Raw genomic sequence first — 115,343 nt, forward strand, 5'->3', positions numbered from 1 at the left:
TTTGTGAAGGTGAATCAATGAAAACAGGGGGGCTTAACTCTAAATTGATATGTGTATGTTTGCTAGAAATGTACAAAAGGGCAACAAGGCGATGGTATTAATAACGTAAAAGCCGATAGCACACCACAAAAAGTGATAAGACTGAAAAAATTAAACAACTAAAAGAAGGTCTTATCACTTATTCGCGCTTGATACTGATGGAGAAGTCTGGGATTGGATGAATAATAGTAATGGTTCACAAAATTTATTGAAATATCAGTTCATGTGAAAAAAGATAAATTTGCCGAACATATAAAAATGAGCGAAATCCTTTCATTAATAGCCACCATAAATAATTACAATATTAAAACTACAAATAAGCAGTATTTATAACGCTTTTAAATAATAATTATGACTAAATTCCATACAATTATTATCGTTTATTAGCTTTGAGATTATTAAATTTAATGTTCATCAAAAATATCATAATAAAAGTTCATTTTTAGACTTAATTTATTGTAATAATAAGAAAAATATACCATTCAGTCACCGTGCACAAAAAATAATTTTAATCCTAGACAAATATAAAAAACTGTGAAACTCTAAAAATGACTCCTGCCTTCAACGTATTTTTATAAAGGTAGTCTGTTGATTTTAATGTGTTTATCAATGGATATAGGTAATTATAACTCACTACCAATTTCATTGGTGGCATAGCAAATTAGCAAATAAGAAATAAACGAATTTTCTTATGAGTAATGGATTTTAAATATTAATAAACAAGGATAGATATTATGTCAAAAATTAGTAACCCTATTAATGCCTGGCTAAATACACAAGATTCTCAATTCACACCAACAGGAAAATCAGTTCTTATTCCATTAGAGCTAGAAGTATTAAAAAATTGGACTGAAGCAACCATTGATTTTAGTTTTACCTCTCCTGGTAAAAACCTCACGGCTTCATCCATCAACATCAATCCAATCGTACTTAAAAATCACAAAGCAGAGCCGATAACCAAAACAGAGGTAAATCTGACTGTTAGTGAGGATGGTTTTTATGATGTTGAAGCAACAATCACTGTAACATTAACTGATGCAGATTCGGAAACGGGAGAAAATAAATTACTGACGACTTTAAGCTTCGGTGTTTTCTCATTTCAAGGTAAGTACATTTATGATTTTTCTTCGCAAGCTGCACTTGATAAATATGCTGAAATTGAGGCATTAAGTAAACCAAATAAAGAAGTTAAGACGCTTATTAATTTAGCAGAAACAAATAAAATAACATCAAGTGATAATAAGCTTACTTTGGAACAAATGGGTGAAATATCACGTCATATTTTTGCAGAAAAGCAAAAAATTCAGGCTTTATATAACAACCAAAACCCCTCATTACTAAAACAAAGTCAACCAACTAAACTGAGTTTAAGAAGATGTCAAAAAATTACCCTTAAAGTTCGATGGCCAATCAATAGTGAAAATAGCGATTTTTTACCGTTAGATAAAGCCACTATAGAAGTAAAAGGTAGTGATGGTTCGCAGTATAAAGGTGTTTTAAATAAGGGGGAGTTTACATTCACCGCGCCAAAAACTGATTTCTCCTTTACTGCGACAGTTTCAGCGGTATTTTCAGATAAATTCGGTATATATAAAGATGGTTTGCTATTTGATACGCTTATAACAACGAATTTTAGTAATCAGTTAGATTATAATATTACTGATGGTACAGCGCCTTTCTGGTCTGTATTTTCTGCCGTAATGGATTTAACAGAGATAACTAAAAAACATCTAAATTTTGAAAGAGACATCAATCGGGTAGTATATGTTGATGTTAAAGGAAATTCGACCTATTACCAACCATCAAATGGGAGAATTTATATAGGTAATGATGATTTTTATGATTGGGATGTCATTGCACATGAATTTGGACATGCTATTGCTTATGAATCTAACTCTATTAAATTGATTGCTGGCGGTGCTCATAGTGGACAAAATCAGTATGATTATCCAAATAACGATACAACATTACATAATAAAGAAACTTCGTTGGGATTAGCATTTAATGAAGGTTATGGCACTTGGGTAGGTGTAAGATTATTAAAAGACTCTAATTATATTAAAAAGATGCCTTATGTTGGTGATGAGTCTTACACAGACAGAGCACAAAATGGCTCCGTTATGATAAATATTGACTTAACTGACCATAAGACATTGTATGACGTTTATGGAGAAGATACAGAATTAGCAATTACAGCATTACTATGGCAGCTTAGTGATCAGAAAAAGAATCGAAATACCAGAGCTGTTTGTAGTCGTAAAGCCGACTCCATTTCTTATTCTTTAGGCGATATTTTTAATAAAATTTTCAAAGGACGACAATTAGAGTCAATTAGTGATTTTTACCAAGCTATGTTTATTGATTATGTTGGCGTTCAGAGCAATTTTCTTAGAACCGCGATGTCGGGTACGAAAATAAACAAAAAGATCCTTGAAAGAATACATAGTTTAGCTATACCTTTTGCGGAATTTGGTATTGGTATTAATATCGATGATACAGAGTTGGAAGAATTCTATTACTTAGAGTGGTCGCAATTAAAAACAGGGTCGTTACCGGGTCATGATCAGTTTGATATCTATTTTTTCAATGATAGTCAAGAAATTGTATATAAAATCCTAGATAAACAAGTAGGCAAAGGTAGTGGCTTAGTCCAACAAAATGGAACAACCTATACATATTCATTGCAGGAAGAGGATATTACTCAAATAGAAGCCTTTTTATCTTCTAGAAAGAAAAAGAAACAAAAACTGTATGTCATGATTGCAGCCACAGCTACAGGAAAAACCGTAACTAATGGTAAGATTACTACAGGGCCTTATTTTAGTAATTTAGCTAAGTTTATATGTGACTTATCTGAAGATTCAGACGATTAAACAAGGTGATATCTATGGAGTAGCTTATAATGGCGAATATAATATGATTCAGAATGAAACTGAAGGGTAAAATATTAATAGGCCAGATATAAGGATTTCACTCAGTTAAGATTTAAATGATTTATTGAAAAAACACCATCTTGTATGGTGTTTTTTTATTATCGGGGAATCACTTTTAGATAGGTCTAAGATCAATTTACTATAAAATTGAGCGAAACTCTTTCATTAATAGCTACCATACATAATTACAATATTAAAACTACAAATAAGCAGTATTTATAACGCTTTTAAATAATAATTATGACTAAATTCCATACAATTATTATCGTTTATTAGCTTTGAGATTATTAAATTTAATGTTCATCAAAAATATCATAATAAAAGTTCATTATTAGACTTAACATATTGTAATAATAAAGAAAATATACCATTCAGTCATCGCATAAAAAAATAATTTTAATCCTAGACAAATATCAAAAATTGTGAAACTCTAAAAATGGCTCCGGTCTTTAGCATTTTTTTGCAACAGGTAGTCTGTTAATTTTAATGTGTTCATCATTGGATATAGGTAGTTATAACTCAATACTAATTTCATTGATGGCACAGCAAAAGAGCACATAAGAAATAAAGGAATTTTCTTATGAGTAAATGGATTTTAAATATTAATAAACAAGGATAGATATTATGTCAAAAATTAGTAACCCTATTAATGCCTGGCTAAATACACAAGATTCTCAATTCACACCAACAGGAAAATCAGTCCTTATTCCATTAGAGCTAGAAGTAATAAAAGATTGGACTGAAGCAACCATTGATTTTAGTTTTACCTCTCCTGATAGAAACCTCACAGCTTCGTCTATCAACATCAACCCAATCGTGCTAAAAAATCACTTAGCAAAACCGATAACCAAAACAGATGTGAATCTAACTGTTAGTGAGGATGGTTTTTATGATATTGAGGCAAAAATCACTGTAACATTAGCTGATGCAGATTCAGAAACGGGAGAAAATAAGTTACTGACGACTTTAAGCTTTGGTGTTTTCTCATTTCAAGGTAAGTACATTTATGATTTTTCTTCGCAAGCTGCACTTGATAAATATGCTGAAATTGAGGCACTAAGTAAACCAACTAAAGAAGTCAAAACACTTATTAATTTTGCAGAAACAAATAAAATAACATCAAGTGATAATAAGCTTACTTTGGAACAAATGGGTGAAATATCACGTCATATTTTTGCAGAAAAGCAAAAAATTCAAGCTTTATATAACAACCAAAACCCCTCATTACTAAAACAAAGTCTACCAACTAAACCGAGTTTAAGAAGAGGTCAAAAAATTACCCTTAAAGTTCGATGGCCAATCAATAGTGAAAATAGCGATTTTTTACCATTAGATAAAGCTGCTATAGAAGTAAAAGGTAGTGATGGTAAGCTATTTAAAGGTGTTTTAAATAATGGGGAGTTTACATTCACTGCTCCGACAGCTGATTACTCCTATACTGCAACAGTTTCAGCGGTATTTTCAGATAAATTTGGTGTGTATAAAGAAAGTACGCCAGTTGATATGCTTATAACAACGAATTTTAGTAATCAGTTAAATTATGATATTACTGATGGTACAGCGCCTTTCTGGTCTGTATTTTCAGCCGTAATGGATTTAACAAATATAGCTAAAAAACATATAAATTTTGAAAGAGAAAAAAATCGTATAATCTATGTTGATATTAAGAGCAGTGGATGCTTTTACTTACCTAGTACACAAAGCATTAATATAGCTAAAGCTGATTATTATAATTGGGATGTCATTGCACACGAATTTGGTCATGCCATTGCACATGAATCAGATGCTATTAGGATGATTGCTGGGGGGCCTCATACTGGAGAAAATCAGTATGATTATCCCGATAATGAAATAACCTTTAATAACAAAAGATATTCAATTGCGTTGGCATTTAATGAAGGCTATGGTACTTGGATTGGGATTCGGTTATTAAAGCACTCTGCTTACGCTAATAAGATGCCAAATGTCGGTGATGATTATTATACAACAATTCGTAGCGATGGTTCTATAGGTTTTAATTTCGATTTAAAAAATCATAGCACATTATATGGCTTTTATGGTGAGGATGCGGAGCTTTGTATTGCACCATTATTATGGCAGCTTAGTGATCAGAAAAAGAATCCCTATATCAGAGCACTTTGTAGTCGTAAAGCAGACTATATTTCTTATTCTTTAGGCGATATTTTTAATAAAATCTTTAAAGGACGACAATTAGAATCAATTAGTGATTTTTACAAAGAAATATTTATCGATTACGTTGGTGTTCAGCCCGACTTCCTTAGAACGACACAGGATGGTACGAAAATCAACAAAAAAATCCTTCAAAAAGTACATAATTTATCTGTACCTTTTGCAGAATTTGGTGTTGGTATTTATATTGATGATAAAGTATTAAAAGATTATACGCAATTAAATATGTATCAACTTAAATCGGGATCATTACCTACTATAGATCAAGTTGATATGTATATATTTAATGATCAACTAGAACTTATGGGTAAGGTTCTTGATATAGAATTAGATTCAAGTAGTAAATTAATAAAAGGTAGTACAAACGTTACTTATTCGCTGCAGAAAAAGGATATTGCTCAAATAGAAGCTGCTTTTGCTCCTAATAGGAAAAAAGAACAAATTGTATATATTTTAATTGCTGGTACAGCCACCGGACAAACCGCAATAGATGGAAAGATCGCTACGGGACCTTATTTTAGTAATTTAGCTAAGTTTAAATTTACCCAACAATAAAAATTAATCAGTTTTTATAATAATTTTTAATTATTGACAAATTATAAAAACTGTGAAACATTTAAATCTGTTACTTACCTTTAACCTGTTTTAGGTAAGTAACTAAATGATTTATATAAATTTATAAATGCGCATAGGTAAATTTAAATGAATGTATATTTTATTATCATCATAGAAAATTAATAATTAAGAAGTTAACTAATTTTTTTGATAGATGGATAAATTTTAATAATAAAAATAAATAAGGATAAATTATATGTCAATAATTAGTAACCCTATAAGTGCTTGGCTAAATACGCAAGATTCAAAATTCACACCAATAGGAAAATCCGTACTCATCCCCCTTGAACTAGAAGTATTAGAAGACTGGACTGAAGCGACTATTGATTTTACTTGTATCTATTCTGATGCAAACCATGCCACTTCAGCTATCGAAATCGCACCAATTGTACTAAAAAATCATAAAGAGCAGTCGATAGCTAAAACAGAAGTAAATCTGACCGTTTGTGAAGATGGTTTTTATGATGTTGAGGCAAAAATCACTGTAATATTAACTGATGCAGATTCGGAAACGGGAGAAGACAAATTACTGACAACTTTTAGCTTTGGTGTTTTCTCATTTCAAGGTAAGTACATTTATGATTTTTCTTCGCAAGCTGCCCTTGATAAATATGCTAAAGTTGAGGCATTGGATAAACCTAATAAACAAATCAAAACACTAATTAAGTTAGCAGAAACAAATAAAATAACATCAAGTGATAATAAGTTTACTTTAGACCAAATGGCTGAAATATCACGCCATATTTTTGCAGAACGGCAAAAAATTGAAGCCTTATATAATAACCAATACCCGTCGCTATTAAGACAAAGTCAACCATTTTCACTTAGCTTAAAAAAAGATCAGAAAGCTACGCTCAAAGTCAGATGGCCAATCAGTAACAAAAAGACTACTTTTTTACCCTTAGACAAAGCGTATATAGTAGTAGAAGGCGATGATGATTCGCGATTTAAAGGTGAATTAAATAATGGTGAGTTTAGTTTTATCGTTCCAGAAGATGATTTCACTTTTACTGCTACTGTATTTGCATTATATTCCGATAAATTTGGTGTATACAAAGAAGATTCTAATTATGATGAGATTATTACAACCAGTTTTAGCAACCGATTAGATTATGATATTACTGATGGAACAGCGCCTTTCTGGTCTGTATTTTCGGCTGTAATGGACTTAACGGATATATCTAAAAAACACCTAAATTTCGATAGAGAAAAAAATCGTATTGTGTATGTTGATATACAAGGTGATAGTTGCTTTTACCGGCCTAAAAATCAAACCATCAATATAAATGCAAGAAGATATTATAATTGGGATGTTATTGCACACGAATTTGGTCATGCGATTGCTCATGAAAGCAGTGCCATTGCAAATGCCGCTGGTGGAAGCCATTCTGGAAAAAACCAGTATGATTATTCCAGAAATAGTAAAACATTAAATAACAAAAAAAGATCAATTTCTTTAGCATTTAATGAAGGCTATGGTACTTGGGTTGGAGTTCAATTATTAAAAAAATCTACTTATACTAATAAAATGCCATATGTGGGTGATGATTTTTATACCAAAATAGAGAATGATGGCTTTGTAACATATAGTCTTGATTTAAAAGATCATACTACGAGATATGAAGCTTATGGTGAAGATGCAGAGTTTTGTATTGCACCATTATTATGGCAACTTAGTGATCAAAATAAAAATTTGAATACCCGAGCACTTTGTAGTTATAAGACAGACCCAATTTCTTACTCTTTAGGAAATATTTATAATAAGATCTTCAATGGAAAGAAGCTAGAGTCAATTAGCGATTTTTATAAGGGGATATTTACTGATTATGTCGGCATTACGGTTGATTTTCTTAGATCAACAGAGCTTGGTTCGGCGGTAAATCAAACGACACTTCAAAAAATTCATAATTTAGCCATGCCTTTTGCCGAATTTGGTGTCGGTATTAATATTGATGATACAAAACCGCAAAAGATCAAGAAATTAGAATGGTCACAATTAAAGACCGGATCATTACCAGGTCATGATCAATTTGATATCTACTTCTTTACTAACAACCTTGATACTTTAGTGTATAAACTTCTAGATCAAAAAATTGGCAAGACCAAGAAATATGTTCAACAAAAAGGCACAAACTATACCTATACACTACAAAAAAAGGACATTAGTAAAATTGAATCTATTTTATCTGATAAAAAAGAAAAAGAGCAAACACTCTATGTTTTAATTGCAGCTACCGCAACGGGAAAAGCTGCGACTAAAGGTCAGATTGAAACAGGTCCTTATTTTAGTAATTTAGCTCAATTCCAATATACCAAGCCGAAGAAAAAATAATGAGCTTTTTATAAAGCTTGATCTAACTAATTGACAAATATAAAGAAATATGAAACTCTAAAAATGCAACTCGTCCCTAATTAATTTTAGGGCGAGTATTTGGTGATTTAGTTGTATTTATAGATGTACTTAGATAAACACAAATTAAAGTGCATTTTATTGACAGCAACTTGAATTAACAAATAAGCAGTTAACTATTTTTTTATGGATATATAAATTTTAACCATCAATAAGCAAGGATAGATATCATGTCAACAATAAATACCCCTATAAGCGTCAGGTTAAATACACAAGATTCAGAATTTGTACCAACAGGAAAATCAGTATTAATTCCATTAGAAATAGAAATATTAGAAAACTGGTGTGAAGTGACTATTGATTTTAGTTTCTACTCATCTAATAAAAATCTCGTTTCTCCAACTATTGAAATTACGCCAATAGTACTAAAAAATCTTCAATATGAACCGATAACCGAAACCATGATTAACATGGTTGTTTATGAAGAAGGTTTTTATGATGTTGAAGCAAAAATAACCGCCACATTTTCTGAAGAAGAATCTGTTTCTAATGAAAATAAATTAGTGACAACTCTAAGTTTTGGTGTTTTTTCCACTCAAGATAAATATATTTACGCCCATTCATCGCAAACAGCATTTAATAAATACACCGCAATTGAAGCAACGAATGATCCGGTAAATGAAAATAATAATCTAACAAAATTAGAAAAAACACAATTCATTGATAGTTCTTCTCCTCAGGAACAAATGGAGGACATATCTCATTATCAATCTGAAAATATTCAAAAAATTAAAAATTTTACTAACAGCTTTAAAACTTCATTGTTTAGTCAACCTCAATCCAGACTTGCCTTAAAAAAAGGTCAGAATGCAACATTGAAAGTTCAATGGCCAATAGATAATAGATATAACTCTTTTCTACCGTTAGATCAGGCAACCATAGAAATCAATGGTTGTGATGGATCGCTGTTTAAAGGTGTTTTGAATAACGGTCAGTTTACCTTTACCGTTCCACAAGACAATTTCACTTTTAATGCCACAATTTTTGCTGAAAATACTAATAAATTTGGAATTTTCAGCGAACAGGATCCTAATTATTTGATAAAAACGACATTTTGTAATCAACTAGAATATAATATTACAGATAGCACAGCACCTTGTTGGTCTGTCTTCCAAGCCATTACTGATTTAGTTGATATAACAAAAAGAGTACTAAATTTCGAAAGACAAAATAATCGTAAAATATATGTTAACTCTAGAAATAGTAACAGTTTTTACAACTCAAAGGATGAGTCAATTCATATTGGAAATAATGATTTTTACGACTGGGATGTTATTGCACACGAATTCGGTCACGCTATAGCTCACGAATCAAATTCAGTTAATTATTTTACTGGGGCATTCTATAATGGTGTAAACCAGTATGACTATTCATACAATAACACTACCTATCGTAATAAATCAACGTCTCTTGCTCTGGCATTTAATGAAGGCTATGGTATTTGGATCGGAGTTCGATTATTAAAAGAGTCCAATTATGCTAATAAAATGCCTTTTGTCGGTGATGATATTTACACAGATAAAGCACAAAATGGCTGTTACCAATTAGACATTGATTTAAGAGACCATAAGACATTGTGTAATATTTATGGTGAAGATGCTCAGGAAGCTATTGCTAAACTACTCTGGCAGTTAGGTGATAAGGATAAACGTAGTAATATTAGAGCATTATGTAGCTACCCGGGAACAGAGGTTGTTTCTTATTCTTTAGAAAAGATTTTTAATAATGTCTTCAGAGGCAAAAAATTAAACAATATTAGTGACTTTTATATAAGAATGTTTGCTAACTATGTTGGTGTTGAGATAGATTATATGAAATCTGTCGCACTTGGTTCTAGAGTAAATAAAACAATACTCGAAAAAATTCATAACCTAGCTATGCCTTTTGCCGAATTTGGCGTTGGTGTTGTTATTGATGATACTAAAACGCAGGGAATCTATCAGTTAGTTTGGTCACAACTAAAGACTGGTTCATTACCAGGTCATGATCAGTTTGACATCTACTTTTTCAGTAGTGATCTCAGTACTCTTGCATATAAGATTCAAGATCGGCATGTTGGTAATGGTAATGAAATGGTTCAACAAGATGGTACAACCTATTCTTATGCATTACAAAAAAAAGATATTACTGAACTATCAGCCTTTTCATCTCGTCAGCCTCATCAGGATAAAACGCTTTATGTCCTTATTGCGGCAACGGCTACAGGAAAAACAGCCTGTTATGGTGAACTTTTAACTGGCCCTTATTTTAGTAATATCGTTAAGTTCAAGTTTCCTGAATCGAGGAAAACGGTCATAGCTGTGGATAGTTCGGGTAGTAATATAGCTACGGATCCAAATAACTTGCGTATTGTTGTCGCTCATAACTTACTTAAGACGCAAGCTGATAGAAATAATGATATTTTCAATGGCATAATTAAAAATGAAAGAGTAGTGCAGACCGCAGCGATGGATTTTGATGTCTATCCTAAATTCTTACCTGGTCCTATTGATGCTAGTTTTGAATGGCCAGATGAATTATATAATCAAGAAATTTTCAAAACTGTTGATTCATTGGGTCCAACAGATATTGCGTTAGCTATCGATGCAGCTGTTGAGGCTCTACAAGAACATGATAGTAGTGATCAACCTATTTCAAAACCGAGTAATGAAAGAAATTCATTATATTTAATTACTGATATGAGCAACAATAAAGGTGATGAACCTGTAAAGAAATCCCTAAATAATGCTGAATTTGAAAATATCAAAGTTCATATTGGTCATTTACAACCTTTCGGTGTTGTTCCTCCAGTCGATAGTTATAAAGTCGAGAGTTATAATGGTGATTTTATAACTACCAGAGGACGTGTAGCATTTGATGATGTTATTGAATCTATACTCAAAACAGGTGGTAGTTATGCTGTTGTTGAAGATGCGAATTCCCAACAAGCTTGGATGGAATTGGCTGAATACTTAGATCATAATGATCTGGATAATTTAAAAGAAATCGACTTACCTTTAAATGTCTGCTTTTATAGTATTGGCAAAGCTGGAAAAAATACCCCAACTTATTTAATTACCCCTAAAAAATCAGGGGAAGTTACCATTACAGTTGATGGTAAAGGTAATTTCGTCCCTAATTTAACGATAAATGGTATTGGTCAGCAAAAGGATATCGGACAAGATTGTTACGAAATAAAATTGAGGGCGAAAGCAGGGAGAACTTATGCGGTTGAGTTGAATAAGCCATTAAATTCACAAGGGCTATATAGCATTGTTGCAAGGTTACCAGAAAGTAAATCAATTTGTGAAGGGGATTTGGTGAAAACAGGTGCAGCCTTAACACAAACAGGCGATGTCTATGTTTGGGGATACCGAGCTTATGGTCAGCAAGGTAATGGCACTAATAACGTAAAAGCTAATAGCGCACCACAAAAAGTGACTGGGTTAGCGAATATTGAAAAGCTAATCGGCGGTACTTATCACTTATTAGCGCTTGATGCTGATGGGAAAGTCTGGGGTTGGGGTGAGAATCGTTATGGTCAAGCCGGTTTTTCAGGTAATTATACTTCAACACCGCGACAAATTTTAACACAAGTCGAGCAGATTTCGGCTGGAGAACAATTCTCAATGGCATTGGATAATACTGGTCAAGCTTGGGTATGGGGAATTAATAATTTTGGTCAGTTAGGTAATACTTGGAATTACTTTAGCAATTGCCCAATTAGAATCAATTTTAATTGTGAAAAAGTTAGACTTATTGGTTGCGCGTCAAATGGGGCATTTGCCGTTACGGAACAAGGTCATGTTTGGGCTTGGGGTAGTAACGAAACTTGCGGATTAGGTATCAATAAGAATAGTGGTAACAGACAAAATGTGTTTGCGATACCGGTTCATGTGACGAGTTTAGATAAGTATGCTGACAAGATCATCTATATTGGCGGTGGAATAGGTTGGGGTGAAGCATTACTTGATGATGGCACAGTCATTGGATGGGGATTAAAAGCTGCTTTAGGTTTAGGTTTTTCGGTCACAAATCAGGTATCAACAGAGCCAGTAGTCATTATGAAGGATGTAGAGCAGTTATTTGTTCGTTACAAAGGGTCATTTGCATTAACAAAGGATGGTAAACTGTATACATGGGGTCAAACCTTATCAAATGCACCACAAATGATTTATGGAGAGAAACCGACATTACGTCAAGGTGTCAATTCAAAAATTATTCGAATTGGCGGAGGAATGGAACATCTCTTCTATCAGACTGAAAAAGGTGATATCTATGGAGTAGGTTATAATGGCGAATATAAGCTCAATCAGAATGAAGCTGAAGGGGCAAATATTGATTGGCCAGGTATAAAAATTACACTCAGTTAAGATCTAAATAATTTATTGAAAAAACACCATCTTGTATGGTGTTTTTTTACTGTCAGGAAATCATTTTCAGATAAACTAAACTTAAAAATTGGTAAAATCCTTTACTTAATTAGAACCATGTAAAAATGGTTCTAACCTTAAAAACAATGATAAATAGCATCTCTAACTTTTACAGGGTAGAGTCCAGACATACCTTCTATTGCTGTATTTGTAAAAATGACCACAGCTAATGCTTGCTGAGGGTCATAAAACCAATTATGACCATATACACCCCCCCATTGTATTGTTCCTTTACCTTGAGGTGTTTGTGCTTTTATTGGGTTATCAAGTACCGCACCGCCATAACCAAACCCCCATCCGGGACCTTGAGTACTATGTTCACTACTTATATAACATTTTGCCATTTTATCTATTAATTTATTGGGACTTAGAACATTCTTTGAAGAAGTCAGTGATAAAAGAAATCGCATAAAATCAGGTGCATTACCGACCATGCCAGCTCCACCGGAATGATAGGCTTTAGGATTGAATATACGTTTAGGATCATAGCTTATAATCCCACTATTCCATGATTCATCTAAATGCATAAAATAAGGACTTGGCATGGGTAATGGTGTGGGCAAAGCATCATAATAGTGAGTAACCAATTGGTTATTGTCTGATAATGTAAAACCGGTATTTGTCATGTTTAAAGGTTTTGTTATGGTTGTTTTTATTATTTCCTCTAATGATTGTTGAGTAACGGCCATTAATACCCCACCTAACACATCTAACGCTAATGAGTAACACCAATTTGTACCGGGTGAAAAAAGCAGAGGAGCTTTGGATAATCGATCCAGATTTTCATTTAAATCAATAGCTATTTCATCAAAGCCGTCTGAAATTTGTAACGTATTATAAATGCCTTCACCATTAGGTTCGTAAAAACGATATTTCAACCCTGCACTATGGGTTAATAAGTGATGCAAAGTAATAACAGGTTGCTGACCATTTTCTAATTTTGGGGTGAAATTAGGAAGGTAATCAGTAACCGGCGAATTCAAGTTAAGTATTCCTTTTTCCACTAAACATAATATGGCAGCACTGACTATCGGCTTTGTTACAGAAGATAATAGAAATTGTGAGTCAACCCGCATAGTTTTCTTATGCTCTTGATCAGCATGACCTGATGCTTGTTGGTAGATTATTTCTCCCTCTTTCGCAACGATAACAACGGAGCCAACAATATGTTTTTTATCGACTGCATATTGATTTACTTCATTAATAGCTTGCCTAATGCTGGTAGAAAAATTATTAGCCATGACTTCCCCCTTAATGAACGATGATAAATTAGATTGTATTCATTTTAATCTTAAGAATATTATTGGAAAACGAAAGAAATGCCAACGTTAGAAATTTGGCTATTCAAGCTTTATATATTTTTTTAGTAGTAGCTTTATATAAAATTCATTAAGGAAATAATCTTTGTAATTTTTCAGTCTCTCTTTCTGATATAAGGGTTTTATTATCCCAAATATCAATCTTTTTATAATAAAGATAGTGGGTTTGTTATTACAATGTAAGAATTAATTATCAGCTGATAAGGTTATTTAATTAAGTTATCCTTAATACATCAACACAATTTTTTCGTTTAATATGATTTAGTTAATGATGTATTATACCTAGGCTTAAATAGATACGGGAAGAGCAGCTACGCCGCTCTTCCATATCATTTATAAAGTATCCTTGATCCATCTACCGTCATAATCAAGCATTTCTCTTCTATCCACACGCCATTCCTTATTTTTAAAAATTAACGTATATCGATATTCGTATACAACTCCGGTATCAAATTTTTTATGAACCTCAATTACTATTTTTTTATTATTAGCACTTAATTCACAACTAATGATTTCACCATCAGGAGTAAATGTCGATGGAAAACGTGTAGATAAAGCAACCTGCTTTCCTAGTTTTCTTTCTCTAACCGTTACATATTTTTCATAAATGGCATCAATTTCTTTTTTTAGTTCTTCTGTATAATCAACTTCTAGATTTTCATACTGTACCTGATACCAATAGCTTTCCCATTTATTCATTTCTGTTAAAAATAGTTTTAATACTTTTAATGCTTGCTCTGTAGAATTCATTTACTTTTCCTAATTTTTAAAAATATCAAAAAGAACTCGTTTACCATTATCGGTGATCGCTGACTATATTTATCGTAATGCTCCGTCGTCTTATTAATTCGTCGACCCAGCGCATCATATTGGTATCGGGTGATTGAGCGGTGTTGTAAACTCTCAACCCTCGCTTCTATAAGTTGATGTTCATGGTTATAACTGAACCACTGCATGATATTTTCAGCCGGTCGTTGCCGTTTAATCAGTCGACCAAAACCATCATAATCGTAGTGGTAACCATTGGATAATGATCGTTCCAGTTTGTCAGTTATTTTTTATCTTTTTCTTATTTAAATAAAAGTCCAAATATTTTTTAGGTATTTCTTTAAATGCTCGAGCTTGGCCTAAATTATATGCCTCACTAAAATATTTGTATGATTCGTCGTATTGACCTAATTCATAGCACACCATTCCCATATTAATCGCTCGCGATGTATCAATCTCAGATCCGCTTGTCTGTAGTGATATTTCTGCCCAATTTTTAGCATTGGAAAAATCTGACATCTCAAAATAAACTCTATATATACATGAAGAAATCCAACGAGCTATTTCCCAGTCTAACTTTGGTTCAGGAATTAATTTCCAAGCTTGATTATATTTATTTAAAGCACTAGAAAAATCTTTTTTGATACGATCTATATTGCCACTTTCTACTATAGATATTATTTCTTCCTCAAGTTTATTATCAATAAGTGTTTTCATGCTTATCCTCCTTTAATCATAATTTTTCTGGTTTTATCAGTGATTTGATAAGATCCACAGGGCTCTTATATCTATCTGGTAATTTCGCCCCTTGAGAACGGTTATACTTATAATGCTCTAATATATAGTTTTCTTCATTTAGCATAAACTCTCTAACTGTCTTAGATTTAGCCCCGTAATATCTACCTTTTCGATTCCACCATTTAACCGCATCAGTTATATGAGCCATATCTGCTTCATTAATATCATACCATTTACCATCAGTTGGACTTTTAAACCTCATATCATCACCGTGACCTGTAACAAGTTTTTGGCTACGCAATCGCTCTATAACTTTTCGGCTTGTTGCACTTTTTTTACCAGGAGTCTTTCCCATGTATTGTAGGCGACAACTTAACCCCCACGGATCAATCCAAGAGAGTGTATTAGGCGCATATTGGTATCGGGTGATTGAGCGGTGTTGTAAACTCTCAACCCTCGCTTCTATAAGTTGATGCTCATGGTTATAACTGAACCACTGCGTGATTGTTTTCAGCCGGTCGTTGCCGTTTAATCAGTCGACCAAAACTATCATAATCGTAGTGATAACCATTGTATTGTCGCAACTGATTAGCCCGGCACACGTCACCTCGCTCATACTCTGCAATATCATACTTGGCTGTCGGCGTTTTAAAGTTCAATTGACTTAAATGACCCGAGCCATAATAGAGGCATCCTAACTGATTACCATCCGGTAAAGTGAGATTGATTACATTACCTAATGCATCATAGCTTTGATAGTAATATTCAATCACACAATCTGGTCTAAGACGGCGAGTCAGTCGTTCTATTCGGAAAGAGCTAGGGGACCTTTTCCGTTTTATTATTTATAAAGTATCCTTGATCCATCTACCGTCATAATCAAGCATCTCTCTTCTATCCACACGCCATTCCTTATTTTTAAAAATTAGCGTATATCGATATTCGTATTCAACTCCCGTATCAAATTTTTTATGAATCTCAATTACTATTTTTTTATTATTAGCACTTAATTCACAACTAATGATTTCACCATCAGGAGTAAATGTTGATGGATTCTGTGTAGATAAAGCAGCCTGCCTTCCTAGTTTTCTTTCTCTAACCGTTACATATTTTTCATAAATGGCATCAAGTTCTTGTTTTTGATCTTTTTTATAATTAATTCCCGGATTCGCATATCTCAACTCAAACCAATAATCTTCCCATGTCTTCATTTCTGTTAAAAAAAGTTTTAATACTTTTAAAGCTTGCTCTGTAGAATTCATTTACTTTTCCTAATTTTCAAAAATATCAACAAGAACTCGTTTAGCATTATCAAATACTTCATAGACTATTCCTTTTGGGCGAGTTCCACCATTTTCATACTCAAAACGCCATTTAAGATTTACATCATTTCCTGTACGTTCAATATATTTTCTAACCGAATCCTCAAATTTTCGATACCCGCCTCGATTAATACTTGATAATTGAGGAAATACATTATCTTTACCACCTGATCCACCTAGAACCTTGCCTAAGATATGTCCTGCATCATCATTTGAATTACCTAACGCTCTCGCCCAAGCCCGTGATGATGGATTCGTTGCTGTTCCTGTTTTAATATCTGCTTTACCTATAGTAACTTCTGCTGACAACGGTTGTTTCTGAGCGCCTCTTGTAACTTTAGGTGTACATGCTAACCCCCACGGGTCAATCCAAGAGAGTGTATTAGGCGCATACCGGTAAAGATTAATCCCGCCCGCTAGTCCAATCGGGTCTTGTTGGGTAAATCGTCCGCAGTTGGGGTCATAATAACGCAATGTGTTGTAATGTAAACCCGTTTCTTGGTCATAATATTGCCCCGCAAAACGCAAGTTTTGCTCTGTCTTATCTGAACTATACCACCGGTCTCGGTTGCGTTGGTGTTTCAATTGCCCAAATAACGTATATTCCCCTAACCAAATTATTTCACCGTCCTCATTGGTTAGCTCCGTCGGTAAGCTGTTAGCTAACGTATGAAAATACTCAATCTGGTAGTGCACATCTGATGTCTTAGGGTAACGGTCACTTATCGCTCTGGCAATTGGCTCATAATCTTGTCCATTATAAAGATAGCGAATTTGTTGTTGTGCATTGGCTTCACCACTTAACCGCATCCCCTGCCAACTAAAATCGGTGCCTGTTGTGGTATATCGCTGACTATATTTATCGTAATGCTCCGTCGTCTTATTAATTCGTCGACCTAGCGCATCATATTGGTATTGGGTGATTGAGCGGTGCTGTAAACTCTCAACCCTCGCTTCTATAAGTTGATGTTCATGGTTATAACTGAACCACTGCGTGATATTTTCAGCCGGTCGTTGCCGTTTAATCAGTCGACCAAAACCATCATAATCGTAGTGGTAACCATTGTATTGTCGCAACTGATTCGCCCGGCACACGTCGCCTTGCTCATTGAATAAATTACCTGCCGGGTCATATACAAAATGCTGCTGGTTTGTATATTCACGCTGCATCACCACTTGTTGTGCTGCATCATACTCATAACGTTGACTGTAACGGGCTCTACTATCTAGCGTCTGTGCCGGATAGTTACCGTAACCGTTAACTTGTTGTATTAAATTCCCTACTTTGTCATAGTCAAAGCGTTTGTCTATTAGCGGTAATGCATGACTACCTAAATCATTAAATGCCGTGCGTTTATTGGTCATTCGTCCCAAAGCATCAAACGTGATGCGCTGGGTCAGTTTACCTTGTCGACGACTAATCTCACGATGTAACCGGTCTCGCTCATACTCTGCAATATCATACATGGCTGTCGGCGTCTTAAAGTTCAATTGACTTAAATGACCCGAGCCATAATACAGGTATCCTAACTGATTACCATCCGGTAAGGTGTGATTGATTACATTACCTAATGCATCATAGCTGTATTGGTGTAAACCTTCATGATTTTGTTCTGCGATGAGTAATCCTAATTCGTCAGTGGTAAAGCTTAGGGTCTGCTGTTTATCGGCACTGACCGTTTGCCCCGCTAATTGTGCAGTAGCCCAATCGTATAATTCACTGCGTGTTAGCGTGGTCTGATTCGGTTGGTAGTGATATTCAGTGACATAATCTGGACTACGACGACGAGTTAGTCGTCCTATACTGTCATACTGGTAATCATAGATAATTGGATTAAGGTGTGATTCCTGAAGGTTTTCAGACTCAAAATGCAGATTGTGTGGATAATGATATTGGCGAATTACCCGTCCTAATCGGTCATAATCATAACATTCACGTTGTCCCGTTAAGTCAGTTGAACTAATTAACTGATGGTTGATATCATAACTAAAACGGTATGCTTCATCCTTCTCATTGTACAGTGCCACCAAACGCCCAAATCCGTCATAATGGTAGCGAAGGCGTTTATTATCAGGCGATAATCTTTCTTGTAACTGTCCGCGTCCGTTATAATGATACCTAGTCACCGTGCCATCAAAATCGTGTACCGCTTTCACTAAGCCAGCTTGATTATAAATGTACTGTTGACAACTGCCATCCACCCGCTCAATCATGGTGAGACGATTGGCCACTGAATAGTGGTAATGTGTATTCTCACCTTGTGCATTTTGCTCTAATTTCGGGCGTCCCCATTCATCATAATACCAATAATGGCTGTAACCCGAGCAGTCAACAAATCGCTTAAGCTGACCGCTTGCTGTATAGTCGTAGTAAGTATGATTACCCAGTGCATCCACTTCTTCAATAGGGTCGCCCCATTCATTGTAACGGTAACACGTTTTCCCTCCTTTCGGGTCGGTAAACGTAATCAGGTCACCGGTGTCATTGTACTCATAACTAACATATGCCCCATTAGGATAACGACGATTTAATGGAACAAAAAAATCAGTATCCCATGAGGTACCTATTTCTTCACCCAACGGATTAACCGCTACCTCTAAGTTACCGTACTCATCATAACTAAAGTGGTATTGTCCCCCTTCAGCATCTGTGATACCAGTCAGCGCTGATTTATCATTCCAAGTAAATTGCCAGTGACTGCCATCGACATCAGTAAACGCGGTAATTTGACCCAACTCATCCCACTGCCGGTAAGATATTCCCAACCCTTCCTGATGTAAAATCAATGTTTGGGCAGCTAAATCGTATTCAAAACGACAATACTCTTGTCGTGCATTATTTACTTTATCTGTATTTGTATTTGTATTTGTATTTGTATTTGTATTTGTATCTGTATCTGTATCTGTATCTGTATCGGTCTGGTCACTTTCGTCGGTTAACCATTGCTCAGATACAGTCCAACGAACGCCACCATCATGGTCAGGCTCCGATTGCCTTTGCCAACGATAATGTGAGGTTAACCCACTAGCATAACGGTGCGCACTCATCAGTCCACTTTGTTCATCATAACAAAACGTTCTTAAGCAATAATCTTGTGCATCATAAACTGCGATTAACTGCTCGGCATCGTTATAAACATAACGAACCAGTAATCGCTCATGCTCTTTGTTTTCTATGCTTTGTTGGTAAACAGCGTGTAATCGATAGGTAACTTTGTCTTGTGTCGATAGTGGGGCAGTGACCTGCGTGTGTTCCGGTGCCTGATAACTTAGTCGAATGCACATATCATGATTATCATCATGAATATGCGTTAAGCACCCTTGTGCATCATAAACGTAACTTAAACTGTTTTCATGGCGGTCTTGTTTTTTATACAGACGTAAATGGTTTGGTTGATGAGGGTCGGCTTCAAAAATAAAATAATCACCCTCCGTCGTCTCTAGCATAAAGATATTTTGCAAGCTACGATATAACCGAAAACCTTCATTAACATAAAAAACATATTGCCCTAATTCAAGATGACCTAATCCTAACTCCCGACCAGAATAGTCAGTATAGATAATATTATCAAGCTCTGCATCTTGAGGGTTTGGCTCAATACGGAGTGTTATCTCAAAAGGTAATGTCCAACCCACGCCTAACACACCACTGCGATGATTACGACTGTGGTATAAACGTTGCCAGAATAACGGTATTCGTCCTGCTAACTCAAAATCGCAGTCTTCCTCTCCCGCAAGAAGCTTGGCCCCCGTCGTAAAAAGAACCGGATATTGGCTTGAAGTCGCTCGATTAATAGCCTCACCAATAGTTGCACCGGCAACTGAGCCAATTGCTGTACCAATAACCTCAGAGAGTAGCGCACAACCAAAACATGTTATTGCTTGACGTATGCCACCACTCAATAAACCAACGAATAATGAACCTACAATCTCCCCAGCTAAACTTGCAACCGGATCTTTACCACTTTTAATATCTCGTACAACAACACTTTCTCCACCGATCTTCACCAACCGATCCGATTGCTTATGACTGATTTTCGCTTCACAAGTACTGCGGTCACCATTACGACAAGCCGGTTGGCTATTAATAAAGACTGATCTGGATCCTTCCGCCAGATAAAGGTCACCACCAAAATAATGCCACTTTTCGCAGGTGATTTTATCCATATCCGCCGGTGTCGTTCCTGGCATCGCTGTTGCAACAGTCGGTGCTAATAAATTATCGGCAACGCTTGTCCAAAAACTTTTAGATATTAGTGATTTGCCAAGCCCTTTTGCTAAACTCGATCCTGCATCTAATAACCCCATTGGACTAAGAAAATAAGCCACTTTCAGCATGTGCTCCGCAATTTCCTCTGCCTTATTTAGGTAGGAATTTTCTGGCTCACTATCATCTTGCGCTTGTGCATAATTCTCTGCGGCTAACTGTTCAAGCGGTGGTTTTCCGGCTGCCCGGGCAGCTTCCATACCTTTTATTTTGACATTCGGGGAGCCAGTAACAATCTCCCCATCAAGACTCGTCCCTCCCAAAAACTCCCCAATGGCATCACTCACATTATCAATGACATCACCAATCACAGCTGCAGCAGCAAGACCTACGACTACCGACAATGCTAAAGCCGCCCCGCCTGTCAGACCAGTAGCTACCACTGCAACCGCAGCAATGGCGGTATAAATCGCCCCTTTAACGAAGCCACTAATAAAATCAGCAAGCTTTGACGGGTGCTCTAATTTATCCCCTAACTTAGCCGCCAGACAATCGCCCATCTTTCGCCTCCTTTGTCAACTAAGCTGGAATAAATGAGTCTTTAATCGCCTGCCAGCATTGATTATCTGCCTCTGTCAATGGTCTGGGTTGCGAATAGGTCAGTACTAACAAGTGTGATGAGTCGGGGCGCACCGTTGTCAGTAAAAACTGATATAACACAACCCCTTTATTTTCAAACTGTATCTGTACCTGTTTAGCCTCAATCGCCTTTTCGCCTCCCAAAGTTGTCATCACTCGGTCTCCCACTATTAAGTGACGCATCTCTTTTTTTAACAAGGCAATTTGTTGCTTAAAATAACTGTCCTCTGTTTGTTGCGCTTTTAATATCGTACGAGTAATAATAAGATTAGCTTGCTTATGTGGTAGTTTTAATATTTGAACCGAGTCATCCTGATAAGCCTCCGGCAATATCAGTTGCCCCTCATTAAATTGATAGGTGTATAGTTGTGCCTGCTGATTCATTATTATTATCCTTATTAGTTTGCACCTGCTGAGTATCTTTCTTTTTATTTATTCTGCTTTTTTCTATTTATTCTTAATTCTTGTTAGTTATTCTTACCGACATCACTTTAATTACCGTTAACTATTTAGGGAATGTGCTTTCAAGACTCGCCTCAATATTTGCTGCAACATCTTCTTCGTTAACTACGGCTTGTGCTCCATCACCATTAATTTCAACAATGGATTGCCCAATTACATCACCTCTATTTTTGGCAAAAATATGAAAATTATTACAATGCAGTTTAATATTGCCACCACTGTCCATTTCAATCACCGATTGTCCACAGTCAAGCCGGATAGCAGTCGCTGACGATATGTAAACCACATCTTTAACCTGAATATCACATGCCCCTCCCACTAAGGTCTTAGAATCACCCTGAACAGAGAGGATACGATTGGCTAAAATGGTTGAATCCTGATTTTCTCCTACCTCAATAATGCGATTTTCACCAACAGTCATAATTTGATTCGCCGCCACATTCTCAGTATGGTTTGCCATTACCACCGTTGAGCGGTCATTAAGCACAACCGTGTTCATGTCTTTTTGCGCATGCATAAATAATTCTTGTTTGCCATTCTCATCTTCAAAACGTAATTCATTAAATCCTTCACCTTTGTGTGTTTTCGATTTAATAGACATTTGCGTTTTAGCTGAAGGTAAATCCAGAGGTGGGCGATTATTACCATTGTAGGTGGTGCCCATAATAATCGGTCGGTCAATATCCCCATTGATATAACCTACCAAGACTTCCTGACCAATACGTGGAATCGACAGGAAACCAAAACCATCACCGTTCCAGTTTTGTAATACCCGTACCCAACAAGAAGCCCGTTCATCCGCTGCATCATAACGATTCCAATGAAAATGGATTTTCACCGCACCATGTTCATTTACATGAATTTCTTCACCCGCTGGTCCAACAACCACCGCAACTTCATCACCGTCAGCTTGTGGTTTGTGAATAAACGGTGGGCGCCAGTCATTCTTGCCGGGAATAAAGGTAAATTCATTGGTTAATGTCGCCGGACGGTCATCACTCTCATTATCCAGCGACTGCGGTAAATAACCATGATGAGTAATAGTGACAATCTGCCATGATTGATTCATTGACTGGGATGGATGTTCGCTAATGCTGAAAATCTTTCCCGGCATTAATTGAAAATAATTACTTGCCGCCTGACCTTGCTCACTGTCAGATTGTAATGCTTGTAAACGATATTGACTTAGCTGCTGTGCCATCTGTTCATCATCGTAACGTCCGTAACTGTCAAAAATTTCAAAGCTAGGTAACGGTTTATCTGTCTTACTCTTCGCATCCATCATCACATCAGGATGACTGTAACGATAATCCTTAGTCTTAGCTTCCGTCGGTCGCATAGCACAACCAAATTTTAAAGCGCTAATCGTCGGCAGAAAGGTGGCAATTTGCGGGTGAGGGTTATAGATAAGTGATAATCCTCCTGTCATCCCTAAATGACTATCGCTGTAAAATAATTGATTTTCCTCAAACCAAAACGCTATCCCTTCTTCAGCTGCCAGCCGAGCAATAAATTGAAAATAGGATTCACGTTTCATCGTCGTGTATTCCCTGACCGGGTGAGGGTCCATCAATTGTTTATCAACAACAATATTATAATCCTGAAGAATTTCATCAATAATGTCGGGAACACTCTTAAAGTGGTAAATTCGGCTGTCTTTTGTCAGCGTTAATTGCCATAGTGCCGGGCGCGCTGTAATAGTGTAAAAGGTACGTTTAAATCCGCTGTCGCCTCGCTCTGCCTTCTCTACCAGTGCATTAACCGTCCGTTCAACTTGACCATTGCTGTACACCACCAGTTGCACTTTCTGGAGTAATTGCGCCTGTAAATCAATATTGCTATCTTTACTCGACAAAGTTAAGCTTAACGTGAATAATGTTGACAATCCTTCCTGTAGGGTAAACTCAACTACATCAAATGTATCCTTGGGTAAATCACCAATTGTTACAGAAAAATATAACCCAGTTTTCATGAAGCCGTCCTTATTCTTATTATCATTGTGCTTGATAAGCTAAGTTTGGATGAATAAATAAACAATTAATTAATCAGTCTAAATATTCAATACTGCTTTATTGAAATCTATTGTCTGCTAGCAGTGCAGGCACACATTGCGTTATTGTTTTTAAATGAATAAACACAAATGTTTATAACGATAAATACAATAAAACCATAAATGAGATAAAAAGTTATAAATGCGATAAAAATAGATATTTGCACCTCTATTTACATGCATTAATTAACCTAAATAAATTACCTTTATAATATATAAAATAGTACAAAATAAAAACAAAAATATTGATTATTTTTGGGTGATGAAGGAAATAGATATGGAAAAAATGGGAAAATAACGAGAAAAATAAAAAAGTTATTTATTATTTAAAATTCTATGGGATATGGATTTTATTTTAAGTTGATGATTGAGTGATTATTTTCGTAAAAAATAAATTATGGAAATAACCTAAGTAGAGTGACAGATAGCTCATCTACTTAGGATTAAAACAATAAATATTTTAGAAGCTTTTTAATTTTTGATGAATTATCTTTAAAACAATGCCTTATTTACATTGTTCAAAAAAGTGCTTCAAAATTAATTGTTGCTGTTTGGTGATGACAATATATTTTCGGCTAACTTTTAGTTTAGCTATTGCTTCATCTAAGTTCGCCACTCTTTTAGTTAATAATAACCAAGCAATGGCTGCTGTTGCACCGTGTGAATCACCTCGAACACAACAAACTAATAGTTTTCCATTTTTTTGATATTGTTCGATCATTTCTGCTGCTAGTTGACATTGTTCAACAGATAAGGGGGACATAGCTAAAGTTGGTATAAGCGAATAATGACCAACAAAGTAATTTATTGGTAATTCAGCACAAAGATCGACAATAGAAATAAATTGATTTTCCTTTAACGTTTTTCTAGACGGTAAGCGACCAAAATAGACATTGTCACAAATTAAATCGACAGGATTATTTTTGAATGACGTTAACCGTGAATAAATCCACATGATAACGAAATAGGGTAGGAATAAAATCCTCACTGCCAGACTAAATTGCCCATTAGATTGTTTTCCAAAACCCAATGATCCAAATAATAAATAATTAGCAGATACCAATAAGAATGCACCCGATAACCATAGAAAACATAACCCTAAGCCATGAAGATAAATAGCCATAACAAACGATATTAAAAACAGAGAAAAATAAAGCAATCCCCAATGATATTGTTTAGGTGATTGTTTATTACTTAGTGGAGAAACACCGTTCTCAGGCCATAACCAAATACAAAAACATCCGACCCATAATCCAGAAAGTAAATCAAAAAAATGGTGTTGCCAAGTTGTCAACACGGATAAGCCGATTAAAAAACACCATATATGTATAATATAACGAACGACAGTAGAAGGATTGTGTGAATAGAATCGCCATAGTATCACTAATAATGTGATATGTAATGATGGCGCTTGATTATAAGGTTTATCAAATGCCATTAAAAGATCAAACAAAAGACCCAAAAAACCGTCAACAGCGGGTCGTTCAAAAGTGAATCTAAGTGGAAAAATAAGAAAACAGCTGACACAGATTATCTGTGCAGAGAAAAGCTGTAAAAAAATGTTTTTCAGTGATTTCTCGGATTTGGCTGATAGAATAGCAAAGCAATACATAAAATGTATCGACCAATAAGGTATAATTGTCCAAGACCATAATGGAATTGATGTTTCCCAGTCGAAAACCAAACTGTTTACATCACTACGTATTGAGGTTAACCAATTAGCAAAATTATAGCTAACTAAGAAAAATACAACCAAGAAAACTAAACAACATCCTTTATTAATAGTTAAATTTTTAGATTTTATTTTTAACATTATTTTATTCCAACCTATTAAATTCCTTATACAAATTAAATGATATAAATACTCTAGAGGTCAATGCAGATAATGAATTGGTGATATTTGCACTAATTACAATTTGAGTTATTTTTTATCAGTTTTTTCCTAAACATAATCTATAGCTAATCATCACAATTTAAGTTAATGTCATTGCAATCATGCTAATAGTAGTAAATGATAAATTGAATAATATTAAATAATTATCCATCTTTCGGGTTAGCGTAACTGATATTAGGTAATGAATGGGGTAATAATTGATTATCACTCAGTTCCTTATACAGTTTAGAAAATTCAGAAAAAGTTGATTTTGGTAATAAATGTGCCCGCTTAATTGTAAGATTGGCATCATACAAATTATTTATACTTTTTATACAAGGGTTAAGCAATGTCTGAAAATTAGGCTTTAAATTATAAATTAACAGCATGAGCGATCCTAGTAATTGATTAGCGCATTATTATATCCAGATTGAGGCACACAATTATTATACAACGATTAGCTTTTGTATATACTTATATAATTAATGTATGAATAGATAGCATTTTTTTAATAAAAAAACGAACAATAGTTGAGTCGCTTTGATGAAACAATAATTCTATTAAATGAATAAGATAGGCTCAATAATAGATTTTTAATTTAATAATACTAGTTACTTTGATGCTGATTTTGGAAAGAAATTATCTATAAGATAATGATTAATCAAATACGTTATTTTTGAATGAGTTTGCTTTTGCCGAAATATGAAAATTGAATCAATTAACGGTTGACGTGTGCCCGTTAATTGATTCATTATCAAATTAAGATCTTATTCCTTAATGTGACATTGATGTTTTAACACCACCTTCCGGTACAGGGACATAAGGTGTTTCTTTATCTGTACGTTGCTTATTATTACGTACTTTGATAGCTGTTTTTATACCGTAGAAAATTATACTATACACGACCACTAAGAATAGAATACTCAAACCAGCATTTGTATAGTTGTTAATAACGATATGATGCATGTTATCTATTTGAGTTTCGGATAAGTTTGGATTTTCAGCTATACGACGTTTATATTCATTTGCCAAGTATAGGAATCCTTCCAATTGAGGATTATTGCTAAATAGTTTTAGACCTAGCGCCCATGTTGTACAAATTAATAGCCAGATTGCCGGAATCATGGTCACCCAAATATACTGAGCACGTTTCATTTTGATTAATACAACTGTGCCTAATAGCAATGCAACAGCAGCTAGCATTTGATTTGAAATACCGAATAATGGCCACAAGCTTTTTACGCCACCTAATGGATCGACCACACCTTGATAGAGTAGATATCCCCATAATCCCACACATCCGGCGGTACCAATAATACCTGCGACAAATGAATCTGTTTTTTTCAAGAATGGTACAAAGTTACCAAGTAAATCTTGTAACATGAAGCGACCTGAACGAGTTCCGGCATCTAAAGCAGTTAAAATAAATAACGCTTCAAATAAGATACCAAAGTGATACCAAAAGCCCATATCTGCGCCCGGTAATACTTGATGGAAAACGTAAGCAATACCAACTGCTAAAGTAGGTGCACCACCTGCACGGTTTAATACTGACGGCTCACCAATATCCTTGGCAGTTTGAAGTATTTGTTCAGGTGAAATAGTGAAACCCCATGAACTAACAGTTGCTGCGGCATGGATCGTAACATCTTTCAGTTGAGATAACACCACAGGAGCAACTTGAGGATCACCTAATTTATGCAAATCAGGCATAGTAATACCTAAACCGGCAGGTGGTGTATTCATTGCAAAATATAGTCCCGGTTCAATAATTGAAGCAGCAACTAATGCCATAATCGCAACAAATGACTCCATTAACATTGCACCGTAACCAATAAAACGCGCATCTTTTTCATTTGCGAGTAATTTTGGGGTTGTTCCTGAAGCAATTAATGCATGGAAACCAGATACAGCACCACAGGCAATAGTAATAAATAAGAATGGCATTAACGCCCCTTTCCAAACTGGACCAGTGCCATCAATGTATTGAGTAATAGCCGGCATTTTTAGTTCAGGATTAAGTATAACAATTCCTACAGCTAGTCCTACTATTACACCAATTTTTAGGAAGGTTGCTAAATAATCTCGTGGCGCTAAGATCAACCAAACTGGTAATAATGCCGAGATAAAAGCATAGCCAATTAATACATAAGTAATTGTGGTTGCTTTGAAAGTTAATGCTGGTCCCCAGTAAGGGTCGTGAGCGATAACACCCCCAAACCAAATAGATAATACTAACAACACAATACCAATGATAGACACTTCTAGCACTCTTCCGGGACGGATAAAGCGCATATACACACCCATAAATAAAGCAATTGGTACAGTCGAACAAACTGTAAAGACGCCCCACGGGCTTTCAGCAAGCGCTTTAACGACGATTAAGGCCAATACCGCTAGAATAATCAGCATGATCACGAAACAACCAAATAAGGCGATGGTTCCGGGAATGTATCCCATTTCTTGCTTGATCATTTCACCCAGTGACGCCCCATTACGGCGTGTAGAAAGGAATAAGACCATAAAGTCTTGTACCGCACCAGCAAGTACTACGCCGGCTAGTAGCCAAAGTGTACCCGGTAAATAGCCAACTTGAGCAGCTAGTACAGGACCTACTAATGGACCAGCACCTGCAATAGCTGCAAAATGATGTCCGAATAATACATATTTATTAGTTGGTACAAAGTTCAAACCATCATTATTAATGACAGCAGGTGTTGCACGAGTTGCGTCTAATCCCATCACTTTATTAGCAATATATAGACTGTAATAACGATAAGCAACTAAGTATACGGAAACCGCTGCGGTAACAATCCATAATGCGCTAACGTGTTCACCACGTCTTAACGCAACGACTGCTAAACAGCAAGCTCCTACAAGGGCTAGAATCACCCATGGGAGATGCTTAATATATCTATTGTTCATATAAATTTCCTTTATTTTTCATTAAGGTGCGTTTAATTGTTACAATTAACCAAGGTTATAGTAACTAAGTCAATAAAAGAAATATATGTTGTATTTTATAATAGGTTAGATTTATAAAGTGAGTGGTTAAAATGGCAGTTTTAATGGTAATAAAGCATGAAAACTATTGGTTTCACAGGGCCATTCAACAAAAAGTATCTAAGGAAATGACTCAATTTTATTATAATAGACAGCCTTATTTTTACTTATTAAAAATAAATTAAGGTAGGGGGGAACTTGCTGTTTGAAATTATTTGAACAGCAAGGTATAGCAGTTTTAATTACGCCAAGGCGATGATAAACATAATTAATCTGATTCGCTTAAATCTTTCAAATATTGAAAAATTAGTCGTGCTGATTTAGGCGGTTTATTTGTATCACGTTCTTTTTTAGCTGTTCTAGCTAACTGGCGTAATTGTTGACGATCAGCCTGTGGATTCCAGGCTATTATCGGTTCGGCATCACCAGTATCAATCAAATCATCACGCAGTTTTTCTAATTTATGTAAAATAGCATTTTGTTGATTATGGCGATTTTTTAATTTATCCAAGGCTTGGCTAATTGGATCAATATCGCGGTTACGCAATAATTTACCAATATATTGAATTTGTCGTCGATAACCTTCTTTTTTGATTTTCTGTGCTAATTCAATAGCATAAATCATATCTTCATCTAATGGGATCTTAGATAACTCATTTTTACTTAGTTGGACTAGTTCAACACCCAATTTTTTAAGGGCTTCGGCATCACGTTTAATTTCACTTTTACTGACATAGATGATCTCTTCTTCATTATCATCAATACTAGGTAAAAGGGCATCTTCATGTTCAAATGGTGTCATATATTTTCTTTAGCTTTAGTCTTCAAGTTAGTGTTGTTAATAATCGATTTTTTATAACAGAATGTATAAAATAATATTAAAAATATCGCATTGAATATTATTAATCTGCGCTATTATAACGTATGATTAGCACAATAACAGATTTTAAATAAATGAATTACTTAAACTGCTGATAACTAGAACTTTAGTTATCAGCAGTTTAGTGATCAGGATAGATACATGAATAGCTCACAAATTGATAAAGATAGTTATGCTGAACAACAGCAACTTGAAGCTGTTTTAGCACAAACAATAGCCATCGCCAACAGTAAAGTTGATGCGGTTGAAGTGGCAATAAACAAATCGACAGGTATTAATGTCAGCACACATCATGGTGAAACTGAAAATATTGAATTTAACAGTGGTGGGGCATTAGGTATTACGGTTTATCAAAATCACAAAAAAGGCACTGCCTCGACTAATGATTTATCACCTCAATCAATTGAACAAGCTATCAACATGGCGATTGAGATCATGAAATATACTTCACCTGATCCTTATTCAGGATTAGGCGATCAAGATCAGATGGCATTTGAATGTCCTGATTTAGATCTTTTTTATCCAAGTGATCTCAATGTCGAAAGAGCATTACAACAAGCAGCACTTGCTGAACAAGCAGCGTTAGCCTATAACAGCCACATTAAACGCAGTGATGGGGGATATTTTAGTAGTGGTTACGATATCCGTGTTTATGGTAATAGTTATGGCATGCTACAGGGTTATCGCACCAGTTCTCACTCACTATCTTGTTGTGTGATTGGTGAAAAAGATGGTCAAATGGAGCGTAATTACGCTTATACCAGTTCTCGTGATATTAACGAACTTAAAACAGCTGAATATGTTGGTAGAGAAGCGGCGAAACGCACTACTGAACATCTGGGATCGCAACAAATTGCAACAATGCAGATGCCAATTTTATTTAGTCCAGAAGTGGCAACGGGTTTAATTGGTCATTTTGCTTCAGCCATTACCGGTAGTGCTATTTATAAAAAATCATCTTTCTTATTGAATCAACTCGGTGAGCCTATTTTCCCTGATTGGTTGACTATTCAAGAGTTACCACACCTGTTAAAAGGAGTTGGATCAGCGCCTTTTGATGGCGATGGTATAAAAACCTATCAACAGAATATTATTACCGAGGGTGTGTTGCAAACCTACTTATTAGGTAGTTATTCAGCACGTAAATTGTCAACACCAGAGAGACCATTAAAAAGTACCGGTCATGCTAGTGGTATCCATAATTGGCGTTTATTTGCTAATAATCAAACTCAATCGTTTGATGAATTATTAAAAACAATGAATAAGGGCATCGTCATTACATCATTAATGGGGCAGGGTGTTAATCAAGTAACAGGAGATTATTCGCGTGGTGCGAGTGGTTTTTGGGTTGAAAATGGTCAGATTCAATACCCAATTAGTGAGTTTACTATTGCGGGTAATCTAAGGGATATGTACCGACATATTATCGCAATTGGTAATGATATTGAAACTCGCACTAATATACAAACTGGCTCGATTTTAATAGAACAAATGAGTGTAGCCGGTAAATAACTTTAATCAAAGGAAATAATATCATGGCGCAATGGACAAAATATCGAGGGTTTCAAAAACTATTGTTATGGATGCCTGGTTTAGCGGCATTAGTTAATTATCAAAAAAGTTATTTAAATTATGATTTTAGAGCTGGGTTATCTGTTGCGGCAGTGTCTTTGCCGGTATCAATAGCTTATGCTGAGTTAACTGGAGTAGGTGCAATCGCCGGGCTATATTCGACGATTTTACCCTTGATCGCTTATGCCTTATTTGGATCTTCCAAACAATTGATAGTTGGTCCCGATACTGCCACTTGTGCGGTGGTTGCGGCTGTTGTTATTCCTTTGTCGGCAAATGATCCTATTTTGCGTTGGCAATTAGTAATTGTATTAACCATTATGATCGGTCTTTGGTGTTTGATCGCGGGCAAGTTACGCTTGGGAGCGCTAGCGGATTTACTTAGTCGCCCCATTTTGATCGGCTTACTTAATGGGATTTCAATTACTATAATTATTGATCAAATTGCTAAAGTATGTGGTTTTAAATATGACTACGCTAACTTTTTTGAACGGCTAATTTCATTACCAATGAAAATTCTTGAAATCCATATTGGTACCTTGATTATTTCATTATTAACATTAGCCATATTGATTAGTTTAAAGAAGTACAAGCCACGTTATCCTGCACCATTAGTCGCGGTGATTATCCTGACGTTATTATCATGGATTATTGGGTTCGATAAGTTTGGTATTCATATTATTGGTCAACTGAATAATGAGGTTATTCCATTTTCATCTTGGGCTAATTTTGATGCTAGCTTAATGAGAGAGTTAGTTGTACCTTCATTAAATATTGCCGTGATCTGCTTTATTAGCATGATGATTACCGTCCGAAGTTTTGCAGCTAAAAATAATTATGATACTGACGCAGACACCGAATTTAAAGCATTAGGTATTGCTAATATTGTTGCAGGATTGTCTAATGGTTTTGTGGTTAGTGGTACTTCTTCACGAACGGCGGTAAATGATGTCAATGGTGGAAAAACACAATTGGTTTCAATTATTGCTGCAGGTGTAATAGCATTAGTTGTTCTATTCTTATTATCACCTTTACAATTCATTCCTTCAGCTGTTTTAGGGATTATTTTGATCTATTCTTCATGGTCATTAATCGATCTTAAAACTATCAAACGATTTTTTAAACTTAATCGCGAAGCCTTTTATTTAAGTAGCTGTACCCTTGTCGCTGTATTATTGATTGGTATTATTCCGGGTATGGCATTATCAGTCTTATTAGGTTTATTATTATTCTTACGTCGTGTTTTTCGACCGAGCGATCAACTGTTAGGGGTCGATGCCGATGGACGAATTCATTCATTAGGTAATAAAGTTCAACCGATTGATAATGTCATCATGTATCGATTCAATTCAACCTTGACATATTTTAATATCGCTTACTTTAAGAAACGTATTATTAATATTGTCGATGAATCTTCCGATCATGTGAACTATGTAATTGTGGATGCGATTCCATGTTTCACTTACCAAGATGTCAGTGTTTTAATGGGGATTGATGAGCTAGTCCACTCGCTTAAGGCGCGTAATACGATTCTAATTTTAGCCGGCAGACGAAAAACGATTAAACGTTGGTTTAAAGAGATGAGTATTTATTTAGATGAGAGTTATATTGAATTTACCTACGATCTGTATTTTGCATTACGCATGGTTCAGAGTAAAGAACATATGTCGGACTTAAGTGATGATGATGATTAAACCAAAAATTGAAATTCTTAGTACAGGTGACGAGGTATTATACGGGCAAATTACCGATACTAATGCAGCTTGGCTTTCTAATTATTTATTTGAACAAGGTTATTTGGTTACTTCACGGTTAACTATTGGCGACAATTTACAACAGTTAACCGAGAGTTTACAACAACGTAGTCGCCAGAATGATGTTCTTATTGTCAACGGTGGATTAGGACCTACTAGTGATGATTTGACAGCACAAGCAGCAGCACAAGCCAGTGGCGAAAAGTTGATATTATTTCCCCAATGGTTAGCAGAGATGGAGAATTATTTTGCTCAGCGTAATCAAGCAATGCCATCAAGCAATATCAAGCAAGCGATGTTACCGCAAAGTGCAATAATATTGGATAATCCAATTGGAACAGCCTGTGGTTTTCGTATGATGATTAATCAGTGCGTTATCTATTTTACGCCGGGTGTACCTTCTGAATTTAAGCGAATGGTCAGTGAGCAAATTGTGCCCGATTTACAAAAGCAATTTCCTGTCAAATATCGACCTCTGTGCTATCGTTTAACTATTATGGGCAGATCAGAAAGTGATTTAGCCAACGAAATTGAAACAAGATTAACAGTTCCAGCCGGAATCAGCATTGGTTACCGCTCTGCCATGCCTAAAATAGAGATTAAATTGACGGCAGATCAATATTTACAATCAACGATGGATAAATTGTGGCGTGAATTAAAAGAGTTAGTAAAGGATAATCTACTTTATGAGGGGACCACGGGGTTAGCATCGTTAGTGAGTCAATTACTCATGCAACATCAGCAAACCTTAATTATTATTGAGCAGTTTACAGCAGGTCTGATTGCATACGCTCTGTATCATGCTCATGCCCCGATTGTTCATTCAGAAGTCTTAAGCAGTGATCAAGATGTTAATTCTACCCTTGCGCAATTGAGACAACGTTATCCTCAGGCAATAATATTAGCGTTGCACGATGTGGATCAACGAAGTGGTCAATTCAAACTACAACTCTTAACGCCTAAACACAACCATATTTATCAATTACGCTACCAAGGACGTCGCTATTCAATTGATATCGAACAAGCTATTTTTAGTGCTGTTGGTCATGATACATTACGTCGGTATTTATTAGGATTACCTTTAATTGGCAATAATTATTGGCTGGAAGTCATTAATTAATAAGATGCCATCAATTCTTTATCGGGAGACTATACACAACGGATTAGGCTTATTCTGAACTATAAACAGCAACCTTGATTGTTGATTAATTTTATAATTGGGATTCAATCGGTAAATAACTAATGATAGTAGCTAGTGCTCGTTGCCACCATTTACTTTCTGGATCATAATTCCAAACAATGGGTTGTTGATTATTTCTCTGATCAAGCCAATGCAATTGGTCGTTAGTTAAAGTTACTTGATAACTATAATCACCATTAGTACGCATAATAAATTCATGCTGTAAAGCTTGCACAATTGCCGGTTCGGCAAAGATAATTCCCATTTCGGTATTTAGATTTGCTGATCGCGGGTCAAAATTAAATGAACCCACAAAACCCATTTCATTATCAATCAAAAATGCTTTGGTATGTAAACTTGCGCTACTCGAACCGAGTAAAGTGTGACCCACTTTCCCAAATGGTTTTAATTCATATAGGTTAATACCGTTTCTTAATAATGGTTTACGATAGGTAATATATCCACCATGAGCAAAGATAACATCATTAGTTGCAAGTGAATTAGTTAAAATGTTTACATCAACACCTTGTTGATGTAATTGGATGAACTCATTAACACCACTTTTACCCGGAACAAAATAGGGCGAAATAATATTTAAACGCTGTTTTGCATTTGTAATGATTGGCTCTAAACGTTTTTTTAGCCAGTGTGCTTCGCCTTTCGCGAAGGCTTTAATAGCCGGATCGGAATAAATATGGACATTTTTGCTCCAATGTACCTGCCAATTACCTTGATTCCATTCTTTTTTGAATAGTGCTTTCGCATTTGGTGTTTCTTTTAATTTATCAAAATAAGGTACTGCTACCAAATTTTTACGTTTATTCGCGATACTCATTCTTAATTCTTCTAAAGCTTGAGCATCACTTTTTACTAATGCATCAATAGGAATAACTGCATCACAATTCCAAAATTCATCAAAAATTGTTTCAGCTTCTCGAACGGCATGACCACCAATTAATAAATCAACATCAAAGAAATTACGGTTGCTGGCTGCACCAAAATATTCATCGCCAATATTTCGCCCTCCCACTATCGCGATTCGACCGTCAGCAATCCAAGATTTGTTATGCATTCTTCGATCAAGACTTAAACCACGGAGTAACATTTCAATGCCACGCATCAGGCTATTACCACGTACGCGAGTAGGGTTAAACATCCGAATTTTGATATTTTCATGTTGATTCAATGTTGCTAATAACTCGCTATTCTCTTTAACATTCATATCATCAAGAATGATCCGCACACGTACGCCACGATCTGCCGCATTTAACACTTCCAATCCTAATAATTGTCCGGTTAAATCGTTGTGCCACATATAATATTGTAAATCTAAACTGCGACCTGCTTCTCTGGCACTTTTGGCACGAATGGCAAAAGCATCAATATCGCTAGGCACTAACAGAAGACTGCTTTCATCCGGATGTAATGCAAACTCTGGTCCTAAAGCCTTATCAAGATCGGTTTGATCATCTTGCACCGCCAAGGCAAAACTTGGTTCACCTTTGGCTTGTTTAGCAAAACGTCCAAAACTGTATATTGCTAATATTGAAATGAAAATAAAAACTGATATAACAATCAAAAACATAGGTATTCGCCTTATTTTCTTCATGTAACATCCCAATTTGAGAAAAGTACAAGGATTATTTAAAGCTAATCAAATCATATCATAAAGTAAACACGAATAGTATTATGTGGCTATGTCGAAAATAAAGCAAAAAATAATAAAAAAATTCTAATGTACAGTTTCTCTAGATTAGTATTCAACTACAATATTATCACTGTAATTTATTGATATAGCTGGTGTGTTTTACCAGTACTGTTATTTATTAAAATGGTCAAATAGCATCATTTCGAATCCATCCGGATTAAATGGTAACGCATCATAAAGTTGAGGATATTCTTTATCTTGGATATCACTTGTAGTAAATCGCACATGCTCTTTACTATCAAGATATTGGTTTTCAACAATATTTCCTTGTTTTGATATCTCAATATGATTAGTTTTAATCCCTTGTTCATTAAATCTTTCTAAAATAGCGATAGTGTTTTTCTTTTTAACCGTTTTAAACGTTCGGATAATATTACCTTGAGCATTTTTTATGACTTGTGAGGCAGGTAAATATTGCCCACTTTCATATTCTGACTCTATCACTAACTTCGGCACAATATGACTTTCAATGACAGTTAATTTACTTCGAATAGGTGCGTTCTTTTTGTAATCAAACTCGGTTGTTAACCATTGCACGCGTGTTTTTTGTAATGTTGAGACAATTTTGCCCATGACTTTTTCCACACGAACATAAGTAGGTTGAGCTATAGCCTGTTCAACATTGTTTAATGGTGTTAATTGACCTTTGTCATTAATCACAAAAAAGTGAATACCATTTTCGAGAGATTTAAATTGCGTTGAAGGTAAAGAGATAGCCGTTTGTTGCCATTTGGTTTTATCGATTTTCTTATATTGATAATTATTATCTATTTCGATTCTTATTAAATCACTGTATTTCTCTTGAGGTGATTGATTTTCGGCTTCAATTAATGTCAAAGGTGCTTGATGAGGAAAGTTCTTATAGCGTTCAGCCATAAAACTTGGGAAAGGTAGTTTATGATAATAAACTTGGTTCGGTTTAATACCTAAATACTTGGCTCTTTTAAGGGCATCTTCGTCGTACTTAGGATTATCACTGATACCTTGCTCAAACATTGAATCAGTTAGTAATGCATTACTTTTTTCGACGTTCATTACTAGCTTATTGTAAGGATAGGGCTCATCCAAGTCTTTTTCAAAATCAAATAATAGTGGATTTATATTATTTATTTTTATTACGTTACCGCTTTTATTTAATACCTCATTTTTTACACGGAACGAGTTCTCATAGTGAATAACACGGTTAGTTTTCGTATTTTTATTATTAAAATACTCTTCAATAGAATAAACATCCGCATCATGTTGAACTGATTCAATAGCCAGATTACCTGTTACAGTATTTTTTCTAATATTTTTCTCTATTCTTCCATAATCATTAAAAAATGTTTCTGAGATATAAATAATATTGTCATTATTATCAGTCATTTCTATTTTAAGATATTTTAGACTGTTATTCGCCCAATAATCGTACTTATAATGAGAAATGGATGCTAGAGGTCTTTTCTGAATACTTACCACAATGCCATGTTTTTTTTCGACTCTTAAATAACAGGGTAATTTGTAAACCTCGTCAAATGATTCTTTTTTGTGCAACTGCTTTTGTTCATCTAAGATATAAAAATAAACGCCATCGTCTAATGATTGAAAAGAATCAGTGGGGTAGATAACTTCGATAATATTTCGATTGCGTTGTAATACTTCATTATATTGATAATTTTCATTTAATTTTACTTCTGCAATGCTTTGAATGGCTAATTCATACATGTCTGGATGAGTTTCTAAATCTGATATTGATGAAAATAAATATTCCATTGGAACGCTATCTTCATTTTCAAAAGCTGTCATAAAATCATATTGATAATAAATTTTATTAGGTAAAATTGATTGTTTTTTTAACTGTTCTATTGTTTTTATTTGATGTTCGTTCATTCTTACCTCTGCATAAACATAATCAACCGTTATCATCCATAGCATAAAAGGAAGCAAGTATATCTTTATTAAACTTTTCATAACTTCTCCTGATTAGCCTTCTTTAAGTTAATTTATTATCACTATTAATTTAATTTTGCCTTAAGAGAAATATTGGATAATTTTTTAACTAATTTTTGTCTGGTTTTGATTTTATTTTCAGGATTATTATTATTTGACATTAGTGATTTTTTATATCGCAAAAAATGCTTATCCAGATTCTCACCAATACATTCAGGATCGGCTAAATTACAACTCGCCAATATAATAAGACGATTATTTTATCTGGGATTTACCGTTCCTGATTTATAATCGCTCAGCCGATCATGTTTTCAACTTAGATAAATTGGTTTATCTATACTGTTATTTTTCAAAATGTTCAAATAGCATCATTTCAAATCCATTCGGATTAAATGGTAACGCATCATAAAGTTGAGGATATTCTTTATCTTGGATATCACTTGTAGTAAATCGCACATGCTCTTTACTATCAAGATATTGGTTTTCAACAATATTTCCTTGTTTTGATATTTTAATATGATTAGTTTTAATCCCTTGTTCATTGAATCTTTCTAAAATAGCGAGAGTGTTTTTCTTTTTAACCGTTTTAAATGTTCGGATAATATTACCTTGAGCATTTTTTATGACTTGTGAGGCAGGTAAATATTGCCCACTTTCATATTCTGACTCTATCACTAACTTCGGCACAACATGACTTTCAATGACAGTTAATTTACTTCGAATAGGTGCGTTCTTTTTGTAATCAAACTCGGTTGTTAACCATTGCACGCGTGTTTTTTGTAATGTTGAGACAATTTTGCCCATGACTTTTTCCACACGAACATAAGTAGGTTGAGCTATAGCCTGTTCAACATTGTTTAACGGTGTTAATTGTCCTTTGTCATTAATCACAAAAAAGTGAATACCATTTTCGAGAGATTTAAATTGCGTTGAAGGTAAAGAGATAGCCGTTTGTTGCCATTTGGTTTTATCAATTTTCTTATATTGATAATTATTATCTATTTCGATTCTTATTAAATCACTGTATTTTTCTTGAGGTGATTGATTTTCGGCTTCAATTAACGTTAAAGGTGCTTGATGCGGAAAGTTCTTATAGCGTTCAGCCATAAAACTTGGGAAAGGTAGTTTATGATAGTAAACTTGGTTCGGTTTAATACCTAAATACTCAGCTCTTTTAAGGGCATCTTCGTCGTACTTAGGATTATCACTGATACCTTGCTCAAACATAGAATCGGTTAGTAATGCGTTACTCTTTTCGACATTCATTACTAGCTTATTGTAAGGATAGGGCTCCTCCAAATCCTTGTCAAAATCGAATATTTCAGGTTCGGAGTTGTTGGTTTTTATTACTTTACCGTATTTGTTTAGTATCTCATTTTTTACTCGGAACGAGTTCTCATAATGGCTAACTCTATTAGTTTTAATGCCTTCATTATCAAAGAACTCATCTATTGAGTAAATATCCTCTTGATGCACGATAGTTTCAATAGAAGACTGTTTTGTTTCTATATTTTTTCTGATCGCTTTTACCATCTCTCCTTTTTCATCAAAGAATACCTCAGAATCATAAATAACTTTTTTATTGTTATCATACATTTCTAATTTAAGATATTTTAAGCTGTTATTAGACCAATAATCATATTTATAATGGGTAATAGAAGTTAAAGATCTTTTTTGAATACTCACCACAATACCGTGTTTTTTTTCAATCCGTAAGTAACTCGGTAATAAGTAAACATCATTGAATGAGTTCTTCTTTTGTAATTGTTTATGTTCATCTAAGGTATAAAAATAGACGCCATCGTCTAATGATTGAAATGAATCAGTGGGATAGATAACTTCAATAATATTTCGATCTAGTTGTATTATCTGGCTATATTGGTAGTTTTTATTTAACTGTACTTGTGCAATGCTCTGAGTTGCCATTATGTACATATTTGGATTGGTTTCTAATTCATTTACTGATGAATATAAACTTTTTTCAGGGAAACTGTCTTGATTATCCAAAGCTGGCAAATAATCAAGTTGGTAATAAGTCGTATTAGGTAAAATTCCTTGTTGTTTTAATTGATTGACGATTTGTTGTTGTTGTTGGTTGTTCATATTTACCTTAGCGATCACATATTGAATTGAGCATATCCCAAATAAAAATAAGCAGATTTTAACTAAAGTCTTCATATACTCTCCAGATTCCTTATCAATGATGCTAATTGAGTAACCAAAGTAGAGATAGGATACTCAATGTATTGCTCAATTGAATTATGACTCATCAGTTTATAGTTACGATAACACTAAGATCTACTAACACTTATTGTTATATTATGTTGTTTAGCCTGTACTGTTATTTATTAAAATGTTCAAATAGCATCATTTCAAATCCATCCGGATTAAATGGTAACGCATCATAAAGTTGAGGATATTCTTTATCTTGGATATCACTTGTAGTAAATCGCACATGCTCTTTACTATCAAGATATTGATTTTCAATATCTCCTTGTTTTGATATTTCAATATGATTAGTTTTAATTCCTTGTTCATTGAATCTTTCTAAGATAGCGATAGTGTTTTTCTTTTTAACCGTTTTAAACGTTCGGATAATATTACCTTGAGCATTTTTTATGACTTGTGAGGCTGGTAAATATTGCCCACTTTCATATTCTGACTCAATCACTAACTTCGGTACAATCTGGCTTTCAATGACAGTTAATTTACTTCGAATAGGTGTGTTCTTTTTGTAATCAAACTCGGTTGTTAACCATTGCACGCGTGTTTTTTGTAATGTTGAGACAATTTTGCCCATGACTTTTTCCACACGAACATAAGTAGGTTGAGTTATAGCCTGTTCAACATTGTTTAACGGCGTTAATTGTCCTTTGTCATTAATCACAAAAAAGTGAATACCATTTTCGAGAGATTTAAATTGCGATGAAGGTAAAGAGATAGCCGTTTGTTGCCATTTGGTTTTATCGATTTTCTTATATTGATAATTATTATCTATTTCGATTCTTATTAAATCACTGTATTTCTCTTGAGGAGATTGATTTTCGGCTTCAATTAACGTTAAAGGTGCCTGATGCGGGAAATTCTTATAGCGTTCAGCCATAAAACTTGGGAAAGGTAGTTTATGATAATAAACTTGGTTCGGTTTAATACCTAAATACTCAGCTCTTTTAAGGGCATCTTCGTCGTACTTAGGATTATCACTGATACCTTGCTCAAACATTGAATCGGTTAGTAATGCGTTACTCTTTTCGACATTCATTACTAGCTTATTGTAAGGATAGGGTTCATCCAAATCCTTGTCAAAATTGAATATTTCAGGTTCGGAGTTGTTGGTTTTTATTACTTTACCGTTTTTATTTAATACCTCATTTTTTACGCGAGAAGTGTTCTCATAATTAGTTACACGATTAGTTATATTGCCCTCATTATCAAAGAATTCATTAATGGAGTAGATATCTCCTTGATGAATAATATTTTCGATAGAGTATAGCCCCGTTTTTGTATTTTTCCTGATTGCTTTTACCATCTCTCCTTTATCATCAAAAAACACCTCTGAATCATAAATAATATTCTTTTCAGTATCGTATTTTTCTATTTTAAGATATTTTAGATTAGTATTATGCCAATAATCATAAATATAACGGCTGATGGATGCTAACCCTCTTTTTTGAATACTTACTACAATGCCATGTTTTTTTTCGACTCTTAAATAACAGGGTAATTTGTAGACTTCATTAAATGAGTCTTTTTGTTGTAACTGTTTATTTTCATCTAAGGTATAAAAATAAACACCATCGTCTAATGATTGAAATGAATCGGTTGGATAGATGATTTCGATGATATTTCGATTAAGTCGCAATACTTTGCTATATTGATAATTTTCATTTAACTGTACTTGTGCAATGCTCTGAATTGCCATTATATACATATCTGGGATAGTTTCTAAATGAGATAATGATGGATATAAATTTTCATTAGGAGTGCTATCTTCATTATCCAAAGCTGGCAAATAATCAAGTTGGTAATAAGTTGTATTAGGTAAAATTCCTTGTTTTTTTAATTGATTGACGATTTGTTCTTGTTGCTCGTTCATATTTACCTTAGCGATCACATATTGAATTGAGCATATCCCAAATAAAAATAAGCAGATTTTAACTAAAGTCTTCATATACTCTCCAGCTTCCTTGTCAATGATGCTAATTGAGTAACCAAAGTAGAGATAGGATACTCAATGTATTGCTCAATTGAATTATGACTCATCAGTTTATAGTTACGATAACACTAAGATCTACTAGCACTTATTGTTATATTATGTTGTTTAGCCTGTACTGTTATTTATTAAAATGTTCAAATAGCATCATTTCAAATCCATCTGGATTAAATGGTAACTCATCATAAAGTTGAGGATATTCTTTATCTTGGATATCACTTGTAGTAAATCGCACATGCTCTTTACTATCAAGGTATTGATTTTCAATATCTCCTTGTTTTGATATCTCAATATGATTAGTTTTAACGCCTTGTTCATTGAATCTTTCTAAGATAGCGATAATATTTTTCTTTTTAACCGTTTTAAACGTTCGAACAATATTACCTTGAGCATTTTTTATGACTTGTGAGGCAGGTAGATATTGCCCACTTTCATATTCTGACTCTATCACTAACTTCGGCACAATATGACTTTCAATGACAGTTAATTTACTTCGAATAGGTGTGTTCTTTTTGTAATCGAACTCGGTTGTTAACCATTGCACACGTGTTTTTTGTAATGTTGAGACAATTTTGCCCATGACTTTTTCCACACGAACATAAGTAGGTTGAGTTATAGCCTGTTCAACATTGTTTAACGGCGTTAATTGTCCTTTGTCATTAATCACAAAAAAGTAAATACCATTTTCGAGAGATTTAAATTGCGATGAAGGTAAAGAGATAGCCGTTTGTTGCCATTTGGTTTTATCAATTTTCTTATATTGATAATTATTATCTATTTCGATTCTTATTAAATCACTGTATTTTTCTTGAGGAGATTGATTTTCGGCTTCAATTAACGTTAAAGGTGCTTGATGAGGAAAGTTCTTATAGCGTTCAGCCATAAAACTTGGGAAAGGTAGTTTATGATAATAAACTTGGTTCGGTTTAATACCTAAATACTTGGCTCTTTTAAGGGCATCTTCGTCGTACTTAGGATTATCACTGATACCTTGCTCAAACATAGAATCGGTTAGTAATGCATTACTCTTTTCGACGTTCATTACTAGCTTATTGTATGGGTAGGGCTCATCCAAGTCTTTTTCAAAATCAAATAATAGTGGATTTATATTATTTATTTTTATTACGTTACCGCTTTTATTTAATACCTCATTTTTTACACGGAACGAGTTCTCATAGTGAATAACACGGTTAGTTTTCGTATTTTTATTATTAAAATACTCTTCAATAGAATAAACATCCCCATCATGTTGAACTAATTCAATAGCCAGATTACCCGTTACAGTATTTTCCCTAATATTTTTCTCTATTCTTCCATAATCATTAAAAAATGTTTCTGAGATATAAATAATATTGTCATTATTATCAGTCATTTCTATTTTAAGATATTTTAGACTGTTATTTGCCCAATAATCGTACTTATAATGAGAAATGGATGCTAGAGGTCTTTTCTGAATACTTACCACAATGCCATGTTTTTTTTCGACTCTTAAATAACAGGGTAATTTGTAAACCTCGTCAAATGATTCTTTTTTGTGCAACTGCTTTTGTTCATCTAAGATATAAAAATAAACGCCATCGTCTAATGATTGAAATGAATCAGTGGGGTAGATAACTTCGATAATATTTCGATTGCGTTGTAATACTTCACTATATTGATAATTTTCATTTAATTTTACTTCTGCAATGCTTTGAATGGCTAATTCATACATGTCTGGGTGAGTTTCTAAATCTGATATTGATGAAAATAAATGTTCCATTGGAACGCTATCTTCATTTTCAAAAGCTGTCATAAAATCATATTGATAATAAATTTTATTAGGTAAAATTGATTGTTTTTTTAACTGTTCTATTGTTTTTATTTGATGTTCGTTCATTCTTACCTCTGCATAAACATAATCAACCGTTATCATCCATAGCATAAAAGGAAGCAAGTATATCTTTATTAAACTTTTCATAACTTCTCCTGACTAGCCTTTTTTAAGTTAATTTATTATCACTATTAATTTAATTTTGCTTTACGAGAAATATTGGATAATTTTTTAACTAATTTTTGTCTGGTTTTGATTTTATTTTCAGGATTATTATTATTTGCCATTAGTGATTTTTTATATCGCAAAAAATGCTTATCCAGATCCTCCCCAATACATTCAGGATCGGCTAAATTACAACTCGCCAATATAATAAATAACAGAGTATGACAGTTTGTTTCTTTATAACTGTCATTGGCCCAGCTCCATTCATCACTAAATGTCATAGCTGTTTCTCTAATCTCATCAAATATCTGTTCAATAGTTCGTTTATCATCTGATAAGACATAAGGATTGTTAGTAAAGGGAATTTTTTCGGGATGAAAACGAGCATTTTGATGTGGATCAAATGGTCTTATAGAATGTTCATTATTATTTGTTTTTCGACCGGCTTCTCGATCATCGGATGGGGTTAGTTTTTTGTTTTTATCTTTCTTTTTCCGTTTTTCATGGTCGCCATTTAAAACACCATCAGTAGATATGACTAAATTATTATTAAAAATATTGAGTGGCTGAAACGGTAATCCAGCAGGGTACCAGCCATAACTCTCCCGGAAACCATTAGCCTTATTGGGTTGAATTTTTGCGTTATTGATTTCACCATCATTTAGACCATCTTGCCGAGCTTGTGCCATAGCCGGATCGGTGTCATCTTCATCATCATGTATTAGTTCGATCCAAAAATGACCAGGTCGGAATAAAAGTAGATTAACGGGTATTCTGCGGATTAATAGTTTATCTATTTTCTTTGCACCGGCTTTAACAACTGTTTTTACTTTGGGTGATTGCCCTGTGGTTGTCATTGATTTTGTTGTTGTCCAACACATAAAGCTATCCTTTGATTCTCTTTGTACCTAACTCTACTTGTTTATGGTCAGAATTAGCTATTTCGGTTTTATTATTCGGCAATGAGACGATTATTTTATCTGAGGACTTACCGTTCCTGATTAATAATCGCTCTGCCGATCGTGTTTTCAACTTAGATAAATTGGTTTATCTATACTGTTATTTTTTAAAATGGTCAAATAGCATCTTTTCAAATCCATCTGGATTAAATGGTAAATTATCGTAAAGTTGTGGATTATGATGCTGGTCTTTAATATTATCTGCTTTCAATATTACATTATCTTCGTTATTAAGATATTGGTTTTCAATGTCTCCTTGTTTTGATATCTCAATATGATTAGTTTTAACGCCTTGTTCATTGAATCTTTCTAAAATAGCGATAGTGTTTTTCTTTTTAACGATTTTAAAGGTTCGGATAATATTACCTTGAGCATTTTTTATGAATTGTAAAGTGGGTATATATAGTCCATTTTCATATTCCGACTCTATCACTAACTTCGGTACAACATGGCTTTCAATGACAGTTAATTTACTTCGAATAGGTGCGTTCTTTTTGTAATCAAACTCGGTTGTTAACCATTGCACGCGTGTTTTTTGTAATGTTGAGACAATTTTGCCCATGACTTTTTCCACACGAACATAAGTAGGTTGAGCTATAGCCTGTTCAACATTGTTTAATGGTGTTAATTGACCTTTGTCATTAATCACAAAAAAGTGAATACCATTTCCGTAAGATTTAAGTTGTGATGAAGGTAAAGAGATAGCTGTTTGTTGCCATTTGGTTTTATCAATTTTCTTGTATTGATAATTATTATCTATTTCGATCTTTATCAAATCATTGTAGATAGCTTGAGGTGATTGATTTTCGGCTTCAATTAACGTTAAAGGTGCTTGATGCGGAAAATTCTTATACCGTTCAACCATAAAACTCGGGAAAGGTAGTTTATGATAATAAATTTGGTTCGGTGTAATACCTAAATACTCAGCTCTTTTAAGGGCTTCTTGGTCGTATTTAGGGTTCTCACTGATACCTTGCATAAACATTGAATCGGTTAACAATGAATTACACTTTTCAATATTCATTATTAATTGATTATAAGGGTAGGGCTCATCCAAATCTTTTTCAAAATCAAATAGTTCAGGTTCGGAGTTATTGGTTTTTATTACTTTACCTTTTTTATTTAATAACTCATTTTTTACACGGAACGAGTTCGTGTAGTGGCTAACTCGATTGGTTTTAATACCTTTATCGTCAAAGAACTCGTCTATTGAGTAAATATCGCCTTGATTTACGATAGTTTCAATAGAAGATAGTCCTGTTTTTGTATTTTTTCTAGTAGTTTTTTCTAATTCACCTTTTTCATTAAAAAAGCTCTCTGAAAAATAAATAACATTATTACTAATATCTAGAATTTCTAATTTTAGATATTTTAGGTTGTTGTTTGCCCAATAATTGTACTTATAACGAGTGATAGTTGTTAAAGGTCTCTTTTGAATACTCACGACAATGCCATGTTTTTTTTCGACCCTTAAATAACAGGGTAATTTGTAGACATCGTTAAAAGATTTTTGTTTTTGCAACTGTTTATTTTCATCTAAAGTATAAAAATAAATGCCATCCCCTAAGGATTTAAAAGAATTAGAAGGATAGATGATTTCGATAATATTTCGCTCGCGTTGTAATACATCAGTATATTGGTAATTTCCATTTAATTTTACTTCTGCAATATTTTGCATTGCTAGATATTGCATTTCGGCATTTGTTTCTAAATCAGCAACGGATAGGTATAATTCGTTCTCTGGAAAACTAGCTTCATTATTGATAGCAAGTGAATAATCATGCTGGAAATAGGTTTTATTAGGTAAAATTCCTTGTATTTTTAATTGGTTAATAATTTGTTCTTGTTGTCCGTTCATTTTTACCTCAGTAATCACATATTAAATTGATCATGTCCATAATAACAAAGGAAGTAAGCATATTTTTACTCATCACTTCATACTAACCCCCTGTTTTGGTGTTTTGGATTAGTTATCATTATTTGTTTTAGCCATCATGGAAAGTTTGAATAATTTATCCATTAACTCTTTTCTTTCTATATGTTGGCTCGTGGCTTTTTTAATATTTCTATGTAATGATTTACGATATCGAGAAAAATGCTTATCTAGATTTTCACCAATGAATTCAGGATCAGCTAAATTACAGCTAGCTAATATAATGAATAAAAGGGTATGGCAGTTTGTTTCTCTATAACTGTCATTATCCCAACTCCAATAATTAAAGTTTTCACCAAATTTAATGGCGGTTTCTTTTATATCGCTAAATATCTGTTTAGTTGTGCGCTTATCATCGGGTAAAATATACGGACTAATCGTAGTGGTAATTCTACCAGGGTGAAAGCGTAGATTTTGGTGTGAATCAAAAGGTCTTAATGAAAGTTCATTGTTGTCTGTCCTGCGACCAGCTTCTCGATCATCTGTGGGTGAGATAATCTTATCCTTGTCTTTATTTATCCTGTTTTCATGATCGCCATTTAAAATTCCATCATTTGATACGATTAATTTATCATGAAAAATATTGATTGGATTGACAACCAGTTGGGAAGGGAACCAGCCATAGCTTTCTCGATACCCATTAGGTTTACTACATTTAATATTCAAGTCAATCATACCAGCTTCTGTTAAACCATTGACACGAGCTTGAGCTATAGCATGCTCAACTTTATCTTCGTCATCATGTATTAATTCGATCCAATAATGTCCGACTTCAAAATCCAGTAGACTAACAGGGATTCTGCATATTACTAGCTTATCAATTTTCTTTGCTTTCGATTTATCATCTGTTTTGGCTCTTGATAATTGATCCATATTTGTTTTTAACTTTGTATTTGTACTACACATAAAACCATCCTTTAATTATTTTTATATTTAAATTTAACTTCCGCTTCCTCATAGCCAGAATGGACTACTTCGGTTTTCCCTTGCGCATTGGTTTTACCTTTGGCAATTACTTGATTATTTTTATTCAAGATTTGATATTCTCGATTTATAATCGGTTTACCGGTGGCTTCTTCGACTAAAACAAATTGTTTAATATAAGGTGAGAGAGGCTGTTGTTCGGGGAATGAATAAAGTGTAGGCTGCATTTGTTTCGGACCGGTAAAAGGAAATGATTGCGCGCCATGGGTTATTTGGCCCGGCGCGTATAGTTCAATGTTACCCCCCGCTATGCGAATATATGCACCACCACAAGCAATAGTAATTTCTTTTTTAGCATTAATTTTAACGGCTTCATCATTACTGACAATTTCAAGCGATTTATCCGCAATGACTTCAATTTCTCCGTTATGTGCTTGCAATTGAACTTTCGCTTCACCACTAAAGAGTTTTATATTTTGTTTAGCATATATACTACACTCATTGCCAGCGCTCATATGGATAGACTGATTTGCTGCGAGATTAGTATCATTTTTACTAACCGATAAAACGTTTTGTTCAGCATATTGATAAATATTATCTGGTGTCACTGTTGCTACACCTTTGGGACTGGATAAAACCATACTTGGCTGTGTAAGTGACAAACGGCTGGATGTTTCTGAAGTTGTATATTTGACAAAAAGATTAAAGCTATCGGCACCTTCAAGTTTTCCGGCTCGGTGGCTATCTGAACGCGCTGATAATCTTTGAGATACACTTAGACCTTGTTCTAGTAATAACACTGTATCATCTGCATCTAAACTGGCTTTGTTGACACCTTCATCACTCTCTCGTTTATATGTGGTCATATATAAGCCTTTTCCAGCCCGAATCGCCCCCCATTCATCGGTTCTTAATTCAAACCCTTCACCTCGTTGCTCTTTACGTTGATTAACCAAATGACCAAGATTTAATTGCGTTTTACCGTATTCGGTCGCAAGTTTAATGTGCTCTTGTCCTCGTTTATCATCCATCCGTAGCTTATTATTAGCAGGTGTTCGAATTACATTGCGGTGTTTGTTCGCGGTTGCCACATGGTCAGGATGAGTACTGTCATGCATCGCATGTGCAATATATGGTCGGTCAGGATTACCTTCTGTAAAAGCAATCGCTACTTCGGTACCGTCTATTAAAGGAAAGTGAAAACCATAGCGGTCACCGGCATAAGGTTTGGCGAAACGAACCCAGAGACTTTCCTCACCTTTTTTCCAACTTTTTAGGTCAAAATCAAACTTAACTCGATAACGTCCCTGCGTATCAATATAACCATAAGTATCATTGTCAGGACTGGTCACCCGCGCTGGTAATGTGCCACTGACCTGAGGCCATGATAAAGGAATAGGACGATACGGTTTTAAGACATCATAAGCAATCGCCGTAAAATGGCATTGATAAGACGCACTACGGTCAGCATAGCTTTCCGTTGATAGAATAATAATACCTTGCTCAAGCCCACCAATTTCACAGTTATCAATAATGACGTGTTGACCGGGTATGAGATGGTAATCGTTACATTCACCCCGAATAATCCATTTTTGACTTAAATGGGCTTCATGACGGATTTTACTGTACCACTGTCCACTTTCGATTTGTGTGTTATCGCCTTTATCTTTATGATGCTCACCATAGCGGTAATCTATACCGGCGGTTGTTACATCTTTAGGTTGAGTATTGAGTGAGGAATGCTGGTCTGCTGATGCGGTGCGGTAGTTATAATCTTTTGTCATAACTGACTGCGGTTGGATACTGCTGCTAAATTGTAAATTCCATATGCTATTTTGTTTACCATCAACCATACCACTGGGTGCTTTAAACACAATATGACCAGCATCATCATACCCTTGTTCATTATCACTTAATACCAATACATCACAATGATGGTCATGATGACTTTCGAAGTAAAACCAAATCCCTACATCACTTAGTAAACGCTGAATGAACGCTAAATCACTTTCATGCCATTGAGTAATAAACTCTCGTGCCGGGTATTCATCTTTTAATTCTAAACGATAATCAACACCGGTAAATCCATGCTGCCGCAGTACAGCTTCCACAACACTCACTACACTCTGATTTTGATAAATCGCACAGTACTGGTCATTGGCGAATAATGCTAGACGAGGTTGTAATACGACTTGATAATGAGCTTCATCTTTATTAATTGATAACAGACTAAACTCGGTAATCACACCGTACAAGGTACGAGGTGGTTGCGGTTTTTCTAGTGAGCTGATTTTGGTGAGTTGTTCAGCGATATGCGGTGTTTGGAAAGTAAGACTGGCAGATTGGCGGAGAATGGCATCAACAGGGATTTGTTTATCGGAGCAGGTAAAGTTGATTTCATAACGCCAAGGTTGGTTTAAATCTTCCCGCCCAGAGATTGATAGAACGGATAAAGTGGTGGTAGGGGGCTGACCGTCAATCGTTAGGTGATAATGATTAGAAGGACGACTATCTACCAAGGTATTAACCGCATTTTCCATTTGCTTTATTATAGTCATCAATATTCCTCACTATATTATAATTTTTCAATGAGTTTTAGTTAATTGGTAAAAATAACCAATTTAATGTAAAATAAGCTATTTTTTTTAACAATTCAATTATCTTTACAAATAATATAAATGCGTATTGGAGTAAGATAGCGCAAGGAAAAGAGAGAAGTATATAAATCGTTTTTTAACAGAATATTAACATGTGGTTTATGAATTTAATCAGTCAAAATGATCAAATGTTATTGAATTGTTTACAATTTAACTTGAATAAATATAAACCCGTGACACGGGTAAATAGAATTTAAAATGTGTATTAATTTATCAGAAAATGGAGATTAATAACGCCAGAGTGTTTAGAAAACGAATTAACTTGATAAAAAGAACTAATACATCACAAAAATCTAGCCATTAAATTGATTAACCAAATAGGGCGATCAGCATATTGTTAATATTTTATCGTTAACCTCTAATCATGTTTTATTATCGTTTACTCTAATAGAAGAGCGAAATACAAAAAATAAAGCCCAAAATATCAAATTGATTAAATTACAAATTTATTCATAAATCGATAAATTTTCTACTTCGATAGTTTAAATTAAAATTAAATCACAATAATTTTTGCTTGATTTATCTGCGGTTTGCAAACAAAAATTGATCAAACACAACCATCGTTTGTTTTATTACAAAGCATCTTGAATTTTAAATAAAGCTCATATAGAATTAGCTAATTAGATAATCTACATTGTTTATCGAATTAGTTATATATTTACATGTGCAGTTAAGGATTCATAATTATATCCAAGAAAAAAATTATAAGATTTTGGTGAATATTTATTGGCTGTTGACCTAACGCGATAAACGATATCAAGAAAATCTGGATATAAGGAAAAATAATCATAATAAAACTAACTGGAGTGTTAGATTATGGATAATAAATACGGAGTGAAAGAGGTTAATGGTAATGATGCAGAAATACCGTTAACACCAGGTCAACATGGTTTGTTATTTCATGCATTGACCGATGAAGGAAATAGTCATTACCACGAACAATTTGTTTGCCGTTTCTCTGAACGCATTGATGTGGAACTGTTTCAATGGGCTATTGAGACTTTATTTAGTAAACATGATTGCTTTCGTACCCATTTTTCTTGGCATGAAGGGCAGCAACCTTGTCAAATTATTAATCAAGATCTTCAACCGTCTTTTTATGTCACAGATATTAGTTCAGTCAGCGACAAAACACATTTTCCACTCAATAACCAGATTCCGCTAGATTATCCACAAGATAATGACGTAGAGGCCTTAATTAATCAATTTCTCCGTATTGATTTGCAACATTCTTTTGATTTGAATACGATTCCAGTTAGAGCCTATCTTATCCAATTACCTAAAGAGAGTGTATTTGTATTAGCTTACCACCATATTGTTATGGATGGTTGGAGTTTAGCAATCTTCTTACAGCAATTGTTAACAATTTATAATACAACTAAAGAAACGGGTATTAAAAATGGACAGTTGATTTCATCAGTACCACTTAAACCATTTATGCAAGAAATTGCTAAAAGTCAACAAAATTTTCAACGTGACTATTGGGCAAATTATCTACAAGATTTAACACCAAGCCATTTTGAACCTTTATCTTTACTACCTGATTCAAGTGCTTTGTCTGATAAGTCAGTTGTTTGGTTAGAAAGTACTTTATCACAAGTAATGAATCAAAAGATTCAACAATTGTGTGGGCAATATCGAATCACATCGGCTTCACTATTCTATGTTGTTTGGGGGATTTTGTTACAACGCTGGCTATATAGTGAAGATGTGGTCTTTGGTGCTACGTTTTCTGGACGAAATGCGGCGATTGAAGACATTGATAGTGCATTAGGATTATTTATCAATACCTTACCGCTAAGATTTAAAGATGATGGCTCCAGTACGTTAATTGATTATTTACAACAAATGCATAATAGGCTAATGAACCATTATGATCATGAATATGATTCATTGGCTAAGATAAAACAAGTTACCCCTCAAGCCGATTATCAAGGTGAATTATTTGATTCATTAGTTGTAATTGAGAATTATCCGATTGATTCCTCTCAATTAACTAAAGAAGGACAAATTAGTATTGAGAGTATGCGTGTTCAGGAGCAAACGCATTATCCACTCTCATTGGGGGTAGTAAATCAAGGTGGTTTTTTAATTAAGATTGGTTATTTTCGACGCTATTTTACCGATCACATGGCTCACGCTTTGCTTGAGCATTTACATTATTTACTTGAACAGATTGTGGATAATCCGCAATGTACACTTGCTTCATTACGCAATATATCGCCTGAGCAGCAGCAACAGTATATTCAAACACAAATTAATACTATGGCGGAACAACAATGGGATCGCCAATCAAATATCGTAGAACAACTTTACCAAGTTGTTGAAAGCGAAGGGGAACGAATTGCGGTGGTTGATGAACAGCAATCATTGACCTATCGACAATTGGCCGAGAAAGCCGATCATATAGCGCGATTCCTCATTGAGCAGGGCATTAAAACAGGTGATTTTGTTGGTATCATCAGCGAACGCACGGTAGACACGGTTGCAGCAATAGTCGGTGTTGTGCGAGCAGGTGCGGCTTATATTCCAATTAGCTCTGAATACCCACTTGGACGTATTCAAGAAATTATTGATGATAGCCAATTATCGATATTATTAGTACAACACAAAACGTTTGATGTATCAGTTAAACAGTTTGATCTACTAACATTACCTGATGCGCCGATTGTTGATTTTCCAGTTATTAATCGCGATGGCCATGCCTACATGATTTACTCATCGGGCTCAACCGGTAAACCAAAGGGTATTTTAGTTTCTCATCGTGGCGTATTACGTATCATTCAAGCAGAAAGTCCTGTTAAATTACCAACTTATACAAATACTTTACTTGTACCGCCATTTGAATTTGATGCATCAGTTTATGATGTTTGGGCAACCCTCATAAATCGCGGTAAATTAGTTTTACTAAGTCGGCAGTCATTGTTTGATATTGATATTATGACCAAGACTATCATTACACACAATGTCAGTCATGCATTAATCACCACAGCATTATTAAATACCTATGTTGCTGAAGGTGCCGAATTTTTTTCCCATTTGAAACATATTATTTCAGGGGGGGAACCATTATCCGCGCGCCATATTAATCAATTGGTTACTCAATATCCACATTTACAGATTGTTAATGGTTATGGTCCTACAGAAAATACGGTCTTTACCACAACTTATTTAATGGATCACTTAGTTCCTGATCGCGTACCGATAGGTTATGCAGCACCTGGTTCTTCAATTTATGTACTTGACCTTTATAATCACTTGTTACCGATAGGGGCGATAGGCGAACTTGCTAGTGGTGGTGATGGTGTTGCATTGGGTTATTTAAATAGATCTGAATTGACTGAAGCGGTATTTATGGCAGATCCATTTATTTTAGGCGGTACGATGCATAAAACGGGTGATTATGCTCGAATGTTAGATGATGGTTGTGTTGAGTCGTTTGGTCGTAAAGATGGTCAAATTAAAATAAACGGTCAACGTATTGAAATAGAAGAAATCACACAACGATTATTGGATTGTCAAGGTATAACTGAAGCTGTTGTATTAACTTATACAGTACGCGATAGCCGTCATATTGGTGCAGTAATTTGTGTTGATCAAAGTTATAATCAAACGCATACACAATCCTATTTAATTGAGACATTACCTGCTTTTGCAATACCAGAGCCAATTATGGTGGTGGATGCCATTGCGAAAAACCACAATGGTAAATCCGATCTTGAGCTATTACGCAAACAGATTCTGACTAAACAACACAATCAAACACAAACGCAAAACGTCATTCAATCAAATTTAGCGATTGCTTTAAAATCAATATGGCAACAAGTTTTAGATCTGACTCAAATTGATGGTAGTAAATCCTTCTTTTCCTTAGGTGGAACATCATTAGACATTATTAGAATTAAAGGTGAAATTAAACGACAACTTGGCGTTGATGTTGATATCACTGATCTATTTAAATATCCAACTTTAGATTCATTAACTGCTTATCTCAATACGCACTCAGCTGTTAAGCTAAATGATCCTGAAATTATAGCTGATTTTAGTGACACACCGATTGCAATTATCGGAATGGCTGGCTGTTTCCCCGGTGCAATGAATATTGAATCGCTGTGGCAATTGGTTTCTGGACGTGAATCGGGGATTACCTATTTTAGTGATGATGAATTGTTAGCTTACGGGGTATCATCCGATCAGCTTTATAATAATCATTATATAAAAGCGAAAGGGGTGTTAGATGATTTAGAATGGTTTGATGCGGATTTCTTTGGTTATACCCCAAATGAAGCAGAATTAATGGATCCGCAAATTCGATTACTCCATCAATGTTGTTGGCAAGCGTTGGAAAATGCAGGCTGTGATCCAAATAACTACGCTGGATCCATTGGAATATTTGCGGGGCTTTTAAGTTCACCATATTGGTTAAAAGCGGTGTTAGAAGATAACCCTGATGCCACTTCATTATATAAAGCCAGTATGCTGAATGTGAGTGCTGCGACCGCATTAATTGCTCATGCATTAAATCTAACCGGACCAACAATCACATTGGATACTGCGTGCTCCACCTCAGCGGTAGCCATTCATCAAGCCTGTAATGCATTACGTAATGGTGATTGTTATGCTGCTCTAGCTGGCGGAGCTTCAATCGAAATGCCAGCTTATCGTGGTTATGAATATCATGAAGGAATGATCCATGCCAAGGATGGCGTCTGTCGACCTTTTGATAGTAGAGCATCTGGAACGATTACCGGTGATGGTGTCGCCATGGTAATGCTAAAACGTTTGGATGATGCTATTAAAGATAAAGATAGTATTTATGCCGTGATTAAAGGATCAGCCGTTAATAATGATGGTCATGATAAGGTTGGTTACACTGCACCTAGCGTAAATGGACAGCGAAACGTAATTCGTTTAGCCATGAAGCGTGCACAGTTTAATCCTGATAGCATCGGCTTGGTTGAAGCGCATGGTACGGCAACCGCATTGGGTGATCCGATTGAAATACGTGCACTTAATGAAGTATTTGGTTCGTCTGCCGCGCCATATTGTGCTGTTTCAGCAATCAAGAGTAATATTGGTCATCTAAATTCCGCTGCAGGGGTAGCGGGGGTAATTAAAACAGCGTTAGCTTTACATTATCAGGAATTACCACCAACTGCACATTTTCAGCAACTTAATCCAGCAATTGATTTAACAGATTCTGCTCTTTATATCAATAGTCAGTCGCAATCATGGATTCAACCGCGTCCACATAGAGCAATGGTTAGTTCATTTGGTATTGGTGGAACAAATGCTAGCATTGCATTAGAAGATTATCCTGTTCCAGAAGATGATCATGATCAAATACGTGATTATTATTTATTACCATTCTCGGCCAAAACAGTGTCTGCGCTTAATTCAAGAGTGATCTCGACATTAACGCATGTCAAACATACGCCGAATATTCGATTACCAGATGTCGCTTATACCTTACAAACAGGTCGTAGCGCTTTTAAATATCGACGAGCCTATTTAGTTAGTCGTGGATCAAAAATTGATGTTGCATCAAGTACCATATTAAATGCATCACAGTTCAATGGTTCCAGTGAATCTAATGGTATTTGTTTTATGTTCCCTGGACAGGGGAGTCAATATCGCACAATGGCAAAAGGACTGTATACGCATCAACCTGTTTTCCGTGAACAAATGGATAACTGCTTTAAAGCGTATCATGACATTTGTGCAATAGATCTTAAAGATATCTTGTTTAATGATGAGTCAAAACATGATATTAATCAAACGATTTACACCCAACCGGCATTATTTAGTGTTGAATACAGTTTAGCTAAAACCCTTATCGGAATGGGAATTAAACCCACTAGTATGATTGGGCATAGTTTGGGTGAATATGTTGCTGCTTGTCTTGCTGGTGTTTTCTCCCTTGAAGATGCCATCCGAATTATTGAGGCACGTGGGCGATTAATGCAGTCTATGCAAACAGGTAGTATGCTTGCTGTGTATTTGAATCGTGCTGAACTTACACCTTGGTTAACTCAACACCATGAGATTGAATTAGCTGCTAATAACAGTGAACGTTTTTGTGTAGTTGCTGGTCCTAATGAGGTTATTGATGCCTTCGCTCAGGCTTTAACAACAGCTAATATTCAACATGCTCGGCTTAAGACTTCTCATGCTTTCCATTCAGCAATGATGGAGCCTATGCTACCTGCGTTTGCACAATTATTAAATCAAGTTTCATTGCATGCACCGCAGATTCCATTTATTTCCAATGTCTCAGGTCATTGGATTACTGAACAGCAAGCTACCTCAGCCGATTATTGGGTGCAACAAGTTCGCAGTCCTGTTTTATTTAATGACGGTGCCACAGAATTATTAACGGATAGTACTTTATTTGTTGAAGTAGGTCCGGGAAAAGTCCTGTCGACTTTTATTCAAGGTAATCAACGCTATCAAAAACAGGTAACAATTCAATCGGTACGTCAAGCCAAAGCACAAGTTGAAGATGATCTTTTCTTACAAAACGCCTTAGCTATGCTATGGGTGAATGGCGCCAATATTGATTGGCAAACCTTTAACCAAGGCTTCTTAGGTCGTCGTATTGCATTACCGGGTTATCCATTTGAACAGAATTATTATTATCGTTATGGCGTGGCCTTATCGAATTATCAACAGATGCCACATCCTGCCCGTCGACCGAAAAATGAGTGGTTACAACGGATAGTTTGGCAAGAAGATAATACCTTAACCAGCCAATCCTATTACCCAGCTGATTCCTTAATTATTATTATTGGCGATAATAGTGAATGGATAAAACAATCGCTTGCGCTTGAGGGTATTAATAGCGTTACCGTTGCAGCACCAATTGGGCAGCCAGATGAATTATGGACGCCTAACGATATTAATCTGCATTTCCAATCGTTAGTTGAAATATTAAAACAACATAATTATCAACAATTACATTGTATTTATCTAGCGCCAGAATATTTATCATTGGCTCAATCATTATCTAGTATATATCGTGTAGTAACATGGTTTACACATAGTTCAATGTCCTTGGCTTCAATCACGTTACTTACTCAAGGGGCATTTCGCATTTTACAAGATGATATTCCTGATCCAGCACAAGCAGCTTTATCAGGTGCTGTTAATGTATTACGCCAAGAGTTAAATCCAACAGTAGTACGTCTTCTTGATTTTGCAAGTGAAATCAGTGCAAATGACATGGGCATCATAAATCGTCATTCTGATAGTACTAAAGATCCAGTGATCATGGCGGTGCGTGAGGGAGTAGCTTATTCGCGACAAATTATAGCTAACCAACTACCTGCTGGTGCAATGCCAACCGGTATACAATCGGGTAGTGTTATCTGGATTATTGGTGGTGAGAAAGGGATTGGTCGTGTCATTGGTGAGATGTTAGCAGCGCGAGACGGGGTTAATGTCATTTTGAGTAGTCGTGAAGCTCACCATGATCAAGCGGTATTGGCTGCCGGTAGCCAAGTGATGCACTGTGATGTGACTTCGGCGCAAGACGTGGATGACTGTTTAACCAAAATATTGGCGCGTTATCATCGTTTAGATGGTGTGATTTTTGCTGCTGAATCAACCACAGCGCTCACTTTACATCAATTAACCGAACCAATGTTGATCGATTCCCTATTAGTCAAAGGGCAAGGTACAGCTAATCTTATTGAAGCATTAGATCAACACGGTTTACTTGATGAACGTCTTATGTTGCTGTTTTGTAACTCGTTAGCTGCGCTTAACGCAGAGGTAGGGCAATTGTGTTATGCATCAGTAAGTGCATATCTCGATACCTTGGTTGAACAATTACGCTTGAATTATGGTGTGAACGCCTTAAGTATCCAATGGGATGGGCTAAAAGAGCAAGGTATGTTGCTTGAGGCGATTAATGGCAGCGAAAACCCATATCTGCGTGGTTTACGTCCATTGTCTAATGGCGTGTTACTACGGGCTTATAAGCGTCAAGGAAGTGGTGCGAGTTATTACGCACGTTTATCCCCTGAACAACATTGGTTATTAGATGAACATCGCATTGATGGTATTGCCACTCTACCAGCTACAGGCTATTTAACACTGGTATACGAAGCCATGCACCATTATTTAACTCAATCAATGTTAACCATAAATGAGTTAGTTTTCTTAGCACCACTCCAAGTTAAAGATGGCTATTGCGCTGATATCTTTATTGATATTAATCCTATCGATACTGGATTTAGTGTAGAAGTAAAATCAATTAATGATGTATTTAATTCGACGTTGACTACTCACGCTAAAGGTGTCGTATCTGAACTTACGGCACCGGCTATGGATAAGCTCGATCGTCAAACTAAATTACAGTCCATGCAGGATGTCGGTGACAAAATTCACGATTTAGCCGGTGAACATTTTAGCTATGGTAAACGATGGCAAAGCCTGCAACAAGTTTATTGCAATAAGGAAATGACCCATGCTCTGGCAACATTGACTTTACCAATTGTAGCCGAGCTAGATGATATTGCTTTACACCCAGCGTTATTAGATATAGCGAGTGGTTTTATTGAACAAATTGAAGGATTCAATACGCAAACGGTACCTTTCTTGTATCAACAATGCCATATCTATCAAGCTATGACGCGTACCGTATATGTTGAAATGAGAGTTACTCAACATCAGGCTAATGAAGATAACTACACCTTTACTGTTTATTCCGATAATGGTGAAGTCATTTTACATTGTAGCAACTTGATGAAGCGTAAAGTTCAGATCCAAACGCTAAATCTGCGAACGGAACAAACTTTACCAATTCCATCTGCAGAAAACTATCAATTGCAAGTTGATCGGCAAGCGACGAATGAAAGTCCGTTATTTATCCAACCGATCCCTCGTAAAGCCCCCGCTGATGATGAAGTTGAAATTGAGGTGCTGGGAACAGGTATCAATTTTAAAGATGTCTTATTCGCAACAGGATTACTTAAACAAAACCCAGATGAAGCACCATTACAAATAGGGTTGGAGTGTGCCGGTCGGATTGTGCGAGTTGGTCAAAATGTCAAAACCTTTGCTGTAGGTGATGATGTGATGGCTATTGTACAGGGAGGTTACTCTGGCTATGTAACCGTTAATAGTCATTTTGTTGTGCGCAAACCGAAGAATTGTCGTATTGAACAAGCCGCTGCTTTACCTGTAGCTTACTTAACCGCTTATTACGCATTAGTAATTAGAGGCAACTTAAAACAAGGCGACAAGGTACTTATTCATAGTGCTTCTGGCGGGGTAGGATTAGCGGCAATTCATATTGCTAAACGATTTGGTGCACAAATTTACGCTACCGCAGGTAGCGATGCTAAGCGTGAATATCTTGCTACATTGGGCGTGGAATGTGTTGCTGATTCACATAGCGATAGCTTTGCGACAACGATCATGAACCATTCGCAAGGTCAGGGAATGGATATCATACTTAACTCATTAACGGGCTCATTAATTGATGCGGGTTTGAGCATTTTAGCACCATTAGGGCGTTTCCTTGAGTTAGGAAGTAAAGATATCGTGGAAGATCGTCCTTTACCGATGCGCTTCTTTGCCCATGGTGGCACTTTTATTCCGATCAATTTCCACGCTGCAGATCGGAATATTCAAAATTATTTACAACAAATTGTAACTTGGATTGATGACAAACAATTGCCATTACTGCCATGTAAAACAATACCTTTACCCGAAGTACGCAATGCCTTTGCTGTACTCACTACACCGCAACATGTGGGGAAAGTTGTATTAACTCACCGCAATAGTGTTGGGATGGATCGCATTAATGCCATGTTTGCTGAACGAAGACTGGGTGCTTATGCCTTTAGCTTAAGTAATGCGGAAGCAATGTATCAATTAAGGCCATTGTTAAAAATGCGCAGTCCATGGGCGCAAGTAGTGATTTCTCCGCGTAAAGTTAATGACATGACATTAGGTAATCGTGTGGATCGTAGCCATTCCGATGATGATGATTTACATGGCGTGCAAAGCACCCAACGAAAACGACCGAGACCAAACCTTAGTACGGCTTATCAAGCACCTGAACGTGATATAGAACAAACGTTGTGTCGTATTTTGGAAGATTATTTAGGGATTAATAATGTTGGGATTGATGACCATTATGAAGCATTAGGCGCCACTTCATTAGATATGGTGCAATTGAGTGGCTTAATTGCGCGTCAATATCCTGCTGTCAGCGTTGTTACATTGTATAACCATACTACGGTACGACAGTTAGCACAATTTTGCATACCTTTAGACAAGGAAAGTGAGGTTAAGAAAACCTCAGTAACGGGATCAGCCAAAGCAGAGCAAAGACCAAATACCGTCGCTAAGCGAGCGCTACAGATTGCAAAGAATAATATAAAAAATCGTTAGAAAACTCGTAATTTGGGCGTTATCGCCCAATAAAAAATAGGGATAATTATGGTATACAATAGTGAAATGACCGGTATGGAAATCGCTATAATCGGTATGGCAGTTCGATTTCCACAATCTTCCACACTACAAGAATTTTGGTCTAATATCATACAGGGAAAAGAGTGTGTCACTTTTTTCTCTGCGGAAGAGTTACGGGCTCAAGGGATAGATCAAGCGACAATAGATAACCCGTCATATATTCGTGCTAAACCCTTTATCGAACATGTCTACGATTTTGATGCCTCTTTTTTTGGTTACAGCCATAAAGATGCGGAAGCATTTGATCCGAAAACTCGAGTGCTGCATGAAGTGGCTTATCATGCCTTAGAAGATGCCGGTTATGCTAAACAGATTGATAACTTAACAGTTGGCGCCTATCTGGGGGTTTCAGAAGATATTGAATGGCTACGCCGTTCTATGACTAAGATTGATGGCGATGCACTAACCCGTTTTTCATCGGGTGTCTATGGACATAAAGATCTAAGTGCTCTGTTTATTGCCCATAGTTTGAATCTTACTGGACCGGTATTTAGCTTATATTCTAGTTGTTCAACGTCTCTAAGTGCTGCTCATATGGCATGTCGTAGCCTATTATTTGGCGAATGTGATTTGGCATTAGCTGGTGGCGTTACTATCGATCTGCCACAAAAATCGGGTTATTTTTGTCAGCAAGGTATGATCCATTCGACCGATGGTCATTGCCGTCCATTTGATGCCAATGCTAGCGGAACTTTATTCGGTGATGGGGCAGGCGTCGTTGTATTAAGGCGTTTAGAAGAGGCTATCGCACAAGGTGACCGAATTTATGCTGTTATTCGTGGTAGTGCGGTTAATAATGATGGTAGTCAAAAAATGGGCTTTGCTGCACCTAGTCAGGCGGGGCAAAAGAAAGTTATTCAAGAGGCACATCGTTTAGCCGAAGTTGAACCAGAGACGATCAAATATGTGGAAACGCATGGCACAGGAACACATATCGGTGATCCTATTGAGTTTTCAGCATTAAGTGAGGTTTTCACTTCTACTGAGCAACAATACTGTGCCTTAGGGGCGGTGAAAGCAAATATTGGTCATACTCACGCTGCTGCAGGTGTTGCCGGTTTAATTAAAACCGCTTTAGTGCTTCATAATCGCACGATACCACCATTAGCCAATTACCAAACGCCGAATCCAAAAATCGATTTAGCACTATCACCATTTTATATTCCTACTCAACCTTTACCGTGGTCAGAAACAACCACACCACCTCGTGCAGGAATTAGCTCATTTGGTATCGGTGGAAGTAATGTACATATTGTTTTAGAAGCTGTGAGTACGGAAGTTGGTGAGGATAATACCAATCTATCCAGTATTATTCCTTTTTCAGCCCCCTCGTTTAATCAGCTCGATCAGATTGAACAGCAATTGACACAGTTAGTTAATGAAACTAACCACCATATTGTAGCCTATACTCAGCAAGTCGCTCGTCCTGAATTTGATTGTCGGCGTGCGCTTAAGATCGATAACCATGGACAAGCAACAATTTTACCTAAGTTGCATCATTTTATACCTACTGCGACATTAGGCATTGAGTGTGCCGATCTACGTCAGCATGCTGATGCCAGCCAAGCGTATTTATTTAGTCAATCATCAGGCTATTTGCAAGAAGTGACGGAATTACTTAATACCTTAAACACATTATCACTTGCACAACATTTTCAAAATGAAACAGAAGTATGGGCACAGGCACAAGCGGGCAGTCTCTTAGCTAGAGGATGTTTAGCTATTGCAAGCCTTAAATGTTGGCAAAAATTGCTACCGTCACTCACCGTTTTTTCTGGTGAAGGGTTAGGTTTATTACCGGCAGCAGCCGTTGTCGGTGTTATTGCGTTGGATGATGTATTACAAATATTATCTGCTTTAGACCAGAATGTAGAACAAATTAGCATTCCAGAGGTTAAATCACCACTAGCCGGTTATACCTTATCACGGCAAAAGCAGAGTTTAAGTATAGAACAGTATCAAGATATTGGCTTTTGGAGTGAGATATTATTAAGTCATTCGTTAGCAACGCTGCAATCTAATGACAATGTAAATTGGCTTAACCTAACCGCATCTGATAAAGGTGAACTGTCGGCATTAATGATAGCTGCACAGTTATGGTGTGAAGGCATCGCTGTTAATTGGCAAATATGGTATGGCAATCGCATCTTAATGCGTGGCGATGCGTCACATTATCCTTTCAATCGCCACTATTATCCATTACCGGAAGTTAAAGAGGTTTATAGCTCAGTTAGTGCTGATAATCAACAGCAAACCACAGTACATCATTCTTATCAACCTCGACCTCAATTAAGTGTTCCTTATGTAGCACCAGAAACCGCAGCAATGAAGTTCATTACCGATTTGATATCCGACACACTGGAAATTGAACCAATCGGCATAAATGATGACTTTTTTGAACTGGGTGGTCATTCCTTGCTAGTCACGCAACTTACCTCACGATTAGAGCGTAAATTCGCTGTCAGCATCGATCTGTTAGCTTTAATGGAAACACCTAATCCACGCAGTATTTACGCCCATCTTGCAGAACGCTTGGGTGGCGAAGACAAATTGGAATTAGCATGTCAATAAAGGAGTGAAATAATGAAAGTAGCGATAATAGGTGCAGGAGTTATGGGTACCGGTGTTGCCCATAATTTAGCGCAGTATGGTATATCGACCATAGTGGTTGATAATAATGCAACGCAGTTGGATAATTGTCGAAAAGCAATTAAAGCAAATTTACGCTTATATCATTTCCATCCGCACCATAAAAAAGATACAGCCAATGTTGAAGAAGTGATGAGTAATATTCATTTTACGACCTCACTAGCAGAGATTGCTCAATGTGATGTTGTGATTGAAAATATTACGGAAGACGTTGCTTTAAAAACCAAACTGTATAGTGAAATGAACCAGATTTGTGGTAAAGATACAGTTTTTGGTGTGAATACTTCCGCCATCTCAATTACAGCCATCTCTAAATTAATGCAACAACCGGAAAACGTCGTCGGTGTCCATTTTATGAATCCAGTACCGCTTATGCATACTGTTGAACTGATTCGTGGTGTCCATACCTCTGAACGTGCATTAGATACATTCCATCAATTATTTGCATTAGTAAATAAGACCGGCATTGTTGTTAATGACTCACCAGGTTTTGTCACCAATCGCGCAATGATGATATTTGTCAATGAAGCGATTTTCATGGTGCAAGAAAATGTCGCTAAGGCAGAAGATATTGATACGTTATTTAAAACCTGTTTCGGACACAAAATGGGACCACTACAAACGGCTGATCTCATTGGTCTCGATACAATTTTAAAATCACTAGAAGTCTTGTATGAGAGCTTCAATGATGACAAATACCGTCCTTGCTTCTTATTGAAAAAAATGGTGGATGCTGGCTACTTAGGCGCCAAATCAGGTCAAGGGTTCTACAGTTATCAACAATCGTATTTGCTTTAATTAAACAACATATAATGATAAAGGAATGAAATTATGGATTCACAAGAAATGAAAGCTGCTGTTCGTCAATTCCTCGCGCGTTCTTTACGTGGGCACACATTGGGTGATGATGATGACATTTTCTCACTAGGATTAGTTCACTCATTGTTTACCGTACAAATTATTCTATTTATTGAAAAGACCTTCCATGTTGAATTAGAAGTGAGTGAATTAAAGATCGAGCAAATTTCATCAGTGAATAAGATCGTTGAGCTTGTTCAGCAAGAACTTAAAAACTAACTAAGAAGTGATATATTATGCTAGAACAATATCATACAACCCGGCAAAACGTCAGCCAATTTGTTAACAGCACGCTTAACGGCGTTGCTGCTCAAATTGAGCGTGATCAGTTCATTGATGCACAAATCATATCGCAGCTAGCTAAGGCTGGCTATTTAGGGGCTTCTATTAGCAAAAAATATGGTGGGAGCCAAATGGACTCTTACCAGTTATGTGCCTTGCATGAAACAATTGCGGCGGTGCATGGTTCGTTAGAAAATCTAATTACTGTAACCGGTATGGTTAGTACACCAATCCAGCGAGCAGGTAATAAGGCTCAAAAAGAGTACTACTTACCAAAACTTGCTTCAGGGGAGTTGGTCGGCGCAATAGCCCTGACAGAACCTAATATTGGTAGTGACTTAGCCAATGCTGAAACACAATTAACGCAAGACGGTGATGGATGGCGCTTAAACGGTAAAAAGAAATGGATTACTTTAGCACAAATCGCTGATTTCTATATTGTACTTACCCGTTTTGATAATAAAATGGCCACGGTGATCATTGATCGTAATACTGAAGGATTAACCGTTACGCCGATTCGCGACCTATTAGGGTTACGAGGCAATATGTTAGCAGAATTAAATTTTGATAACTGTCGTCTTGAAGCCGATGCGTTACTCGGACAGATCTCCTCTGGCGTACCGTTATCCGTCAATTTTGCACTGAATGAAGGACGCTTTACAACAGCTTGCGGTAGTTTGGGTCTTTGCCAAGGCGCTGTTGATATTACCGAACAGTATATCCGTCATCGCAAACAGTTCAAACATCGTCTATTTTCACATGGTATTGTGCAACATCTATTTACAAAAATGTTAACGCAAACCCGTTCAGCGCGGTTAATGTGCTTTAGCGCTGCTGATTACCGTGAAAATCTGCATCCCGATATGATTAACGAAACCCTAATGGCTAAGTATATTGCCTCCACCGCAGCCGTTGAAGTTGCGAGCAATGCTGTTCAGTTATTAGGTGCAAATGGTTGTCAAGCGGATATGCAAGTAGAACGATACTACCGTGACGCGAAAATCATGGAAATTATAGAAGGGACAACCCAAATTCATGAAATTCAAATTGCCATGAATTACATGATGAATGGTAAAGGGAGTGATAAATAATGCAAACTTTAGCGTTGGTTTTTCCCGGTTCAGGATCACAATATGTCGGTATGGCAAAACGATTGTATGAGAATTATCCTCAAGTTCAGCAATTGTTTGCTGAAGCAAATCAAGTCACTGGGCTGGACATCACCACGTTATGCATGACAGGGTCAATTGTCAAATTGTCAGAACCGACAGCAATGGCATTGGCCATCTTCACTACGAGCGTTGCTCACTATTTGGCTTTTGAGCAGTATCTGTCTGAAAACGGCAATCCTGCTACTATCGGCTACATGATGGGGCACAGTCTTGGTGAGTATACTGCCTTAACATGCAGTGGTGCGTTATCGTTTGCTCAGGCACTGGAATTGGTTGCTTTGCGTAGTCGGTTAGCTAGTAATATTGCTGATCAGGTTGATGCCGGTACTTCTATTATTAAACAGGGTAATTTGGATTTAGTCACTGCCGCCTGTGAATTTGCCTGCAAAGAGACTAACTTGCAGGTTGGAATCGCCTGTTATAACTCAGATCAACAATTTATGTTATCCGGTCACAATGAAGCAATTATTGTCGCTGAACAGTATTTGTTAGATAACGATTCACAAGTACAAGTAGTGCCACTAATAGGTGGGGTTCCATACCATAATCCTTTATTACGCCCTTATGGTGTTGAATTGCGTCAAGTGTTACAAACATGTCAATGGCAGCAACCTAACTGCCAAGTCATCGCAAATGTGAGTGGGCAACCTTATGCCAACGCAAACATGATGATCGATTTGTTAGAGCAACAATTATCGCAACCCGTACAGTGGCAACGTGGTTTAGAGTATTTAAAATCTGAACAAGCACCTATCGTCATTGAGATCGGACCACAAAGCGTTTTAAAAAATCTATTACTTGAAAATAACTATCCGTCTGATGTCTTCGCTTTTGATGATCGTCAAGATCGTGAAAAGCTCAAACTTGCCCTAAATAATACATATTTAGACGATAAGGATTCTTATCAACGTTGGTACATCAATCAGTTGACTAATGCGATTACTGCAACACGTAATCATAATGCCAACAATACTGATAGTAATGCACAATTGAAAACAATTTTAGGTCAATTTTTCAGCCAGATACAAGCCATAGAGCAACGTGAAACGATTAGTGATCAAGATCTTGAATTGCTAAATCAACTGTTTGAACAAGTGTTAGTACTTAAAGGCAGTTCGCAACAAGAGATAGCAACCTGTCGAGGGATGTTAACTAAATAAACAATAAATAAGCCCATACGGATTTATGGATTTTGAGGAAGGGTATATGCAACTGCATGAAAAAGTTGATCAGCCTATCTTGGATGATCAAACAATCGTTGACTATTTATATCGTATTGCCGACAGTTATGCTGATAAATCGGCTGTATTTATGGGGGACAAGGTCGTCACCTATCGAGAATTGAACGAACGTTCAAATCAATTAGCGCATTATTTACGAGAACAAGGTATTGGTGCAGATAGTGTAGTTGCCATTATGTTTCCGCGAAGTATTGACATGCTAATTGCGATTTTTGGTATTGTCAAAGCCGGTGGGGCTTATTTACCCTTAGCTCCGGATGCGCCAAGTAGCCGAATTGATAATATACTGGCTGCCAGTGAAGCTAAATATGTTATTTATCATCAGCATGATAATAAAAATTGGTCGATACCTATGTGTCATGTGGATGATACGGCGGTGCTCAATATGCCGACGAGCAATTTAGCTTATCGTCCTTCACCTAATCATTTAGCCTATGTGATTTATACCTCAGGTTCGACGGGGGTACCAAAAGGTGTGGCTAATGAACACGGTGCATTACTCAATCGAATTGTTTGGATGCACAAAGCTTACCTAATTCATGATCAAGATGTCTTGTTCCAAAAAACAGTTTATACCTTTGATGTTTCCGTGTGGGAAATGTTCTGGTGGGCAATGTATGGTGCGTCGGTAGTATTATTGCCATCGGGGCTAGAAAGTGATCCGCGCACCATGTTAAGACTTATTCAACGACATCACATCTCAGTCATGCATTTTGTACCATCAATGTTAAATTTGTTTGTTGAATACCTTGAAATCAAACATGATCCGTCGCTCAGTGCTTCCTTAAAATGGGTGTTTGTCAGTGGTGAAAAACTCAGTACATATAGCGTTACTAATTTCTATAACGAAGTGACAGACGCAACGCTCGTCAATCTTTATGGACCTACCGAAGCCGCGATAGATGTGAGTTATCACACCTGTTTACGCCATCATGATTATCAGGATGTTCCGATCGGGCGTGCGATTGATCAATGTCGGTTATATGTCTTAGATGAAGCGCTCAATGTTGTTGCTGACGGTGAAGAAGGTGAATTATATATTGCGGGTGTTGGCTTAGCTCGCGGTTATTTAAATAATCCAACCTTGACCGAACGCAGTTTCTTTATGCATCCGACACTTTGTCATAATGGACAACCCGAACGCGTCTACAAAACGGGTGATTTAGTACGCAATGATCCTCAAACTGGCGAGATTTTTTATATAGGACGTAATGACTTCCAGATTAAAATAAGAGGACTGCGTGTTGAATTAGGGGAAATTGAAGCTCATATTATGCGTTACCCTAATATTCAACAGGTAGCGGTGGTTGCCGATCAGGAAGATGTCGATCACCAACTCATTTATGCCTTTATAGTCAGTACCGCAACGATCGATCTCAATGATCTGCTTGCTACTTTATCGGTTTCTTTACCGGATTACATGTTACCAAATCGTTTAATTGCGCTTTCCGCGTTACCACTTTCCGCAAATGGTAAATGTGATCGTAAGCAGCTTATTGCGATCGCTCGGCAGCAAACGGCGTTATGTATTGATCTGCGTCAATCAACGACTGTGCAGTACTGCCCATTATCACCTATGCAAGAATCTATGTGGTTTATGCAACAACTGGCGCCGGATGTTGCTCTATATAACAACCCTGCTGCGTTGCAGCTAGAGGGGCAATTAGATATGGCTCGTTTAGAAGAAGCGATAAAGCAGTTAATGCTGCGCCATTCGTTATTACGAGCAACCATAGCCGTACAAGAAGGCAAACCAATGTTAGCCATCACCGCTAACTTACCGGAGCCATTATTTGAAATCAGTCAATTATCATCAAGCAATGATTTAACTCAGCAAATCAATCTTAAGGTATCAAAACCGATGCCTTTAACAGAAAAAACACCACTTTGCCGTTTTGAACTGATTAAACTCAACGATACTAACCATGTATTAATCATTCATTTGCATCATATTATTAGTGATGGTTGGTCAAAAGGCGTATTAGTACGCGAACTACAGACCATTTATAACGGTGAAGTTATCAATGGTGATCCGCCTATCAGCTATATTGAGTACATTAAAGAGCAAGAACAATGGCGACAAAGCCAACAGTATCAAGAAGATATCGTTTATTGGCGTGAAACATTGAGTGGTAATTTGCCAGTATTGGATATTCCTAGTGATCGACAACGCCAATATATCAATCAACATCGAGGTGCTTTTGTTGCATTCGAATTGCCTAGTGCATTAAGCGACGCGGTAGCAGCGAGTGGTCGTGCGCAACGCGTTTCTTTATACAATTACTTGTTAGCCGTTTTTATTGTGCTACTGCAACGAAACGCCCGTCAACATGACTACATTGTTGGTATGCCTATAGCAGGTCGTTTATCAGAAAAAAGTGAACAACTAATTGCACCATTGATAAATGTATTGCCGTTACGGTTAACCGTAGATAATGACATGTCATTTTCAGCACTGGTACAAGCGGTAAGAGGGCAACTATTTTCATCATTTAAGCATCAACGGTTAGGTTTTGATGAAATAGTCAGAACGTTAAATATTGAACGTAGTGCTGGACATTTTCCGGTATATCAATGCATGTTCCAGTTAGACAATATGCCAATGGCTCGTCCAACACTCAATGGATTGACAGTCACACCATTATTACTCGATACCGGAGCGTCACAAGTAGATATTTCGTTAAGTATGCAATATATCGATGGACGAATGACCGGTACCTTTGAATATGATGCTGATCTCTATACTGCTGATAGAATTAATAACTTCATTGAGCAATTTCGTGACTTGCTTGTTGCGACTAGCCAACAACCTTCGATAACTGTAAATGAATTAGTAAAATTCAGTCACCACGAATTTAATTGGTTAAATCAACAAAATTCGACGACGAAGGCTTTGCCATCAGAAAGTAATTTAGTGCAACTATTGGCACCCCATTATCAACATGCAGCAAATCAGATAGCACTGCGACATGGTGATGATGCATTGACTTATGCTCAATTGCAACAAGCGATCGCACGGATACAGCAATGGTTGATTACCCAAGGTATAAAGACGGGTGATTATGTAGTAATTATGTTGCCTTTATCCTGTGATTTAATTATCACACAATTAGCCGTATTAGCGATGGGGGCAACTTATGTTCCGATTGACAATGATGCACCTTTGGAACGTAATACACTGATCTTAAATCAGATTGATGCTAAATTATTGATTACAACATCTGATTTAGTTCAACAACCACTCTCTAAACTATCTGCCACAACCTTGCCAAATTGGCAAACACTATCGCCAGTTAGTGAAGCTGATTTAGCTAGTATGGTGGTCGCTAACGTTTTAAACCAAGACGCTGTCATTATCTTTACCTCTGGCACCACAGGAATTCCTAAAGGCGTCAGATTAACACAATTAAATCTCATTAATTTAATTTGCTCATTTATTCAGAGCTACCAAGTAAACCGTAATGATGTGTTACTGCCGATAACCTCTGTAGCGTCAGCAAGTTTTGTTGGTGAAATGCTGCCAATCCTTGCTGCTGGTGGCTGTTTAGTGTTAGCAGAAAAAACACAGAGCCTAGATGCGCAATCCTTTGTAGCATTACTCAAAGCACAGCAAGTCACGATTGTCAGTACAACACCTTCACTCTCAGCTAGTCTTTCAACCTTGCGTCAAGAGTTAGGGGTATTACGACTGTTTCTCTGTGGAGGTGAGGCTATGGAATATGATCAGATAGCACCTTTATTACCGCATATGCAAGTGGTAAATGGTTATGGACTGACAGAAAGCGGTATTTGCTCAACCTATTACATGATTGAACCACGTACAACGCAACAGCAAGAACCATTATCTATTGGACGACCAATTCAAAATACCCAAGTTTATGTCGTTGATAGCGAGCATAAATTAGTACCCCCTGGCGCCGTCGGAGAACTGTGTTTTTCAGGCTTAGGGATATCACCGGGTTATTTGGATGAACAACACAATCAACATCGTTTTATTCAGCTACCGGAATTACCGGATGTACGAGTGCTCAAAACCGGTGATCGGGCGCGTTGGGCATTGGATGGCAATGTGTTCTATTTAGGTCGTGAAGATCGCCAAGTGCAAATTCGTGGGCATCGTGTAGAGCTAGGCGAAATTGAAAGCCAACTAAAACAGCATCCCGATATTGCCGATGCATGGGTTAATGTTCGTCGTAATGCCTTAGCAACACCAATCTTAGTGGCATTTTATGTTAGTAAGAACGGTGCCGTTCTTGATGCGCAACAAATACGTATTTGGCTCAGTATTCGCTTACCGTTGCATATGCTACCACTATTTTATCTCCCGTTACCGGCGTTGCCAATTGGGGTAAACGGTAAGGTTGATCCACGCCAATTACCTGAAGTTGATTTAAGTCAGCTTGAAGGACAAGGCGAATGTGTTGCAGCCACTAATGAATTAGAACGTCAATTAGTCACGATTTGGCAACAACTTCTTGGTGTTGAACAAATTAGCTGTGCAACTAACTTTTTTGATTTAGGCGGTCATTCATTGCTACTGGTACAAATGCAGCAAATGATTGGTCAAGTCTGTAAACGCCAAGTGTCATTAGTCGATTTAATGCGTTTTACCACTATTAAGCGCTTGGCCAGTTATTTACAGACACCAAGCAATAATCAAGAAGTAGCACAAGATCAGGCCTTACAACAGAAACGAGCGGATAACCAACGCTCAGCGTTCAGTTCCGCACATTGGGGACGTAAAGGTTAAAACACAGCATTTTGAATAAATGGAATAGACAAATTTTATAAAAATTAAGGAGAGCTATAATGGCAGAGAATAATTTTGGTGTCGCTATCGTAGGTATGGCAGGACGCTTTCCTCAAGCAGATACCATACAGGATTTTTGGGCTAATCTTGCAGCGGATAAAGAGTGCATTTCTTTTTATACGGATGAAGAACTATTAGCAATGGGGATCAGCCCCGAGTTTATTCGCCATCCTGACTATGTTAAGGCAAAAGGTGAAGTTGCCGATATTGATAAATTTGATGCAGCTTTTTTCGGTATTGCACCACGTGAAGCGGAACTGACCGACCCGCAACATCGGGTATTATTGGAAACAGCGTGGGCTGCGTTTGAAGATGCCGGTTATGTTCCTGGCGATTATCCAGGTGATGTGGGAATTTTTGCCGGTAAGAGTATGGATTCTTATTTAATGTTGAATCTGTTACCGCAATTTAAACGCGTATTTTCTTCAGGTAGTTTGCAAGCGGCAATTGGTAACGATAAAGACAGTATAACTACATCAATTGCTTATCATCTAAATTTACGTGGTCCGGCAATTACAATTCAATCTTCTTCATCTACCTCATTAGTGGCGGTCTGTGTGGCGTGTCAAAGTCTTCTTACTTGGCAATGTGACATGGCTGTGGCAGGTGGTGTGACATTGGGGCCACCAATTAAAACCGGTTACTTATCACAAGAGGGTGGGATAACCTCATCTGATGGTCATTGTCGAGCATTTGATGATGATAGTAGTGGTTTTGTGCCGGGTACAGGTGCAGGGTTAGTGGTATTAAAACGCGTTGAAGAGGCAATTCGCGACGGCGATCATATTTATGCCGTTATCAAGGGGTTTGCTGTAAATAATGATGGTTCCGAGAAAATTAGCTATACCGCTCCAAGTGTTGACGCACAAGCACGGGTCATTATGCAAGCTCAGAAACTAGCTGATCTGCAACCGCAAGATATTACTTACGTTGAAGCACATGGCACCGGTACTAAGTTAGGTGATCCCGTGGAGTTTTCAGCCCTAAGCCAAGCTTTTGCGGGGGCAAGTGAAAAACAATACTGCGCACTAGGATCTGTTAAAACCAATATTGGTCACCTTGATACTGCTGCAGGGGTTACTGGTTTAATCAAGACGGCATTAGCTGTTCATCATGGTAAAATTCCAGCAACACTGCATTTTAAACGCCCAAATGCGCAAATTGATTTAGCTAATAGCCCATTTTATATCAACACACAATGTCAAGATTGGCAGCCTAAAAGTGGTATCCGTCGTGCAGGGGTGACGTCGTTAGGTATGGGAGGAACCAATGCCCATGTAGTTGTTGAACAAGCACCGATTGATAATCAACCGCGAGGCGAAGCGCCACAATATTGTATATTGCCATTCTCAGCAAAAACGGACAGTGCTTTACAAAATGGTCTACAGAGTTTTGCCAATTTCATACAACACAATCAACAACTGGATAAGCGTGATGTTGCTTGGACATTAGCAACCGGCAGAACAGCATTTCAGCATCGCGCCGCTATCGTTAGCGATACATTGACTAACACTGCAAACAGTCTGAAAGATAACATTCATCAATCCTTTATTCAAGCAAAAGCTAAAGCACAAGTGAATCTTGGTTGGTTATTCTCTGGACAAGGTAGCCAATATCAAAAAATGGGGCAACAGTTATATAACCAATGGCCGGTTTATGCTAATGCCTTCGATCATTGTGCTGATATTTTACTACGTGATGCTGCGATCGATATTCGCGCAGAATTGTTTAGTGCCCCAATTTCTGATGAGCAAGCGGAACGCTTATCACAAACATGGCTAACCCAACCATTACTTTTTAGTGTTGAATATGCATTGGCACAACTATGGCTAAGTTGGGGTGTTGAACCGACATTAATGATTGGTCATTCACTCGGTGAATGGGTTGCAGCCACAATTGCGGGTGTGTTCACGCTTGATGATGCGTTACGTTTAGTAGCTAAACGCGCTAAATTAATGGATAGCGCTGAAAGTGGCGCAATGTTAATGGTCGCATTAGCACAAGATAAAGTCAGTACTTATATTCGTGATGAAGTAGCACTTGCTGCGGTAAATTCACCAAGTTATTCGGTGCTATCTGGTCCAAAAGATGCTATTGCAGCAATCAGTGCTCAATTAACACAACAAAATATCATTAATAAATTGTTACGTACATCACACGCATTCCATTCAAGCATGATGAATGATGCTGCACAAGCACTACGTCTTGAATTTACTGATGTAAAACTCAATCCACCACGTTATTGTATTATCTCTACCGCTACCGGTAATGCAGTTGATCCAGATACGCTCACCCACGCTGATTATTGGGTTAATCAAATGTTAATGCCAGTACAATTTTCAGCTGCTTTACAAGTCGCCCATCAACAATATGATTGTGATTTTCTGGAAATTGGTCCGGGTGCAACGTTAGTGCGTTTGACGAATGGACATCAGTTGACGAATAGCGTGGCAAACAGTTCCCTACCAACCGTAAATAGCGAAGTGAATGAAAACAAACATATATTAGAAACAGCAGCCAATCTATGGGTAAGAGGATATGCGCTTAATTGGACCGCGCTTATCGGTGATAATCCGCGTCGGGTATCTTTACCAACTTATCAATTTGATAAGACTCGTTATTGGGCAACAAGTCCAGAAGAACAAGGTCAGTTTGCACCAGTTAATGAAGTAGACAACAATCCTGTGACAACAGTCAAAAGTAACTCGACCCGACAACCGCGCCCGAATTTCTCAACGCCATATGAACCGGCAGAAACTGATACTGAACAAAAATTGCTAGCAATTTGTGAATCATTACTGGGTATTGATGGTTTAGGTGTTAATGATGATTTCTATGAGGCGGGTGGTCATTCTCTAATGTTGGGAATCTTGTTAGCACAAATTCAAGAGGTCTTTTCAACCACCATTTCCTTCATGACATTAATGGCAGAAACTAACATCCGAGCGTTAGCTAAGCAAATTGATATTCAATGCAATACGAAGCCGGATGACACTTTAGCTTCACTGCTTGATGAATTTGTAAAAAGTTAAATAGGTTAATAACAATAATCAGGATAGCTGTTTCAATGTAACGAAAGGAAATATACATTAATGATAATGCAAAATATTGCACATGCGCGTAAATTACCCGCAGGCAAAAAACAAGATTTGTTACAAAAATTAGCGCAAGCCGGCATCTCACCGTTGAATATTCCAATTGTTAAAGTGGATGAAAAAGAGAGTTTACCCCTTGCTTTCAATCAAGAACAATTGTGGTTTTTGCAACAATATGATGATCATGCCACTAACTACAATATGTATGTCGTGTATAAAATACAAGGTCAGATTGATAGTGTATTATTAAATCAAGCCTTTGAATTAATACAAAAACGCCATGCTATTTTGCGTACGCGGTTTGTATTGCAAGATCAGCAACTTTGTCAAGTGATTGATGATGAAGCAAGCGTATCGATTGAACAAATAACATTAGCACCTGAAGCTACCGCAGTGCAACGTGATGTTGCGATTCAACGGGTAATCAATACACCATTTGATCTGGCGAAAGGTCCGCTAATTGTTGTAAAACACCTTGTTCAAGCCGATCAACATGATTACATTATTTTTTGTGCACATCATATTATTATTGATGGGATTTCATTAGGAATACTCTTCAAGGAGTTACAACAACAGTATAATCATCTAAAAAATAGTTCTAATCCTGCACCCGCCACGCCGGCGTTACAATATGCGGATTATGCATGTTGGCAACGCGAATGGTTGAAAGAACCGTTATTAACAAACGACTTAAACCGCTGGCGTGAGCGGTTAAAAGAGGCACCGAAGTTATCAACTTTTCCAACCTTGTATCCGCGTCCAGCCGTGCCGAGTCAAGACGGTGCGAGAATTGGAGTGACCTTAGATGCAAGGTTAAGTGAAGCAATTAAGCGCCTAGCTGGGGGACAAAAAACAACACCATTTGTTGTATTACTCACAGCGTTTAAATTATTATTGCAACGTTATACCGATCAACAACAGCTAATTATCGGTACCCCTGTTTCAGGGCGTATTCGTCCTGAATTACTTAATAGTATTGGTTACTATGCCAGTACCGCAATTATCCATAGCGATTTTCGTAATTTGGTAACCGCTTATGATGCTTTGCAACAGGTAAAGGATAATGTTAAACAAACCTTAGCCAGTCAGCATTTACCGTTAGAAACGTTACTCAATGGGTTGAATATACCACGACAACCTTCGCACTCACCATTATTTCAGATTTTATATATCTATCATCAACAAGTAAATGAGCGTGATTTTATCCTTGCTGATGCCCAATGGCAGCAGCAGGATTATCATAACCATTCGGCTAAATATGATATGACCGTAGAAATCTTTAGTAACGGTAATACCTTTGACATTACATTAGAATATAACCGCGATTTATATAATCAGGCATATATACAGAATATTGCAGAGGCCTTTGAGCAGTATTGTTTGGCACTAACTAACAATCTTCAAACGCCTATTAATCAACTTACTTTATCCGGTCAAAATTATGGTCAAACAATCCTTGAAACTCTAAATGCGACCGATATTATCTGGCCTAGACCTTACGATCTACTGACCTTAATAGAGCAGTTCAGTTCACAACAGCCTAACCAAATAGCGATTGAAGGCGCAGATTATCAGATAAGTTGGCAAGGGTTATGGTCTAAAGTTCTGACTATTGCAAATATTCTAACTACGCAAGGTATTAAATCAGGTGATCGTGTTGGTGTCATGTTACCACGACATGGCGACTTGATTGCGACTATGTTAGCGGTTTGGTATATCGGTGCCGTGTATTTACCGTTTGATATCAATCAGCCACCAAATCGAATAAGGCGTTTGATGCAACGCGCAGGCTTAACTTGTTTAGTCGTTAAAGAAACTAGCGAATATCAAGATCAGGTACCGTTAGTATATTTAACCCATGATCAACTAAATGCAATATCTGCTTTGGATGTCGATGTTGTTCGTACGCCAATTGATTTGGAAGCACCGGCTTATATCCTATTTACATCAGGTAGTACGGGAGAGCCGAAAGGTGTCGCAATTAAACACAGTAGCTTGCTTAACTTACTACTAGATATGCAACAAACCTTCAAGCCAAATTCGACGGATCGTCTCTTATCTGTCACGACACCTGCTTTTGATATTTCTTTCTTGGAATATCTGCTTCCGTTGATATCGGGGGCCAGTCTATATGTGGCAGAAGTAGAAATTGCAGCAGATAGTTTTGCCATGATCAACTTGATTGAAAAATATCAGCCTACCTTAATGCAAGCTACCCCATCATTTTGGCAGGGATTACTTACCGCAGGATGGCAAGGTAACGCTGATCTTTGTGTACTTGCCGGTGGTGAGGCATTACCATCGCGAACAGCAGAAGGGTTATTAAATTGTTGTCGTAGCCTATGGAACCTCTATGGACCAACCGAAACCACCATTTGGTCATTAAAAGCCAATGTGATTGATTTTAATCAGATTACCATCGGGACGCCGATTGCCAATACCCGTATCTATATCCTTGATGAAGAAGGGAATAGTGTTCCTACCGGCGTAGTTGGTGAACTGTATATTGCGGGTGACGGTGTTGCTATGGGCTATGATGGACAGCCTGAATTAACTGCCGAACGTTTTCTTGCTGAACCGGGCTATCCTGACGACGCGAAGATGTTTCGTACCGGTGATTTGGTTAGTTGTGATCCACTTGGTAATTTACGCTTCATCGGTCGTAAGGATACCCAAATTAAGCTGCGAGGTTATCGAATTGAATTAGGAGAAATAGAGCGAGTCATTGCGCAACATCCTGCTTTAGATAGTGTAGTCGTCGTATGTATTGATAATGATTACGGCGATAAATTATTAGCTGCAACCGTGATACCTAAGATCACAACGCAACCAATCGATTTTAATGTCCTAAAACATGAATTTCAACAACAACTGCCGGATTATATGATCCCGACATTGTGGCAACAAGTCGAGCAATACCCGCTTACTGCTAATCGTAAAATTGATCGTCAGCGGTTAGCTACCAGTTTTGAGACTAATCAACAACCTGTAGCGTCACAAACTTATGAACTTAATGCACAAGAACAGGTCATAATGGCAATATGGATACGTTTTTTACCAATTAAAAACCCTGATCCAACTTGTGATTTCTTTAGTTTGGGTGGACATTCATTACTTGCTGTCGCATTGTTGGCCGAAATTAATCGTGAATTTGCCTGTGCACTGACTTTAAAAGACATCTTTCACTATGCCAATGTGCGCGCATTAGCGGTGCGGATTGCTCAATTAAAAGCGCAAGATGTCGTTGAGATTGAACAAAATCTTGAGATTATTCCTGATCAGGCAAATCGTTACCAACCGTTTCCATTAACGGATGTTCAACGAGCATATTGGATTGGACGACAAACCGGTACGAGTGCCGTTGCGACTCATGTTTATCATGAATTTGCCGTTAGCCAATTTGATCTTACCCGTTTTAATCAGGCACTTCGTCAACTCATTGATCGTCATGATATGTTGCGGGCAATTATTCTACCAGATGGTACGCAGCAGATTTTAGATCAAGTACCCGCGTATGATATTTCCTATCACGATTTACGTGAATTAACGTCACATGATAGGCAAAATGCACTGCAAGAAATTCGTGCACAATTATCGCATAAGGTTCATGTTGCTGAATGTTGGCCGTTGTTTGATTTTAGTTATACGCAACTTTCTGAACAAGATGGACGTTTGCATTTTAGCCTTGATCTACTTATTGCTGATGCTGTCAGTATGCGTACTTTACAGCAAGAGTTAATTACTCTTTATCAACAACCTACCACCATATTGCCTACATTACCATTTTCATTTCGAGATTATGTACAGGCACTAGAGGTTGAACAAACTACCGATATTTATCAGCGTGATAAGGCTTATTGGCAACAATCTATTGAACAGTTGTATGGACCACCACGATTACCAATAAAAGGTGATCTTCTATTGTTAAACGATATTAAATTTGTCAGACGAAGTTGTCGTTTATCGGTTGAGAGTTGGCGTGCTTTAACCCAATTAGCGCAAACCGCACGTGTAACGAAAACCGGTCTTTTATTAACGATATTTAGTCAAGTACTGGCACGATGGTGTAGTCACCCTGCTTTTACGCTCAATTTGACGTTATTCAATCGTCCAATGGGCTATCCTAACGCAGAGTCAGTTATTGGCGATTTCACTGCGGTAAGTCTACTGAATATTCATTATGACAGTCAGCATAGCTATGCCCAAAACGCGCAAATTATTCAAAGCCAACTTTGGGATGATTTGGAACATCGTCGTTATAGCGGTGTTCGGGTAAATGAAGCACTGATCCGTAGCGGTCGTTTCCAATCACCAATGCCAGTGGTATTTACCAGTGTATTAGATCATCCAGACGGTGAATTATCGGCTCAGGCAGTTGAAGGATTTACCCTTCTTGACGATGTTAATATCACTCAAACTCCGCAAGTTTGGCTTGATCATCAGGTATTGGAAGCAAATGGAGAGTTGCATTTTAATTGGGATGTGGTGGATGCGCTTTTTGAACCCGCAATTATTGACGCTATGTTTGACTGCTATTGCCAAACGTTAACCGAGCTTGCCAACCAACCCCAACGTTGGCAAATACCAGAAAGCTCCCTGCGATTAATGCCAATCAGTGCGCCTGTTGAGCAACGACCTGCACCTAGTGCTTTTATGCATGATGGATTATTACACTATACGGAGCGAAATCCTCAAGCCACAGCTATCATAACGTCTGATCAGCAGCTTACTTATCGTCAACTGTCGGATGTGGCAAATAATATCGCTCACCAACTTCACGATTTAGGCGTGAAACGCGGAGATCGTGTTGCCGTAATGATGGAAAAAGGTTGGGAGCAAATTGCTGCGGTACATGGAATTTTACGGTTAGGGGCGGTGTATTTACCGATCGATCCAACCCAACCAGCGCAACGACAAGCTCTATTATTAAACCAAAGTAACGCTTGCGCGATAGTGACACAACCTAAAGTTGAGTTAGTGAATCCTACTCAGTTACCAAAAGTGATTGTTGATTCTTCAATGCTTAATCAACCAACCGTGCCATTAGCGGCGATAGAAGCAGATGTAACCGATATTGCTTATATAATCTTTACTTCCGGATCGACGGGCACACCAAAAGGGGTAATGATAGATCATCGTGCGGCAATGAACACGCTAGCAGATATCAATCGACGCTTTGATTTACGAGCCACCGATAGAGTATTTGGTTTATCGGCATTGAATTTTGATCTCTCGGTATTTGATGCTTTTGCCCCATTTATGATGGGTGCTGCATTGGTTTTACCTGATGCGGGTTATGAAAAAGATCCACAGCACTGGTTAACGATGTTAAATCAGGCTCAAGTGACGGTGTGGAACTCTGTGCCAGCGCTAATGCAGATGCTTTGCGAATATCAAAATGGACGCAATGCCAGTTGTCCGCATTTGCGCTTAGCGCTCCTAAGTGGCGATTGGATTCCGTTGACCTTACCGGAACAAATGCGCAGCAGATTGAATTCAGCCCTATCTATTATTAGTTTAGGTGGTGCAACTGAATGTGCGATATGGTCTGTCTATTACCCAATTGCGGATTTAGATCCGCAATGGACAAGCATTCCTTATGGTCGCGGGTTATGTAATCAGCCGATGTATGTATTAAACGAACAATTAGAAGAGTGCCCAATCGGTATTGAAGGTGAAATTTGTATCGGTGGAATGGGATTAGCTCAAGGTTATCTTGATGATCCTGTTAAAACTGCTGCTAGTTTTGTTTGGCGCAAAGCCACTGGCGAACGCATATATCGGACAGGGGATTTAGGTCGCTATTTTGCTGATGGTCAAATTGAATTTCTTGGACGTAAAGATACACAAGTAAAAGTAAATGGCTTCCGTATTGAATTGGGTGAAATCCAATGTCATTTAGAACGTCTATTGTCAGTCAATCATGCTGCGGTCGTGTTCCATCAAGGACATATTTATGCCTTTATTACGACCACCCCCAATACGAACAATGACGCGATTATTGCCGAGACATTAGCACATCTTCAACAGTCATTACCTTATTACATGATTCCGCAAGGGATTTACGTTATTAACGCGCTGCCAGTAACTGCCAATGGCAAAATTGATCGGGCAGCGCTCATTCAGGAAGTGATTAATCATATGAGTAAATCGGAACCCGAGTCCACTGTATCCGCTGTTGCCACCTCATCTTATGAGCAACAAGTGTCATCTATTTGGTGTGAGTTACTACAAAAACAACAGGTTGGACTCCATGATAACTTTTTCGAAGCAGGAGGCGGATCAATTCAAATCGTACTCATGCATCGCCGTATTGAAGAGACATTTAACGTCACTATCCCAATTGCAGAATTGTTCCGGCTAACTACCGTGAAGAAAATTGCTGATTATTTACAAACGAAGTTACATAACGAGCCAGATGTCAGCCATGCGCAACATCGTGATTCGTCACAACTTCGAGCTCAACAACGGCTTCAGCGCCGTCATCAACGTCAACGTTAAGGAAAAAATGATGGTTTACAGCGAAAGTGATATTGCGATTATTGGTATGAACTGCCGTTATCCAGGAGTTCATAGCGTACAAGAATTTGAAACAGTACTACGTTCAGGACGAAATATCCTTGATCCTAAAGTAACTCATGAGCAAGGCTATAACAAAATTACGCTCAATAATGTTTATGATCGAATGGCAGAGTTTGATGCGACGTTTTTTGGCTATACCCGAGCTGAAGCAGAGATTATGGATCCTCAACACCGCATTTTTTTAGAATGTGCTTGGGAGATGTTTGAACAAAGTGGTTACAATCCACAAGTGCATGATGAGCGTATTGGCTTATATGCCGGGGTGAGTACCAGTTTTTATCTATTAACCCATTTAATGAGTAATCCAGACAAAATATCACAACTTGGTGGATTACAAATTATGGTTGGTAACGATAAAGATCATTTGACTTCCCAACTGGCTTATCGTCTTAACACTATGGGACCATGTGTCACCGTACAAGCGAGTTGTGCAACTTCATTAGTTGCCGTGCATTTAGCTTGTGAAAGCCTGCTAAGTGGACAATGTGATATGGCATTAGCGGGCGGGGTGACTTTCCGCATGGAAGATCAAAGTGATTATGAATCGCGCGGAGATGGATTACAGTCTGAAGATGGACTAATTCATACTTTTGATGCAGATGCAACAGGTACCGTATATAGCAGTGGTTTAGGTATGGTGTTGCTAAAAAGGGCGGTTGATGCGCAAGCCCAAGGCGATCATATTTTAGCTGTCATTAAAGGTAGTGCCATTAATAATGACGGGGGAGCTCGCAGTGGTTATACGGTGCCGGGTGTAGATGGTCAAATTGAGGTAATGATTGAAGCGCAGAGTTTAGCCGGCATGGATCCGACTGACATTGCTTATATCGAATTGCATGGTAGTGGCACTCCATTGGGTGATGCAATCGAATTTGAAGCCATCAAACGGACTTTTACCTCTGATCAGCACGTAAATCATAAATGGAAACTTGGTGCAGTTAAGCCCAATATCGGGCATGTGGAAATGGCATCAGGGGTTAGTGGTTTAATCAAAACGGTATTAAGTCTACAAAACAAGGTTTTCTATCCAACCTTGAACTTCAAACAAGCTAATCCACAGTTAGGTATGGAAAATATGCCGTTTGAAGTCAACACCACATTACAACCTTGGGCAAATCAGGATGGTTTACGCACCGCTGGAGTCAGTGCTTTTGGCTTAGGTGGTACCAATGCTCATTTGATCATTCAAGAGCCATTAACTGGCAGCAGTTCTAATTCTGTTACGCAAGCGGAAGCGGTACCGGTACCGTACCTCTTTACGCTATCGGCTAAAACATCAGACAGTTTAAGTCAAATGGAAAGTGAGCTATTAGCCGAGTTATCTACTCGTCAAGATTACCGCTTACAGGACGTTGCTTATACTCTGCGTCATGGGCGTGCTTCATTACCATTACGCAAACAGGTTATTGTTGAAAATCTAGCACAGTTAGCGCAAAAGCTCCGTAGTGCAGCGACTCACACGGTCACATCATTACCTGCTATCACTTGGCAATTAGGTAATCGTTTCTGTTTAGATAGTGATACGTTATTGGCATGGTTACAAGCGTCACCTAACTTATCACAAGCGATAACGGAGTTACTCCAAACCAAGCCTACGGTCGCGAGCTTAAACCAGCTTACTCAAGCACAACGTACCTTTATTAGCCAATATCTATTAATTAACCTTGTCGATAGTTGGCAACCGACAATGCAAACTGTAGTCGGTCAAGGTGATGGACTATATGCTACTGAAGTCGTTAATGGGAATTGTTCATTATTAGTGGCATGGCAACATCTTAATACTGGTAAGCCGGTTACCGACACTGATAGTGCAGTATTGAATAATGATCAAGATGTGAACTTATTCCTATTAGACGAGAATCAAACAACAGGTAATAATATTGCGCTACAGATTTTAGGTCAGTTGTGGCAACTTGGTGCAAATGTTGATTGGCGCATTGTTGATGCAGTCGAACATGCTCAAGCTTGTCGGCGCATTGCGTTGCCAGGTACTGCATTTGCTCGTCAACGTTATTGGGTTGAAGTGGGTAATACATTAGCCATCAATAAAACAGCGACAGTTCAACCAGTAACAGAAACATCATTAGATGAAGTTAAAGCAGTATTAATCGATATTTGGCAACGCACATTAGGTTGTGCGATAGATAGTACGCAAAGTAGTTTTTTTGAATTGGGTGGGCATTCACTGTTAGCAACCACTATCTTATATGATATCAAACAGCATTTTAACATCACTTGTCCATTAAGTGCTTTCTTTGCTGATCCAACAATTGATGGTTTAGCGCAATACTTGCTTGAGCAATGGTCAACACGGGGTGATGAACCAGATTTACCACCAGCCGTATTTCAACCTGATCAACAACATTTACCATTCCCATTGACCGATGTACAACAGGCATACTGGGTTGGTCGCCGTAAATCAATGGGCTTAGGCAATATTTCAACCCATATTTATGTTGAATATGAATTACGTGGTTTAGAACAAGATAAATTTAATCAAGCCTTAAATAAGGTGATTGCGCGTCATGGGATGTTAAGAGCAATTGTAACCGATGATGGTATGCAACAGATCTTACCCGAAGTGCCAGCTTATCATGCGCAATTTCATGTCACACAAAATGATAATGAATTCCAACAACTCTGCCTAAGCCTGCGTGACACCATGTCTCATCAGATGATCGACTGTAGCCGTTGGCCGCTGTTTGAGATTGCCGGCGTGGTTGATCATGACAATAAAACCCGACTTCATGTTTCAATCGATTTGTTGGTGGCTGATGCTTGGAGTCTTGAGTTATTTATGCGTGAATTGGCTTGGTTCTATCATCATCCACAAGAAACGCTACCGGACATCACTTATAGCTTCCGTGATTATGTACAAACATTAAAATCCTATGAGCAGACGCCACAATATGAACGAGCTCGCGAATACTGGCGTGAACGTGTACAAACGATGCCATCAGGACCTCGACTACCTTTATTAGTTGACCCTTCCGAATTGGATAATCCTTCTTTTGTTCGTCGTAGTCATAGTTTATCTCGGGCTTTATGGCAACGGTTAAAATTGCAAGCAGGGCAGATGAATATCACGCCAACCACGCTATTACTTAGCTGTTTTGCGCAAGTTTTAGCGCGGTTTAGTGCATCGCAACATTTTACATTGAATTTAACTTTATTTAATCGCCTGCCTTTGCATGACGATATTAATTACCTAGTCGGTGATTTCACTTCCTTAACGCTATTAGAGGTCGATCTTAATGAAGGTGAAACGTTACATGAACGTGCTAAGACGATCCATAATCGACTCTGGAATGATTTAGATCATCGTCTATTTGGTGGGATACAAGTTTCCCGATTATTGGTGCAAACACACCGTGATCCGGCTAAATCGGTCATTCCTATCGTCTTTACTAGCTTATTAAATCAAGATGAAGCGCGTTGGGAAGAGAGTGATAACATATTTAGTCAATCACAAGAAGATCAATATAGTGTCTCGCAAACACCACAAGTTTGGATCGACCATCAGGTCATGGAACGTCAAGGGGAATTACATTTTAACTGGGATGTGGTCGAAGCTCTCTTTGATAAGCAGTTAATTGAGCAAATGTTTGACTGCTATTGCTCGCTATTAAAAACGCTAGCAACACGTCCGCAAAGTTGGGATTTAGCACAAGATATCCTTAATTTACCAAGCGTAAGTGCCCCGGTTGAACAAACCGATGCACCGACCGCATTAATGCATCATGGTTTATTGCAACAGGCACAATTAACGCCGGATGCTACGGCTTTAATGACGTCTAAGCACAGCATAACGTATCACCAACTGTCTACCGCAGCTAATGAAGTGGCGCACGCGCTACAAGCACAAGGGATAAAGCAGGGTGATCGGGTAATTGTGGCAATGGAAAAAGGTTGGCAACAAATTGCTGCGGTACATGGTGTTTTACGATTAGGGGCGGTGTATGTGCCAGTTGATCCATCACAACCCGTATCACGACAATCCTTAATTATAAATGAATGTGCTGCAAAAGCATTGATTACACAACCGAATGTTGAATTAGCTAATCCAACCCATTTACCGGTTATTGTCGTTACCGAGCAAATGTTAGCTGCACCATTCACCCCATTAATCGCTGAAACGGCTGAAATGACGGATGTGGCGTATATTATTTTTACTTCTGGCTCAACCGGTACGCCAAAAGGGGTCATGATCGATCATCGTGCTGCCATGAATACCTTAGAAGATATCAACAGTCGCTTCAATTTAGTACCAAGTGATCGGGTATTTGGTTTATCTTCTTTGAGCTTTGACCTGTCAGTATATGATGCGTTTGCTCCGTTTATGGTGGGTGCATGTTTAGTCTTACCGGAAGCTGGTCATGAAAAAGATCCAAGACATTGGTTAGATATGCTAGATATGGGGGATGTTACTGTTTGGAACTCGGTTCCTGCATTGATGCAGATGCTATGTGAATACCTCAGTAATAGTGCTGGTCGCTGTCCAGATTTGCGCCTAGCATTACTTAGTGGCGATTGGATTCCATTAACATTGCCGGCACAAATGCGTACGCGTCTCAATCAAGAGATGACAATCATTAGCTTAGGTGGCGCAACAGAGTGCGCGATTTGGTCAATTTTCTTCCCAATCGAAAACGTTGAACCAGATTGGAAGAGTATCCCATATGGCAGCGGTTTGCGTAATCAACCAATATACATTCTGAATGATAAGTTAGAAGAATGCCCAGTTGGGGTTGAAGGCGAAATTTGTATTGGCGGAATGGGATTAGCTCACGGTTATTTAAATGACAGTGAAAAAACGGCTGCTAGTTTTGTATGGCGTAATGATCATGCAGAGCGAATTTATCGTACCGGTGATTTAGGTCGTTATTTTGCTGACGGGCAAGTGGAGTTTCTTGGTCGCAAGGATAATCAAGTTAAAGTCAATGGATTTAGAGTTGAATTAGGCGAAATTGAACGCTGCATTGAAAGCCATCAGGATATTGAACAATCGGTAGTGGTGGCAGTGGGTAATCGCGAAAATAAACGTTTGATTGCTTTTGCAAAATTATACGATCGGGAAAAAGCGCAAGCCCTCCACGAAAAAGAAGCACAGGAACAAGCGGCTGCTCAAGGAATTATCACTAATCCAGCTGAACGTTTAGCATTCAAATTGAAAGAACCGCATATTCGCAAAGTGACCGGACAGGGGCTAACATTACCAGCGCCAACTGACACAGAGCGCTATATCAAACGACGTAGTTATCGTAATTTCGTTCAGCAAAAGATCTCGTTAAAACAAATTGGTTTATTGCTAAACAAGATGGTACAGGTCAGATTGCCGGGCTTACCATTTGCTAAATATAGTTATGCATCGGCAGGGGGATTATATCCGGTACAAACCTACGTCTACCTACATCCTAATAAGATTGAGGAAGGGGTATCGGGTATTTATTACCTTAATCCGCGCGAGGGCAGTTTAATGCCGATAGCTGCCAACGTCACATTGAATCAAGATTTCCATGCCGGACCTAATCGTTCCATTGCAGATCGCGCTGCGTTTTCAATATTTATGATTGCCGATATGGCAGCAATCCAACCGCTTTATGGTGAAGATGCAGGCTGGCATTTTTCAATTATGGAAGCCGGTACTCTGTGTCAGTTATTGGAAGATAATGCCCCCGAGCAAGGATTAGGCTTATGTCAATTAGGGATGGCGGATTTTGCAAAAGTTGCTGAGCATTTCCAATTATCACCGACCCATCGTTATATCCATTGTACCGTGGGTGGACTTGCGGGCGATGATGCCTTTACTCAAGAAGCCTTATTAAAAGACTTTTCAACTTATGAAAAATCAACCGATAGCAAAGCACATGCACCGATTGATATTCAGGCATTTAAAGATGTCATTATGAATGGAATCAAACAGCAATTACCGGATTACATGCTGCCAACTAATTTAGTTCTTGCTGCAGATTTTCCACTTACGGCTAATGGTAAATTGGATCGTAAGAGTCTATTACAACAAGCTGAGCAACTGGCTTACCGGACTGTAACTAAAAAGCAACATCATGAAATAACGGATTTGCAAAAACGACTATTAGCTTTATGGCAAGAAGTATTAGGCGTAAATCAACTTACCGTAGAAGATGATTTCTTCTCTATGGGAGGCAGTTCCATTGAGTTAGTACGTATTCAACAAGCGCTTGAACAAATGACAGGGCAAGAGATTCCAATTGTTGATTTATTCCGTTTGCCAAATGTTATTGAAGTATCACGCTATATAGAATCGTTACAAAATGATACAGCTACATCAGCACAGGATGAACACAAAGAGCAATCTCCGGATATGAGTGCAGCACGTGGCAATCTTGCATTACGTCGTAAACGCCAAACAGAAGGAACGGATCAATGAGTGAGCATGTTAAGTACCGTACAGCCACGCAATTGCTTGCTCAACTGGCAAAAGGTGAAACGACCTCAGTCGAATTAGTGGAATATTATTTTGATCGTATCGCTCAATTTAATGGACCATTAAATGCGGTAGTTCAGCAATATAAATCCTCAGCGCTCAAGGATGCTATGCAAGCAGACAAGGAACGTCAAGCCGGCAAAGCCAAGGGAATATTGCATGGCCTACCTTGCACTATCAAAGACTCTTTTGATGTGCAAGGCTGGCTCACTACCTCGGGTGCTAATCATTTGAAAAATAACCGAGCGGCGCAAGATGCGCCGTCTATTGCCCGCTTACGTGCTGCCGGTATGATTTTTATGGGAAAAACCAATGTACCAAAAATGACGGCGGACTGGCAAACCTATAACGATCTTTATGGTACGACCAATAGTCCTTGGGATTTAAGTCGTTCGCCGGGTGGATCATCGGGAGGTGCTGCTGTGGCATTAGCCGTGGATTTCACACCGGTTGAATTTGGCAGTGATCTTTTTGGTTCAATGCGAGTACCCGCACACTATACGGGGGTCTATGCGCATCGTTGTAGTTTGGGATTGGTATCCGTGCGCGGGCATATCCCCGGTGGCGGTCCCGAAGACACCACAGAACCCGATCTTTCCACAGCCGGACCGATGGCGCGTTGTGCAGCGGATTTACGTTTGATGATGCAAGCAGTGAGTTCGTTTTGGATTACTCCCCCGCGCATCCCTGATTTTAGTCGTTATCAGGATCGTAAACAGTATCGCGTTTGTACTTGGTTTAATGTGCCTAATCATCCTATTGATAGTCAGGTAGAGAAACGTTTACAGGATTTGGTCGAAAAACTCAAAGCACAACCTGGCGTGGTAGTGGAGGAAGCGATGCCAAATGGGATTGATCCAGAGCAGCTATTTGATGTCGCGGTCAAACTCAGTGGTCGTTTAGTGGGAACGGCACTCAATGCCCGACAACGTTTAACCGCAGGATTAGCTTCACTCGGGTTTCGATTATTAAGTCACGTTCAAGATGTCCCAGAAGGTATGGCGAGCTACTACAAAGGCATGACTAATAATAGTGAGGAACAAGCAACAACCGATCGTCTACGTGGCGAATACAGCGCGCTCATAAAAGAGCTGTTCTCTCATTATGATGTATTGCTGATGCCTGTTAGTCCAGTAATGGCGTTTCATCATATGCAACAACCCGTTAACAAACGCAAACTGAAAATTAATGGCACAGCCTACAGTTATAACGAACATTTGTTCTGGAATATGTTACCGACTGTATTTGGCTTACCCGCAACGATCTATCCATTGGCTAAACCAGAAGGGGAGTTTCCGTGTGCGATTCAGATCATTTCAGGTCATTTTAAGGATGATATCGCTATAGACTTCGCCGAGTTTTGCGAAGGTATTACGGGTGGATTTACTCAACCCGAGGGATATTAATAACGTAATACGCCTAGCTTAGGCTAAATAGGGCGTAGTGGCGTTAAAGTAAAACAACAAGGAATAAATATGCTATCAGATAAAATACAGCCCGATGATAATGATTCTGGAACAGGCCATTATAATATACCCGGCATGTATGAGGGATCACTTTATAACTTAATCATTAGGCTATCCTTGCCGATGTTTATTGGTATGTTGACACAAGTGACTTATACGGTTGCCGACATTTTTTGGCTCAGCCATATCGATACGGAGAGTGGGGCGATTATAGCTGGGGTAGGACTTATTTTCCCAATCGGTATGGTTTTGTATGCTATTGCTAATGGTATCCAGATTGGTATGGGGTCATTACTCTCGCGTGCTATAGGTATGCAACATGTTGAGCGAGCGCAGCAGATATTGTCAGTGGGTATGACGATAGTAGTCTGTTTTGCAGTGATCCTAGGCGGATTAGCCTATTGGTTTGCTGAACCGTTATTGCGGATTTTAGGCGCCAGTGATGCCATTTTTTGCTACGCAGCGGATTTCTATTATTACTCTCTACCAACTGTATTTAGTATTTTGTTAGGCGGAGCTATGATGGGGCTGTTTCAGGGTGCGGGTAAAACCATGGTCATCATGAAAGCCTCATTATTAGGTGCAGTGATCAATATCATACTTGATCCGATCATGATTTTTGTCTTTGATTTTGGCGCCAAAGGCGTGGCATTAGCTTCATTTGTAGCACAAATCATCGTGGTATTTTATTTCATTTTCTCGCTACCATCTTTACAAGCAAATTTTAAATATAAATTCTGTTTACGGCATTTATCTTGGACAACCTATAAACAAATTTTGTCAGTTGGTTTAGCGCAAATGCTCATGCAAATTATCATTTCAGTGGGCGTCATCATTTATAACTCGTTTATTGTAAGATTAGATGTTGACGCAATGGCGGCATTTACTCTGACTGGTCGAATTGATTATTTTATTATGACACCAATGTTAGCGATAGCGTCAGCGCTACTTACTATCGTAGGACAAAATTGGGGACGAGGTAATATTGAACGAACGCTTAAAGCCTATCGTGTCAGTATGATTCTAGCCTTTTCTATTGTACTGGTCTTGTCAGTTGTTCATATTATTTTGGCGCCTTATATGTATCCACTTTTCACCCAATCAACCAATACTTGTCACTATGCAATTTTACAGATCCAGATTATGGAATTTGCTCTGCCATTTATCGCCATCAGTTTATTAGCAAGTGAATATTATCAAGCCATTGGTAAATCATGGTATTCGGTTTTCATTACCTTGACACGGCATGTATTTATCTCAGTACCTGCCGTTTATATATTAGCCATTAGTTTAAATTTGGGAATTATGGGCGTTTACTTAGGAGCAATGAGTGGCACCTTTATTTCAGCTTTATTAGCTTGGCGATTATTAAGAATGTCACCACGTTTGATGGCATGGAACAAAGCAAGTTTGGACACACAACAACATAACAAGGAGGCTTCTGCATGAAATCCTCGCATTCTTTAATGTGGGCACAACAGCAATGTTGGATTATAGAACAGCTCTATCCCGAAAGTAGTGTTAATACCATTGGGGGGATTTGTGTAATTAACGGCAAGATGGATATTGCACGTTTACACCATGCCATGCAATCTGCGATACGACATTTTGATGGTTTGCGGATGCAGTTTGTACAAACAACAGATGGACAAGTGACTAGCCAAGTACTGCCTTTTGAACCGCGCACATTTCGTCATATTACATTTAATGAACCGATTATTGCACAGCAAGCTTATCCGGCTGAATTTGCTGAATTTCAAAGAGCATTATTTGCACAACCTTTTACACTTTTGGAAAGTGACCTTTTTGAGTTGCTCACATTTACTTGCGGTGATCAACAAACAGGTTATTTTGTTAAAGCTCATCATGCCATTGTTGATGGTTGGTCTATGTCACTATTAACCGATCATCTAAAATGGGCATATGAACATCCCGATGAACAATGGACAGATCCATTACCGCCTTCTTATCCACAATTTTTAGTACAACAACAAGATTATCAGGATTCAGCACGTTTTACAGCCGATCGCCAATGGTGGAAGGATTATATCAATGAACATATTGATTGCTTTCCGGAAAAAACACCGATTACAGAAACTAAGGGAATTTCCTGCACGACTTGGTTTTCACATGACATGATCGATCGCATCTATCGACTCCGTGATCGCTATGACTGTTCGTTAAACATACTTTTTATTGCGCTATTTGCCCTTTACCGTGCTTGGGTATGGGGCGAAGAAAAAGGTGTAATGGGATTACCGCTGTTTAATCGTTTTTCACGTGAAGCAAGACGCTGTTTTGGGATGTTTACCAATCATATGCCGTTAGCTTATCGACTCAATAGCGATTTGACGTTTGCGCAATTGACGACGCAGATCAAAAAGGCAATGGAGAGCGGATTTAAGCATAGCAAATATCCGTCAATTTTGTTTAATCAGGATTTAGCCGAGTATGGTGGGAATCACTTACGTGCTTTTGATTACTGTGTTAATTTCTATAATTTCACCTATGAACGTGATTTCATGGGGCACAATCAACATATTGAGGCATGTTATAGCAATCAACAATCTTATAAATTGCAATTGGTGTTACAAACAGTAACGTCACATAAAGAGAGTCTAAAACTCGCAATTGAAGCCCTTGATAGCGAATTTGAACTGCGTCAATTACATGCATTACAAAAGGGATTAATAGATCTGATTGTGGCAATTGAAGCACAACCTGAGGCGAATTTACGAGATCTTAACGTCTATCCACAACCAATTATACAGCGTCAGCAAACCAGTGATTTGCCGTTATTTAATGAACGGTTCAAGATGCAAGTTAGCCAACAACCGGAAAGAATAGCAATAAATGATAACCAGATACGCTTAACCTACCGTCAAGTGGCAGATAGAGTGAATAAAATGGCGAATTGGCTTATTCAACAAGGGATTGGACAAGGCAATGTTGTCGGCATTTTAGCGGAACGTAGTGCCGATACGGTGATGGCTATTCTAGGTGTTTTACACAGTGGCGCAGCTTTTTTACCGCTTAATCCCGAGTTACCGATAGAACGATTACAAGTATTATGCCAAAAAGCGCAGGTCGCACGGGTTCTCTATGATAATAATGGCGGTGAGTTAGTTTCATCACTTAATTATCCGGCTTCATCTTTGACTGATTGGGATAATGGTAGTGATGGAATATCTTCTGATTTACCATTAATAAATGGTCATGACTTGGCTTATATCCTATTTACTTCAGGTTCGACCGGTGAGCCGAAAGGTGTACAAGTTACGCATGCGAATTTAGCCAATTATCTGGATTTTGCAATTAAGCAATATTTCAATGCTGATGATTTAGTACCGCTCTATTCCTCATTATCATTCGATTTAACCATCACCAGTTTATTTGCACCATTGGGTGTGGGAGCTTGTATTAATGTTTGTCAACGAGCTGAAAGTGAGGCGCTATTACGCAATGCAGTGAGTGGACAACCTAATACCTTTATTAAACTCACACCCGCGCATTTACGTTTGCTATGTGTTGCGGGTATTGAGAGTCCACATATACGCACTATTGTCGTTGGCGGGGAGGATTTTAAACTCGAACTTGCCCATAAAGCAGCACAATTATTTCCCAATGCTGCTATCTATAATGAATATGGTCCGACTGAAGCGACGGTCGGGTGTATGATTTATCGTTACACTGGTCAGGAAAATCAGATTTCAGTACCGATTGGGCAAGCTATTAAGGGATGCCAAATTGCATTATGTTCCCCATGGGGATGCCCCGTGCCAGAAGGTGAATCCGGTGAAATAGTGATTTATGGTTCATCCGTTACCCAAGGTTATATTGCTGCACCACAACAAACAGCAAACGCATTTCTATTCGACCAATCTAACCAAACTATTATTGGTTATCGTAGTGGTGATATTGCTTATGCACTTGATGCGAGTACCTTAGTTTATTTAGGACGGCGTGATAATCAGATTAAAATCAATGGTTATCGCATTGAGTTATCGGAAATTGAACAAGCATTACTTTCAGCCCCACAAGTAGCCACGCAAGCTGTTACAGTGGTAAGTGATGCGAAAGGCAATCCAAGCGCTTTATTAGCATGGGTTACTCCAGAAACGGTAAATACACAATTGCTAATGCAGTATTTACGACAGAAATTACCGACTTATATGTTACCACAGCAATGTATAGCCATGTCTGCGTTACCGTTATCTATTAATGGTAAAGTTGATGTTCGACAGTTAACCCAACATGCGATACAGAGTCCGGCTATGCAAAATTCAGCATTGCCGAAACAGCAAGCGGTATCAGCATCATATGACCAAATTATATGGCAAAATGTACGAGAAATTGTTGAAAATGTCTTGGAACAACAACATTTTACGGATAATGATAATCTGTATTTATTAGGTTTAGATTCAATTAAGAGTATCCAAATTGCTGCTGAATTGAGAAAACGTGGTTGGTCTATTCCAGGTGTGCAAATCATGGAATGCAGTACGGTACAGCGTATTGGTGAATATATTATTAGTCATTATGATCCAGCGACCATTGTCGAAACGGAACTACCTAATGACGTCAATCTACCGGCAGTACATTGGTTTCATCGCTTAAAGATGAACAATCGTAATTTTTATAACCATGTGATTATCTTAACAGTGAGTACTCCGGTTTCTGTCGTCGAGTTGGAAAAACGTTTACTATCAATCATTGCTCAGCAGCCGGCTTTACGAAGTCGACTTAATGCAGAGGGTTCATTAACCATTCTTGATAGCCAATCTTGTTATCCTAACGGATTACTTAAGCAAGTAAGTGAACACGAGATCACTCTAGATGAGGTTATTGAGCAAGATAATCAATCGATTGATGTGGCTCAAGGCAGGCTGTTTGCTGCAACTTATTTGACTTCTGATAATCAACAAAACGATAAATTAATCCTCTGTGCCCACCATTTGGCAGTAGATATTCATTCTTGGTACCTTATTTTAAGTGCTTTAGATAGTGATATACAAACCTCAGACCAGTCAAATCAAGGGCTACAAAAATGGAGTTTGTATTTGGCGAATAAGCAGATAGATTCGCTAGTAAAAAACTATTGGCAAACTGAAGATCAAATTGCACCGCTATCTTTTCCAGCTGTAACAGCTGTTAATTCTACTCAGCCTTATACACGCATTTGGCGCGATGAGTTTCGACATACCTGTGTGGGGCGATTACTACTAAATAGCCGAGATAATGCCACACGTGAGGCGGAAGCACGCCTACTAACTGCCTTAGCACCGGTATTGGCTCATTATAGTAAACAAAACCATTGCCGAATTGATATGGAAGGGGTAGGACGAGGTTGTTGGTCAGATGAGCCGGATGTCGCCGATACAGTAGGTTGGTTTACGGCATTTTATCCTTGTACCATTCCATTGGCTAATGACTTCGCAACGTTATTACCAGACATTCGGCAACGGTTGGCTCAACGCCCAAATGGCGGCGGAGACTATGGTGTACTTCATATGCAACAACAGTTAGCCTGTACATTGCCATCTGAAATACGACTTAACTATATTGGTCGGGAAGTTAATCCAATTTTGACTCATTTTAAAATCGATCATCAACGCAGTGCGATCTACAGCGCACCTGAAAATCATCTTGGTTGTACTTTGGAACTCAATCTATCGCTAAATGCTAACGGCAACCTTGTGTTTTATTGTCGTTTCGATCCAAGTCTAATCACTTTAAATGAAGTTCAGCGTGTGATAGCACGTTATAAAACCAGTTTAATCAATTTAGATATTTGGTTAAAACGGCAAGTTAAGACTACTGATGGGAAAACGGATGCAGCAGCATTATGGAGTTTATAAAAATGTTGGTTTTACAAATGGAATACGAAAATGACTAAAAATGAATTTTCATGTGATGCATTAGATATTGCGATTATTGGTATGAGTGGTCGGTTTGCGGGTGCAGATTCAGTAACACAATGGTGGAAATCCTTGCTAGCGGGTGAGGAGTTAACGCACCCCAAATTAAGTAAAAATCAACAAGGTGAGCCATGGATTAACCTACAAAATATGATTGCCGATCCTTACGATTTTGATGCCGCATTTTTCAATATTCCCCCGGGAGAAGCCATTCTTATGGATCCTCAGCATCGGGTGTTTTTAGAGTGTTGTTATAACGCCCTTGAGCATTCAGGTTATATACCCGGTCAGATCAAGCGAGTCGGCGTGTATGGCACCACTTATGCAAATAGTTATTTGATGGATAGGGTTTATCCCTATCTTAAAGTCAGTCAAGATAAACGATACTTACAAACGCAAATTGGTAATGAGAAGGATTATTTAAGTTCATTTGTTGCCTATAAATTGGGTCTTAATGGTCCAGCGGTAAGCGTACAAACGGCTTGTTCTAGTTCATTAATGGCAACGCAACTAGCTTGCGATGGTTTAATTACCTTTCAAGCAGATATGGCATTAGCAGGTGGAATAACACTCGGTTTTCTACAAGAAGAAGGTTATAGCCCTTCGGGCGATAAACTAATGTCGCAAACCGGGCATTGTGCTGCTTTTAGTGCGGATTCAACCGGTACTGTTTACAGTAGCGGGGTGGGTGTTGTCGTACTTAAACGTTTAGAAGATGCGTTACGTGATAAAGATACGGTTTACGCGGTGATTAAAGGCGGTGCCGCCAATAATGATGGTGCTCGACGTGTAGGATTTGTGGTACCAAGTGTTGAAGGGCAAAGTGAAGTCATAAAAATGGCGCTCAATGCAGCAGAAATTAATCCGACTGATATTACAATGATCGAGACCCATGGTACAGGTACACCACTGGGCGACGAAATTGAGCTAGAGGCATTACATAAGGTTTTTGCACCGGAATGTGCGCCACACAGTATTCAAATTAGTTCGGTTAAAGCAAACATTGGTCATCTTGGTGTCGCATCAGGCATTGCTAGTTTGATGAAAACGGCGTTAGCGCTGTATAACCAAAAACTACCAGCACAGATTAATTTGCAGCATAAACATAAAATGTTATTACAGCCGACCACGCCGTTTTATATTAGTGATCAACTGACGTCCTTACCCGTCAATCAAAAGCAGTTGGTCGCGGTAAGTTCATTTGGTTTAGGGGGAACGAATGTTCAGTTAATCGTCCAAAATTGGCTCACCAACCACCCTGAACAGCAACTAAGCCAAGCACGTTATATTTTTCCGTTTAGTGCTAAATCGGCGACATCACTCCACCGTTTACTTGCGGTGTATCGTGAAGAGTTAGCGGATTATCACGAGAACGACATTGGACGAATTGCTTATACTTTAAATGAACGACGTGCCCATTTTAATTACCGTTGTGCAATTGTTGCCAATAGTTTACCTGAACTCAAAGAACAATTAGCGCTTAAACATAATATTGCCAGTACGGTTATGCCTGTTAATGCTGAAAATAAGGTGGTGTTTTTATTTTCTGCTTATGATCAAGCGCTGGAAAATAACATAATTGAGCTGATGAAGCACCAACCGGCACTTAAACAGTATTGCGATCAACTTCAGTCAAGAATTGCTTCACTATGGTCAATGACAACTTGGTCGGTATTATTACGCCACTTTATTTATCAAGTTAGTTTAGCGCAGTGGCTAATCGAGCAAGGTATTATCCCGCATGAAATGTTAGGTAATCAAGCCGGTAAAATTACGGCAGACTATCTTTCTGACATGATTACGCTGGATGAAGCCGTTTTGCAGTTAAAACATATTTCATCAATAGCATCAACACCACTGGTAATTGAAGATACCTTGCGAGTGCGACTTGCAGACATTGCTTTATCGTCGGGTGTCATAATGTTAGAAATGGGCTGTCCAAATGAATTTAACGCGCTTTATCAACAAAATAGTGATTGGATTGGGCAAGATATTTTGTGTTCTGTATTGAATTCTACATTATCTCAAGATATCTATCCGTTATTAGCCATTTTATGGCAACGCGGAGTACTTAATCGGTTACCAAACGCCATTGCTAATGGCACGATTGGTTTACCGGGTTACCAATTTGATCGTATTCGTTATGAAATTCAATCTGATGGAGAAAGTGAACATGGCACATTATCAGTAAGTTATACCTCTGTTGAGGATTTTGTCAGGAAGATGTGGTGCACATTACTCTGTATCGACCAATATCATGAAGAAGAGACAATTTTTGAATATGGCGCAACATCATTGCATATCATCTCATTTATTAATCGTTGTAATTTTATTTATAAAACTGCTTTAACCGCAGCGGATATTTACGCTATGCCATGCATCCAAGAACATACTGCCTATATTGCCCAGTGTGTTGACGAAATTTTATAAATTAAATTTGGAGAAGTATAATGAAACGAATAAATCTCTCAAGTTTTTACTTATTGTTAGTTTTCTGGTTGTATTTATTTAGTAGTTCCTCTCCAGCTTATAGTGTACCAGCGCAGCGTTTAGACGATGCGCAATTAGCTGAACTTATTCAAACGCGTATGGTAGAGGCAAAAGCACCTGCGCTAGCTGTCAGTATAGTCGTTGACGGAAAAGTTAAACGATTTAATTACGGTTCTCCTGATTTGCAACAGCCCGGTGAAAACACAGTTAATACGGCGTATGAAATCGGTTCAATGAGTAAGGCTTTTACCGGTTTAGCTATTCAGATCTTAAATGAACAAGGTAAACTGTCACTGAAAGACGATATTCATCAATATTTACCTAATCTCAACTTACTTTATCAAGGTAAACCGGCAAAATTAGATATAGAGGATTTCCTGTATCATACCTCTGGTTTACCATTTTCAACCCTAGCGTTTTTGGAAATACCATCGTCAAAAACCGTTGAGCAACAATTACAAAATCTTAACTTACAATTCAAACCTAAATCACACTATTTTTATGCTTCTGCCAATTATGATGTATTAGGGGCGGTGATAGAAAAGGTGACGGGGCAAAGTTATCATGATGCGATTGCAACCTTTATTACTCAACCTTTCGGCATGTCAGCGACGGTTGCCGTTTCCGGTGAAGAAACTATCGCTAATAAAGCGACAGGTTATAAAATCCGTTTTGGTTATCCTGTCCCTATCGAAGCTCCGATTGCATCTAATCATGTTCCGTCAGCTTATATTCATAGTACCTTAGCCGATATGGAAAAGTGGCTGGACCGTTTACTTGATCCGACTAAACTAGATCCAACGTTACGTCGCGCTATTGAGCGCAGCTGGCAAGGCAATACCCGTGTACCGGTAAATAATAATAATTCTATTTTATATGCCAGTGGATGGCTGATTGAACAACGGCAAGGAACTTATATTAATCATGGTGGGCAAAATCCTAATTATTCATCTTGTATTGCTTTAAGACCGGATCAACAGATCGGTATCGTTGCTTTAGCCAATATTAGCTCAAATATCATACTGGAATTATGTTCTGATATTGATAGCTATTTGCATAATCAACCTTATAGTGATGAAGTTAGAGATCTGTTCTTATTTATGGATTTCATCTTTAGTGTTTTAACCGCAATTACAATGATCATCGTGGTTTTAGTAGGATTATTTATCGTGCTAAGAATCCGAAATTATCGTCAACAGAATAATAAGTTGTCTTTGAATTGGCTAGATTGGGGAATAGTGTTATTAGTCCCTCTTATTATTGCTGGAATTATTTATGTGTCACCGGGGCTAGGTTTAGGTATCAATTGGCATTTCATTGCACTATGGTTGCCATCAACTTTATTAATCTTCATAACAGCTATTATATTTTTGGTGACATTATTAACACTTAATTATCGGATTAAAAAGAAAATCTCTCACAATAAGAAAGGAAGTAAGTAATGAGTAGTATTAGTTTATTTTGTATCCCTTATTCGGGTGGCTCAGCATCTATTTATTATAAATGGCGTATGGAACTATTAAAAAACGTTAATTTAGTTCCTCTAGAACCGGCTGGAAGAGGGGCAAGAATTCGGCAGCCACTATGTCGCTCTATGGAAGATGCTATCGAGGATCTGTATCAGCAATTCATAACCCGCTATGATGGCGGTGAATATGCCATTTTTGGACATAGTTTAGGTGGGCTTATGGCTTTTGAGCTTGTTCATTATATTTTGCAGCAAGGTCATAAGATGCCGACGGTAATCTTTTTTTCAGGTAGCCGCCCGCCTGATCGTACGCATGATGACGAAATATTACACACACTTCCTGATTCTGAATTTATGCAGGAAATAGCTAAATTGGGTGGCATGTCAGGTGATGTGTTTAGAAATAAAGAACTTATGGATATTTTCACCCCAATTATTAAAAACGATTATCGACTTTTTGAGCAGTATAATTATCAAACAAAAGCGCGCTTATTAAGCTGTCCTGTGGTATTATTGCATGGCGATGCTGACAGCCTAGTAGCATTAGAAGAACTACCGCATTGGGAGAAATTCAGCGATAAAGAAACAAAAACGATCATTTTCCCCCAAGCAGATCACTTTTTTGTTGATAAAAAGTATAAAGAAGTCGTTAATATCGTCAATCAAACTCTAATTCAAGTAACTAAGACGGAATAATATTCCGTCTTGTTCCCTTAGATAAGTTATCTTAAATGTGTTGGGAGGATTTTATGGCAGTACCTGAATCTAAAACTGAGTTAATAGAAGCGATTAATAAAAATTATGCTTCGTTAGTCAAAAAGCTATCAGCTGTACCAGCAGAAAAGGCTTTCCAACCATTAATGGAGGGGCATGCCAAAGGCACGACTATGAGTGCAGCACAACTTGTTTCTTATTTAATAGGTTGGGGCGAATTAGTCTTATCTTGGCATGCACAAGAAGCACATGGGCATAGCATCGTTTTTCCTGAAGTGGGCTTTAAATGGAATGAATTAGGAAAACTAGCACAGAAATTTTATCAAGACTATCAAAACATCACTGATTACAAGGAGCTATTACAACGGTTAGAAAAAAATAAAAATGATCTTATTAAATTGATTGAAGGTTTTACGAATAATGATTTATATGGTTCGAGTTGGTGTGAAAAATACACTCGAGGACGAATGATTCAGCTAAATACGTCATCACCGTATAGAAATGCAAGTGGTCGCATCGCGACATTCCTCAAAACTATCGGCAATTAATATCATTTCTAAATTAGCTAGTTATGTCATTGCGCTAACTCAGCAATAATAAGGAAATATAGCTAAAATAGATTAAGTTGTGGCGTATATTGTTTGTGTTTATAATCGGCAATAATATCCGCCATCTGATATTTAATACCTAGTTTATTACACTCTTTTATAAATGTTGATTGGAGTAAGGTGTAATTGGGCGGATAGCAAACATAGTTATTTTGAAAAGTCTGATTATAAAGTGATTTCATATTCGGGAATAACTTGACTAACCAGTGATAAAAATAATCTTTTTGCTTATCACGTAAAGTGAGAGCGAACCAAGGAAAGATAAATTTCCCGCCATGTGCATGTGTTTCATGAATAATTTGAATAATATTGTCTCGATTATCGGTGATAAAAGGTAACACCGGCATTAATAGTGTTCCTGTATATATACCTTGATCAGCCAATGACTTCATGGATGCAAAACGCTGAGAAGTAAGGGAGGCATGCCGTTCGAGTTGTTTGCCGAGTTTATCATCACAAGTGGTGATTGAAAACCCAACTAATAATGATGAATGGGCATTAATTTGCATTAGCAGATCTAAATCTCGTAACACAAATTGACTTTTTGTACATAATACCGCACCAAATCGATATTGTTCAATTAATGTTAATGCTTGTCTAGTTAGTTGCAATCGCTTTTCTAAATGATTATATGGATCGCTCATAGAGCCAAAACCAATGACGCCACTTTTCTTATGAGTCAACTCGTTTTTCAAGGTAACAATACAAGATTCTTTCGTTTCGACTTCATCAAAGTGCTTAATTCGATAACATTCACTTCTCGAATCACAATAAATACACCCTAAATTACAACCACGATAAATGTTCATAGTATAATCAGTGCCAAACCATTCGCTTGATTTTGTATTGAAGAGCATTTTACAAATTTATCCTATTCTTGATTGTTAAGTTGTTGTATTAATCAATAGTATGAACCAAGAGTATTAACCAAATGGCTCAACTATTTAATTATGAATATAGATAAAATCTTCAATTGGTTGTAATACTAATTGCCTATCATAGCGAAACAAAGCGATGTCATTGACTGATTTTGCCACCGACAATGCAATAATGAGATCATCATTAATCCACTGATGGACGCCAATGTCCTCATTACACGCATTTAATAAAATAGAATTTGCTGAAAAAGCAATATCAATGCATTTGAGTCCCAAAGATAGCCCCATACCCCGATATTTTGTATAAGCCTCTTTAAGTGTCCACAGCTTCCAGAATAACAAAAAGCCGTCATCATAAGCTAAGTTAACGATGTTACGATGTTCGTTTTCTGTAAAGAAACTCTGACTGATATTCAAATGGGATGTGGATTTATCTTGCGTTCGATCAAGGCTGCGGACTCTTTCGACATCTACTCCCACTTCACTGTCGCGGCTAATGACCACGGCAATGGCATCTATAGAGTGGGATAAATTAAAATATAAGGGAGCGGGTAATTGGGGAGAGGCAATAAATGGTTTACCATAGCTATTTTGTGCAAAAACCCAATCATTTTTATCAACATAAGGATAGTATTGCGCTAGTGCTAATTTTAATATCTTTCGTGACAAGGCAAATATAGCTTTATCTTTTTCAATTTTAATCTTCTCAAAGCGACTCAATTCTTCGGCATTAAGGTAACTTAATGTATCAGATAAATTCTGACAGTTGAAATCAATATTATCAGCAATAAATAAAGCAGTTTTCATAAACTGTCATCCCTACCTTGTGTTATTAAGTTTGTTTATTGATTAGTTTAACAACTTATTTATAAAAGTCATTTTTGTAATCATTTTCTTTCATTGTTTTTGTTAGAGGTTTTTAAAAAGTGGGATTTAAATCGCATTAAACCAGTTAAAAAAGCATTTGTTACCAATTTATTAGTGATCTAGAAAGCTAAAGATTGGTGTAATTACAATACACCACAAGTAATAATTTATGATGTCATTCATTTTTATGCCAAATATGTCTGTGATTCACTAACCGAATAAATGGTTTATGATAGCTATCACTAATTGCTTGTAGCCAAATGAGAAGTTGATATTTTTAATGCTATTTTGAACGGTCTAACAGATAGCAAGTTAAATGATTAGGTTTAATCTTTTTATTTTTCAGGTTGTTGGCTATCTTCCGCTTTATACTGTTTACTGGTATCAACTGCAAGATTTTGATAGCGTTGTTCCTCTACAAAATCGGGTAAATGATCGGATTCAATATTGTCATAAGTAATAGTTGTTATATTCCCCTCATTGTCAAAATGAACATTTTTAGTTTCTCCAACTTTAGGTATGTAAACGATATTACGTTTTACTCCTTGTTCATCAAACCAAGTCGTTTCGGAAACATAATCACTGTCTTCTTGGTAATATTCCTCCAGACTGATTAGTTTATCATCTTGGTTTTTAGTCAATACGGATAGCGGGTTTCCATTTTTATCATATTCAATAAATAATGAGCGCAATACCTGTTTTTTGTTGATAGTGTAACTAAATGATCGAAGATAATGCCGGTTGTTATTATTTGGCCAATATTCATATTCCCATTTAGTAATGGATAATAATGGTTTTTTTTCAATTGAAATGATTTTCCCCATATTTTTGACGATTTTAATGTAATTAGGCAAACTTACCGCTTCCTTTAGAGTAATGGATTGTAACTGTAAATCATCATCAAAAATAAAAAAGTGTTCTCCGTTTTCTAGCGCTGCTAGTCCGATTAATTGCTGTTTATCAAGTAGGATATATTGTGGTTTACGACGATAAACCCAGCGTTCTCTGATTTGATAATTATCGCCAACGATCAAGATTCTAAATTCCGTATTAAACGGATTATTTACTCGGTAGGGTGCATTTTCAGCCTGTTGTAATGAAATCGGTGGATATTGTGGATAATTATGTTCTGGCTGAAAAGAGCCAACTGTTGTTCGTGTTGAAGCATAAAACGGTATGTGAGGTTTAATACCTATCGTTTTGAGTTCAATTATTTTAGCCATGTCTAGAGGGGAAGTGGTATGTGTCATTATTATTCCTAATAAGTATATTGTTATAAGTATTATCATCCCAATGAATGCTATTTTTTTCAACATCTTTTATGCTCCTCTAAGATTTATCTCAGTATTTCAACCACTCTTAGCGCATTATCTTTTACTTTTTTCATTCTATTATAAACTTTAGTGGCTTGTTCTATTGTTTGTTGGTTATATTCAATTTTATGCGGTGCACCATAGGGAGGTCTGGATTCAATAGTATATTCTTTCGTATTTTTCAATGCTGATTTTAAGTATTGTTTTGACCACCAATAGTAACTGTTGGAAGACAATAGAACCGAATTCGCTTTAATTTTATAACCGCTGTATTTACAAATTGAATATGGTTTTTTCCCAATTATATGTATTAGGCTTTCTATGGTTTCGAAAACTATTTTTTGATTTTAATTAACCACTATGTACTTTTTACTGGTGTCAATTTCAAGATTTTTATAACGTTCCTCTTCTTCAAAATTAGCAATTTTATGGGATGGAACACGACCATATGTAACTTCAATTATATTTCCTTCTTTATCAAGGTGAACAATTTTACTATCTCCAACACTGGGAGTATAAAAGATCTCCGTTTTGTCACCTTGCTCGTTAAATAATGTGGTTTCAGATGAATATTCATTTCCTTTGGGATAGTGTTTTTTTATACTTATCGGTTTATTATTTTGGTTTTTAGTTACAGATATTAATGACTTACCCTCTTCGTTATATTCCACATTCAAAGATTGCAATATGGTTTTCTTGTCAATGGCATAATTAAAATATCGTAAATAATGCAGCTTAGCGCTGTGTGGCCAGTATTCATATTCCCATTTGCTGATGGAAAGTAAGGGTTTTTTTTCAATCGCTACGATTTTACCCATTTCTTTTGTTACTCTTATATAATTAGGTAAGGTAATCGCGTTTTCAATGGTAATAGGTTGCAATTGTAAATCGTCATCTAAAATAAAAAAGTGTGAACCATTTTCCAATTCTTTTAAACAGTCTTGTTGTTGATTATTAAGTAAAATATATTGAGGTTTACGTTCATAACTCCAACGTATTTTAAATTGATAATTGTCACCGACTTCATTAATTTTAAGTTCTGTACTGAACGGATAATCAACCCGATAGGGTGCATCTTCTGCCTGTTCAAGAGTAATTGGTGAAAAATCAGGATAATTATTAGGAGTTCGGTAATGATGGAGAATAGTTTCGGTGGAGTCATAATAGGGTACATGAGGTTTAATACCCATGGTGCGAATTTCAATACTTTTAGCAACATCAAATGGATTAGTTAAACTTGTCATCATAGCTCCTAATAAATATATTAATAATGGCATCATTATTAAGGTTAATGTCAATGTCACTTTTTTTTTCATTGTTATCATCTTTATCTATTATTTTTTAGTAAATTGGCTAATTTCTCAGCATTATCTTTAACACGTTTCATTCTTTTATAAACCTCATCAGCTTGTTTTCTGATTGTTTCATTATTTTTTATTTTGAATATATTTCCATGATGATCTGAAATATAACGATACTCATCTTTGTAATCGGAAGCAGATGAAAAGAATCTAATAAAATGAAGGTCTCGTAAAATATATCTATCAGCTAAATTGGTTTCATACAATAAATTAAATAAAAAAGTATGACAGTTATATTCTGCGAAATTTTCAAACGCATAAGACCATTTTTTCTTTTCTTCTTCTTTATTTGGAATATGCTTCCTTGCAAAACTTCGTATTTCTTCAATAATATCTTCTTCTGTTCGTGGATCAGTAGCAAAAATATAGGGATGATTGACTTCCCTTTTTTCACTATTTGGAAGGGTATAGCGTTTATTATGATGGGGATCAAAAGGATATAATGAATATTTTTTATCTTCTTCTTTGATTATAGCTCTTCCGGCTTCATTGGGAATACCTCCATTATCATCATCATTATCTTTATCTTTATTTCGAAAATAATTGCAATCACTATTTAGGCATCCATCTACTGTAAAAAAGTTAAAAAAGGTTGCCGGCTCTTGAGGATACCAACCATAACTTTCAATAAATGGTTCACTACCGTCCATTTTGCTTAAATCATTGATAATTTCGATCCAGTAATGACCTGGTGGTGATTCAGTAACCGCTTCAATACGACCTCCAAGTAATAAAGTCGGTAGTCGGCATATTCTGATTCGGGTTAATTCTTTAACACCAGTTACTACTTTTTGTTCATAACGGGTCCAATTAGGGTTATAAGGAACGGTATTTCCCATAACGGCTGTACCAAGATTTTCCCAATTACTCATATTTATTTATCCTTGTTTGTTATAAGTAATTATGTAAGATGTATTTCTATATAATAATGATAAGCCAATCGAGTTTTATTACTCCTTATTCTCGTTTAAGTAGGCATTAAATATTTGTTGAATCAATTTATCCGAATAAAGCGGTAATTCATCATAAGGTTGTGGATCATTTTCATTAGTCAAATCATCTGTAATTAATAGCGTATTCCCCGCTTTGTCTAAATGACGATTTTCAATAAGGGTATTATGATAAATAGTTATATGATTCGTTTTTTCCTCTTCTCGATTAAATCGCTCAATCACACCATAAATATTATTATCATTAAATTTTGAAAAAACAGCGATTCGTTTGTTTTGACTATCTCTGATCGTTTGTGATACGACAAAAACACCAATATCATCATAGATTGTTTCAACGGTTAGTAATGGCATGCTAGGACTTTCAAGCACCATTAAAATCTCTTTGTGCATTTGGTTATTTTCGTTGTATTCATAAACCTGTTGCGTTTTTTGGATTCGTGTTTTTTGAAGTATTGAAGCAATTTTCCCCATTACTTTTTCGACTCGCACGTAGCTAGGCAATATAATTGCTTGTTCAATAGCTTCTAATGGTATTAATTGACCTTGCTTGTCTAAAGTAAAAAAATAGGTGCCATTTTCTAATGGTTTAAATTGTTCATGTGGTACTGATAAGGGGACTTGTAGCCATTTTTCTCTGGAAATGGTTTGATATTGATAATTGTCACCGACTGTTACTTTGACTAAGTCAACATATTGTTCTTTGGGATGTTGATATTCAGCTTGAGCTAATGTCATAGTTAATTGGTGAGGATAATTTTTATAACGATCTTTTCCCCATTGAGGGAAGGGGGTTGGATGATAATAAGTACTATTTGATTGTATACCTAGAAATTTTGCTCGTGTGACAGCTTCTTGGTCAGCTAAGGTATAATTGTCCTTAGATGCCATTTGTTCAATCAGTTTGTCTACATGGGATGGATGTACTCGTAAAAGATCCATCGGAATAGATTGATAAATCGCGGATTGTGGTAAATATACATCTGTTGATAAGTTTGGCTCAATATTGCTGGTATGTATAATTTGTCCAGACTCATCTAAATATTGGCTTTCCACATTACCTAATTCATCATAAAAAATTGTATGATTAACCTTAATCCCTTTCTCATTAAAAATATCCATTAATGCATAAACGTCTTGCGTGTATAAGTAAGTGATAACCACTTTATAGTTGGTTATAAAATTATCTTCTAATAATTTTATTCTTTGTCCTGTTTGATCATATTCAATTTCATCATGAACAAGCACATTATTATTCAAATCTAGCTTTTCACTGATTTCTTGTTGTTTATTACCATTTGACCAATATGAAAATACGGTTTTGGTAATATATGTTAAGGGGCGTTTTTGAATTTTAGTGACTTTATTTTGTTGAATAAACACCTTGAGATAACAATCTTGTTTGAAAGTATCTTCAACCGAATTTAATTGATGAAGTTGATAATTTTCATCTAAAGTAAAAAAGTATTCACCATCTGAATAATCGTCAAATAAGGCAATGGGAAACAATATATCAATTAGATCTCTTTCCTTCTCAACAATATGTTTATATTGATAATTATCATCTAGCTCAATAAATTGGATGATATTATTAGAATCATTGGGAAATTTTTTTTCAGCCTCAGATAATGTTAAAAAAGGTTTTGTTGGAAAATTCTTATATTTACTGTAGATATTTCCAAAGTGAATATAAGTGACATGCGGTTTAATGCCTTGTGACTTGAGTTGATTAATGATGTTATGATCGGATAAGTTCTCTTTTTGCATTGCTAATCCTAACGTTGAATAAAATACTAGCGCTAATAAACTTAAAAAATAAATGAAACTTTGACATTTTAATCTCATTAATAATGACCTTTTTTGATTATTAATAGCTGACATAATATTCATAATTTTCTTTGAGTTCTTTTGAAATATCATCTAACTTAGTTAGTAATTCCAGACGTTTAGGATTAGAAAAATTATTACTTTTAACGCTTTTGAAATATCGACGAAAATGGTCATCTTTATCTTCCGCAATAATAGGATCAGCTAATTCTAATTTACCTAATAATAAAAATAGAAAGGTATGACAGTTAACTTCACTATAACCATCAATACACCAACTCCATAAAGCGGAATGATCGCTGGAAAATGAGCTTGCAAATTTTCTAATCTCTTCAATGATTTCATCTTTTGTTCTGTTATCTCTAGGGAATAAATAAGGATGCGACACCATTTTGATTTCACTTTCTCTAAAACGGGAGCTTTGATGAGGATCAAAAGGATAAATGGATAGATTATTCTCTAGTATCATCACTTCTGTCTTTTCATCTTTTTTCTTTATTTCTCTTCCTGCATCTCGTTCGGTTGTATGATCACGATACTTGGATGCATCTTTTGCTATTCTTGAATCTGAAGCACCATTTATAATACCTTGTTCTTTAATCTCAATCCGACCGATAGGAATATCACTTGTAGAGTAAGGATTATCATTTGGTGTAATTGTTACGGGTAAAGCTATTGGATACCATCCATAACTTTCTCTAAATCCATTAGCTGATTGAACATTGCCAAGGTCGATGATTTCTTGCTCTACTTTCTTTTCTTCTCTGGCATTTCTTATGTGTTGGTCAATCATATCCTCTTTCTCATGAATGATTTCAATCCAATAATGCCCGGGAAAAGCGCCTTTTGAGCTATTAAACGATAATGGAATTCTACAGATGCGAAGCCAATCAAGTTTTTTAAACCCAGCTTTAACGGAAGTAATAATACGAGATTGATCATTAGAGTTATAAGGAACGGTATTTCCCATAACGGCTGTACCAAGATTTTCCCAATTAATCATATTCATCCTTGTTTGTAATAAGTAATTATGTAAGATATATTTCTCTATAATAATGATAAGCCAATCGAGTTTTATTACTCCTTATTCTTGTTTAAATAGGCATTAAATATTTGTTGAATCAATTTATCCGAATAAAGTGGTAATTCATCGTATGGTTGTGGATCATTTTCATTAGTCAAATCATCTGTAATCAATAGCGTATTCCCCGCTTTGTCTAAATGACGATTTTCAATAAGGGTATTACGATAAATAGTAATATGATTCGTTTTTTCCTCTTCCCGATTAAATCGTTCAATCACACCATAAATATTATTATCATTAAATTTTGAAAAAACAGCGATTCGTTTGTTTTGACTATCTTTGATCGTTTGTGATACGACAAAAACACCAATATCATCATAGATTGTTTCAACGGTTAGTAATGGCATGCTAGGACTTTCCAACACTGTTAAAATCTCTTTGTGCATTTGATTATTTTCGTTGTATTCATAAACCTGTTGCGTTTTTTGGATTCGTGTTTTTTGAAGTATTGAAGCAATTTTCCCCATTACTTTTTCGATTCGCACGTAGCTAGGCAATATAATTGCCTGTTCAATATCTTCTAATGGTATTAGTTGACCTTGCTTATCTAGGGTAAAAAAATAGGTGCCATTTTCTAATGGTTTAAATTGTTCATGTGGTATTGATAAGGGGACTTGTAACCATTTTTCTCTGGAAATGGTTTGATATTGATAATTGTCACCGACTGTTACTTTGACTAAGTCAACATATTGTTCTTTGGGATGTTGATATTCAGCTTGAGCTAATGTCATCGTTAATTGGTGAGGATAATTTTTATAACGATCTTTTGCCCATTGAGGGAAGGGGGTTGGATGATAATAAGTACTATTTGATTGTATACCTAGAAATTTTGCTCGTGTGACAGCTTCTTGGTCAGCTAAGGTATAATTGTCCTTAGATGCCATTTGTTCAATCAGTTTGTCTACATAGGATGGATGTACTCGTAAAAGATCCATCGGGATAGATTGATAAATTGCGGATTGTGGTAAATATACATCTGTTGATAAGTTTGGCTCAATATTGCTGGTATGTATAATTTGTCCAGACTCATCTAAATATTGGTTTTCCACATTACCTAATTCATCATAGAAAATTGTATGATTAACCTTAATCCCTTTCTCATTAAAAATATCCATTAATGCATAAACGTCTTGCGTGTATAAGTAAGTCATAACCACTTTATAGTTGGTTATAAAGTTATCTTCTAATAATTTTATTCTTTGTCCTGTTTGATCATATTCAATTTCGTAACGAACTTTAACACTATTATTCAGATCCAATTGTTCGCTTATTTCTTTTTGTTTATTGCCATTAGCCCAGTAGGAAAAATAGGATTTTTGAATCCATGTTAAGGGACGTTTTTGCATTTTGACAACTTTCCCTTTTTCAATCACTATTTTGAGATAGCAGTCTTGTTTCCAAGCTTCTTCAACTGAATTTAAATGATGGAGTTGGTATTTTTCATCAAGAGTAAAGAAATGTTCGCCATCTGAATATTCGCTAAACATTGCTATCGGAAATAAAATATCAATTACATCTCGTTTGTTAAAAAGAATCTTCTCGTATTGATAATTATTATTCAATTCTATAAATTGAATTTCATTATCTGAAAAATAAGAAATTTTTCTTTCGGCTTCAGTCAGGGTTAAAAATGGTTGGGTAGGGAAGTTTTTGTAATCAGTATAAGGATAGTCTGAGTGAATATATGTAACATGAGGTTTAATACCTTGTATTTTTAATTGGTTGATGATGATATCATCGGTTAAATTATCGTTGTTCATAGCCATCCCCAAAATTGAATAAAATAAACTTATTAGAATAAACAGGTGTATTTGTTTTAAAAATGTTATTTTCATAAGCCCTCCTTAATTTAGCTACCATTAATCAATATTTCAGGAGGAAGTAAGTCGTGATGATAATTTTTGTAAATCAGTTAATAACTGTATACGTTTTGAATTAGGAACCGTAAAGTTATTTTTGAGATTATTAAAATAGGCTGTAAAATGTTTATCCCTTTTTTTTCCAATAATCGGATCGGCTACTTTAAGCTCACCTAACAATAAAAATAGAAAGGTATGACAATTAACTTCATAATAGCTATCATTGTCCCAACTCCAAATAGCTGAGTGTTTGGAATGAAATGTGCTTGCAAAATTTCTGATTTGTTGAATTATCGTTTCTTTAGTTCTATTGTCTCCAGGGGGTAAATAAGGATTTGAGATCATATTTATATCTTTTTCCTTAAAACGTTGATATTGATGTGGATCAAAAGCATATTTAGATAAGTTATTGTTCATTGTCTTTCTTCCTGCTTCTCGTTCAGTTTTATGATCACGAAACTTGTTCGCATCTTTTGCTATTCTTGAATCTGATGCGCCATTTAAAACCCCTTTTTCTTTGATTTCAAAGGATGACCACGATATCGATATTGGTAAACTTACGGGATACCATCCATAGCTTTCTCTGAATCCATTGGCAGATTTGATATTTCCTAATTTATTTATTTTGCCTTCTTTTTGTTTTGCCATTCTGGCTTTTTTTACGTGATCATCAATATCATTTTCATCGTCATGAATAATTTCAACCCAATAATGTCCTGGGATAGCGCCATTTCCTTTAAGTGGATTACCTAATGGAATCCGACAGATTCGGATCCAATTAAGTTTTTTATAACCATCTTTTACATATGTTACTACGCGAGATTTATTATAAGTATCATTAGGAACGGTACCTGCCATAATTGCTGGACCAATTATTATTCGCCTTTCACTCATATTTATTTATCCTTGTTTGTAATAAGTAATTATGTAAGATGTATTTTTTAATATTGAATTAATTATTTGAACAAATTTAAGTTTAACCAATATCCGTTTAGGTATATGGTAAAAACGAGTGTTATAACACAGGGATGAAACAAAAAAAGATCTGCTTTTTGAAAGTGAAGATATCAATAATTGAGGCGTAATACTTAATGTGATATTCAATAAGTAAGACCAAATCAGCAAAAGAATCGCTGTCGATTGGGCGATCATAGAAGTTATTTGCACCAATATCATCATAGGAAATCCTTATTATTTATTATTGTTTTTCCATATAATAACGATAAGCTAATTGATATTAACACTATAGGTTATTTTTTTGCTTATAACAATTTTTTTTGTTATTTTCAGGTTTTTATTTAATGGAGGACTAGTGCCATAATAAAATTGAATAAAAAAAGTGATTATTAATGTTATGGTTAGTAGTTAGACGTGTTATTGGGTTTATAAAGGGCATTATTTTGAAATTCACCTTTGATTATAGGTCTTCACCATTTAGGATCCTGTTCAATATTAATGCCCTTTCAATTGAAGTTATTTATAGCAATAATTTAGTAAATACCTTTCATGCCTTCAGGTGTATAGCGTTCACCCTTAATACTAATACGGTTTTTTAAATCGTTGAGTATTTCAATATCTTCATTTTCAAGATGAACAGAGCAAGCATTCACATTTTCGATTAAATATTTTTCTTGTTTTGTTCCTGGAATTGGTACAATTCCTTCCCATTGAGCTAATAGCCAAGCCAACGCAATCTGACCACTGGTGCAATTATATTTAATTGTCATTGGTTTTATTGCGGTGAGTAATTTTTTGTTATGTTCAATATTCTCATCTAGGAATCGAGGGTTTGTTTTGCGAAAATCGCCGTCAGCAAAATCTTTTACCGATTGATATTTACCGGTTAAAAAACCTCGTCCAAGCGGAGAGTATGGCACTAGACCTATGTTCAATTCTTTTAATAGAGGTAAAATAGTTTCCTCAATATCACGCGTCCAAAGAGAATATTCAGTTTGCACAACATCGACAGGGAAGATTGAATGGGCGCGAATTAATAAATCAGCAGGCACTTCACAAAGCCCTATATGCTTAATTTTACCTTCTTTTTTTAATTCTGCTAGGGTTTCCATTGTTTGCTCAATAGGATTTTCATTATTAATACGATGTATATAAAACAGATCAATTTGCTCAATACCTAAACGTTTTAATGATGCGTCGCAACAAGATTTAATATATTCAGGTGAATTATTTATGGTTCGTTCATAGCCAACGCTATTGCCTCTATCTATACCGCATTTAGTTGCGATAACTAATTGTTCGCGTTGAGATGATGGTAATTGCTTTAAAAATGAGCCAATGAGTAACTCATTTTTTCCACGACCATACATATCGGCAGTATCAATTAAGGTAACGCCATTATCTACGACACTTTGTAATAATTTTAGTGAATTCTGCTCTTCTGCAGGTCCATAGAATTCACTTAATCCCATAGCGCCATATCCTATAGCCCCAACTTTAATACTTGAACCTAATGTTCTTTCTGGTAGAGTACCCATTTATTTATCTCCAATTTTTGTTAGTAAAATTAATTATTCAGCTACCGTGTGAATGGCACCATCTCCCCATGTCCCAATGTAATAACGATGATTGTAAAATGCTAAAGCAACAGCGCCTGATAATGATGAAGCGATTGTTTGAACTTCTTGTGTTTTTACATTTATTTTGCGAACCATTCCAGCACCATTATCAATTACCGCAACGACTTCAGGTGATATAGTTACAATACCTACACCAGGTCGATTGAATTTATCGCCTATTTCTTTCTTATCACCATTAGGGCTTACAAAGGTAAGGCGTCCACTATATTGTGAAACAACTAAACTATTATCAGCGAGTTGGGTAACTCCAACAGGGGTAGACAGTCCTCGTACAATCACCGTTTTTTGACCGTTTTGTAGATTAAGAGAGACAATTTCTCCAGTTGAGCGATTTGTTATCAGTAGTTGTCCAGAGTTTGAAAATGCAATTCCTGTTGGAGTATGATAGCCATCAGAAATTTTTTCTGCCTGACCGTTAGTTTTAATTTTCAAAATATAATCGTCACTATAAGAAGAAACATAGATATTATCTTCTGAATCAATGACGATTCCTGCGGGGGATGAAATGCCAGAATAAACCGTTTCACGTTCCCCATTTGCTTTAATTTTAACGATCGAATCACCAGACCAATTAGTTACATACATTGATCCAACACTATCAAAAGCAATCCCCGTTGGAGCATTAAAACCTGAGGCAACCTTTGTTGATTCCGCCATACATACACCTCCATATAACGTTATAAAGATAAAAACAATAAAATTTAAAAAATTTTTTTTCATAAGAAATACTCCTCTGTAGTTAATACTCAATTAAAAGCAAATTAATAACCGATTGATGCCCCCCCATCTAAGTTGATTGAGGCACCATTGATATAATTTGCGTTTTCACTTAATAAAAAAGCAATGGTTTGGCCAATTTCATCAACATCAGTGAATCGCTTTAATGGATTCATTTTCTTAAAATTATCATTTAATAATTCAGGTGTGGTATTTAAGGATTTAGCAAAATTAGTGGCTGTATTTTGCCAAGATTCAGATTCGGTTATCCAAGGGTTAACAACGTTTAGACAGATTCCATGATTACCTAAGTATTTTGAAGCCGCTTTTGTAAATCCTAAGAGCGCTGCGTTTACCGTACTATTAATAATGAAATCTGGATTAGGATCATAACAAAACGTACCATTAATAATGACGATTCTTCCTTTTATTTGATGTTCCTTCATTAACTTGGCTATATTTTTGGTCATGTTAATTGTCCCCCAAAGTTTGCTTTGGAATGACGTGTCCCAGTCTTGTTTAGTTGATGAAAAATAATCAATGGGTTCACCAAGACCAGCCGCATTAACAAGACCATCAATGGACGTGTTTTGCCAAATTGATTGTAATTTTGATTCAATTTGATCCTCATCACTAATATCCATTGTATAAGTCATAATATTTCTATTATTAGTTGCTTGTTCTAATTCTTGCTGTGTAGTAAATAACTTCTGTTGATTTCTTCCAACAAGAATAACGTTATAATTATTCTGTAAAAGTACCTTTGCAATTCCCTTGCCAATTGAACCTGAACCACCTGTGATCATGATTGTTTTCATTTTATTTTCCTTTTTAATAAATGATTACCTAATAACGCTAACGTTATATTTGTTAACGTGATAATTACGCAGGCTAAAACTAATCCCTGCCAATTCATATGCTC

At 36.8% G+C, this 115,343-nt stretch carries 61 protein-coding genes (1 of these 61 running past the window's edge); 24 read left to right on the forward strand and 37 right to left on the reverse strand.

The genetic code is table 11. The features are described 5' to 3' along the window. Positions 1-773 precede the first annotated feature (773 nt). From FPB0191_RS02690 to FPB0191_RS02705, 4 genes are all read left to right on the forward strand, one after another. On the forward strand, positions 774-2,912 hold the full coding sequence (locus tag FPB0191_RS02690) for a hypothetical protein (RefSeq protein WP_039103835.1): 2,139 nt from the start codon (positions 774-776) through the stop codon (positions 2,910-2,912). A gap of 684 nt (positions 2,913-3,596) precedes the next feature. Beyond that, entirely contained in the window at positions 3,597-5,717 is a 2,121-nt protein-coding gene (locus tag FPB0191_RS02695) for a hypothetical protein (RefSeq protein ID WP_039103837.1), read from the forward strand. A 256-nt stretch (positions 5,718-5,973) separates the two neighbouring features. Then, positions 5,974-8,109, forward strand: a complete 2,136-nt coding sequence (locus FPB0191_RS02700; protein WP_039103839.1) for a hypothetical protein — start codon at positions 5,974-5,976, stop codon at positions 8,107-8,109. A gap of 248 nt (positions 8,110-8,357) precedes the next feature. After that, the gene (locus tag FPB0191_RS02705) at positions 8,358-12,539 is read left to right on the forward strand and encodes an RCC1 domain-containing protein (RefSeq protein ID WP_039103840.1); all 4,182 of its coding nucleotides are present in this window, start codon (positions 8,358-8,360) and stop codon (positions 12,537-12,539) included. A gap of 137 nt (positions 12,540-12,676) precedes the next feature. Here FPB0191_RS02705 and FPB0191_RS02710 read toward each other — a convergent pair whose 3' ends face one another. The 14 genes from FPB0191_RS02710 to yjgA form a co-directional block, all read right to left on the reverse strand. Beyond that, complete coding sequence (locus tag FPB0191_RS02710; RefSeq protein WP_039103841.1) at positions 12,677-13,840, reverse strand: serine hydrolase domain-containing protein; 1,164 nt, start codon at positions 13,838-13,840, stop codon at positions 12,677-12,679. A gap of 411 nt (positions 13,841-14,251) precedes the next feature. After that, positions 14,252-14,668 carry an NTF2 fold immunity protein gene (locus FPB0191_RS02715; protein WP_039103843.1) on the reverse strand — a complete coding sequence of 139 codons (417 nt, stop codon included), beginning with the start codon at positions 14,666-14,668 and terminating at the stop codon, positions 14,252-14,254. Continuing rightward, positions 14,665-14,874, reverse strand: coding sequence for an RHS repeat protein (locus FPB0191_RS12090; protein ID WP_110021810.1), 210 nt, complete (start codon positions 14,872-14,874; stop codon positions 14,665-14,667). The genes FPB0191_RS02715 and FPB0191_RS12090 overlap by 4 nt, the downstream gene beginning before the upstream one ends. 91 nt (positions 14,875-14,965) lie before the next feature. Next, positions 14,966-15,403: a tetratricopeptide repeat protein gene (locus FPB0191_RS02720; RefSeq protein ID WP_039103845.1), complete on the reverse strand. Its 438-nt coding sequence runs from the start codon at positions 15,401-15,403 to the stop codon at positions 14,966-14,968. A 16-nt stretch (positions 15,404-15,419) separates the two neighbouring features. Then, complete coding sequence (locus tag FPB0191_RS02725) at positions 15,420-15,779, reverse strand: GH-E family nuclease (protein ID WP_052236711.1); 360 nt, start codon at positions 15,777-15,779, stop codon at positions 15,420-15,422. A 127-nt stretch (positions 15,780-15,906) separates the two neighbouring features. Then, on the reverse strand, positions 15,907-16,197 hold the full coding sequence (locus FPB0191_RS02730) for a hypothetical protein (protein ID WP_039103847.1): 291 nt from the start codon (positions 16,195-16,197) through the stop codon (positions 15,907-15,909). 72 nt (positions 16,198-16,269) lie between these two features. Continuing rightward, entirely contained in the window at positions 16,270-16,686 is a 417-nt protein-coding gene (locus tag FPB0191_RS02735) for an NTF2 fold immunity protein (protein ID WP_039103849.1), read from the reverse strand. A 9-nt stretch (positions 16,687-16,695) separates the two neighbouring features. Then, a complete protein-coding gene (locus FPB0191_RS02740; RefSeq protein ID WP_052236712.1) occupies positions 16,696-21,513 on the reverse strand; it encodes an RHS repeat-associated core domain-containing protein in 4,818 nt (1,605 codons plus the stop codon). A 19-nt stretch (positions 21,514-21,532) separates the two neighbouring features. Further along, positions 21,533-21,976, reverse strand: a complete 444-nt coding sequence (locus tag FPB0191_RS02745) for a DcrB-related protein (protein ID WP_052236713.1) — start codon at positions 21,974-21,976, stop codon at positions 21,533-21,535. A gap of 121 nt (positions 21,977-22,097) precedes the next feature. Further along, complete coding sequence (locus tag FPB0191_RS02750; protein ID WP_052236714.1) at positions 22,098-24,026, reverse strand: type VI secretion system Vgr family protein; 1,929 nt, start codon at positions 24,024-24,026, stop codon at positions 22,098-22,100. A 583-nt stretch (positions 24,027-24,609) separates the two neighbouring features. After that, positions 24,610-25,917 carry a phosphatase PAP2/dual specificity phosphatase family protein gene (locus FPB0191_RS02755; protein ID WP_052236715.1) on the reverse strand — a complete coding sequence of 436 codons (1,308 nt, stop codon included), beginning with the start codon at positions 25,915-25,917 and terminating at the stop codon, positions 24,610-24,612. A 224-nt stretch (positions 25,918-26,141) separates the two neighbouring features. After that, the gene (locus FPB0191_RS02760) at positions 26,142-26,366 is read right to left on the reverse strand and encodes a hypothetical protein (protein ID WP_039103851.1); all 225 of its coding nucleotides are present in this window, start codon (positions 26,364-26,366) and stop codon (positions 26,142-26,144) included. Positions 26,367-26,751: 385 nt separating this feature from the next. After that, positions 26,752-28,902 carry a carbon starvation CstA family protein gene (locus FPB0191_RS02765; RefSeq protein WP_039103852.1) on the reverse strand — a complete coding sequence of 717 codons (2,151 nt, stop codon included), beginning with the start codon at positions 28,900-28,902 and terminating at the stop codon, positions 26,752-26,754. A 346-nt stretch (positions 28,903-29,248) separates the two neighbouring features. Beyond that, on the reverse strand, positions 29,249-29,782 hold the full coding sequence (gene yjgA / locus FPB0191_RS02770) for a ribosome biogenesis factor YjgA (RefSeq protein WP_039103854.1): 534 nt from the start codon (positions 29,780-29,782) through the stop codon (positions 29,249-29,251). Positions 29,783-30,001: 219 nt separating this feature from the next. Between yjgA and pmbA the strand changes: the two genes are divergently transcribed. From pmbA to FPB0191_RS02785, 3 genes are read left to right on the forward strand one after another with little or no spacing between them, the layout of a single operon-like run. After that, positions 30,002-31,372, forward strand: a complete 1,371-nt coding sequence (gene pmbA, locus FPB0191_RS02775) for a metalloprotease PmbA (protein WP_039103856.1) — start codon at positions 30,002-30,004, stop codon at positions 31,370-31,372. A gap of 23 nt (positions 31,373-31,395) precedes the next feature. Next, positions 31,396-33,126 carry a SulP family inorganic anion transporter gene (locus tag FPB0191_RS02780; protein ID WP_039103858.1) on the forward strand — a complete coding sequence of 577 codons (1,731 nt, stop codon included), beginning with the start codon at positions 31,396-31,398 and terminating at the stop codon, positions 33,124-33,126. Continuing rightward, positions 33,119-34,306, forward strand: coding sequence for a CinA family nicotinamide mononucleotide deamidase-related protein (locus FPB0191_RS02785; protein ID WP_039103859.1), 1,188 nt, complete (start codon positions 33,119-33,121; stop codon positions 34,304-34,306). Before FPB0191_RS02780 ends, FPB0191_RS02785 begins: the two co-directional genes overlap by 8 nt. 91 nt (positions 34,307-34,397) lie before the next feature. On the opposite strand, the gene FPB0191_RS02790 is transcribed toward FPB0191_RS02785, so the two are convergent. From FPB0191_RS02790 to FPB0191_RS02830, 9 genes are all read right to left on the reverse strand, one after another. Then, positions 34,398-35,951, reverse strand: a complete 1,554-nt coding sequence (locus FPB0191_RS02790) for a phospholipase D family protein (RefSeq protein ID WP_110021861.1) — start codon at positions 35,949-35,951, stop codon at positions 34,398-34,400. Positions 35,952-36,185: 234 nt separating this feature from the next. Continuing rightward, positions 36,186-38,024, reverse strand: coding sequence for a hypothetical protein (locus FPB0191_RS02795; protein ID WP_039103862.1), 1,839 nt, complete (start codon positions 38,022-38,024; stop codon positions 36,186-36,188). A gap of 321 nt (positions 38,025-38,345) precedes the next feature. Next, positions 38,346-40,181: a hypothetical protein gene (locus FPB0191_RS02800; protein ID WP_162485149.1), complete on the reverse strand. Its 1,836-nt coding sequence runs from the start codon at positions 40,179-40,181 to the stop codon at positions 38,346-38,348. Positions 40,182-40,344: 163 nt separating this feature from the next. Then, positions 40,345-42,174, reverse strand: a complete 1,830-nt coding sequence (locus FPB0191_RS02805) for a hypothetical protein (RefSeq protein ID WP_238574472.1) — start codon at positions 42,172-42,174, stop codon at positions 40,345-40,347. 163 nt (positions 42,175-42,337) lie between these two features. Further along, positions 42,338-44,173, reverse strand: coding sequence for a hypothetical protein (locus tag FPB0191_RS02810; protein ID WP_039103869.1), 1,836 nt, complete (start codon positions 44,171-44,173; stop codon positions 42,338-42,340). A 44-nt stretch (positions 44,174-44,217) separates the two neighbouring features. Then, a complete protein-coding gene (locus tag FPB0191_RS02815; protein ID WP_039103871.1) occupies positions 44,218-45,072 on the reverse strand; it encodes a hypothetical protein in 855 nt (284 codons plus the stop codon). A gap of 178 nt (positions 45,073-45,250) precedes the next feature. Next, positions 45,251-47,008 (reverse strand): hypothetical protein, encoded by a 1,758-nt coding sequence (locus tag FPB0191_RS02820; protein ID WP_039103873.1) that lies wholly within the window; start codon positions 47,006-47,008, stop codon positions 45,251-45,253. A 108-nt stretch (positions 47,009-47,116) separates the two neighbouring features. Next, entirely contained in the window at positions 47,117-47,989 is an 873-nt protein-coding gene (locus FPB0191_RS02825; protein WP_039103875.1) for a hypothetical protein, read from the reverse strand. An 11-nt stretch (positions 47,990-48,000) separates the two neighbouring features. Then, positions 48,001-50,565 carry a type VI secretion system Vgr family protein gene (locus FPB0191_RS02830; protein ID WP_052236716.1) on the reverse strand — a complete coding sequence of 855 codons (2,565 nt, stop codon included), beginning with the start codon at positions 50,563-50,565 and terminating at the stop codon, positions 48,001-48,003. A gap of 915 nt (positions 50,566-51,480) precedes the next feature. Here FPB0191_RS02830 and clbB point away from each other — a divergent pair. The 17 genes from clbB to clbS all read left to right on the forward strand — a co-directional run bounded on the left by clbB (position 51,481) and on the right by clbS (position 100,908). Further along, complete coding sequence (gene clbB / locus FPB0191_RS02835; RefSeq protein WP_039103877.1) at positions 51,481-61,068, forward strand: colibactin hybrid non-ribosomal peptide synthetase/type I polyketide synthase ClbB; 9,588 nt, start codon at positions 51,481-51,483, stop codon at positions 61,066-61,068. 48 nt (positions 61,069-61,116) lie between these two features. Then, positions 61,117-63,720 (forward strand): colibactin polyketide synthase ClbC, encoded by a 2,604-nt coding sequence (gene clbC / locus FPB0191_RS02840; protein WP_039103880.1) that lies wholly within the window; start codon positions 61,117-61,119, stop codon positions 63,718-63,720. Between the two features lie 12 nt (positions 63,721-63,732). Then, positions 63,733-64,596, forward strand: coding sequence for a colibactin biosynthesis dehydrogenase ClbD (clbD, locus tag FPB0191_RS02845; protein ID WP_039103882.1), 864 nt, complete (start codon positions 63,733-63,735; stop codon positions 64,594-64,596). 33 nt (positions 64,597-64,629) lie between these two features. Beyond that, a complete protein-coding gene (gene clbE, locus FPB0191_RS02850) occupies positions 64,630-64,875 on the forward strand; it encodes a colibactin biosynthesis aminomalonyl-acyl carrier protein ClbE (RefSeq protein WP_039103885.1) in 246 nt (81 codons plus the stop codon). A gap of 17 nt (positions 64,876-64,892) precedes the next feature. Next, a complete protein-coding gene (gene clbF / locus FPB0191_RS02855; protein ID WP_082018218.1) occupies positions 64,893-66,029 on the forward strand; it encodes a colibactin biosynthesis dehydrogenase ClbF in 1,137 nt (378 codons plus the stop codon). Then, a complete protein-coding gene (gene clbG / locus FPB0191_RS02860; protein WP_089504395.1) occupies positions 66,029-67,270 on the forward strand; it encodes a colibactin biosynthesis acyltransferase ClbG in 1,242 nt (413 codons plus the stop codon). Before clbF ends, clbG begins: the two co-directional genes overlap by 1 nt. 46 nt (positions 67,271-67,316) lie before the next feature. Beyond that, positions 67,317-72,101 carry a colibactin non-ribosomal peptide synthetase ClbH gene (gene clbH, locus FPB0191_RS02865; RefSeq protein WP_039103889.1) on the forward strand — a complete coding sequence of 1,595 codons (4,785 nt, stop codon included), beginning with the start codon at positions 67,317-67,319 and terminating at the stop codon, positions 72,099-72,101. A 59-nt stretch (positions 72,102-72,160) separates the two neighbouring features. Then, positions 72,161-75,193, forward strand: a complete 3,033-nt coding sequence (gene clbI, locus FPB0191_RS02870; RefSeq protein ID WP_039103892.1) for a colibactin polyketide synthase ClbI — start codon at positions 72,161-72,163, stop codon at positions 75,191-75,193. 60 nt (positions 75,194-75,253) lie between these two features. Further along, complete coding sequence (gene clbJ, locus FPB0191_RS02875) at positions 75,254-81,757, forward strand: colibactin non-ribosomal peptide synthetase ClbJ (RefSeq protein WP_039103894.1); 6,504 nt, start codon at positions 75,254-75,256, stop codon at positions 81,755-81,757. Between the two features lie 10 nt (positions 81,758-81,767). Next, on the forward strand, positions 81,768-88,247 hold the full coding sequence (gene clbK, locus FPB0191_RS02880; RefSeq protein WP_039103896.1) for a colibactin hybrid non-ribosomal peptide synthetase/type I polyketide synthase ClbK: 6,480 nt from the start codon (positions 81,768-81,770) through the stop codon (positions 88,245-88,247). Then, complete coding sequence (gene clbL / locus FPB0191_RS02885) at positions 88,244-89,710, forward strand: colibactin biosynthesis amidase ClbL (protein WP_039103897.1); 1,467 nt, start codon at positions 88,244-88,246, stop codon at positions 89,708-89,710. The genes clbK and clbL overlap by 4 nt, the downstream gene beginning before the upstream one ends. A gap of 69 nt (positions 89,711-89,779) precedes the next feature. Continuing rightward, positions 89,780-91,219, forward strand: coding sequence for a precolibactin export MATE transporter ClbM (gene clbM / locus FPB0191_RS02890; protein ID WP_039103899.1), 1,440 nt, complete (start codon positions 89,780-89,782; stop codon positions 91,217-91,219). Then, a complete protein-coding gene (gene clbN / locus FPB0191_RS02895) occupies positions 91,216-95,628 on the forward strand; it encodes a colibactin non-ribosomal peptide synthetase ClbN (protein WP_039103901.1) in 4,413 nt (1,470 codons plus the stop codon). The genes clbM and clbN overlap by 4 nt, the downstream gene beginning before the upstream one ends. A 30-nt stretch (positions 95,629-95,658) precedes the next feature. Next, positions 95,659-98,118: a colibactin polyketide synthase ClbO gene (gene clbO, locus FPB0191_RS02900; RefSeq protein WP_039103903.1), complete on the forward strand. Its 2,460-nt coding sequence runs from the start codon at positions 95,659-95,661 to the stop codon at positions 98,116-98,118. Positions 98,119-98,138: 20 nt separating this feature from the next. After that, positions 98,139-99,620 carry a precolibactin peptidase ClbP gene (gene clbP, locus FPB0191_RS02905; RefSeq protein WP_039103905.1) on the forward strand — a complete coding sequence of 494 codons (1,482 nt, stop codon included), beginning with the start codon at positions 98,139-98,141 and terminating at the stop codon, positions 99,618-99,620. Further along, complete coding sequence (gene clbQ / locus FPB0191_RS02910) at positions 99,620-100,342, forward strand: colibactin biosynthesis thioesterase ClbQ (RefSeq protein ID WP_039103907.1); 723 nt, start codon at positions 99,620-99,622, stop codon at positions 100,340-100,342. Before clbP ends, clbQ begins: the two co-directional genes overlap by 1 nt. A 53-nt stretch (positions 100,343-100,395) precedes the next feature. After that, positions 100,396-100,908: a colibactin self-protection protein ClbS gene (gene clbS, locus FPB0191_RS02915; RefSeq protein ID WP_039103908.1), complete on the forward strand. Its 513-nt coding sequence runs from the start codon at positions 100,396-100,398 to the stop codon at positions 100,906-100,908. Between the two features lie 62 nt (positions 100,909-100,970). Here the strand turns inward: clbS and FPB0191_RS02920 are convergent, their stop codons facing one another. From FPB0191_RS02920 to FPB0191_RS02980, 14 genes are all read right to left on the reverse strand, one after another. Beyond that, positions 100,971-101,825, reverse strand: a complete 855-nt coding sequence (locus tag FPB0191_RS02920) for an SPL family radical SAM protein (RefSeq protein WP_039103909.1) — start codon at positions 101,823-101,825, stop codon at positions 100,971-100,973. A gap of 87 nt (positions 101,826-101,912) precedes the next feature. After that, entirely contained in the window at positions 101,913-102,653 is a 741-nt protein-coding gene (gene clbA / locus FPB0191_RS02925) for a colibactin biosynthesis phosphopantetheinyl transferase ClbA (protein WP_052236717.1), read from the reverse strand. Positions 102,654-103,048: 395 nt separating this feature from the next. After that, positions 103,049-103,963, reverse strand: coding sequence for a hypothetical protein (locus tag FPB0191_RS02930; protein ID WP_039103910.1), 915 nt, complete (start codon positions 103,961-103,963; stop codon positions 103,049-103,051). 86 nt (positions 103,964-104,049) lie between these two features. Next, positions 104,050-104,262 (reverse strand): hypothetical protein, encoded by a 213-nt coding sequence (locus FPB0191_RS12095; protein WP_146202380.1) that lies wholly within the window; start codon positions 104,260-104,262, stop codon positions 104,050-104,052. Positions 104,263-104,373: 111 nt separating this feature from the next. After that, complete coding sequence (locus FPB0191_RS02935; protein WP_039103911.1) at positions 104,374-105,342, reverse strand: hypothetical protein; 969 nt, start codon at positions 105,340-105,342, stop codon at positions 104,374-104,376. Between the two features lie 11 nt (positions 105,343-105,353). Continuing rightward, positions 105,354-106,259, reverse strand: a complete 906-nt coding sequence (locus FPB0191_RS02940) for a hypothetical protein (RefSeq protein WP_039103914.1) — start codon at positions 106,257-106,259, stop codon at positions 105,354-105,356. Between the two features lie 78 nt (positions 106,260-106,337). Beyond that, entirely contained in the window at positions 106,338-108,104 is a 1,767-nt protein-coding gene (locus tag FPB0191_RS02945) for a hypothetical protein (protein ID WP_146202381.1), read from the reverse strand. Positions 108,105-108,204: 100 nt separating this feature from the next. After that, complete coding sequence (locus FPB0191_RS02950) at positions 108,205-109,167, reverse strand: hypothetical protein (protein ID WP_039103917.1); 963 nt, start codon at positions 109,165-109,167, stop codon at positions 108,205-108,207. 74 nt (positions 109,168-109,241) lie between these two features. Beyond that, entirely contained in the window at positions 109,242-111,083 is a 1,842-nt protein-coding gene (locus tag FPB0191_RS02955) for a hypothetical protein (RefSeq protein ID WP_039103919.1), read from the reverse strand. A gap of 36 nt (positions 111,084-111,119) precedes the next feature. Then, on the reverse strand, positions 111,120-112,001 hold the full coding sequence (locus FPB0191_RS02960) for a hypothetical protein (protein WP_039103920.1): 882 nt from the start codon (positions 111,999-112,001) through the stop codon (positions 111,120-111,122). A gap of 596 nt (positions 112,002-112,597) precedes the next feature. Then, positions 112,598-113,602: an aldo/keto reductase gene (locus FPB0191_RS02965; protein ID WP_039103922.1), complete on the reverse strand. Its 1,005-nt coding sequence runs from the start codon at positions 113,600-113,602 to the stop codon at positions 112,598-112,600. A 33-nt stretch (positions 113,603-113,635) separates the two neighbouring features. Then, positions 113,636-114,361 carry a Vgb family protein gene (locus tag FPB0191_RS02970; RefSeq protein ID WP_146202382.1) on the reverse strand — a complete coding sequence of 242 codons (726 nt, stop codon included), beginning with the start codon at positions 114,359-114,361 and terminating at the stop codon, positions 113,636-113,638. 104 nt (positions 114,362-114,465) lie between these two features. Further along, entirely contained in the window at positions 114,466-115,239 is a 774-nt protein-coding gene (locus FPB0191_RS02975; RefSeq protein WP_039103924.1) for an SDR family oxidoreductase, read from the reverse strand. Beyond that, a protein-coding gene (locus tag FPB0191_RS02980) for an MFS transporter (RefSeq protein ID WP_039103925.1) crosses the window boundary here: on the reverse strand, positions 115,236-115,343 show its final stretch. 1,098 nt of this gene lie beyond the right edge of the window; the window shows 108 of its 1,206 coding nt (coding positions 1,099-1,206); the start codon falls outside the window, past its right edge; it ends in the stop codon at positions 115,236-115,238. Before FPB0191_RS02980 ends, FPB0191_RS02975 begins: the two co-directional genes overlap by 4 nt.

The organism is Frischella perrara, from assembly GCF_000807275.1.
Lineage (GTDB): Bacteria > Pseudomonadota > Gammaproteobacteria > Enterobacterales > Orbaceae > Frischella > Frischella perrara.

What these genes read in the sequence shown, in the direction of transcription:
- FPB0191_RS02690 (WP_039103835.1), top strand. Translation starts at nt 774, where the DNA reads ATGTCAAAAATTAGTAACCCTATTAATGCCTGGCTAAATACACAAGAT.
- FPB0191_RS02695 (WP_039103837.1), top strand. Translation starts at nt 3,597, where the DNA reads ATGTCAAAAATTAGTAACCCTATTAATGCCTGGCTAAATACACAAGAT.
- FPB0191_RS02700 (WP_039103839.1), top strand. Translation starts at nt 5,974, where the DNA reads ATGTCAATAATTAGTAACCCTATAAGTGCTTGGCTAAATACGCAAGAT.
- FPB0191_RS02705 (WP_039103840.1), top strand. Translation starts at nt 8,358, where the DNA reads ATGTCAACAATAAATACCCCTATAAGCGTCAGGTTAAATACACAAGAT.
- FPB0191_RS02710 (WP_039103841.1), bottom strand. Translation starts at nt 13,840, where the DNA reads ATGGCTAATAATTTTTCTACCAGCATTAGGCAAGCTATTAATGAAGTA.
- FPB0191_RS02715 (WP_039103843.1), bottom strand. Translation starts at nt 14,668, where the DNA reads ATGAATTCTACAGAGCAAGCATTAAAAGTATTAAAACTATTTTTAACA.
- FPB0191_RS12090 (WP_110021810.1), bottom strand. Translation starts at nt 14,874, where the DNA reads ATGCAGTGGTTCAGTTATAACCATGAACATCAACTTATAGAAGCGAGG.
- FPB0191_RS02720 (WP_039103845.1), bottom strand. Translation starts at nt 15,403, where the DNA reads ATGAAAACACTTATTGATAATAAACTTGAGGAAGAAATAATATCTATA.
- FPB0191_RS02725 (WP_052236711.1), bottom strand. Translation starts at nt 15,779, where the DNA reads ATGGGAAAGACTCCTGGTAAAAAAAGTGCAACAAGCCGAAAAGTTATA.
- FPB0191_RS02735 (WP_039103849.1), bottom strand. Translation starts at nt 16,686, where the DNA reads ATGAATTCTACAGAGCAAGCTTTAAAAGTATTAAAACTTTTTTTAACA.
- FPB0191_RS02740 (WP_052236712.1), bottom strand. Translation starts at nt 21,513, where the DNA reads ATGGGCGATTGTCTGGCGGCTAAGTTAGGGGATAAATTAGAGCACCCG.
- FPB0191_RS02745 (WP_052236713.1), bottom strand. Translation starts at nt 21,976, where the DNA reads ATGAATCAGCAGGCACAACTATACACCTATCAATTTAATGAGGGGCAA.
- FPB0191_RS02750 (WP_052236714.1), bottom strand. Translation starts at nt 24,026, where the DNA reads ATGAAAACTGGGTTATATTTTTCTGTAACAATTGGTGATTTACCCAAG.
- FPB0191_RS02755 (WP_052236715.1), bottom strand. Translation starts at nt 25,917, where the DNA reads ATGTTAAAAATAAAATCTAAAAATTTAACTATTAATAAAGGATGTTGT.
- FPB0191_RS02760 (WP_039103851.1), bottom strand. Translation starts at nt 26,366, where the DNA reads ATGCTGTTAATTTATAATTTAAAGCCTAATTTTCAGACATTGCTTAAC.
- FPB0191_RS02765 (WP_039103852.1), bottom strand. Translation starts at nt 28,902, where the DNA reads ATGAACAATAGATATATTAAGCATCTCCCATGGGTGATTCTAGCCCTT.
- yjgA (WP_039103854.1), bottom strand. Translation starts at nt 29,782, where the DNA reads ATGACACCATTTGAACATGAAGATGCCCTTTTACCTAGTATTGATGAT.
- pmbA (WP_039103856.1), top strand. Translation starts at nt 30,002, where the DNA reads ATGAATAGCTCACAAATTGATAAAGATAGTTATGCTGAACAACAGCAA.
- FPB0191_RS02780 (WP_039103858.1), top strand. Translation starts at nt 31,396, where the DNA reads ATGGCGCAATGGACAAAATATCGAGGGTTTCAAAAACTATTGTTATGG.
- FPB0191_RS02785 (WP_039103859.1), top strand. Translation starts at nt 33,119, where the DNA reads ATGATTAAACCAAAAATTGAAATTCTTAGTACAGGTGACGAGGTATTA.
- FPB0191_RS02790 (WP_110021861.1), bottom strand. Translation starts at nt 35,951, where the DNA reads ATGTTTTTGATTGTTATATCAGTTTTTATTTTCATTTCAATATTAGCA.
- FPB0191_RS02795 (WP_039103862.1), bottom strand. Translation starts at nt 38,024, where the DNA reads ATGAAAAGTTTAATAAAGATATACTTGCTTCCTTTTATGCTATGGATG.
- FPB0191_RS02800 (WP_162485149.1), bottom strand. Translation starts at nt 40,181, where the DNA reads ATGAAGACTTTAGTTAAAATCTGCTTATTTTTATTTGGGATATGCTCA.
- FPB0191_RS02805 (WP_238574472.1), bottom strand. Translation starts at nt 42,174, where the DNA reads ATGAAGACTTTAGTTAAAATCTGCTTATTTTTATTTGGGATATGCTCA.
- FPB0191_RS02810 (WP_039103869.1), bottom strand. Translation starts at nt 44,173, where the DNA reads ATGAAAAGTTTAATAAAGATATACTTGCTTCCTTTTATGCTATGGATG.
- FPB0191_RS02815 (WP_039103871.1), bottom strand. Translation starts at nt 45,072, where the DNA reads ATGTGTTGGACAACAACAAAATCAATGACAACCACAGGGCAATCACCC.
- FPB0191_RS02820 (WP_039103873.1), bottom strand. Translation starts at nt 47,008, where the DNA reads ATGAACGGACAACAAGAACAAATTATTAACCAATTAAAAATACAAGGA.
- FPB0191_RS02825 (WP_039103875.1), bottom strand. Translation starts at nt 47,989, where the DNA reads ATGTGTAGTACAAATACAAAGTTAAAAACAAATATGGATCAATTATCA.
- FPB0191_RS02830 (WP_052236716.1), bottom strand. Translation starts at nt 50,565, where the DNA reads ATGACTATAATAAAGCAAATGGAAAATGCGGTTAATACCTTGGTAGAT.
- clbB (WP_039103877.1), top strand. Translation starts at nt 51,481, where the DNA reads ATGGATAATAAATACGGAGTGAAAGAGGTTAATGGTAATGATGCAGAA.
- clbC (WP_039103880.1), top strand. Translation starts at nt 61,117, where the DNA reads ATGGTATACAATAGTGAAATGACCGGTATGGAAATCGCTATAATCGGT.
- clbD (WP_039103882.1), top strand. Translation starts at nt 63,733, where the DNA reads ATGAAAGTAGCGATAATAGGTGCAGGAGTTATGGGTACCGGTGTTGCC.
- clbE (WP_039103885.1), top strand. Translation starts at nt 64,630, where the DNA reads ATGGATTCACAAGAAATGAAAGCTGCTGTTCGTCAATTCCTCGCGCGT.
- clbF (WP_082018218.1), top strand. Translation starts at nt 64,893, where the DNA reads ATGCTAGAACAATATCATACAACCCGGCAAAACGTCAGCCAATTTGTT.
- clbG (WP_089504395.1), top strand. Translation starts at nt 66,029, where the DNA reads ATGCAAACTTTAGCGTTGGTTTTTCCCGGTTCAGGATCACAATATGTC.
- clbH (WP_039103889.1), top strand. Translation starts at nt 67,317, where the DNA reads ATGCAACTGCATGAAAAAGTTGATCAGCCTATCTTGGATGATCAAACA.
- clbI (WP_039103892.1), top strand. Translation starts at nt 72,161, where the DNA reads ATGGCAGAGAATAATTTTGGTGTCGCTATCGTAGGTATGGCAGGACGC.
- clbJ (WP_039103894.1), top strand. Translation starts at nt 75,254, where the DNA reads ATGATAATGCAAAATATTGCACATGCGCGTAAATTACCCGCAGGCAAA.
- clbK (WP_039103896.1), top strand. Translation starts at nt 81,768, where the DNA reads ATGGTTTACAGCGAAAGTGATATTGCGATTATTGGTATGAACTGCCGT.
- clbL (WP_039103897.1), top strand. Translation starts at nt 88,244, where the DNA reads ATGAGTGAGCATGTTAAGTACCGTACAGCCACGCAATTGCTTGCTCAA.
- clbM (WP_039103899.1), top strand. Translation starts at nt 89,780, where the DNA reads ATGCTATCAGATAAAATACAGCCCGATGATAATGATTCTGGAACAGGC.
- clbN (WP_039103901.1), top strand. Translation starts at nt 91,216, where the DNA reads ATGAAATCCTCGCATTCTTTAATGTGGGCACAACAGCAATGTTGGATT.
- clbO (WP_039103903.1), top strand. Translation starts at nt 95,659, where the DNA reads ATGACTAAAAATGAATTTTCATGTGATGCATTAGATATTGCGATTATT.
- clbP (WP_039103905.1), top strand. Translation starts at nt 98,139, where the DNA reads ATGAAACGAATAAATCTCTCAAGTTTTTACTTATTGTTAGTTTTCTGG.
- clbQ (WP_039103907.1), top strand. Translation starts at nt 99,620, where the DNA reads ATGAGTAGTATTAGTTTATTTTGTATCCCTTATTCGGGTGGCTCAGCA.
- clbS (WP_039103908.1), top strand. Translation starts at nt 100,396, where the DNA reads ATGGCAGTACCTGAATCTAAAACTGAGTTAATAGAAGCGATTAATAAA.
- FPB0191_RS02920 (WP_039103909.1), bottom strand. Translation starts at nt 101,825, where the DNA reads ATGCTCTTCAATACAAAATCAAGCGAATGGTTTGGCACTGATTATACT.
- clbA (WP_052236717.1), bottom strand. Translation starts at nt 102,653, where the DNA reads ATGAAAACTGCTTTATTTATTGCTGATAATATTGATTTCAACTGTCAG.
- FPB0191_RS02930 (WP_039103910.1), bottom strand. Translation starts at nt 103,963, where the DNA reads ATGACACATACCACTTCCCCTCTAGACATGGCTAAAATAATTGAACTC.
- FPB0191_RS02935 (WP_039103911.1), bottom strand. Translation starts at nt 105,342, where the DNA reads ATGAAAAAAAAAGTGACATTGACATTAACCTTAATAATGATGCCATTA.
- FPB0191_RS02940 (WP_039103914.1), bottom strand. Translation starts at nt 106,259, where the DNA reads ATGAGTAATTGGGAAAATCTTGGTACAGCCGTTATGGGAAATACCGTT.
- FPB0191_RS02945 (WP_146202381.1), bottom strand. Translation starts at nt 108,104, where the DNA reads ATGCAAAAAGAGAACTTATCCGATCATAACATCATTAATCAACTCAAG.
- FPB0191_RS02950 (WP_039103917.1), bottom strand. Translation starts at nt 109,167, where the DNA reads ATGATTAATTGGGAAAATCTTGGTACAGCCGTTATGGGAAATACCGTT.
- FPB0191_RS02955 (WP_039103919.1), bottom strand. Translation starts at nt 111,083, where the DNA reads ATGAAAATAACATTTTTAAAACAAATACACCTGTTTATTCTAATAAGT.
- FPB0191_RS02960 (WP_039103920.1), bottom strand. Translation starts at nt 112,001, where the DNA reads ATGAGTGAAAGGCGAATAATAATTGGTCCAGCAATTATGGCAGGTACC.
- FPB0191_RS02965 (WP_039103922.1), bottom strand. Translation starts at nt 113,602, where the DNA reads ATGGGTACTCTACCAGAAAGAACATTAGGTTCAAGTATTAAAGTTGGG.
- FPB0191_RS02970 (WP_146202382.1), bottom strand. Translation starts at nt 114,361, where the DNA reads ATGGCGGAATCAACAAAGGTTGCCTCAGGTTTTAATGCTCCAACGGGG.
- FPB0191_RS02975 (WP_039103924.1), bottom strand. Translation starts at nt 115,239, where the DNA reads ATGAAAACAATCATGATCACAGGTGGTTCAGGTTCAATTGGCAAGGGA.